Source organism: Streptomyces kryoterrae, assembly GCF_054072135.1.
Genome location: NZ_CM133358.1, coordinates 3,726,639 through 3,841,114, shown reverse-complemented (window position 1 = coordinate 3,841,114; position 114,476 = coordinate 3,726,639). Strand labels below are relative to the sequence as shown.

At 70.5% G+C, this 114,476-nt stretch carries 104 protein-coding genes and 3 pseudogenes (2 of these 107 cut by a window edge); 63 read left to right on the top strand and 44 right to left on the bottom strand.

Annotated elements, in window-relative coordinates:
• Nucleotides 1-533, bottom strand: the 5' portion of a protein-coding gene (locus ACW4TU_RS16310) for a lipase family alpha/beta hydrolase (protein ID WP_457428540.1). The gene continues 373 nt to the left of window position 1, outside the view; the window shows 533 of its 906 coding nt (coding positions 1-533); its start codon is at nt 531-533; its stop codon lies beyond the left edge, outside the window.
• A gap of 401 nt (nt 534-934) precedes the next feature.
• On the opposite strand from ACW4TU_RS16310, the gene ACW4TU_RS16305 reads away from it, so the two are divergent.
• A complete protein-coding gene (locus ACW4TU_RS16305) occupies nt 935-1,300 on the top strand; it encodes a cobalamin-dependent protein (RefSeq protein ID WP_457428539.1) in 366 nt (121 codons plus the stop codon).
• Between the two features lie 17 nt (nt 1,301-1,317).
• Here ACW4TU_RS16305 and ACW4TU_RS16300 read toward each other — a convergent pair whose 3' ends face one another.
• Both ACW4TU_RS16300 and ACW4TU_RS16295 read right to left on the bottom strand, forming a co-directional pair.
• Nucleotides 1,318-2,976 (bottom strand): DUF5691 domain-containing protein, encoded by a 1,659-nt coding sequence (locus ACW4TU_RS16300; RefSeq protein WP_457428538.1) that lies wholly within the window; start codon nt 2,974-2,976, stop codon nt 1,318-1,320.
• Nucleotides 2,977-3,034: 58 nt separating this feature from the next.
• Nucleotides 3,035-4,393, bottom strand: coding sequence for an SWIM zinc finger family protein (locus ACW4TU_RS16295; protein WP_457428537.1), 1,359 nt, complete (start codon nt 4,391-4,393; stop codon nt 3,035-3,037).
• 167 nt (nt 4,394-4,560) lie between these two features.
• Here ACW4TU_RS16295 and ACW4TU_RS16290 point away from each other — a divergent pair, with 167 nt between their 5' ends.
• The 7 genes from ACW4TU_RS16290 to sucD all read left to right on the top strand — a co-directional run bounded on the left by ACW4TU_RS16290 (nt 4,561) and on the right by sucD (nt 13,471).
• The gene (locus ACW4TU_RS16290; RefSeq protein ID WP_457428536.1) at nt 4,561-5,706 is read left to right on the top strand and encodes an ATP-binding protein; all 1,146 of its coding nucleotides are present in this window, start codon (nt 4,561-4,563) and stop codon (nt 5,704-5,706) included.
• The gene (locus ACW4TU_RS16285; protein WP_457428535.1) at nt 5,703-5,846 is read left to right on the top strand and encodes a hypothetical protein; all 144 of its coding nucleotides are present in this window, start codon (nt 5,703-5,705) and stop codon (nt 5,844-5,846) included. Before ACW4TU_RS16290 ends, ACW4TU_RS16285 begins: the two co-directional genes overlap by 4 nt.
• Nucleotides 5,843-8,464: a DUF5682 family protein gene (locus tag ACW4TU_RS16280; protein WP_457428534.1), complete on the top strand. Its 2,622-nt coding sequence runs from the start codon at nt 5,843-5,845 to the stop codon at nt 8,462-8,464. Before ACW4TU_RS16285 ends, ACW4TU_RS16280 begins: the two co-directional genes overlap by 4 nt.
• Nucleotides 8,461-9,636: a VWA domain-containing protein gene (locus ACW4TU_RS16275; protein WP_457428533.1), complete on the top strand. Its 1,176-nt coding sequence runs from the start codon at nt 8,461-8,463 to the stop codon at nt 9,634-9,636. The genes ACW4TU_RS16280 and ACW4TU_RS16275 overlap by 4 nt, the downstream gene beginning before the upstream one ends.
• Nucleotides 9,637-9,834: 198 nt before the next feature.
• Nucleotides 9,835-10,728, top strand: coding sequence for a hypothetical protein (locus tag ACW4TU_RS16270; protein ID WP_457428532.1), 894 nt, complete (start codon nt 9,835-9,837; stop codon nt 10,726-10,728).
• A 658-nt stretch (nt 10,729-11,386) separates the two neighbouring features.
• The gene (gene sucC / locus ACW4TU_RS16265) at nt 11,387-12,565 is read left to right on the top strand and encodes an ADP-forming succinate--CoA ligase subunit beta (protein WP_457428531.1); all 1,179 of its coding nucleotides are present in this window, start codon (nt 11,387-11,389) and stop codon (nt 12,563-12,565) included.
• A 21-nt stretch (nt 12,566-12,586) separates the two neighbouring features.
• On the top strand, nt 12,587-13,471 hold the full coding sequence (gene sucD, locus ACW4TU_RS16260) for a succinate--CoA ligase subunit alpha (RefSeq protein ID WP_398402097.1): 885 nt from the start codon (nt 12,587-12,589) through the stop codon (nt 13,469-13,471).
• A gap of 76 nt (nt 13,472-13,547) precedes the next feature.
• Here the strand turns inward: sucD and ACW4TU_RS16255 are convergent, their stop codons facing one another.
• Nucleotides 13,548-14,627, bottom strand: coding sequence for a helix-turn-helix domain-containing protein (locus ACW4TU_RS16255; RefSeq protein WP_457428530.1), 1,080 nt, complete (start codon nt 14,625-14,627; stop codon nt 13,548-13,550).
• Between the two features lie 97 nt (nt 14,628-14,724).
• Between ACW4TU_RS16255 and ACW4TU_RS16250 the strand changes: the two genes are divergently transcribed.
• The gene (locus tag ACW4TU_RS16250) at nt 14,725-16,395 is read left to right on the top strand and encodes a cell division protein PerM (protein WP_457428529.1); all 1,671 of its coding nucleotides are present in this window, start codon (nt 14,725-14,727) and stop codon (nt 16,393-16,395) included.
• Between the two features lie 24 nt (nt 16,396-16,419).
• On the opposite strand, the gene ACW4TU_RS16245 is transcribed toward ACW4TU_RS16250, so the two are convergent.
• Nucleotides 16,420-17,223: a hypothetical protein gene (locus ACW4TU_RS16245; RefSeq protein ID WP_457428528.1), complete on the bottom strand. Its 804-nt coding sequence runs from the start codon at nt 17,221-17,223 to the stop codon at nt 16,420-16,422.
• Between the two features lie 308 nt (nt 17,224-17,531).
• Here ACW4TU_RS16245 and purN point away from each other — a divergent pair, with 308 nt between their 5' ends.
• Entirely contained in the window at nt 17,532-18,161 is a 630-nt protein-coding gene (gene purN, locus ACW4TU_RS16240; protein WP_457428527.1) for a phosphoribosylglycinamide formyltransferase, read from the top strand.
• 17 nt (nt 18,162-18,178) lie between these two features.
• Entirely contained in the window at nt 18,179-19,750 is a 1,572-nt protein-coding gene (gene purH / locus ACW4TU_RS16235; protein ID WP_457430149.1) for a bifunctional phosphoribosylaminoimidazolecarboxamide formyltransferase/IMP cyclohydrolase, read from the top strand.
• Nucleotides 19,751-19,964: 214 nt separating this feature from the next.
• Here the strand turns inward: purH and ACW4TU_RS16230 are convergent, their stop codons facing one another.
• Nucleotides 19,965-20,657 (bottom strand): RDD family protein, encoded by a 693-nt coding sequence (locus ACW4TU_RS16230; protein ID WP_457428526.1) that lies wholly within the window; start codon nt 20,655-20,657, stop codon nt 19,965-19,967.
• Nucleotides 20,658-20,924: 267 nt separating this feature from the next.
• Here ACW4TU_RS16230 and ACW4TU_RS16225 point away from each other — a divergent pair, with 267 nt between their 5' ends.
• The 9 genes from ACW4TU_RS16225 (at nt 20,925) to ACW4TU_RS16185 (ending at nt 31,352) form a co-directional block, all read left to right on the top strand.
• Entirely contained in the window at nt 20,925-21,779 is an 855-nt protein-coding gene (locus tag ACW4TU_RS16225; protein ID WP_457428525.1) for a bifunctional methylenetetrahydrofolate dehydrogenase/methenyltetrahydrofolate cyclohydrolase, read from the top strand.
• 427 nt (nt 21,780-22,206) lie between these two features.
• Nucleotides 22,207-22,842, top strand: a complete 636-nt coding sequence (locus ACW4TU_RS16220; protein ID WP_457430147.1) for a DUF3017 domain-containing protein — start codon at nt 22,207-22,209, stop codon at nt 22,840-22,842.
• 95 nt (nt 22,843-22,937) lie between these two features.
• A complete protein-coding gene (locus tag ACW4TU_RS16215; RefSeq protein ID WP_457428524.1) occupies nt 22,938-23,444 on the top strand; it encodes a helix-turn-helix domain-containing protein in 507 nt (168 codons plus the stop codon).
• 417 nt (nt 23,445-23,861) lie between these two features.
• Nucleotides 23,862-25,127 carry an XRE family transcriptional regulator gene (locus tag ACW4TU_RS16210; RefSeq protein ID WP_457428523.1) on the top strand — a complete coding sequence of 422 codons (1,266 nt, stop codon included), beginning with the start codon at nt 23,862-23,864 and terminating at the stop codon, nt 25,125-25,127.
• A gap of 401 nt (nt 25,128-25,528) precedes the next feature.
• Complete coding sequence (locus ACW4TU_RS16205; RefSeq protein WP_457428522.1) at nt 25,529-26,518, top strand: malate dehydrogenase; 990 nt, start codon at nt 25,529-25,531, stop codon at nt 26,516-26,518.
• Between the two features lie 207 nt (nt 26,519-26,725).
• The gene (locus ACW4TU_RS16200; RefSeq protein WP_457428521.1) at nt 26,726-28,498 is read left to right on the top strand and encodes a hypothetical protein; all 1,773 of its coding nucleotides are present in this window, start codon (nt 26,726-26,728) and stop codon (nt 28,496-28,498) included.
• A complete protein-coding gene (locus tag ACW4TU_RS16195) occupies nt 28,488-28,850 on the top strand; it encodes a hypothetical protein (protein ID WP_457428520.1) in 363 nt (120 codons plus the stop codon). The genes ACW4TU_RS16200 and ACW4TU_RS16195 overlap by 11 nt, the downstream gene beginning before the upstream one ends.
• 562 nt (nt 28,851-29,412) lie before the next feature.
• Nucleotides 29,413-30,162 carry a hypothetical protein gene (locus ACW4TU_RS16190; protein WP_457428519.1) on the top strand — a complete coding sequence of 250 codons (750 nt, stop codon included), beginning with the start codon at nt 29,413-29,415 and terminating at the stop codon, nt 30,160-30,162.
• Nucleotides 30,163-30,212: 50 nt separating this feature from the next.
• The gene (locus ACW4TU_RS16185; RefSeq protein ID WP_457428518.1) at nt 30,213-31,352 is read left to right on the top strand and encodes a DUF5954 family protein; all 1,140 of its coding nucleotides are present in this window, start codon (nt 30,213-30,215) and stop codon (nt 31,350-31,352) included.
• A 27-nt stretch (nt 31,353-31,379) separates the two neighbouring features.
• Here the strand turns inward: ACW4TU_RS16185 and ACW4TU_RS16180 are convergent.
• Nucleotides 31,380-32,086: pseudogene (locus ACW4TU_RS16180) on the bottom strand (isocitrate lyase/PEP mutase family protein).
• A complete protein-coding gene (locus ACW4TU_RS16175) occupies nt 32,083-32,481 on the bottom strand; it encodes a hypothetical protein (protein WP_457428517.1) in 399 nt (132 codons plus the stop codon). Before ACW4TU_RS16175 ends, ACW4TU_RS16180 begins: the two are co-directional and overlap by 4 nt.
• A gap of 68 nt (nt 32,482-32,549) precedes the next feature.
• Here ACW4TU_RS16175 and ACW4TU_RS16170 point away from each other — a divergent pair, with 68 nt between their 5' ends.
• Nucleotides 32,550-33,041, top strand: a complete 492-nt coding sequence (locus tag ACW4TU_RS16170) for a carboxymuconolactone decarboxylase family protein (RefSeq protein WP_457428516.1) — start codon at nt 32,550-32,552, stop codon at nt 33,039-33,041.
• A gap of 64 nt (nt 33,042-33,105) precedes the next feature.
• Here the strand turns inward: ACW4TU_RS16170 and ACW4TU_RS16165 are convergent, their stop codons facing one another.
• Genes ACW4TU_RS16165 through ACW4TU_RS16140 form a run of 6 tightly spaced genes read right to left on the bottom strand, consistent with a single transcriptional unit; the run spans nt 33,106 to nt 41,246 of the window.
• Complete coding sequence (locus tag ACW4TU_RS16165; RefSeq protein WP_457428515.1) at nt 33,106-33,933, bottom strand: aminotransferase class IV; 828 nt, start codon at nt 33,931-33,933, stop codon at nt 33,106-33,108.
• A 26-nt stretch (nt 33,934-33,959) separates the two neighbouring features.
• Nucleotides 33,960-35,198, bottom strand: a complete 1,239-nt coding sequence (locus tag ACW4TU_RS16160; RefSeq protein ID WP_457428514.1) for an FAD-dependent monooxygenase — start codon at nt 35,196-35,198, stop codon at nt 33,960-33,962.
• Nucleotides 35,195-36,781, bottom strand: a complete 1,587-nt coding sequence (locus ACW4TU_RS16155; protein ID WP_457428513.1) for a class I adenylate-forming enzyme family protein — start codon at nt 36,779-36,781, stop codon at nt 35,195-35,197. Before ACW4TU_RS16155 ends, ACW4TU_RS16160 begins: the two co-directional genes overlap by 4 nt.
• Before the next feature lie 50 nt (nt 36,782-36,831).
• A complete protein-coding gene (locus tag ACW4TU_RS16150) occupies nt 36,832-38,400 on the bottom strand; it encodes a benzoate-CoA ligase family protein (protein ID WP_457428512.1) in 1,569 nt (522 codons plus the stop codon).
• Nucleotides 38,397-40,610 carry an aminodeoxychorismate synthase component I gene (gene pabB, locus ACW4TU_RS16145; protein WP_457428511.1) on the bottom strand — a complete coding sequence of 738 codons (2,214 nt, stop codon included), beginning with the start codon at nt 40,608-40,610 and terminating at the stop codon, nt 38,397-38,399. The genes ACW4TU_RS16150 and pabB overlap by 4 nt, the downstream gene beginning before the upstream one ends.
• Nucleotides 40,611-40,646: 36 nt before the next feature.
• Complete coding sequence (locus ACW4TU_RS16140; RefSeq protein ID WP_457428510.1) at nt 40,647-41,246, bottom strand: antibiotic biosynthesis monooxygenase; 600 nt, start codon at nt 41,244-41,246, stop codon at nt 40,647-40,649.
• A 371-nt stretch (nt 41,247-41,617) separates the two neighbouring features.
• Between ACW4TU_RS16140 and ACW4TU_RS16135 the strand changes: the two genes are divergently transcribed.
• A complete protein-coding gene (locus ACW4TU_RS16135; protein ID WP_457428509.1) occupies nt 41,618-42,274 on the top strand; it encodes a DUF3050 domain-containing protein in 657 nt (218 codons plus the stop codon).
• A 107-nt stretch (nt 42,275-42,381) separates the two neighbouring features.
• Here the strand turns inward: ACW4TU_RS16135 and ACW4TU_RS16130 are convergent, their stop codons facing one another.
• Complete coding sequence (locus ACW4TU_RS16130; protein ID WP_457430145.1) at nt 42,382-43,215, bottom strand: hypothetical protein; 834 nt, start codon at nt 43,213-43,215, stop codon at nt 42,382-42,384.
• Between the two features lie 137 nt (nt 43,216-43,352).
• On the opposite strand from ACW4TU_RS16130, the gene ACW4TU_RS16125 reads away from it, so the two are divergent.
• The 6 genes from ACW4TU_RS16125 (at nt 43,353) to ACW4TU_RS16100 (ending at nt 50,076) form a co-directional block, all read left to right on the top strand.
• Nucleotides 43,353-43,733, top strand: a complete 381-nt coding sequence (locus ACW4TU_RS16125; protein WP_457428508.1) for a hypothetical protein — start codon at nt 43,353-43,355, stop codon at nt 43,731-43,733.
• Between the two features lie 7 nt (nt 43,734-43,740).
• Nucleotides 43,741-44,931 (top strand): glutathionylspermidine synthase family protein, encoded by a 1,191-nt coding sequence (locus ACW4TU_RS16120; protein WP_457430143.1) that lies wholly within the window; start codon nt 43,741-43,743, stop codon nt 44,929-44,931.
• A 229-nt stretch (nt 44,932-45,160) separates the two neighbouring features.
• A complete protein-coding gene (locus ACW4TU_RS16115) occupies nt 45,161-46,624 on the top strand; it encodes a glycine hydroxymethyltransferase (protein WP_457428507.1) in 1,464 nt (487 codons plus the stop codon).
• A gap of 649 nt (nt 46,625-47,273) precedes the next feature.
• The gene (gene trpS, locus ACW4TU_RS16110) at nt 47,274-48,287 is read left to right on the top strand and encodes a tryptophan--tRNA ligase (protein ID WP_457428506.1); all 1,014 of its coding nucleotides are present in this window, start codon (nt 47,274-47,276) and stop codon (nt 48,285-48,287) included.
• Between the two features lie 254 nt (nt 48,288-48,541).
• Nucleotides 48,542-49,120: a 2'-5' RNA ligase family protein gene (locus tag ACW4TU_RS16105; RefSeq protein ID WP_457428505.1), complete on the top strand. Its 579-nt coding sequence runs from the start codon at nt 48,542-48,544 to the stop codon at nt 49,118-49,120.
• A gap of 50 nt (nt 49,121-49,170) precedes the next feature.
• Entirely contained in the window at nt 49,171-50,076 is a 906-nt protein-coding gene (locus tag ACW4TU_RS16100; RefSeq protein WP_457428504.1) for a YihY/virulence factor BrkB family protein, read from the top strand.
• 111 nt (nt 50,077-50,187) lie between these two features.
• On the opposite strand, the gene ACW4TU_RS16095 is transcribed toward ACW4TU_RS16100, so the two are convergent.
• Nucleotides 50,188-51,513 (bottom strand): D-alanyl-D-alanine carboxypeptidase family protein, encoded by a 1,326-nt coding sequence (locus tag ACW4TU_RS16095; RefSeq protein WP_457428503.1) that lies wholly within the window; start codon nt 51,511-51,513, stop codon nt 50,188-50,190.
• A gap of 229 nt (nt 51,514-51,742) precedes the next feature.
• Between ACW4TU_RS16095 and ACW4TU_RS16090 the strand changes: the two genes are divergently transcribed.
• The 5 genes from ACW4TU_RS16090 to ACW4TU_RS16070 all read left to right on the top strand — a co-directional run bounded on the left by ACW4TU_RS16090 (nt 51,743) and on the right by ACW4TU_RS16070 (nt 56,188).
• Complete coding sequence (locus ACW4TU_RS16090) at nt 51,743-51,985, top strand: SCO4848 family membrane protein (protein ID WP_457428502.1); 243 nt, start codon at nt 51,743-51,745, stop codon at nt 51,983-51,985.
• Nucleotides 51,986-52,001: 16 nt separating this feature from the next.
• Entirely contained in the window at nt 52,002-53,273 is a 1,272-nt protein-coding gene (locus ACW4TU_RS16085; protein ID WP_457428501.1) for a metallophosphoesterase, read from the top strand.
• A gap of 114 nt (nt 53,274-53,387) precedes the next feature.
• Entirely contained in the window at nt 53,388-53,975 is a 588-nt protein-coding gene (locus ACW4TU_RS16080) for a hypothetical protein (RefSeq protein WP_457428500.1), read from the top strand.
• A gap of 148 nt (nt 53,976-54,123) precedes the next feature.
• A complete protein-coding gene (locus ACW4TU_RS16075) occupies nt 54,124-55,680 on the top strand; it encodes an ABC transporter substrate-binding protein (protein WP_457428499.1) in 1,557 nt (518 codons plus the stop codon).
• Between the two features lie 106 nt (nt 55,681-55,786).
• On the top strand, nt 55,787-56,188 hold the full coding sequence (locus ACW4TU_RS16070; protein ID WP_457428498.1) for an ATP-binding protein: 402 nt from the start codon (nt 55,787-55,789) through the stop codon (nt 56,186-56,188).
• A 94-nt stretch (nt 56,189-56,282) separates the two neighbouring features.
• On the opposite strand, the gene ACW4TU_RS16065 is transcribed toward ACW4TU_RS16070, so the two are convergent.
• On the bottom strand, nt 56,283-57,884 hold the full coding sequence (locus tag ACW4TU_RS16065) for a sensor histidine kinase (RefSeq protein ID WP_457430141.1): 1,602 nt from the start codon (nt 57,882-57,884) through the stop codon (nt 56,283-56,285).
• Between the two features lie 17 nt (nt 57,885-57,901).
• The gene (locus ACW4TU_RS16060) at nt 57,902-58,630 is read right to left on the bottom strand and encodes a response regulator transcription factor (protein WP_457428497.1); all 729 of its coding nucleotides are present in this window, start codon (nt 58,628-58,630) and stop codon (nt 57,902-57,904) included.
• Between the two features lie 177 nt (nt 58,631-58,807).
• Here ACW4TU_RS16060 and ACW4TU_RS16055 point away from each other — a divergent pair, with 177 nt between their 5' ends.
• Nucleotides 58,808-61,240, top strand: coding sequence for an MMPL family transporter (locus ACW4TU_RS16055; protein ID WP_457430139.1), 2,433 nt, complete (start codon nt 58,808-58,810; stop codon nt 61,238-61,240).
• A gap of 13 nt (nt 61,241-61,253) precedes the next feature.
• Here the strand turns inward: ACW4TU_RS16055 and ACW4TU_RS16050 are convergent, their stop codons facing one another.
• Genes ACW4TU_RS16050 through ACW4TU_RS16040 form a run of 3 tightly spaced genes read right to left on the bottom strand, consistent with a single transcriptional unit; the run spans nt 61,254 to nt 63,038 of the window.
• Nucleotides 61,254-62,063 (bottom strand): TetR family transcriptional regulator, encoded by an 810-nt coding sequence (locus tag ACW4TU_RS16050; protein WP_457428496.1) that lies wholly within the window; start codon nt 62,061-62,063, stop codon nt 61,254-61,256.
• A gap of 10 nt (nt 62,064-62,073) precedes the next feature.
• Nucleotides 62,074-62,616 (bottom strand): thiol-disulfide oxidoreductase DCC family protein, encoded by a 543-nt coding sequence (locus ACW4TU_RS16045; RefSeq protein ID WP_457430137.1) that lies wholly within the window; start codon nt 62,614-62,616, stop codon nt 62,074-62,076.
• A gap of 14 nt (nt 62,617-62,630) precedes the next feature.
• Nucleotides 62,631-63,038, bottom strand: coding sequence for a hypothetical protein (locus ACW4TU_RS16040; protein ID WP_457428495.1), 408 nt, complete (start codon nt 63,036-63,038; stop codon nt 62,631-62,633).
• A 224-nt stretch (nt 63,039-63,262) separates the two neighbouring features.
• Here ACW4TU_RS16040 and ACW4TU_RS16035 point away from each other — a divergent pair, with 224 nt between their 5' ends.
• On the top strand, nt 63,263-63,880 hold the full coding sequence (locus ACW4TU_RS16035; RefSeq protein WP_457428494.1) for a Uma2 family endonuclease: 618 nt from the start codon (nt 63,263-63,265) through the stop codon (nt 63,878-63,880).
• A 10-nt stretch (nt 63,881-63,890) separates the two neighbouring features.
• Here the strand turns inward: ACW4TU_RS16035 and ACW4TU_RS16030 are convergent, their stop codons facing one another.
• The 3 genes from ACW4TU_RS16030 to ACW4TU_RS16020 all read right to left on the bottom strand — a co-directional run bounded on the left by ACW4TU_RS16030 (nt 63,891) and on the right by ACW4TU_RS16020 (nt 65,617).
• Nucleotides 63,891-64,298 (bottom strand): VOC family protein, encoded by a 408-nt coding sequence (locus ACW4TU_RS16030; RefSeq protein WP_164323072.1) that lies wholly within the window; start codon nt 64,296-64,298, stop codon nt 63,891-63,893.
• Nucleotides 64,299-64,385: 87 nt separating this feature from the next.
• Nucleotides 64,386-65,039, bottom strand: a complete 654-nt coding sequence (locus ACW4TU_RS16025; RefSeq protein WP_457428493.1) for a M48 family metallopeptidase — start codon at nt 65,037-65,039, stop codon at nt 64,386-64,388.
• A 350-nt stretch (nt 65,040-65,389) separates the two neighbouring features.
• Nucleotides 65,390-65,617: a hypothetical protein gene (locus tag ACW4TU_RS16020; RefSeq protein ID WP_457428492.1), complete on the bottom strand. Its 228-nt coding sequence runs from the start codon at nt 65,615-65,617 to the stop codon at nt 65,390-65,392.
• 139 nt (nt 65,618-65,756) lie between these two features.
• Between ACW4TU_RS16020 and ACW4TU_RS16015 the strand changes: the two genes are divergently transcribed.
• Nucleotides 65,757-66,419 (top strand): maleylpyruvate isomerase N-terminal domain-containing protein, encoded by a 663-nt coding sequence (locus ACW4TU_RS16015; protein ID WP_457428491.1) that lies wholly within the window; start codon nt 65,757-65,759, stop codon nt 66,417-66,419.
• Between the two features lie 55 nt (nt 66,420-66,474).
• Here ACW4TU_RS16015 and ACW4TU_RS16010 read toward each other — a convergent pair.
• The 6 genes and pseudogenes from ACW4TU_RS16010 to ACW4TU_RS15985 form a co-directional block, all read right to left on the bottom strand.
• A pseudogene (locus tag ACW4TU_RS16010) lies at nt 66,475-67,292 on the bottom strand (hypothetical protein).
• 181 nt (nt 67,293-67,473) lie between these two features.
• On the bottom strand, nt 67,474-68,253 hold the full coding sequence (locus ACW4TU_RS16005; RefSeq protein WP_457428490.1) for a succinate dehydrogenase iron-sulfur subunit: 780 nt from the start codon (nt 68,251-68,253) through the stop codon (nt 67,474-67,476).
• Nucleotides 68,253-70,007, bottom strand: a complete 1,755-nt coding sequence (gene sdhA / locus ACW4TU_RS16000; protein WP_164408021.1) for a succinate dehydrogenase flavoprotein subunit — start codon at nt 70,005-70,007, stop codon at nt 68,253-68,255. Before sdhA ends, ACW4TU_RS16005 begins: the two co-directional genes overlap by 1 nt.
• Before the next feature lie 31 nt (nt 70,008-70,038).
• Nucleotides 70,039-70,530: a succinate dehydrogenase hydrophobic membrane anchor subunit gene (locus tag ACW4TU_RS15995; protein WP_164322300.1), complete on the bottom strand. Its 492-nt coding sequence runs from the start codon at nt 70,528-70,530 to the stop codon at nt 70,039-70,041.
• A gap of 5 nt (nt 70,531-70,535) precedes the next feature.
• Nucleotides 70,536-70,880, bottom strand: coding sequence for a succinate dehydrogenase, cytochrome b556 subunit (gene sdhC / locus ACW4TU_RS15990; protein ID WP_203689426.1), 345 nt, complete (start codon nt 70,878-70,880; stop codon nt 70,536-70,538).
• Nucleotides 70,881-71,125: 245 nt separating this feature from the next.
• Entirely contained in the window at nt 71,126-71,638 is a 513-nt protein-coding gene (locus ACW4TU_RS15985; protein ID WP_457428489.1) for a 2-oxo-4-hydroxy-4-carboxy-5-ureidoimidazoline decarboxylase, read from the bottom strand.
• Nucleotides 71,639-71,998: 360 nt separating this feature from the next.
• On the opposite strand from ACW4TU_RS15985, the gene ACW4TU_RS15980 reads away from it, so the two are divergent.
• The 9 genes from ACW4TU_RS15980 to ACW4TU_RS15940 all read left to right on the top strand — a co-directional run bounded on the left by ACW4TU_RS15980 (nt 71,999) and on the right by ACW4TU_RS15940 (nt 79,410).
• Complete coding sequence (locus ACW4TU_RS15980) at nt 71,999-73,645, top strand: beta-N-acetylhexosaminidase (protein WP_457428488.1); 1,647 nt, start codon at nt 71,999-72,001, stop codon at nt 73,643-73,645.
• Nucleotides 73,646-73,766: 121 nt separating this feature from the next.
• Nucleotides 73,767-74,600: a DUF4328 domain-containing protein gene (locus ACW4TU_RS15975; RefSeq protein WP_457428487.1), complete on the top strand. Its 834-nt coding sequence runs from the start codon at nt 73,767-73,769 to the stop codon at nt 74,598-74,600.
• Between the two features lie 94 nt (nt 74,601-74,694).
• Nucleotides 74,695-75,231, top strand: a complete 537-nt coding sequence (locus ACW4TU_RS15970; RefSeq protein ID WP_457430135.1) for a hypothetical protein — start codon at nt 74,695-74,697, stop codon at nt 75,229-75,231.
• Nucleotides 75,232-75,306: 75 nt separating this feature from the next.
• Nucleotides 75,307-75,891, top strand: a complete 585-nt coding sequence (locus tag ACW4TU_RS15965; protein WP_457428486.1) for a hypothetical protein — start codon at nt 75,307-75,309, stop codon at nt 75,889-75,891.
• Nucleotides 75,892-76,023: 132 nt separating this feature from the next.
• The gene (locus tag ACW4TU_RS15960; RefSeq protein WP_457428485.1) at nt 76,024-76,434 is read left to right on the top strand and encodes a DUF6278 family protein; all 411 of its coding nucleotides are present in this window, start codon (nt 76,024-76,026) and stop codon (nt 76,432-76,434) included.
• A 109-nt stretch (nt 76,435-76,543) separates the two neighbouring features.
• Nucleotides 76,544-77,125 (top strand): RNA polymerase sigma factor, encoded by a 582-nt coding sequence (locus ACW4TU_RS15955; RefSeq protein ID WP_457428484.1) that lies wholly within the window; start codon nt 76,544-76,546, stop codon nt 77,123-77,125.
• The gene (locus tag ACW4TU_RS15950; protein WP_457428483.1) at nt 77,122-77,316 is read left to right on the top strand and encodes a hypothetical protein; all 195 of its coding nucleotides are present in this window, start codon (nt 77,122-77,124) and stop codon (nt 77,314-77,316) included. The genes ACW4TU_RS15955 and ACW4TU_RS15950 overlap by 4 nt, the downstream gene beginning before the upstream one ends.
• 268 nt (nt 77,317-77,584) lie before the next feature.
• Entirely contained in the window at nt 77,585-78,247 is a 663-nt protein-coding gene (locus ACW4TU_RS15945) for an RNA polymerase sigma factor (protein WP_457428482.1), read from the top strand.
• A complete protein-coding gene (locus tag ACW4TU_RS15940; RefSeq protein WP_457428481.1) occupies nt 78,247-79,410 on the top strand; it encodes a hypothetical protein in 1,164 nt (387 codons plus the stop codon). Before ACW4TU_RS15945 ends, ACW4TU_RS15940 begins: the two co-directional genes overlap by 1 nt.
• Nucleotides 79,411-79,682: 272 nt before the next feature.
• Here the strand turns inward: ACW4TU_RS15940 and ACW4TU_RS15935 are convergent, their stop codons facing one another.
• Nucleotides 79,683-80,510 (bottom strand): L,D-transpeptidase family protein, encoded by an 828-nt coding sequence (locus tag ACW4TU_RS15935; protein ID WP_457428480.1) that lies wholly within the window; start codon nt 80,508-80,510, stop codon nt 79,683-79,685.
• A gap of 428 nt (nt 80,511-80,938) precedes the next feature.
• A complete protein-coding gene (locus ACW4TU_RS15930; RefSeq protein ID WP_457428479.1) occupies nt 80,939-82,345 on the bottom strand; it encodes an FAD-dependent oxidoreductase in 1,407 nt (468 codons plus the stop codon).
• A gap of 178 nt (nt 82,346-82,523) precedes the next feature.
• Here ACW4TU_RS15930 and ACW4TU_RS15925 point away from each other — a divergent pair, with 178 nt between their 5' ends.
• The 3 genes from ACW4TU_RS15925 to ACW4TU_RS15915 all read left to right on the top strand — a co-directional run bounded on the left by ACW4TU_RS15925 (nt 82,524) and on the right by ACW4TU_RS15915 (nt 85,592).
• On the top strand, nt 82,524-83,135 hold the full coding sequence (locus ACW4TU_RS15925) for a TetR/AcrR family transcriptional regulator (RefSeq protein WP_457430133.1): 612 nt from the start codon (nt 82,524-82,526) through the stop codon (nt 83,133-83,135).
• A 124-nt stretch (nt 83,136-83,259) separates the two neighbouring features.
• A complete protein-coding gene (locus tag ACW4TU_RS15920) occupies nt 83,260-84,246 on the top strand; it encodes a glycosyltransferase family 2 protein (RefSeq protein ID WP_457428478.1) in 987 nt (328 codons plus the stop codon).
• Nucleotides 84,243-85,592 carry a polysialyltransferase family glycosyltransferase gene (locus tag ACW4TU_RS15915; protein WP_457428477.1) on the top strand — a complete coding sequence of 450 codons (1,350 nt, stop codon included), beginning with the start codon at nt 84,243-84,245 and terminating at the stop codon, nt 85,590-85,592. Before ACW4TU_RS15920 ends, ACW4TU_RS15915 begins: the two co-directional genes overlap by 4 nt.
• A 66-nt stretch (nt 85,593-85,658) precedes the next feature.
• Here the strand turns inward: ACW4TU_RS15915 and ACW4TU_RS15910 are convergent, their stop codons facing one another.
• The 3 genes from ACW4TU_RS15910 to ACW4TU_RS15900 all read right to left on the bottom strand — a co-directional run bounded on the left by ACW4TU_RS15910 (nt 85,659) and on the right by ACW4TU_RS15900 (nt 89,509).
• Nucleotides 85,659-86,855, bottom strand: coding sequence for an acyltransferase family protein (locus ACW4TU_RS15910; RefSeq protein WP_457428476.1), 1,197 nt, complete (start codon nt 86,853-86,855; stop codon nt 85,659-85,661).
• A gap of 288 nt (nt 86,856-87,143) precedes the next feature.
• Complete coding sequence (locus tag ACW4TU_RS15905) at nt 87,144-88,523, bottom strand: polysialyltransferase family glycosyltransferase (RefSeq protein ID WP_457428475.1); 1,380 nt, start codon at nt 88,521-88,523, stop codon at nt 87,144-87,146.
• The gene (locus ACW4TU_RS15900) at nt 88,523-89,509 is read right to left on the bottom strand and encodes a glycosyltransferase family 2 protein (RefSeq protein WP_398402249.1); all 987 of its coding nucleotides are present in this window, start codon (nt 89,507-89,509) and stop codon (nt 88,523-88,525) included. Before ACW4TU_RS15900 ends, ACW4TU_RS15905 begins: the two co-directional genes overlap by 1 nt.
• A 198-nt stretch (nt 89,510-89,707) precedes the next feature.
• On the opposite strand from ACW4TU_RS15900, the gene ACW4TU_RS15895 reads away from it, so the two are divergent.
• The 4 genes from ACW4TU_RS15895 (at nt 89,708) to ACW4TU_RS15880 (ending at nt 94,674) form a co-directional block, all read left to right on the top strand.
• Nucleotides 89,708-91,024: a DUF6716 putative glycosyltransferase gene (locus ACW4TU_RS15895; protein ID WP_457428474.1), complete on the top strand. Its 1,317-nt coding sequence runs from the start codon at nt 89,708-89,710 to the stop codon at nt 91,022-91,024.
• A 50-nt stretch (nt 91,025-91,074) separates the two neighbouring features.
• Nucleotides 91,075-92,391, top strand: coding sequence for a cytidylyltransferase domain-containing protein (locus ACW4TU_RS15890; RefSeq protein WP_457428473.1), 1,317 nt, complete (start codon nt 91,075-91,077; stop codon nt 92,389-92,391).
• Nucleotides 92,392-92,404: 13 nt separating this feature from the next.
• On the top strand, nt 92,405-93,340 hold the full coding sequence (locus tag ACW4TU_RS15885) for an N-acetylneuraminate synthase family protein (protein WP_457428472.1): 936 nt from the start codon (nt 92,405-92,407) through the stop codon (nt 93,338-93,340).
• A 98-nt stretch (nt 93,341-93,438) separates the two neighbouring features.
• Nucleotides 93,439-94,674 carry a hypothetical protein gene (locus tag ACW4TU_RS15880; RefSeq protein ID WP_457428471.1) on the top strand — a complete coding sequence of 412 codons (1,236 nt, stop codon included), beginning with the start codon at nt 93,439-93,441 and terminating at the stop codon, nt 94,672-94,674.
• A gap of 42 nt (nt 94,675-94,716) precedes the next feature.
• Here the strand turns inward: ACW4TU_RS15880 and ACW4TU_RS15875 are convergent, their stop codons facing one another.
• The 3 genes and pseudogenes from ACW4TU_RS15875 to ACW4TU_RS15865 all read right to left on the bottom strand — a co-directional run bounded on the left by ACW4TU_RS15875 (nt 94,717) and on the right by ACW4TU_RS15865 (nt 95,833).
• Nucleotides 94,717-94,887 (bottom strand): VOC family protein, encoded by a 171-nt coding sequence (locus tag ACW4TU_RS15875; protein WP_457428470.1) that lies wholly within the window; start codon nt 94,885-94,887, stop codon nt 94,717-94,719.
• A pseudogene (locus ACW4TU_RS15870) lies at nt 94,884-95,084 on the bottom strand (VOC family protein); the annotation flags it as partial. The pseudogene ACW4TU_RS15870 and the gene ACW4TU_RS15875, both read right to left, overlap by 4 nt.
• A 41-nt stretch (nt 95,085-95,125) precedes the next feature.
• A complete protein-coding gene (locus tag ACW4TU_RS15865) occupies nt 95,126-95,833 on the bottom strand; it encodes a class I SAM-dependent DNA methyltransferase (protein ID WP_457428469.1) in 708 nt (235 codons plus the stop codon).
• Nucleotides 95,834-96,148: 315 nt separating this feature from the next.
• On the opposite strand from ACW4TU_RS15865, the gene ACW4TU_RS15860 reads away from it, so the two are divergent.
• The 3 genes from ACW4TU_RS15860 (at nt 96,149) to ACW4TU_RS15850 (ending at nt 99,237) form a co-directional block, all read left to right on the top strand.
• Nucleotides 96,149-97,405, top strand: coding sequence for an amidohydrolase (locus tag ACW4TU_RS15860; protein WP_457428468.1), 1,257 nt, complete (start codon nt 96,149-96,151; stop codon nt 97,403-97,405).
• A gap of 181 nt (nt 97,406-97,586) precedes the next feature.
• A complete protein-coding gene (tnpA, locus tag ACW4TU_RS15855; protein WP_457428467.1) occupies nt 97,587-98,042 on the top strand; it encodes an IS200/IS605 family transposase in 456 nt (151 codons plus the stop codon).
• On the top strand, nt 98,026-99,237 hold the full coding sequence (locus ACW4TU_RS15850) for an RNA-guided endonuclease InsQ/TnpB family protein (protein WP_457428466.1): 1,212 nt from the start codon (nt 98,026-98,028) through the stop codon (nt 99,235-99,237). Before tnpA ends, ACW4TU_RS15850 begins: the two co-directional genes overlap by 17 nt.
• Nucleotides 99,238-99,263: 26 nt before the next feature.
• On the opposite strand, the gene ACW4TU_RS15845 is transcribed toward ACW4TU_RS15850, so the two are convergent.
• From ACW4TU_RS15845 to ACW4TU_RS15835, 3 genes are all read right to left on the bottom strand, one after another.
• Nucleotides 99,264-99,977 carry a DUF6445 family protein gene (locus ACW4TU_RS15845; RefSeq protein ID WP_457428465.1) on the bottom strand — a complete coding sequence of 238 codons (714 nt, stop codon included), beginning with the start codon at nt 99,975-99,977 and terminating at the stop codon, nt 99,264-99,266.
• 517 nt (nt 99,978-100,494) lie between these two features.
• On the bottom strand, nt 100,495-100,950 hold the full coding sequence (locus tag ACW4TU_RS15840) for a hypothetical protein (RefSeq protein WP_457428464.1): 456 nt from the start codon (nt 100,948-100,950) through the stop codon (nt 100,495-100,497).
• Between the two features lie 68 nt (nt 100,951-101,018).
• On the bottom strand, nt 101,019-101,657 hold the full coding sequence (locus ACW4TU_RS15835; protein WP_457428463.1) for a hypothetical protein: 639 nt from the start codon (nt 101,655-101,657) through the stop codon (nt 101,019-101,021).
• 811 nt (nt 101,658-102,468) lie between these two features.
• Between ACW4TU_RS15835 and ACW4TU_RS15830 the strand changes: the two genes are divergently transcribed.
• The 6 genes from ACW4TU_RS15830 to ACW4TU_RS15805 all read left to right on the top strand — a co-directional run bounded on the left by ACW4TU_RS15830 (nt 102,469) and on the right by ACW4TU_RS15805 (nt 109,474).
• On the top strand, nt 102,469-103,530 hold the full coding sequence (locus ACW4TU_RS15830) for a BMP family lipoprotein (RefSeq protein WP_457428462.1): 1,062 nt from the start codon (nt 102,469-102,471) through the stop codon (nt 103,528-103,530).
• A 199-nt stretch (nt 103,531-103,729) separates the two neighbouring features.
• Nucleotides 103,730-105,280 (top strand): ABC transporter ATP-binding protein, encoded by a 1,551-nt coding sequence (locus ACW4TU_RS15825; RefSeq protein WP_457430131.1) that lies wholly within the window; start codon nt 103,730-103,732, stop codon nt 105,278-105,280.
• Nucleotides 105,277-106,404, top strand: a complete 1,128-nt coding sequence (locus ACW4TU_RS15820; protein ID WP_457428461.1) for an ABC transporter permease — start codon at nt 105,277-105,279, stop codon at nt 106,402-106,404. Before ACW4TU_RS15825 ends, ACW4TU_RS15820 begins: the two co-directional genes overlap by 4 nt.
• Nucleotides 106,404-107,690: an ABC transporter permease gene (locus tag ACW4TU_RS15815; RefSeq protein WP_457428460.1), complete on the top strand. Its 1,287-nt coding sequence runs from the start codon at nt 106,404-106,406 to the stop codon at nt 107,688-107,690. Before ACW4TU_RS15820 ends, ACW4TU_RS15815 begins: the two co-directional genes overlap by 1 nt.
• A gap of 2 nt (nt 107,691-107,692) precedes the next feature.
• Nucleotides 107,693-108,085: a cytidine deaminase gene (locus tag ACW4TU_RS15810; protein ID WP_457430130.1), complete on the top strand. Its 393-nt coding sequence runs from the start codon at nt 107,693-107,695 to the stop codon at nt 108,083-108,085.
• 105 nt (nt 108,086-108,190) lie between these two features.
• On the top strand, nt 108,191-109,474 hold the full coding sequence (locus ACW4TU_RS15805) for a thymidine phosphorylase (protein ID WP_457428459.1): 1,284 nt from the start codon (nt 108,191-108,193) through the stop codon (nt 109,472-109,474).
• 53 nt (nt 109,475-109,527) lie between these two features.
• Here the strand turns inward: ACW4TU_RS15805 and ACW4TU_RS15800 are convergent, their stop codons facing one another.
• Nucleotides 109,528-110,448: an AEC family transporter gene (locus ACW4TU_RS15800; protein WP_457428458.1), complete on the bottom strand. Its 921-nt coding sequence runs from the start codon at nt 110,446-110,448 to the stop codon at nt 109,528-109,530.
• Nucleotides 110,449-110,577: 129 nt separating this feature from the next.
• On the opposite strand from ACW4TU_RS15800, the gene ACW4TU_RS15795 reads away from it, so the two are divergent.
• The gene (locus tag ACW4TU_RS15795) at nt 110,578-110,976 is read left to right on the top strand and encodes an STAS domain-containing protein (protein ID WP_457428457.1); all 399 of its coding nucleotides are present in this window, start codon (nt 110,578-110,580) and stop codon (nt 110,974-110,976) included.
• Here the strand turns inward: ACW4TU_RS15795 and ACW4TU_RS15790 are convergent.
• Together ACW4TU_RS15790 and ACW4TU_RS15785 are read right to left on the bottom strand one after the other, a co-directional pair.
• Nucleotides 110,860-111,897: a sigma-70 family RNA polymerase sigma factor gene (locus ACW4TU_RS15790; RefSeq protein ID WP_457428456.1), complete on the bottom strand. Its 1,038-nt coding sequence runs from the start codon at nt 111,895-111,897 to the stop codon at nt 110,860-110,862. The two genes, ACW4TU_RS15795 and ACW4TU_RS15790, sit on opposite strands and share 117 nt — an antisense overlap.
• 552 nt (nt 111,898-112,449) lie before the next feature.
• Nucleotides 112,450-113,910, bottom strand: coding sequence for a PucR family transcriptional regulator (locus ACW4TU_RS15785; protein ID WP_457428455.1), 1,461 nt, complete (start codon nt 113,908-113,910; stop codon nt 112,450-112,452).
• Nucleotides 113,911-113,995: 85 nt separating this feature from the next.
• Between ACW4TU_RS15785 and speB the strand changes: the two genes are divergently transcribed.
• Nucleotides 113,996-114,476: the 5' portion of an agmatinase gene (gene speB, locus ACW4TU_RS15780; protein WP_457428454.1), read on the top strand. The gene runs 467 nt beyond the window's last position; the window shows 481 of its 948 coding nt (coding positions 1-481); the start codon lies at nt 113,996-113,998; its stop codon lies off the right edge, out of view.

The following is a 114,476-nucleotide window of genomic DNA, read 5'->3' as shown; positions in this document are numbered from 1 at the left end:
AGCGTACGGACGCGGAGGTCACCGCCGAGGCGCTGCACGTAGTAGCGCGCGATCAGACCGCCCAGGCTGTGCCCGACGATGTCCACCCGCGGCTGGCCCGTGCGCCTGCATATCTCCTCTATGTGCCGGCCGAGCAGCTCGGCCGCGGTGCGGATGTCGCAGGTCAGCGGGGAGTAGTTGAGCGACTCGATCTGCTGTCGGCCGTGCTGGGCGAGGGACCGGCGCAGCAGGACGAAGACGGAGCGGTTGTCGATGAAGCCGTGGAGGAGGACGACCGGGGGCTTCGGTGCCGTCGGCAGGTGGGTGGGGGAGGTGGCGGTCGTGCGGGCGCCGGGGAGCGCGGAGGGTTCGGGGGGCGCGGGCCGGCGCTCCTGGACGATGCCGGACGGATAGAGGAGAAGATGTCCCGCCAGAATCGCGACCTCCAGGGCGGTCGCCTTGAGCAGCGCGGCGGAGAGGCCCGCCGTCAGCCTGCTGGGCAGGACGCGCTGGCAGAGTGGAAGCAGGGGCAGTGCTGCCCGGATGACCTTCATGGCCGACCTCCTGTCGGCACGCGGGAGACTTCTCTGTCCCCCGTGTGCCCTCGTGGGGGGTCGCGACGAGGGCGGTCGGTGGTGACGTCGGTGGTGGTGCACGAGTGAGGCGTGCGGCGTGTGTGACGCCAAGGGGGTGGCGAAGCTCCTTGCCGGCCGGCGACGAAGCTCCCCGCTGTCGTGCCCCTACTGCCCTTCGTGCCCTCTCCGACGCACCGCACCCCCACAGCGCGCGGCTCGCGACGCGGTGGTGCGACGACCTCGATGCGGCTCCCCTTGCGCCGGTCCCACCGGTGCGCGGCGAACGTGTCCCACCGTGTGATTTCCCCCTCGGCATCCGTCGCGAAACTGCCGGTTGGGGGATGCTTGACATAACGTTCGTTCACTTCATGGAGGCAGCGATGGGTGTGGCAGCCGGTCCGATCCGCGTGGTGGTGGCGAAGCCGGGGCTCGACGGTGACGACCGCGAAGCCGAGTTGATCTCCCGGGCGCTGCGTGACGCCGGTATGGAGGTCATCTACACCGGCCTCCACCAGACCCCCGAGCAGATCGTCGGCACCGCGATCCAGGAGGACGCCGACGTGATCGGGCTCTCCACGCTCTCTGGCGCCCACAACACGCTCTTCGCGGCTGTGGTCGACCTCCTGCGGGAGCATGACGCGGCGGACATCAAGGTGTTCGGCGGTGCGCCTGAGGCGATCACGGCTTCGGTTGCGGAGTGGGCGCGGGGTGGGCGGGGGCTGTGCGGGAGTGAGGGGGTTGTCTGAGCACCCGCAACTCATCTTCAGCTTCTCAGTTCCTCCGCCATCGCCGCGCGCAGGCGCAGGGTGCTCACGAGGCGTTGGAAGGCCTCCGCCCAGTAGCTTCCGGCGCCCGGTGACGCGTCCTCCCCTTCGTCGGGTATCGCCAGCAGGCCGTCGAGGCGGCCGGCCTCGGAGGGGTCCAGGCAGCGTTCCGCGAGGCCCATCACGCCGCTGAAGCTCCACGGATAACTCCCCGCGTCCCGCGCGATATTGAGCGCGTCGACCACGGCCCGCCCGAGTGGCGGAGCCCACGGCACCGCGCACACCCCGAGCAGTTGAAAGGCCTCGGACAGCCCGTGCGTCGCGATGAACCCCGCCACCCACTCGGCCCGTTCGGCGGAGTCCAGGGTGGCCAGCAGCTTCGCCCGCTCCGCCAGGGACACCGCCCCGGGCCCGCCGGCCTCGGGTGTCGAGGGCGCGCCGAGGAGCGCCCGGGACCAGTCGGCGTTCCGCTGCCGCACCGCCGCCCGGCACCACGCGGCGTGCAGCTCGCCCCGCCAGTCGTCGGCCACCGGCAGCGCCACGATCTCCTCCGGCGTACGTCCGCCGAGCCGCCCCGGCCACGAGCCGAGCGGGGCGGCCTCCACCAACTGGCCCAGCCACCAGGACCGTTCACCGCGCCCTGCCGGGGCCTTGGCCACGACGCCGTCGCGCTCCATGCCCGCGTCGCACTCGTGCGGCGCCTCGACGACAAGTGCGGGCTCACCCCTCGTACCGCCGCCCTCGCCGTCGGCGGTGTTCGTGTGGTCGAGCGCCACGCACGCTCCCGCGCGGACCGCCATCCGTGCGGCGAGTGCCGAATCGGGCAGCGCGGACAGCAACTCGGCAGCTGTCGCCCGGACGTTGCGGCTGCGGTCGGCCAACGCCCGCTCCAGGAACGGCTCGTCCTCGGTGTGCAGTCCCGTGCGGAGCGAGTCGAGGAACATCAGCCGGTCTTCGGCCCGCTCCGTCGGCCAGGTCGTCTCCAGCAACTCCCGGGCGGCGGCTGGCTCCCGCGTGCGTATCGCCGCGAGGAGGGTGACGCGTTCGGCGAACAGGCCCTCCTGCCAGAGCAGTTGGATCCGTTCTGTCTCCTCGGCCCCGGGCAGGGACACGCCCCCGCCCGGGGTCGAGCGCAGGGCGAACCGCCAGTCCGGGTTCAGCCGGGCAAGCCACAGCGCGCGCGGGCCCGCGAACGCCAGGGCCGCCGGGCGTAGATCCGTACGCCCCCTGGCCGCGTCCAGCAGTGCGGGCAGCGCCTGTGGAGGGGCCGCGAAACCGTGCGTGTTCGCCGCCGCGAGCCACTGGGGCAGCAGCTCCATCAGATCCGGCGTCGTACCCCGGCGACCACCTCCGCCGGAGACGCCGGGCCGGTCTGCCAGCAGGAGCGACAGTCTGCGGGCCGCCGCGGGAGGCAGCGGCGGGCGCGGGTCCGCCGCGGCGGGCTCCGGGCGCGTCGCCGCCCGGGCCGGCCGCAGCCCTGCCCGCCGCCGTACGGTCTCCACGGCCGCCGCGTCGAGCAACGCGACCGGCGCCTGACTGCCCGGCGGACAGCCCGGGGGCGTACGTCGCTCCGTGCCGAGCAGTGCCGCGGTGACCAGCTCCTCCCAGGCGTCCGCGGCCGGCGAACCCACGGGGGCGGATGCCCTGCTGCCGTTCATGAGGTTCCTTTCGTCAGGAGTCGTGGAGTTGCGGCGCCGTGAGCCGGGTCGAGCCGCCTCAGCACAGCGGGACCGCTTGTCCCGCCGTTCCCTCCGGCCAGGCCGTCAGAGGAGTGAATCCCCGGTGACCGCACTCGCCGAAGACCGTGACGGGGGCGCCGCCCGAGAGTGCGACGAGGCGCCACAGGCCCGGGTGAGTGACGGCGGAGGGGGCCAGAGGCAGCGCCAAGTCGGAGTCGGCGTCCGCCAGTTGCCAGGAGCCGCCGTCCGGGACGGGTATGACCCGGTCCAGTGTCACCGGGCAGGAGTCAAGCCAGGGGTCGTCCCGGAGCGCCTCCCCGTAGCGCGCCGCCGCGCGCGCGGTCGTCGTCCCCGGCGGCCGTACGTCCGTCGGCGCGGGTGGTGTGAACCGCTCGCCCAGGGCCGCTCGCGACTGCCCGGCGCCGGGATACGCGGACACCTCCGCCTCGAACGCCAGGCCGACGGGCAGCGCCAGTTCGGGGGCACGCCCTGCTGCTCCGTACGAGAGCAGCAGGGCGGTACGGCCCGACTCCGCGCCGTGCAGCCAGATCCTTCGGGTCGTCAGGCGGGCGTCCGCCGTCTCGTACTGGGCGAGGACCAGCCACTGGTCGCGCACCGGCGGCCCGTCCGCCGACCCCGGCAGTCCGATCCGCGACCGCACCGTCGCCGCCAGACCGTCCGGCAGCTCGCCCCGGCGCAGCCAGCCCCGGTCGAGAAGGTGGAGCAGCGCGCACTCCTCCAGCAGCCGCACCGGCCAGCCCGGACCGGACGCCGGTATCGCCCCCAACTCCCTTACCCTTGCTGCCAGTCCGGGAGCCTGGGCGTCGACCATGCGGGCCGCCGTCTCCTCCCACAGCCCGTACCCCGCCTGCTCCGCCGTGGCCAGGCCGCCGCGCAGCAGGTCGGCGAGGCGCTGCTCCAGCTCCGCCGCCCCCGCCGTGATCCGCTCGGCCCGGCGCTCCGCCCGGCGCCGCGCCGCCTCCGGATCAGCGGACCCGGACGGGGAACCGGCAGCGTCCGCCGCCCGTTTGTCCTCCGTGCGTTTCCGCCGCGCCGCCAGCCACTCCTCCGCCCAGCCCGGCGCCTCCCCCCGCGGCACCGCGCCGTCCTCGCCCGCCCAGAGCAGCAGCAGCCCGAGCGCGTGCTTGCACGGGAACTTGCGGCTCGGACAACTGCACTTGTACGCGGGCCCGGTGGCGTCCGCGATGTCGACGACCGTCTGATACGGCCTGCTGCCACTGCCCTTGCACAGTCCCCACACCGTCCCCTCGTCAGAACTGCCGGCTTCCGACCACGGCCCGGCCGCGCCGAGTTTGCTTCCCGCTTTGCGTGACGAGACGTCAGGCGCCAGTGCCAGCACCTGATCCGCCGTCCAGCGTGCCCCCTGCTGAGTCATGACACCGAAGGTAGGTCCCGGCACTGACAATCGGTCCTCGCAGCGATCTACGCTCAGCCCTCGAAATGACATTTCCGCAGGTCAGAACGCATTGTCAGTGGCGTGGTGCAGTGTGGACACCAGATCCGAACGGGCCAAGACCGGCCGAGCTGGAGGGGGACCGAGCCATGCCTGTTTCCGCTGAACCGACATCCGTCGACCCGCGTCACGAGCAGTCCGCGCACGCGAACCGCACGGAGGAACTGCGTCCGCACGCCGAGGACGCCTTCGCCGCCGAACTCGCGGCGCTGGCCGCGCAGGACGACCGCCCGCGCCCGGCCCGCTGGAAACTGTCACCGTGGGCCGTCGCGACCTACCTGCAGGGCGGCACCCTGCCCGACGGCACGGTGATCACACCGAAGTACGTGGGCCCGCGCCGCATCGTCGAGGTCGCGGTCACGACCCTCGCGACCGACCGTGCCCTCCTGCTGCTCGGCGTGCCCGGTACGGCGAAGACCTGGGTTTCCGAGCACCTGGCGGCGGCGGTCAGCGGCGACTCGACACTGCTGGTCCAGGGCACGGCCGGCACACCGGAGGAGGCGATCCGGTATGGCTGGAACTACGCGCGGCTGCTCGCGCACGGCCCGAGCCGCGAGGCCCTCGTGCCCAGCCCCGTGATGCGGGCGATGGCGGAGGGGATGACGGCCCGCGTCGAGGAGCTGACGCGAATCCCGGCCGACGTACAGGACACGCTGATCACGATCCTGTCGGAAAAGAACCTGCCGATACCGGAGTTGGGGCAGGAGGTGCAGGCGGTACGCGGGTTCAACCTGATCGCGACGGCCAACGACCGTGACCGCGGGGTCAACGAGCTGTCCAGCGCCCTGCGCCGCCGCTTCAACACGGTGGTGCTGCCGCTGCCGGCGAGCGCCGATGCCGAGGTCGACATCGTCTCGCGCCGGGTCGACCAGATCGGCCGCTCGCTCGACCTGCCGGCCGTGCCGGACGGCGTCGACGAGATCCGTCGCGTCGTGACCGTCTTCCGCGAACTGCGCGACGGGGTCACGTCGGACGGCCGGACGAAGCTGAAGTCGCCCAGCGGCACGCTGTCGACCGCCGAGGCGATCTCGGTCGTCACCAGCGGTCTGGCCCTGGCGGCCCACTTCGGTGACGGCGTCCTGCGGGCCTCCGATGTCGCCGCGGGCATCCTCGGCGCCGTCGTCCGCGATCCGGCGGCCGACCGGGTCGTCTGGCAGGAGTACCTGGAGGCGGTGGTCCGCGAACGCGACGGCTGGAAGGACTTCTACCGGGCGTGCCGGGAGGTGAGCGCGTGAGCCGTGCTGAGGGTGCGGGTGTACGGGGGCGGGTGTTCGGGATGTCGGTGGGAGGCGGTTCGGTGTCCGTGCTGGTCGGTGTGGTGAGTGAAGCGGTCGGTGACGACGACTCGTCGTGGGGCAGGAAGGGGGCGTCGTGACCGAAGCCGAGGGGAGCACCGGGCCGCTGCTGCTCGGTGTGCGGCATCACGGGCCCGGGTCGGCGCGGGCGGTGCGGGCAGCGTTGGCCGCGGCGCGGCCGGCGGTCGTACTGATCGAGGGGCCGCCCGAGGCCGACGCCCTGATCCCGCTGGCGGCCGACGAGGACATGCGACCGCCGGTCGCCCTGCTGGCCCATGCCGTGGACGAACCAGGCCGCTCGGCGTTCTGGCCGCTGGCCGAGTTCTCCCCGGAGTGGGTGGCGATCCGCTGGGCCCTCGAACACGGGGTCCCCGCCCGCTTCATCGACCTCCCCGCCACGCACACGCTGGTGTGGGAGAGCGAGGGCGAGGAGGAGGGGAAGGGGGAGAACGAGGGGGACGACGGCGAGGAGGACGGAACCGACGGCCCAGCGTCCGACACGGACAAGGACACGGACGTCGATCTGCGGGTCGATCCGCTCGCCGTGCTCGCGCGGACCGGCGGTTACGACGATCCGGAGCGCTGGTGGGAGGACGTCGTCGAGCACCGGGGGACGGGCGAGGGGGACGTGTTCGCTCCCTTCGAGGTGCTTGAAGAGGCCATGGGCGCGCTGCGCGAGGTGTACGGGACCGGGGGCCACGACCGGGATCCCGTGCGGGAGGCGTACATGCGGCTCCAGGTGCGGGCGGCGCAGCGGGAGTTCGGGGACGCGTCGGTGGCTGTGGTGTGCGGTGCCTGGCATGTGCCCGCGCTGCGGCGGAAGACCGCCGTCGCCGCAGACCGGGCGCTGCTGAAGGGGCTGCCCAAGGTCAAGGTGGATGTGACCTGGGTGCCGTGGACGCATCGCAGGCTCGCGCGGGCCAGCGGGTACGGGGCGGGCATCGACTCGCCCGGCTGGTACGGGCATCTGTTCGGCGCGCGGGACCGGCCGGTCGAGCGGTGGATGACCAAGGTGGCGGGGCTGCTGCGCGCCGAGGACAGGATGGTCTCCTCGGCGCACGTCATCGAGGCGGTCCGGCTGGCGGAGACGCTCGCCGCGATGCGGGGCCGCCCGCTGCCGGGGCTCACCGAGACGACCGACGCCGTGCGGGCGGTGATGTGCGAGGGCTCGGACGTGCCGCTGGCCCTGGTGCAGGACCGGCTCGTCGTCGGGGACGTCCTCGGAGAGGTACCGGCGTCGGCGCCCGCTGTGCCGTTGCAGCGCGACCTGACGCGGCTTCAGCGCCGGCTGCGGCTCAAACCGGAGGCCTTGGAGAGGGAGTTGGAGCTCGACCTGCGCAAGGACACCGACGCCGAACGCAGTCGGCTGCTGCACCGCCTGCGGCTGCTCGGGGTCGGGTGGGGAGAGCCCGCGGTGTCGCGCGGCAGTACCGGCACCTTCCGGGAGACATGGCGGCTGCGGTGGGAGCCGGAGCTGGCGGTACGGGTCGCCGAGGCCGGTGTGTGGGGGACGACCGTGCTCTCGGCGGCGACCGCCAGGGCAGAGGCCGACGCCGTGGCCGCGGGCTCGCTGGCCGAGGTGACCGCACTCGCCGAGCGCTGTCTGCTCGCCGAACTGGCCGACGCGCTCCCCGTGGTGATGCGCGTCCTCGCCGACCGCGCGGCACTCGACGCCGACGTGGGCCACCTGGCCCAGGCCCTGCCGGCGCTGGTCCGGTCCCTGCGCTACGGCGACGTACGCGGCACGGACACCCGGGCGCTGGCCGAGGTCGCGACGGGTCTCGCCGAACGCGTCTTCGTCGGCCTGCCCCCGGCCTGCGCCGCGCTCGACACGGAGGCCGCCGAGGAGATGCGGCGCCATGTGGACGCGGTGCACGGGGCGGTGGGGCTGCTCGGGGAGGCCGCGGGCGCGTACACGGCTTCGGCGGAAGCTCCGGCCGATACCGCTGCCGCAGGGGAGTCTCCGGGCATCGTCCCTGCGGGCGCCGCTGCGGAGATCCCCGCCAAGGTCCCCGAGCCCCAGAACGCTCCGGCGAGCGGCACCGCGGTCACCTCTGTCTCCCCTGCCGACTCTGCCTCCTCTTCCTCGGGCGCTCCGGCGGACGCCGCCGAGGATGTCCCCACGCCGGGACGCCACAGCAGACTGCGGCGCCGTTGGCACTCCGTGCTTCGGGTGTTGTCCGCGCGGGACAGCGTGGCCGGAGTCGTGCGTGGGCGGGCCGTGCGGCTGCTGCTGGACGACGGGGAGCTGGCGCAGGACGAGGCGGCGGTGCTCATGGGGCTCGTGCTGTCGCCGGGGACGGCGCCGGGGGACGCGGCAGCGTGGATCGAGGGGTTCGTCGGGGGCGGCTCGGGGGGCGGGATGCTGCTGGTGCACGACGAACGGCTGCTCGGGCTGGTCGACGCCTGGCTGACCGGGGTACCGGCGGAGGCGTTCACCGATGTGCTGCCCCTGCTCAGGCGCACCTTCTCGGTGTACGAGCCCGGGGTGCGCAGAACCCTCGGGGAGCTGGTCCGGCGCGGTCCGGGGAAGCGGGGGAGCGCGGTGACCGGCGCCGCCGGGCTGCCGGGCTTCGCACCCGACCTCGACGCCCGGCGCGCGGACGCCGTGCTGCCGGTGCTGCGGCTGCTGCTGGGGCCGTCGGACGCGGGTGACGGGGGCGTCGACGACAACAACCTTGTGGGGGTGGGGACATGACGACGGTGACCGAGTCGGCGGATCCGGCACAGGAGCGGTTGCGGCGGTGGCGGCTCGTGCTCGGGGGCGACGCGGCGGACGGTACCGGGTGCGCGCTCTCCGGACAGGACGCCGCGATGGACGGGGCACTCACGTCGCTCTACGGGAGAGGGGACGGGGGCAAGGACCGGGCGGGGCGGGACCGTTCGGCGGGACTCGGGGCGTCCGCGCCGTCGGTCGCGCGGTGGCTCGGCGACATCCGGACGTACTTCCCGTCGTCCGTCGTCCAGATCATGCAGCGGGACGCCATCGACCGGCTCGGGCTCTCCGCCCTCCTGCTGGAGCCCGAGATGCTGGAGGCGGTCGAGGCGGACGTCCACCTCGTCGGCACGCTGCTCTCCCTCAACAAGGCGATGCCGGAGACGACGAAGGAGACGGCGAGAGCGGTCGTACGCAAGGTCGTCGAGGACCTCGAGAAGCGGCTCGCCACGCGGACCCGGGCCACGCTCACCGGTGCGCTGGACCGCAGTGCCCGTATCAGCAGGCCGCGCCATCACGACATCGACTGGAACCGCACGATCGCGGCCAACCTCAAGCACTACCTCCCCGAGTACCGCACGATCGTGCCGGAGCGGCTCATCGGCTACGGACGTGCCTCCCAGTCGGTGAAGAAGGAGGTCGTCCTGTGCATCGACCAGTCGGGGTCGATGGCGGCGTCGGTGGTGTACGCGTCGGTGTTCGGGGCGGTGCTGGCGTCCATGCGGTCGATCGACACCAGGCTCGTCGTCTTCGACACGGCGGTCGTCGACCTCACCGATCAGCTCGACGATCCGGTGGATGTGCTGTTCGGTACGCAGCTCGGCGGTGGTACGGACATCAACAGGGCGCTCGCCTACTGCCAGTCGCAGATCACCCGGCCCGCCGAGACCGTCGTCGTGCTGATCAGCGACCTCTACGAGGGCGGCATACGCGACGAGATGCTGAAGCGGGTCGCCGCGATGAAGGCGTCCGGGGTGCAGTTCGTGACGCTGCTCGCGCTGTCGGACGAGGGGGCGCCGGCGTATGACAGGGAGCACGCGGCGGCACTCGCGGCGCTGGGCGCACCGGCGTTCGCCTGCACGCCCGATCTGTTCCCGGACATCATGGCCGCGGCGATCGAGAAGCGCCCGCTGCCGATACCCGACACCGAGTGAGCCGAGTGAACCCGGGGAGATGAGGGCGGCTTCGGTCCGCAAAAGGGACATGAGGGTGCATCGGTAACGGGGGACTTGCGCGACCTCGGGAGGGCCGTGCGAGGATCGGCGCCGCCTCGTCCTGCTCCTCGCTGTTCCTAGACGCTCGTGGTTACCCGACGCTCGTCGTCATGTCGCCGCCCGGGAGAGTCCGTCCTCTTGAACTGGCCAGCCGCCCTGTCCGTTGCCGTACTGCGTGTGACGCGTACGGCGGTGGGGCGGCGCGCCCTGCGAGTGGCGGTGCTGGTGGGCGGGTTGTTCGTGTTCGGGTTCCTCTGCGGGGAGCGGGCGCACGCGGCGGAGGGCGTGCCGCCGGTCCGGGCCGATGTGGTTCGGCCGGTGGTCGAGAAGGCCGGGCCACCGGTTGGTGGTCTGGTGGAGGCAGTGACCGAGAAGGTGGCGGAGGTCTCCGCGGAGGTCTCGGCACAGGCGCCGACGTTGCCTGCCCTCCCGACGCTTCCTGAAGTTCCCGCGTTACCCGCACTCCCCGCACTCCCCGCACTCCCCGCACTCCCGGTGCTCCCGGTGCTCCCGGAACTCCCCGAGTTGCCGGCGCTCCCGGAGATTCCTGTGCCGCCCGTGCTTCCGGGCGTGCCCACGTCGCCTGCCGCCCCCGCGTCTCCTGCTTCTCCCGCGTCCTCTGCTTCCCCCTCGTCCCCGGCATCGTCCTCGCCGCTGAAGAAGACCCCGTCGGCGTCCGCTGCCCGGACGCAGCGGGGTGAGGTCGCGTACGGTCCTCGGTTCCTCGGCCGGGTCGGTGCTGCCGCGGACGTCCGTGGTGTGGCGGCCGGCGACCGGGGTGGCGTGGACGTCTCGCGGGCGTCCGTCCGTCAGGCGCCTGGGGACGTGCCGGACAACGGGGTGTCCCACGGGGCGTTCGGTGATCGGGCGGTCGTCGACGCCGGCGGTCCCCGGCAGGGTGGGCACGGCGATGGGTATGCCGTCACGTCGAGCCGGCGGGTGTCGGTGTGCCTCGTACCGGGGGTTGCGCCGGTCGTTGTCGGTGCCGAGGCCGGGGCGAGGTACCGGGACGTTCCGGTAAGTCCCGCCTAGACACGGCTTGCTCTCCCTTCCGGTCCCGTCGGTTCTTTTTCCGTCGCCGTGCGTGAAACCGTCCGTCGGTTCGAAAACGCGCGCGACTGCACGGAGTGCCGGCCAGGAAACCGGTCTCCGCGCATCCGAGCTGACCTCCGCACGCCCGACCTCCGCACGCCTGACGTGCGGACTTCCGGACTCCGCCGGGAAAGCCCCCGTACGGCCGAATGCCATCGGTCCGGTCAGGGCGGGCCCGGCGGGCATCGGCGGGCGGCTCCCTCAGGGGTGGGGAACCGCTTGCCGGAGGACCGTCAAAGCTGTTGGCGGGCCTTCCAGGGGCCTCACCGGGCCCACCCCAGCCCGGTGAGGCCTCACCTTTGCGCCCCTATGCGTTCGTAACGCGTCTTTACGCCTCTCGCGCGGGCCGATCCGAAGCCGATTCGGGGCCGATCCCGGGTCGTCAGTGGCACTCTGTGACAGGTATCACCGCTCAGGTGTGATTCCTGATTTAGGGACCTGCGTGGTGCGGCGATAACCTGCGGGACGGACATGCCGCGCGCTCGGACATCGTGTGCGCCACCCCTGTGACACAGCGGACGTCACGTTGCCCATCGCGGCACGCCCACGCAGACAGCAGACCGCTGAGCGGCGAGATCACTGATAGGGACGGACGCGCGTGGACCTGTTCGAGTACCAGGCGAGGGACCTCTTCGCCAAGCACGGTGTACCGGTGCTGGCCGGTGAAGTCATCGACACGCCTGAGGCGGCGCGCGCGGCGACCGAGCGACTGGGCGGCAAGTCCGTCATCAAGGCGCAGGTGAAGGTCGGTGGGCGTGGAAAGGCCGGCGGCGTGAAGCTCGCCGCCACCCCGGACGAGGCCGTCGCCCGTGCGACGGACATCCTCGGCATGGACATCAAGGGCCACACGGTCCACAAGGTGATGATCGCCGAGACCGCCCCCGAGATCGTCGAGGAGTACTACGTCTCGTACCTCCTCGACCGCACCAACCGCACCTTCCTCGCCATGGCGTCCGTCCAGGGCGGCGTGGAGATCGAGGTCGTCGCGGAGGAGAACCCCGAGGCCCTCGCGAAGGTCCCGGTCGACGCCAACGAGGGTGTCTCGATCGAGAAGGCCCGCGAGATCGTCGCCCAGGCGAAGTTCCCGGCCGAGGTCGCCGAGCAGGTCGCCGAGATCCTCGTGACCCTGTGGGACACCTTCATCAAGGAGGACGCCCTCCTCGTCGAGGTCAACCCCCTCGCCAAGGTCGCCTCCGGCAAGGTCATCGCCCTCGACGGCAAGGTGTCGCTGGACGAGAACGCCGAGTTCCGCCAGCCGGAGCACGAGGCACTTGAGGACAAGGACGCGGCCAACCCGCTCGAGGCCGCCGCGAAGGCCAAGAACCTCAACTACGTCAAGCTCGACGGTGAGGTCGGCATCATCGGCAACGGCGCGGGTCTCGTCATGAGCACCCTCGACGTCGTCGCGTACGCCGGTGAGGCGCACGGTGGGGTCAAGCCCGCCAACTTCCTCGACATCGGCGGTGGCGCCTCCGCCGCCGTCATGGCGAACGGCCTGGAGATCATCCTCGGCGACCCGGACGTCAAGTCCGTGTTCGTCAACGTCTTCGGCGGCATCACCGCCTGCGACGAGGTCGCCAACGGCATCGTGCAGGCGCTGCAGCTGCTCGCGGACAAGGGCGAGGAAGTCTCCAAGCCCCTCGTCGTCCGTCTCGACGGCAACAACGCCGAGCTGGGTCGCAAGATCCTCTCCGACGCCAACCACCCGCTGGTCCAGCGTGTGGACACCATGGACGGCGCGGCCGACAAGGCCGCCGAGCTCGCGGCTGCGAAGTAAGGGAAGAGGGACAGAACAGCCATGGCTATCTTCCTGAACAAGGACAGCAAGATCATCGTCCAGGGCATGACCGGTGCCACGGGCATGAAGCACACCAAGCTCATGCTGGCGGACGGTTCCAACATCGTCGGCGGCGTGAACCCGCGCAAGGCGGGCACCTCCGTCGACATCGACGGCACCGAGATCCCGGTCTTCGGCACGGTCGCCGAGGCGATCGAGAAGACGGGCGCGAACGTATCGGTCCTCTTCGTACCGCCGGCCTTCGCCAAGGCCGCCGTGGTCGAGGCGATCGACGCGGAGATCCCCCTCGCGGTCGTCATCACCGAGGGCATCGCCGTCCACGACTCCGCCGCCTTCTGGGCGTACGCGAAGTCGAAGGGCAACAAGACCCGCATCATCGGCCCGAACTGCCCCGGTCTCATCACCCCGGGCCAGTCGAACGCCGGCATCATCCCGGGCGACATCACGAAGCCGGGCCGGATCGGTCTGGTCTCGAAGTCCGGCACGCTGACGTACCAGATGATGTACGAGCTGCGTGACATCGGCTTCTCGTCGGCGGTCGGTATCGGTGGCGACCCGGTCATCGGGACGACGCACATCGACGCGCTGGCCGCGTTCGAGGCGGACCCCGACACCGACCTGATCGTGATGATCGGTGAGATCGGTGGTGACGCCGAGGAGCGTGCCGCGGACTTCATCGCGAAGAACGTGACGAAGCCGGTCGTCGGTTACGTCGCGGGCTTCACGGCCCCCGAGGGCAAGACGATGGGCCACGCCGGTGCCATCGTCTCCGGCTCGTCGGGTACGGCCGCCGCGAAGAAGGAGGCCCTTGAGGCCGCCGGTGTCAAGGTCGGCAAGACGCCGACCGAGACGGCGAAGCTGGCGCGTGAGATCCTCGCCGGCTGACGTCTGTTCGCGGTACTGAGCTGAATCCATGTGGGCCCGTTCCCTTCGCTGGGGCGGGCCCACTGGCGTGCGTGTCTCACCTGGGCACCGGCAGGACCCTCTCCGGGCCGCTCGTCGTCGTGTTCCGGAGTCTTTCGCGGAGGCTCCGTTCCTTCCGGGACAACGGTCCCGGGGCCGCCCGTGGCGGTACCCCCTGCACTGTTGTTCCCGGGGACACCGGTGGCTCGTAGTGTGTCGGGGCCGTGCGCAGGGTGAACGTGGTGGCGCCGATCAGGGCGACGGTGAAGGCGATCGCCGCCCGGGTCCAGTTCCGGGCGCGGCGTTCGCTGCCCGCGCGGACGGACGAGGGGCGGGCGGCGCGCAGCCGGGCGTGGGTGGCCAGGCCCGCCAGGCGGGGCGCGAGGTGGGTGGGGTCCGTGAGGTCCGGCAGACGGGTCGCCACCGTCTCGCGGGCGTGGAGGAGCCTGCCCGCCGCCGCCCGGGTGCTCGCCTCCGTCTCCGCGGCCGTCTCGGGCAGGCCGAGGCCCAGACCGTCGTGGAGGAGCAGCGTGCGGCGGTACGGCGGGGGGAGTGTCAGCAGGGCGGACAGCAGCGCGCGGTCGGCCGGGTCGGCGGGCGGGGCCTCCGGGTGGCGGTGGCGACCGCGGAAGCGGTGCCAGGGGGAGAGGGCGCACTCGTACGCCGTGGCCCGTACCCACCCCGCCGGGTCCGGGTCCACGGCCACCTCGGGCCAGCGATGCCAGGCCAACTGGAACGCCTGTTCGACAGACTCGCGCGCCAACTCCCGTCGCCCGGTGAGGAGATAGGTCTGCCGTACGAGGGCAGGGGCGCAGAACGCGTAAAGCGCGTCGAAGGCCTGAGCGGGCGTCAGGGGGGCGACGGAGGGCGTCTCTTCGGCGGCCGTCTCTTCGGTGGCCGTGACGGCGGTCGGTGCCGGCGCCGGCGCCGGCGTTGCTGTTGGTGCCGACGCCAGCAGGCTCGCGTACGTCTGTGCCCTGCGTCCGCGCGGTGTCGTGCGGCCGGTCTCCCACGCGCGTACCGTCTCGCGGCTGACGCCCACCCGTTCGGCGACCTGAGCCCGCGTCAGCGACTGGGACTCGCGCAGGCGTCGGCGTTCGGTGGGCGGGGGCAGCGGGATGGCGGGGCTTTGCGTCACCAGGGGCCCCTTCGCGCGGAAAAGTACATAAAACGTATATTGAGTGACACGTCGTAAGTTCGCCTGTTACGACGGGAAAGCGCGTGTCGTTGGGAGCATGGCGCTCGTGACCCAGACGACCGACCGCCGGCTCCCCTTCCTGCCCCTGCGTACCCGGGTCCGCTCCCGGGGCCGTTCCCGGTTGCGCGATCGGCTCCGCGACCGGCTGCGTGACCGTTCCCCCGGACTGGGCGCGGGTCTGCTCGGCGGCGCGGTCGCGGCCGGGCTCGGGCTCGGTTCGTTCGCCGTGCTCGTCATGGTGCTGTGGATCAGCTCGCCGTACCCGGACGGCGGACCCGACGGCGCGCTGCACATCGCCGCCGCGCTCTGGCTGCTCGCCCACGGGGCCGAACTCGTCCGCGTGGACAGCCTGTCCGGCGCCCCCGCCCCCGTCGGCGTCACTCCGCTCCTGCTGCTCGCGCTCCCGGCCTGGCTGCTGCATCGCGCGGCCCGCGACGCGACGGAGGGCCCGGAGGAGGAAGGGGCGACGGAGGACGCGCCCCCTCTTCCCGCCCGTACCGTCTGGCTCGGTGTCGTCGCCGGGTACCTGGGCGTCGGCGGGGCCGTCGCGCTGTACGCGGCCGGGGGCGGACTGCGTCCCGACTGGGCGTGGACGGCCGTATGTGTGCCGCTGCTCGCCATGGCGGCGGCGGGCGCCGGGGTGTGGACGGCGTACGGCCGTCCGTGCGGGCCCCTGCCGCCCCGGGTGCTGTATCCGCTGCCCAGGTGGGTACGCCGGCGCGTGCTGGACCCGGATGCCCGTGGCCGGGGACTGGCCGTCGTGCGGGCCGCCGGGGCCGGAACCGCGGTGTTCGTCGGGGGCGGGGCGCTGCTCGTCGCGGTGTCGCTGGTGGGGCACGGCGGGGCCGCCCGGGCCTCCTTCCTCCAGCTGACGGAGGCGTGGTCGGGCCGGATCGCCGTACTGCTGCTCTGTCTGGCCCTGATCCCCAACGCGGCGCTGTGGGGCGCGGCCTACGCCCTCGGCCCGGGGTTCGCACTCGGCGCGGGCCATGTCACCGGTCCGCCGGCCTCCGACCCGGCGCCGCTGCTGCCGCCGTTCCCGCTGCTGTCGGCGGTACCGGACGCCGGGCCCGGCACCCCGCTGACCTGGGCGGTCACCGCGGTACCGGTGGCTGCGGGGCTGACCGTGGCCTGGTTCACGGCGCGGGCGGCAGCGCCGGAGGAAGGAAAGGCGCCATGGCCGGGTGGGCGTACCGCCGCGAACGCGGGTCTTGCCGCCGCTCTGTGCGCGGGCGCACTCGCGACGCTGGCCGCGCTGGCCGGCGGGCCACTCGGGAGCAACGCTCTCGCCCATGTCGGCCCGGTGTGGTGGCAGACGGGCGCGGCGACGCTGGTGTGGACGGCCGCCGTCGCCGTACCGACGGCCCTGGGGCTGCGTGCGTGGCGGCTGCGGAAGCGGCCGAAGGACACCGGCACGGACAACGGCACGCTGAAGCTGACGCCCCCGGCGGCATCCGACGGGAAGAGGAAGCCGCACGCGACGGCGGCCGACGACGCCTACGAGGCCGATGACCCCTACGAGCTGGAGGCCGTCTACGACTTCCTGCCCACCGACCTGCCGTCACCGTCATCGCCGCCCCCGCCCCCGCCGCCGCCCTCGCCCTGGTACGACGACACCGCGTCCCGCGAGGCCCGCTGGGCAGCGCTCAAGGAGGCGTCGTCGGCCACGCCGCCACCGGAGCCGGAGGAGACTCGGACTCAGCCGTAGCCGGGGCCACAGCTGTTTCCGGAGCTAGCTGTTCGTGCCGAACACTTCCCTGAGCTGCTTCGGGAGCAGGTCGTTGCAGGCCTTCTCGGCGGTGGTCGTGAGGGCGTCGTTCGCGCACGTGTAGTAGTCGCGGTACATGAACTGGAGGCTGAACGTCCCGGCGACCATGAGGAGTGCCAGGGAGGCCGTGACCAGGCCGCTGATCGCGGCCGTCCGCTGCTGTCGGCCCGCGCCGGCCGTGCCGCCCGCGCCCTGAGGGGGTGCCGGGATGTCCGGGTTCGGGGTGCGGGGCTTGGCGCGCAGGGCGCCGATGCCCCAGTTCAGGGCGAGCGCGCCGAGCAGCAGCGCCACGTACGGCCAGCTGAAGAGGGCGAAGAAGAAGGCCCACATACCGCACAGCAGTGCGTACCGCGCCTGGCGCTGGGCCGGGTCCATCGGGTCCCAGCGCGGGTTGGTGCCCTGTCCGCCGCCCTGGCCCTCGGGGCCGCCCTGGCCACCCTGTCCGCCGGACCGGCCGGAGCGGTCGCCGAAGACGCCCGGGGAACGGCCGGGCTGCCGGTCGCTCCACAGGCTGCCCCATGGTGAGTCACCGCCGTCGCCGGAGGCGTCGTCACCCTCCGGACGCCGGGGCTGCCAGGGCTTGTCCGGTGTGCCCTCCGGCGGCGGCGCGAACGGGTTGTCGTCCTGGGCCGCGCTTCCCTGACCGTCGTTCGCGCCGGTGTCGCCGTTCTTCTTGCCCGAGGGCGCGTCGGGCGGCGACGCGGGGCGCTCCCGCAGCAGCACAGACTGCGGGGTGAGCGTGAGGAGTCGCAGGCTGCGGTCCGACATCAAGTGAGCGTCTTCCCCTTGTTGATCACGGCCGTCGGTTCACGGCTGTCGATACGGCTGTCCATTACGGCTGTTCGGCATGAGCCGCCACCCCGTGAACGCACCGCATGACCACCGCGTTCCCGGACCGGCTCCTCCCAGACGCTACCTTCCGGCCACGCCCCCGTCCCGTGGGGGCTGTCCGCAGTGCCGGTATCGTTGCTGCCGGTCGGCCGCTTCGTAGACTTCCCCGTATCCCGGGGCGCGAAGCATTCGTATGAATACACGAGCCGCCCGCACAAACCGCTCCCCCGAGAAAGGGCCCCGCCGTGGCCGAGTCCCAGGCCGCCAAGCGTCTTGTCGTGCTGGTCTCCGGATCCGGTACGAACCTGCAGGCGCTCCTCGACACCGTCGCGGCCATCGGCACCGGGGCCTACGGGGCCGAGATCGTCGCCGTCGGGGCCGACCGCGACGGCATCGAGGGACTCGCGCGCGCGGAGCGCGCCGGGCTGCCGACCTTCGTGTGCCGGGTGAAGGACCACGGCACCCGAGCGGAGTGGGACGCGGCGCTCGCCGGGGCGGTGGCCGCGTACGAACCCGATCTGGTCGTCTCCGCCGGGTTCATGAAGATCGTGGGCAAGGAGTTCCTGGCCCTGTTCGGCGGGCGGTTCGTCAACACGCATCCCGCCCTGCTGCCCAGTTTCCCGGGGGCCCACGGCGTTCGCGACGCGCTCGCGTACGGCGCGAGGGTCACCGGCTGCACCGTCCACTTCGTCGACGACGGCGTCGACACCGGACCGATCATCGCTCAGGGCGTGGTGGAGATCCGGGACGAGGACGACGAGAGCGCTCTGCACGAGCGCATCAAGGAAGTCGAGCGAAGGCTGCTCGTCGATGTCGTGGGGCGGCTCGCCCGCAACGGCTATCGCATTGAGGGACGAAAGGTAGTTATCCAGTGACCGCCGACACCGCCGACATCACTGTCACGGCCGAGAGCAACAAGCGGGCCCTTCGCCGGGCGCTCGTCAGCGTCTACGACAAGACCGGTCTGGAAGAGCTGGCCCGTGGCCTGCACGAGGCGGGCGTGGAACTCGTCTCCACGGGATCGACGGCGGCCCGGATCGCCGCCGCCGGCGTCCCCGTCACCAAGGTCGAGGAGCTCACCGGCTTCCCCGAGTGCCTGGACGGCCGGGTCAAGACCCTGCACCCCAAGGTGCACGCGGGCATCCTCGCCGACCTGCGCCTGGAGGACCACCGTACCCAGCTCGCCGAGCTGGGCGTCGAGCCCTTCGACCTGGTCGTCGTCAACCTCTACCCGTTCCGCGAGACGGTCGCCTCCGGCGCCTCGCCCGACGAGTGCGTGGAGCAGATCGACATCGGCGGCCCGTCGATGGTCCGCGCCGCCGCCAAGAACCACCCGTCGGTGGCCGTGGTCACCAGCCCGGCGCGGTACGCCGACGTGCTGAGCGCCGTACGGACCGGCGGCTTCGACCTCACCACCCGCAAGCGCCTCGCCGCGGAGGCCTTCCAGCACACGGCCGCGTACGACGTGGCGGTGGCCTCCTGGTTCGCGTCGTCGTACGCCCCCGTCGACGAGTCCCAGTTCCCCGACTTCCTCGGCGCCACCTGGGAGCGCGAGAACACCCTCCGCTACGGCGAGAACCCGCACCAGCCCGCCGCCCTGTACGTCAACGGCACGAACGGCGGTCTCGCCAAGGCCGAGCAGCTGCACGGCAAGGAGATGTCGTACAACAACTACACGGACACGGACGCCGCCCGCCGTGCCGCGTACGACCACGACGAGCCCTGTGTCGCGATCATCAAGCACGCCAACCCGTGCGGTATCGCGGTCGGCGCGGACGTCGCCGAGGCGCATCGCAAGGCGCACGCGTGCGACCCGCTGTCGGCGTTCGGCGGTGTGATCGCCGTCAACCGGCCGGTCAGCAAGGAGCTGGCGGAGCAGGTCGCGGAGATCTTCACCGAGGTCATCGTCGCGCCCGGCTACGAGGAGGGGGCGCTGGAAGTCCTCGCCAGGAAGAAGAACATCCGGGTGCTCAAGGCCGCCGGCGCGCCCGCCAACCCGGTCGAGGTCAAGCCGATCGACGGCGGTGTGCTGCTCCAGGTGACGGACCGGCTCCAGGCCGACGGCGACGACCCGGCCCACTGGACCCTGGCGACGGGCGAGGCACTGTCCGCGGCCGAGCTCGCGGAACTCGCCTTCGCCTGGAAGGCGTGCCGGGCCGTCAAGTCCAACGCCATCCTGCTGGCCAGGGGCGGTGCCTCGGTCGGCGTCGGCATGGGCCAGGTCAACCGTGTCGACTCGGCGAAGCTGGCGGTCGAGCGGGCGGGGGAGGAGCGGGCGCGCGGCGCGTACGCGGCCTCGGACGCCTTCTTCCCGTTCCCCGACGGCCTGGAGATCCTGACGGCCGCCGGCGTCAAGGCCGTGGTCCAGCCCGGCGGTTCGCTGCGGGACGAGCTGGTCGTGGAGGCGGCGCGGAAGGCGGGCGTCACGATGTACTTCACGGGGACGCGGCACTTCTTCCACTGAGACTCCCGCGATTCCGTGCGTCCGGCCGGGTCCGCCGGGTCATCGACTCCGGCCGGACCACGCGTACGGCCGCGGCCCGCCAATACCCCAGGGTCCGGCGGGCCGCAGGCGACGGCTGCAGGGAGCGGAGCAGGGCGACGCAGCCGGGCCGTGCCCCCTCTGACGGGTGAGGCACGGCCCTGGGCGGTGAACGGCGCAGACGCTTCGTCGCGCGTCAGTGCTTGTGCACGACCATCGTGCTGGCGGCCTTGTCGTGCCAGCCCATCTGGCGGCCCGACTTGTCCCAGAACGGGGACAGGTACACGACCAGCTGACCGATACCGCAGGCGAAGCCACCGACGACCGGGATGATCCAGCGGATGAACGCGGAGCCCAGACCGGGCTTCTGGCCCGTGTCGGCCTTCGCCACGCGAATGCCGACAGCCATCTTGCCGAGGGTCGCGCCCAACAGGCCGGTCATCAGCCACTCGTACAGCAGACCCGCGATCACCAGGACGCCGAACACCGCGCCCATGGAGGCCACGATGTTGCCGCTGGCGTCGTTGACGCAGCTCTCGTAGTTGGTCGCGTTCGGGTCGCAGTCCTGGATCGCGTTGGCCGTCCCGGCGATACCCGCGAAGCTGAACCCGATGTAGATGGCGGAGAGGATCACCCCGTCGATCAGGCGGGCGCCCAGTCGGCGGCCCATCGAGGCGACCGTGGGACCGGGACCGCCCGGGTAACCCGGCTGCTGGGGGTAGCCGTAACCCTGTTGCGGGTAGCCGTAGCCCTGCTGCGGCGGGACACCCTGGGGCGCCTGCGGGTAGCCGTAGCCAGGGGGCTGCTGGCCCTGTTGCGGGTAGCCGTATCCGGGCTGCTGCGGGTCCTGCGGCTGACCGTACGGGTTGTTGGGAGAGCCGAAACTCATGGTGGGATTCCTCCGTTGCACAGCTGGGGACGATGCGGATCGCGCGGAGGAACATCACGTTCTGAGCGGTTTTCCCCCCGAACATCAACCGCGATACTGCGCCGGACATGCTTCTAGGGGAGGCAAGTTGTTGTCCAGCCGCAGGCCGCAGGTGTTGTGCAAGTGCAACATCGCTGATCATGGCGGGATGCGGGCGGACGGGCGCCGTGCTGTCCCAGTGGGACCCGGATTGGAACCTGGACCGGGTCATCCGGGAGGATGGGGGGCATGACCGCCCAGATTCTCGATGGCAAGGCCACCGCAGCCGCGATCAAGTCCGATCTGACCGCCCGCGTGGCGGCCCTGAAGGAGAAGGGCGTCACGCCCGGCCTCGGCACGATCCTCGTCGGGGAAGACCCCGGCAGCCAGAAGTACGTCGCCGGCAAGCACCGCGACTGCGCGCAGGTGGGCATCGCCTCCATCCAGCGTGAACTGCCCGCCACGGCCACCCAGGAGGAGATCGAGGCGGCGGTCCGCGAGCTGAACGAGGACCCCGCCTGCACCGGCTACATCGTCCAGCTGCCCCTCCCCAAGGGCATCGACGAGAACCGCGTCCTCGAACTGATGGACCCCGACAAGGACGCGGACGGCCTCCACCCGATGAACCTCGGCCGTCTCGTCCTGAACGAGCCGGCCCCGCTGCCCTGCACCCCCAACGGCATCCTCACGCTGCTCCGCAGCCACGGCGTCGAGATCAAGGGCGCGGAGGTCGTGGTCGTCGGCCGCGGTGTCACCATCGGCCGCCCGATGCCGCTGCTGCTCACCCGGCGCAGCGAGAACGCGACGGTGACGCAGTGCCACACGGGCACGCGTGACCTGGCCGCACACCTCCGCCGCGCCGACATCATCGTCGCCGCCGCGGGCTCGCCCCACCTGGTCCGCCCCGAGGACGTGAAGCCGGGCGCCGCCGTCCTCGACGTCGGTGTCTCGCGCAACGACGAGGGCAAGATCGTGGGCGACGTCCACCCGGGCGTGGCCGAGGTCGCCGCCTGGATCTCCCCGAACCCCGGCGGAGTCGGCCCGATGACCCGCGCCCAGCTGCTCGTCAACGTGGTCGAGGCGGCGGAGCGCAGTGTCGGCTGAGGCGGAGGACAGGCGGACGGCGGACGGCGGGCGCAGGACGCCCGGCGGCGACACGTCCGACACCTGGGTGCTCGAGTCGGGCGTGGCGTCCGAGGCACGCCGGGTATCTGAGTCGGGCACAGTGTCTGAGCCGGGCGGGGCGTCCGAGCCGGGCCGGGTGCCTGAGGCTGGCGGCGCGTCCGAGGCCCGCGGGGTCTCCGAGCCGGGCGGGGTGTCCGAGCCGGGCCGGGTGCGTGAGACCGGCGGCGCGTCCGAGGCCTGCGGCGCGTCCGAGTCGGGCGGGGTGCGTGAGGCCGACAGGGCCCGCGGGGTGTCCGAGTCGGGCGGGGTGCGTGAGGCCGACAGGGCCCGCGGGGTGTCCGAGCCGGGCGGGGTGCGTGAGGCTGGCGGGGCCCGCGAGGCTGATGGGGCGTCTGAGGCGGGCGGAATGTCCGAGTCGCGCCAGGTGCGTGAGGCCGGCGCGGACCGCGAGGCTGGCGGCGCATCCGAGACCCGCGCGGCGTCCAGGGCAGGCGGGGTGCGTGAGGCCGCCAGGGTGTCCGAGGGTCGTGGAGTGTCCGGGCGGAGTGGTCTGGGCGCCGACGCCGCGGTGGTGTCCGGTGAGGTGCCCGAGCCCACCGTCGTCGACCCCGTCAGCGCGCCGGACGCCGAAGGGCGTCCCCGGCGTACGACGCGTCGCTTCCCCCTCTTCACGCGGGACACCGCGCGACCCGAGGGAGGCGGCCGGGCGGCTCCCGGGGACGCGCCGGCGCCGGTGCGGCAGTGGCCGATCCTCGTCGTGCTGGGCACGGTCGGAATCGGGCTCCTGATCACCGCGCTCGACGTGTTCCGGTACGGGCTGCTGCTGATCGGGGCCGCGCTGCTGGCCGGCGCGCTGCTGCGCTGGGTGGTGCCGGACGTCGGCATGCTCGCCGTCCGGTCCCGGTTCACGGACATGGTCACGTACACGGTGCTGGGCACGGCCATCGTGCTGCTGGCGATGATGGCGCAGCCGAAGCCGTGGCTGACGATCCCGTTCCTGGACGACACGCTGCACTACACGATCAGCAGCCAGGGCGGGTAGGGCCGTCGACCGTACTTCGCCCCGGCGGGAACCGTTCACCCCTCTGACGTCGTCAAATGCCTCGGACCGGCCGACGACGTCGAGGAGGACGCGCGATGAGCGCCTGGCAGCCGCTGCCGGACGATCTGCCGCCGGAGGTGCGGCACTTTGTCGAGCAGGTACGGCTCCTCAAGGACCGCACCGGGCTCAGCCTGGCCGCGCTGGGCGCGCGCACCGCGTACAGCAAGTCCTCCTGGCAGCGGTACCTCAACGCGACCCAGCCGCCGCCCGAGCAGGCGATAGCCGCCCTGTGCCGGGTCGCGGGCCTCACCCCTGCCGACGCCGAGCGCTTCGGCGTCCGCCGGGAGCTGGCGGTGCGGGCCTGGCCCCGGCCGCCGGCCCCGGATCCGGCGAAGCCGGAGCGGCAGGACGGGGTGGACGGGGTGTACGAGGAGGAGGTGCCCACCCTTCCGTGGTGGGTGGAGTCCGGTACCGGGTCCGGGCCCGCCGGGGGTTCTGAGGAGGTCCCCGTGGACTCGTCGCGGAGGGTGCTGCTCGTCGCCGTACTCCTCGTACTGGTGCTCGGGCTCGTCGCGGTGGTCGGCGCTGTCGCTTTTGGTTGACGGCGTTGAGGGAATGTGACATCCGTACGTCCCATGTGGCCGTTCTTGTGCTTTCTGTGGGGCGATGTGTCGATAAGTTCGAGGAACCGCAACCGGGGCGCAACGCGACAGGGTTAATGTGGTCAATCGGGGTGGTCCGGGGTGTCCGGTGCGTTATCCAGGGGTTCGGTCGGCCGTGGGGGCTGTCGGTGGAACACTGGACCGTAGGCCGGGGGCGTGCAACGGTGCACCTTCAGGCCCGACAATGCTCCCGTGCGCCCCCACCCCGGGAACCGAGATCCTGACTGGGCGCATCCGTGTGGGTAGTCAGGACAGTCAGGACGACGATTCGGCCAAGGATCCACGGCACCACGCACGGAAGAACAGCCAGCACGACCGGGGGGAATGAGGGGGGAAGCAATGCCTCGTTGGAGGGCCTTGCCGGATGAACTGGATCCGCAGGTCAGGGAGTTCGCGAGCCAGCTGCGCAGGCTCGTGGACCGCAGCGGCCTGAACATCGCGGCGGTGGCCGACCGCACGGGCTACAGCAAGACGTCGTGGGAGCGTTATCTCAACGGCCGGCTGCTCGCGCCCAAGGGCGCGATCGTCGCTCTGGCCGAGGTCACCGGTACCAATCCTGTGCACCTGACCACGATGTGGGAGCTGGCCGAGCGCGCCTGGAGCCGCTCGGAGATGCGCCACGACATGACGATGGAGGCGATCCGGATCTCCCAGGCGCGCGCCGCGCTGGGGGAGTTCGGGGCGCCCGCCGTCGAGACGAAGAACGGGAGCGGCAAGAGCGGGCGGGCCGCCCGGAGCGCGACGGTGACTCCGGGAATCGCCGGACCCGCGGGCGTCTCCCCGACCGTGCCGCCGCAGCCGACGGCCACGGAGACCCGCGACTCGGCGGGCGACGTACGGGCCGGCGTGGCCCGGGGCGGTGTTTCCGGCGGCTCGGTGAGTTCCGCGAGTTCGTCGGGTTCCGTCTCGGCCGAGAGCAACTCGTGGGGCATGGCCGGGTACCAGGGACCGGCGTCGAGAGGCGGCGCCGGGGGGCGCCCGGCCTCGACCCCGGGACCGTCCGGGACACCCGGCTTTCCCAGCGCGCCGCCCTGGACTCCCGGTACGCCCACGGGGTCGCCCGGCGGTCCGCCGCAGGACGCCCGGCCGGCAGGCAGCGGCGGATCAGGCGGATCAGGCGGTTCGCGGCGCAAGCGGCGGCTCACGATGTTCCTCGCGGGCGTCGTGGGGGCGTCGGTGGTGGTCGCGGCGGCCTGGTGGTTCACCAACCAGGGCGACGACACGCCGGTGGCGAGCAAGCCGAGCGCGTCGCCGACCATCTCGGCCGACACGAATACCGACCTGCCGATCGGTGTGAAGTGCAGCGGTGCCGCGTGCACCGGCAAGGACCCGGAGAACATGGGCTGCGGGGGCCAGTTGGCGCAGACCGCCAACAGCGTCACCGTCGGCACCACGCTCGTCGAGGTCCGCTACAGCAAGACCTGCCAGGCGGCGTGGGCGCGCATCACCCAGGCGGCCCCGGGCGACCAGGTCGACGTCACCGCCTCGGGCGCGGCGAAGCAGACCGGCGCGGTCGACACGGACACCGACGCGTACACGCCGATGGTGGCCGTGAAGGACGCGGGCGACGCGACGGCGTGCGTCACGCTCAAGGCGACCGGGCAGAAGGGCTGCACCCAGTAGGTACGCGGTAGGACCGCACCCGGTCGGGCCGCACGCGGTGGGGCGCGGGGCCACGGCACCCTCTCCTCGTACGGAATCGCCGTACGAGGGGAATGCCCGGCCCGGTTCGGGGCAGGCGGGGAAAGTACCCCCGCGGAGTCCGGCACCGTCGGTCCCCGGGCGACGGTCGCTCGTCACTCCCCCCTCCGGACGAGCGGCCGTCGCCGGCCGGGACACTGTGGACGCGACACAGCGAACGGGACTCCGCGAACTCGGCGCTGTGGGGTGGGCCACACGGGACCCGTACATCCGGGATCCCGGATGCGCGATAGCCTGACGGCGGATCTCTCTTGACGCCAAGAGATCGATCATCCGAACCGGGGCAGCGACGCCCCACCGCCAGCTGTCCTACGGAGAACGCCATGACCCGCACTCCCGTGAACGTCACCGTCACCGGCGCGGCCGGCCAGATCGGTTACGCCCTGCTCTTCCGTATCGCCTCCGGCCAGCTGCTCGGCGCGGACGTGCCGGTCAAGCTCCGCCTCCTGGAGATCACCCCGGCGCTCAAGGCCGCCGAGGGCACCGCGATGGAGCTGGACGACTGCGCCTTCCCGCTGCTCCAGGGCATCGACATCACGGACGACCCGAACGTGGCCTTCGCCGGCGCGAACGTGGGCCTGCTGGTCGGCGCCCGCCCCCGCACCAAGGGCATGGAGCGCGGTGACCTCCTGGAGGCCAACGGCGGCATCTTCAAGCCCCAGGGCAAGGCCATCAACGACAACGCCGCGGACGACATCAAGGTCCTCGTCGTCGGCAACCCGGCCAACACCAACGCGCTGATCGCGCAGGCCGCCGCTCCGGACGTACCGGCCGAGCGCTTCACCGCGATGACCCGCCTCGACCACAACCGCGCGCTCACGCAGCTCGCGAAGAAGACGGGCTCGACGGTCGCCGACATCAAGCGGCTGACGATCTGGGGCAACCACTCCGCCACCCAGTACCCCGACATCTTCCACGCCACCGTCGGCGGCAAGAACGCCGCCGAGGTCGTGAGCGACGAGAAGTGGCTCGCCGAGGACTTCATCCCGACCGTCGCCAAGCGCGGCGCCGCGATCATCGAGGCCCGTGGCGCGTCCTCCGCCGCCTCCGCGGCCAACGCCGCCATCGACCACATCCACACCTGGGTCAACGGCACGGCCGACGGCGACTGGGCCTCCATGGGCATCCCGTCCGACGGCTCGTACGGCGTCCCGGAGGGCCTCATCTCCTCCTTCCCGGTCACCACGAAGGACGGCGTGTACGAGATCGTCCAGGGCCTGGACATCAACGAGTTCTCCCGCGCCCGCATCGACGCCTCGGTGCAGGAGCTGGCGGAGGAGCGCGAAGCGGTGCGCGGCCTCGGCCTCATCTGAGCCCCAACAGCTCTTCTCACGAGCCCCGTTCAGGCTTCGGCCGGACGGGGCTCGGGTTTGTCCGGCGCCGCCCGCGCCACCGCCTCCTCCGTGAGCACGGCCTACGGGCCCTGACAATCCGCTGTCCCCGGAACGTCCGTCCCCGTATGCTGATCGGCTGTCAACTGGCCCTCTGGTACGGGCCGTTACACGCATCGGGGGAGTCGCGTGAGTACCGCACACGTGCCGCAGCAACCACAGCCGACACCAGCCGCACCGGCGCCCACACCACCGCACGCCAGTGAGGCCACCCGGCTGCTGTGCGCCGGGACCTATCTGGACTCCGGATACCGCGACCGGGTCATCGAGGAACTGCACCTCAACGAACAGCGGATCGTGGCGCCCTCACTCGGCTTCGACGCGGCCCGCGTCCTCGCGCACGCCCTGCGGGCCAGACGCCAGGAGCTGATGTGGGCCGGGGCGATCCTGGGGCTGTGGGTGATCGGCGCGGCGCTGACCGGCGGTCTGCTGGCCCTCTTCCTGTTGCCCATCGTGTACATCGCGGTCGGGTCCTGGATCCGGGGCCGTGCCGCGTACCCGCCCCTGTACCGGCGGGTGCCCGCCTTCCTGCTCCGCTGGTGGGGCCGATTCCTGTTCACGGTGCTGCTCCTCTTCACGGCGGCCGTCGCGTTGGGCATCGTGGACGACGACTCGTCGAGCGGCTCGTCCTACGGTTCGTCCAGCTCCGGCCTGTACGGCGGCAGCGGCTTCTCCGACTCGCCGAGCGCGACCGACGTACTGGTGCCGTCCGGCGACAGTGTCAGCGATCTGATCAATCCCTGGCAGGCCTGGATCACGTTCGCGATGTTCGCCCTGATCGCGCTGTGCGTGGCCGCGCAGCGGGGCCAGTTCGCCAAGGCGCTGGCCGCGGAACTGTCCCCGCAGCGCTTCCCGGACGCCGCCTCGGACCCGGCCGAGCGGGCCGAGGGCGAGCGGTTCCAGCGGCTGAAGGACCGTATCCGGCTCGAACAGCACGCGCCGTTGATCATGTACAACGAGGCGCGGCCGTTCCGTGGGGCGGGCGCGGCCTACCAGACGTGGGTCCTCGCCGTGGAGTTGCGGCCAGACGAGACGAAGAAGCAGCAGCCGCTCGGCAACCGCGTCGTGCTGGAGAGGATCCGGCCGCTGATCGAACAGCTGCGGCTGCCCGCCGAGTACGCCGGTCAGCTCGGGCGCGACCGGCTGCGCCGGCTGGAGATCGACGAGTGCGTGTTCCTGCCCGCCGAGGGGATCCTGCGGCGCGACGAGGCGCCGTACCACCGGCAGGCCTTCGAGGAGCACCGGGCGCGCGCTGTCGAGGAGGGCGCCGAGAAGAGACGGCACTTCCTGCGCATTCGCGTCGGCGGCTGGGAGGAGGAACTGGTCGTCACGGTCTTCGTGCGCATCCACACCCAGGGCCGCATGCTGACCCTGGAGGTCGCCCCGCACGTCCTGACGCCGGTGCGCGAGGACTTCAAGAACGCCGACCGCGCCGCGCACCGCTACCGCCACAACAACACGCTCGGCAAGTCGGCCTGGGCCGTCGCGCAGGTCCCGGGCTCCGTGGCCCGCTCACTGGTGACTCTCGGCAAGGGCCTGCTGTACGTCTGGCGGCTGCTGACCGGCGGGTACGCCGGAGCGCTGCCCGACGGGCCCAGCCTGTCCGTGCGGGAGCTGGGCTCCGTACCCCTCGGGTCCGACTTCCAGGAGATGGACGTCCTGCGGTACCTCAAGAACGTGCAGGACCGGGTGGCGAACGGGGTACGGGTCGCGTTGGCCGAATCCGGTTACCAGACCGGCGAGTTCATGCAGAAGATCACCACCATCAACAACAACGGCGACGTGACGAACAATTTCGCCCGCGTCGACAACAGCACCTTCGCTGTCGGCAGTCACGCCACCGCCTCCTCCACGACCGGCGGCGCCGCGCCGCAGACAGGATCCGGCACCGATGGCCACTGATGGATCGAACGAACCGCACGTCAACATCGGCGATGTCTCGCACAGCACCTTCGCCATCGGCAGCCACGCGAGTGCCGTCGCCCACCATGGCACGGCCCCACAGCGTGACGAGGCGGCCGAGGAACTCCTGAGGGCGGTACGCGAGTTGCGCGCCGACCTGGCCCGGGTGCGCGCCAGCGAGGAGACGGACGCACTGCGTACGGCCCTGGAGGAGACGGAGGAGGAGATCACCCGCACCGGCCGGGCGGCTCCCTCGCGCCGGGAAAGACTGCGGGAGCTGCTCACCGACTCCCAGACCCTGCTGAACGTGCTCGCCTCGGCCGGGGCCGTGGCGGGCCTCCTGGGGATGTGAGGGGACCACCATGAGCGGGGGACCGCGGTACTGGAACGAGGAGACACAGCGCTGGGAGGACACCGCAAGCCGCAGCGCCGCTCCGCCGACTCCGCCACCACCACCTCGACCGAACTTCCTGCCGACCGGGCCGGAACCGGGGGCGGCGGGGACGGATGCGTCGGGGTACGGGCCGTCGCCCGCGGGTCAGGCTGGTGCTGGTGAGTGGCCGCCCGCGCCCGTGCCGGCCGAGGCGCCTGCGGTGTCCGGGCCTGTGGGGTGGCCGGGGGCAGTGGGGACGGACGTGTCGCCATACGGGCCACCGTCCGTCGATCCGGCCGGCGCTGGTGAGTGGCCGCCCGCGCCCGTGCCGGCCGAGGCGCCTGCGTCGGCCGAGGCGCCCACGGTGTCCGCGCCTGCCGGGTGGTCAGGTGCTGCTGCCGCGCAGGGCGTCTGGCCCTCGCCGACTTTCGGCGAGGCAACGACGGACGACGTCGGTCTCCCTTCTTTCGCCGAGGGGTCGAACGCGTCCTGGCCGCCCGCCGGTCAGCCCGCCGGCATCGGTGGGCGGAGACGGCGGCTCATGTGGTCCGTGCTGATCGGCGCTGCCGTCGTCGCCGTCGCCGGGAGTCTGGTGCTGACCTTCCTGGTCGGCCCCGGGGACGACGACAAGGACAACCGGACGACCACGGCCCACGAGTCCACGGCCTCCACAGCGTCCACGACATCCCCGACGTCCGTCACGTCGCAGCCGACGGACGTGACCGGGTCGCCCACCGAGGGCACGGCCTCGCCCTCCGTGTCCGCGTTCGCCTCCGAACCGCCCGTCGGCTACGCGTTGTACCCGGACCAGGAAGGCTTCCGGATCGCACTCCCCCAGGGCTGGAAACGCACCACGGCGGACTCCTCGTACGGCATCCGCGTGGTCAACTACCGCAGTTCGGACCGCACTCACCGGATCCAGGTGTACCAGGTGGCGGAGTCGTCACCGGCCGAGTCGTTCGACCTGTTCCTCTCGGACGAGACCCCGAAGGCGCCCGGTTTCACGGCGATCCGCCGACAGACCCTCGACGAGGGCACCTTCACGGCAACCCGGCTGGAGTACCTGGCCGACTCGATACGGGGCGAACCCGACCTCGGCACCTGGCACGTCTACGACGAGCGTTTCGTGGCCTCGGACAGCAACATCTACGCGATCGCCGCGTACGGCCCGGACTCGGACGGCCGCGACGACGAACTGGAGCTTCTCACCACGGCGTTGGCCTGGTTCTGCCCGCCGCTCGGCGCCTGCGAGACGGCGATTCCACAGGATTCCACACCCCAGACCCCCTGAATTCGGTGAAATCGGGTGTCCCGAAGAGCCGTTGTGTGCACGCTCAGTGCATGAGCGACTACAAGGATGATGTTCCGGGATATCTGACGATCCGGGTCACCGCCCAGGAGGGCCCGATCGCGGCCTTCGCGGAGCAGGAGGCGGGGGAGGCCGCGCGGCGGTATCCCGACCTGATGGGGGTGGGCATCCCGGAGTTCTTCCACGCCAGGGAGCGCGAGGCGGGCGGCTGGGAGCTCTACGGCTACGGCAGCGACACCCCGCAGGGCTCCCGGGACTCGCTCGGCTCGGTGTTCCGGCTGCGCGCCAGTGAGGCCGAGGACGCCGGGGACGAGGTCGCCCGGCGCAAGTGGATGGCGGCGGCGGTGCGCATGGACCGGGAGGTCGTGAACGACGTACGGGTGCGCGGCGAGCGCTTCCGGATCGTGCGTGCCTCCCGCTTCGTCCGGATGGGGCCGAACGGGCCCGAACCGCCCCGCCCCTCCGACCCGGACCCGGCGGAGGTCGGCGAGGCGTACCGGGTGGGGCCGCGTACCAAGGGGTTCGTGGTCGACCCGATCACCGGCACCGGCCTGTCCGACGGCATCCTCAAACTGGACCTCATCCAGTTCATCGGCATCGTGCCCGGCGCACCGCAGGCGGTCCGGGACGAGGCGCGACGCGCACTCCACACGCACCCGGGCGGGGTGCTGCTGCCCGCCGTCTACATGATCTCCGAGCGCGTGGACGGGAGTTGGCGTGCGCACAACCCCGGCTCCTCCGACTCCACACCCCAGGGCGCGCGTGACTCCCTCGCCTACTGGCTGCGCGTGATGGCCCCCTTCACCCTGCGGCTGAGCGAGGAGAAGGCCGCGGAGTACGCCCTGATCGCCGACCGTATCGACGAGAAGCGCTCCAACGTCGCGACCGTCGACGGCATCCGCTACCGGGTCACCCGGGTCGAACGCCTGATCAGGGTCGGCCCCGACGGGCCCGAGGGCCCGCGCCCCTCGGACTTCGACCCCGAACCACCCGTCGACGTACAGACACGCCGGCTCAAGGAACAGGGCCTGTGGCGGGAGGAGGACGACGAGCCGGTCCAACTCAGCGAACGAAGCCTGGAGTTGAAGAGCCGGTGGGAGGCGGAGGAGGAGCGGAGGCGGGCGGTGCGCGAGAGCAGGAAGACGGCGAAGGGTGACGGTGTCCAGTCCTGAGCCCTTCCTGCGTTTCCTGAGCCCTTCCTACGTTCGCTGCCTGAGCCCGTCCACGATCCCCCGCAGCGCCTCGGTCGTCCGCCGCAGCAGGCCGGATCCGAAGGTGACGCGGGTCGCACCGAGGGCGCCCAGTTCGGCCGGAGAGGGGCCGTCGAGCGTGGCCAACACGTTGAGAGGCCCCTCGACGCCGGACCGCAGCAGGGGCAGCGCGGCGAGCGGGGCGCCGATGGGGTAGACGCAGTCGGCGCCGACCGCGACGTACAACGCGGCCCGCTCGACAGCCCGTTCGGGATCCTGCTCGCCGTACGTGAACGTGTCGACACGCGCGTTGGGGAAGAGCCGGTCGCCCGCCGCGGCCCATACCTCGGCGAGCCAGCCGGCGTGCGCGTGCGGGTCCTTGAGGGTGCCCGCCCGGGAGTCCTCCAGGTTGCGGCCGACGACGCCCGCCGCCAGCAGCCGCTCCACCAACTCCCCTGGCGCCAGCCCGTATCCGTCCTCCACATCCGCCGACACGGGTACGTCCACGGACCGGGCGATGCGCGCGACCGCCGCGAACATCTCGTCCCCGTCCCCATACCCGAGCGAGACCGCGACCCCGGCGCTGGTTGCCGCGAGCGCGGGAAATCCGGCGCCGTGAACTCCCGTGCGCTGAAAGCGTCCCAGGGGCCGGCCAGGACCAACGGGTCGTGGGGTGGGCGCTGTCGGTGCAGCGCCCGGAAGGCGTCTGCCGTCACTTCGCGCCACCGGGTGTGCCGTGCGTGCCGGGTGTGTAGTGACCGGGGAATGCCGCATCACCGTTTAACGGCCGCACCGGCAGCGGCCGGTCGCCGGGCACCGCACCGGCCTCGACCTGGAACCACGAGACCAGTTCCGTGCCGGGGCCGGCGAGAGGGTGTCCCCACCCGGCGTCGTTCATGGCCCACAGACCAGGTGCTCCCGCCCCTGTGTCGTCGAGCCAGCCCATGGCGAGCGAGTGTTGGTGGAACAACTGGTAGGCGTCGTGTTCCGACCCGGGGTATCGCCATGCGTGCGGGACCAGTTCGCCGTGGAGGGCGGCGAACATCGTGCCCGTGGTGCGGCGGGCGCCGGGCGCGATGCCCGGCTGTGATGTGTCGCTGTGCTCTGTCACGCCGACCCCTATTCCGTTTCCGTCAGCTTTCTGATCCCGGAGCACTTTTCAGCGTATACAGTAATCCCATGACCACCACTGAACCCATATCCCGAGTCGCCCTGAAGAAAATCACCCCCGAGGTCTCCGCCTCGATGGGTGCCCTGCATGGCGCCGCCGTTTCCGCCGCGCAGGACGCCAAGGTGGAACCCGAACTCCTGGAACTGATCCGGATTCGCGCCTCCCAGCTCAACGGCTGCGCGTTCTGCCTCGACATGCACACCAAGGACGCCCGCGCCCAGGACGAGACCGAGCAGCGGATCTACGCCCTGAACGCCTGGCGGGAGACCCCCTTCTTCACCGAACGGGAGCGCGCCGCACTGGCGTTGACCGAGGCTGTGACCCTGGTGCACGACGGGCACGTCCCCGACGACGTCTACGCCGAGGCCGCCGCCGTCTTCGATGAGGCACAGGTCGCCGCGCTGATCTGGGCGGCCACCGTCATCAACGCGTACAACCGGATCGCCATCGCGACGCGGATGGTTCCCGGGGGTTATCAGCCGGTCCAGAAGAACAGCTGAATTCAGAAATCAAAAAGCAGGGCAGGGCGAATGGAAATCGTCCTGCCCAAACTTTTTCACCTGTTTACTGCAGCGGCTCCGCCAGGCCATCCAGCCATTGCCGCCATTCGGTGGCCCGTACCGCGCGCCCCGTCCGCATAAACGGTTCCGTTCCGCCCGTCCATTCCGTCACCGGGCGGATTCCGTGCAGCGCGTTCACGAGCCACACCTCGCGGCCGTCCAGGTCGGCGAGGGTGCGTTCGCGGTGGGCGACGCGGACGCCGGTGCGCTGGGCGTGTTCCTGGATGAGGGCGACGGTGACTCCGGCCAGGACGGGGAGCTGTGGCGAGGGCAGGCACAGGGTGTCGTCCTCCCACCACAGGACGCTGGAGTGGATGCCCTCCAGGACCACGCCCGAGGGGGCGATCAGCACCGCCTCGTCCGCACCCTCGGCGACCGCCCGTTGCCGGAGCCGGGCCAGGATGTCCAGGTCGGGGCCCTTGCGGCGAGGGACGGTACGCGGGTCCAACTGGCCTGCGGCCCAGACCCGTACGCCCGTGCCGAGTGGTGGTGCGTGGCGGAGCAGGAGCCGCAACTCCCTTGATTCAGCGCCAAGTTCGACCCGGGGAAACCACTCCCCGGTGCGCGGCAGCGCGATGGTCATGTCCCGCCAGAAGTCCACCAGTTGGCGCAGCGAGGGACCACCGGAGTCGCCGCACGCCCGCAGGAAGCGCTCCCGGTGCCGGCCCAGGCCGCGTACCCGGCCGTCGCGCACCAGCCAGGAGTCGGCGACCACCAGTCGCTCACCTACCGTCGGCACGTAGCTCTGTGCGTCCGGCCCGGTCAGGCCCCGGCGCGGCGACCATGCCAACAGCCCTTCCGTGGGCGCTGGTTGTGTTGCTGTTCGCGTCATCAAGTGTGCTCTTTCTTGATACTCGGTCAGTACTTGCGGCCCGCCACCGCCGGCGCCCCGTTCCGGGGCCCGTACGGCGCGTGCTCCAGCCACGATCCGCACCACGGCAGCACCGGTGCGAGGGCCGCCGCCGCGCGCTGCTTGGCCCGGGCGATCCTGCGCCGGGGCCGCAGATGGTCCAGCGCGTTGCCGGCGGCGGCACTGTTGAACACGGCCGCCGCATGCCGAACTTCGGCGAACTCCGCGACCGCTCCCACCAGCCCCGTCCTGGCCACCGCGGCGATCGCCTCCGCCGCGGCCGCCGCGTCCGCGATCCCGCTGTTCATCCCGCGCGCCCCGAACGGCGGGAACAGATGCGCCGCCTCCCCGACGAGCAGCACCCGCCGGTGCGAGTCGGTGAACGCGTCCGCGACCTTGCGCAGGAAGCGGTACGTCGACACCCACAGGATCTGCGACCCGTACCCGGGTGCCTCCAACACCCCCGGCAGCCAGTCCCGTACGGCCTCCTCCGTGCCGTACGCCTCCTGCGGGTCGTCGTCGCGGCACTGCAGGTCGACCTGGAAGCCGCCGGTGAAGGGCACCCGCATCACGCTTCGGCCGCCCACGCCCGGGTGTTCGTAGTGGAAGACGCGCTCCAGAGGGAGTTCGGCGCCGGGGATGTCGGCGACGTCCACGACCACGTGGAACCCCTCCGAGCGCGTGCCGTCCATGGTGATCCCCAACTCGGCCCGTACAGCGGAGCGGGCACCGTCGGCGGCCACGACGTGCGTGCCGTGCCAGACGCCGCCGTCGGAGTCGGTGAGGGCGACCCCGGTCGGCGAGGACCGGACGCCCGTCACCCGTACGCCCCACGCGAACTCCACGCCGGCGTCACGGCAGGCGGCCCGCAGCAGGCGCTCGGTGTCCACCTGGCGCAGGCTGGTGAAGGGCGGGATGTTCGCGGGCGCCTTCGGCTGCTCGGGGAAGGTGCGGGAGTAGACCTCGCGGCCCCGGTACAGCGTGCGCCGGGTGTGCCACGTCCGGCCGTACGACGCGAACTCGGCGGCCAGGCCCGGGCGCATCCCGTCCAGCAGCCGCAGGGTCTCGCGGTGCACGAACAGGGCGCGGCTGCCCGGGCGTTCACGCTCCTCGGGGTCCGCCTCCAGGACGACGACGGGCAGCCCGTGGGCGCGCAGACCGAGGGCGGCCGAGAGGCCGACGGGACCCGCGCCCACGACCAGTACCTGGTTCGCCGCCTGTGCCGCTCCCTCTCCCGGGAGGGTCATGCGCGTGCGCCCTCGGCGAGCATGCGGGTGATCTCCACGCGTTTCACCTTCCACGTCGCCGTCATCGGCAGCTCCTCGAACCGCCACTGACGGGGCTCGGCCATCGTCGGCAGATCGGCGGTCGCCTGACGCCAGCGGTCCGGGTCCAACGGCAGCTCGTCCCGTACGCAGACCACCGGCACCGGCTCACGGTCGGCGCCCGGCACGATGACGACCTCGCGCAGCTCCTCCAGCCGGTCCATCAGCGTGTCCTCGACCTCCAGGTTGCTGTGCACGGAGTCGATCTGGTCGATCTCACGGTCGATGAGGTACAACGCGCCGAGCCGGCTCCGGTACCCCATGTCGCCCATCTGCCACCACCCGTCGCCGTCGAGCTGGCGCTGGTACTGCTCGCGCGCGCCGAGGTAGGTGAGGATGCGCCCACGTGTACGGGCCTCGATGCGACCCGGTTCGCCCGGCGCGGCGGGCCGGCCGTTGTCGTCCGTGACCCGGACCCGGGTGAAACCGGGTATCCCGATCCCGACCCGGCGGCCGTCCGCCTTCGCGACGCTGCGCCGGGTGAACCACTGGAAGGCGACGGGCCCGGTCTCGCTCTGCCCGTACAGCTGGATCAGCCAGGCGTTGCGGCGCTTCGACGCGCCCAGCAGCCGCCGTACGGTCCGCGGGTGGATCGCGTCGAACGTCGACCCGTACGACCGTACGCGCGACAGCGGTTGACCCGGTGCGTCCGCCAACTCCTCCCACAGTACGAAGGTGTTGGGGTGGGTCTCCACGATGCCCGGGCGATGGCGGGCGAGCAGCGGGCCCACGGCGGCCGGGGTCGGGTCGGTGATCAGGAGCAGCGGGCTGCCGAAGTGCAGGAGCACGCCGAGGAGATGGTAGAAGCGCGAGTGCACGAACGACATGTGCAGGGCGGCCGTCTCCCCACGCGTGGGCCAGCCCATCGCCTGCTGCGGTACGAGACGGTTCCACATGGTGTTCGCGCAGTGCACGGCGAGCTTGGGAATGCCGGTGGTGCCCGAACTGTGGGTGATCAGGGCGGGTTCGCGGGGGTGGAGGCGGACGGCGGCGGCGGGCTCGGCACCCGCGTACATCGCCAGCGGCTCGGCGCCGGGCGCGTCGGCGCCGGCGTCGGCATCGACGGAGAGGGTCCGGCGCACGAGCAGCGAGAGGTCCAACTCGCCCAGCGGGCCGGTGAGTTTGGCCCTGTCGGTGAGCAGCCAGGGCCGCTGCAGCCGGGCCAGCAACTGGCCGACGACCGGTCCGGCGAGGCCGGGGGACAGCAGCACGGGAACCGCGCCGATACGGGAGACGGCACAGGTCAGCAGCACGATGTCGACGTTGTCCGTCTTGTGGACGGCCACCTGCTCGGACGGTCGCACCCCGGCCGCCCACAGTCGGGCCGACAACTCCTCGACCACATCGGCCAGTTGGGAGTAGCTGAGGTCGACTCCGAGTTCGGGGTCGACGTCGAGCGGCCGGTCCAGGGTGACGAAGACGGCTCCGTGGCGGTCGGCGGCCCGCCGGAAGACCGGGCCCAGATAGAAACCGCGGTCGGCGAGCAGGGGCTGCGGCTGTGGCATGCGCCCGTTCCCTTCTGAAGTACGTGACATACGGCGGGGGGTTGCGATGGTCACCAGGCGCCCTGGCGGACCAGGTGGCGGCGGAGTTTCCCGGTCGGGGTGCGGGGCAGCGACGGGACGAAGCTGACGCTCCGGGGGACCTTGAAGGCGGCGAGCCGGGCGCGGGCCAGCTCGATGAGCTCGGTCTCCAGGCCCGCCCGGACCTGCCCGGCGGGGACCACGAAGGCACGCAGCCTGCTGAAGCCCCGCTCGTCGGTGAGAGCGGCCACGGCGACCTCCCTCACCGCCGGGTGGGTGCGCAGTACGGCCTCCACCTCCAGCGGTGAGACCGTGATGCCGCCGACCATCTCCAGGTCGTCGGCACGGCCCAGGTGCCGGTAGGAGCCGTCCGGTTCACGCACCGCACGGTCCCGGGTGGCCAGCCAGCCGCCGACCAGTGAACGGGCCGTCTCCTCGGGCCGGTTGAGGTAGCCGCTCGTCACCGTGGGCCCACGCACCCAGAGTTCGCCCTCGGCGCCCTCGTCGGCGTCGGACAACGGAAGCCCGGCGCGGTCGCGCAGCTCGACCTCGAAACCGGGGACGGGACGGCCGACCGTACCGGGGTGGTTGTGGTCGAGGCTGTTGGCGCAGAAGGCGTGCCCGGCCTCCGTCGAGCCGATCTGCTCCAGCACCGGCGCGCCCAGCAGCTCGCCGACCTGCTGCCCGAGCCCGTCCGGCAGCCCCTCGCCGGCGGAGACGGCGGCCCGTACGGAGGCGAAGCAGGCCTGGTGACCGTTGCCCCGGTCGGCGACCAGGGCCGCGTACGCGGACGGCACGGAGTAGAATAGCGTCACCCGGTGCCGGGCGACGAGTTCGTCGACGGCTGCCGGGGCCGGACGACGGTCGACCAGGACGGCCGACGACCCGGAGAAGAGCGGGAAGACGAAGGCGTTGCCGAAGCCGTAGGCGAAGTACAGCTTCGAGACGGACAGGGTGACGTCGTCCTGGGTGATCCGCAGCAGGCGGCGCCCGATGAGGTCGTGGTAGGTCTTCGGGTCGCCGTGACAGTGCACAACTCCCTTGGGACGCCCGGTCGTTCCGGACGTGTACTGCACATACAGAGGCGTGTGCGCGTCCACCGGGTGGGCGGTGCCGGCCGGTTCGGCGGTGGGGGCGAGGGCGGCGAGCTGGTCGGCGCCGAGGATGGGCCGTCCCGCGAAACGTCCCCCTCCTCCGTCGCCCCCTTCCAGGCCGGGTCCGGTCACGCACAGCACGGCCTCGGCGTCCTCGGTCATGAACGCGTGGTCGGCGGGCGGGAGTTCGGGGTTGGCCAGGACGGCCACGGCACCGAGCCGGGCGGCGGCCAGGAAGACGGTCACCCAGGTGATGCCGTCGGGCAGCGCGAGGAGCACCCGGTCGCCGGCCCCCACCCCGTGCCCGGCGAGCACCGTCGCCGTACGGGCGGCCAGCTCGTGCACCTCGCCGTGCGTCCAGGAACGGTGACCCTGGTGGAAGGCGGCCCGGTCGCTCCAGCCGCGCCGCTCGGCGAGGGCCGCGAGATGGGCGGCGAGGTTGCCGGGGGCGCCGGCGTCGGCGGGGACGGGACCGGGGGGAGCGACGGTGACCTGGTGGGTCGTCATCGGGCGGCCTCCTCGGCGGCGGTGGCCGACCAGGACGAGGGCCGCGGGTGCCGCTCGTACTCCTGGTACTGCTCGTAGGCCCGCATCTGCGCGGCCGTCTTCAGGAGCATCTCGTCGTACTCCGCGACCGGGTCCGAGGCGAGGACGATCGCGCCGCCCGCGCCCAGCTGCATCTCGCCGTCGGCGATCACGGCGGTCCGGATGACGATGCTGAGATCCGCGCCGCCACTGCACCCCAGGTAGCCGAGGGCCCCGGAGTACACGCCACGGGCCTCGGTCTCCAGCGTGTCGATGATCGCCATCGTGCGGAGCTTGGGCGCGCCGGTCATGGAGCCGCCGGGGAAGCAGGCGCGGACCGCGTCCACCGAGTCGGTGCCCTCGCGCAGCCGTCCCTCGACGTAGGAGACGAGCTGGTGCACGGTGGCGTACGTCTCGGCGACCATCAGCCGGGAGACCCGTACCGTGCCGGTGCGGCAGACCTGGCCCAGGTCGTTGCGGAGCAGGTCGACGATCATCAGGTTCTCGGCGCGTGTCTTGGCGTCGGCGGCGAGTGCGTCCCGGAGGCGGTCGTCCTCCTCCGGGTGGTGGCCACGCGGGGCGGTGCCCTTGATGGGTCTGGCCTCGGCCATGCCGTCCCGGGTGATCCGCAGGAACCGCTCGGGAGAGGAGCCGGCCACCTCGAGGTCCCCGAACCGCAGAAACGCCGCGTACGGCGCCGGGTTGACGTGACGCAGGACCCGGTAGTAGTCGTACGCGTCGGTCGGGGCGGGCAGCCGGGCCGCGTTGGTCAGACAGACCTCGTAGCTCGTGCCGGCCGTCAACTCCCGTCGGCAGGCCGCGATGTCGGCGAGATAGGTGGCCCGGTCGCGCACCAGCCAGGGTTCCGCCGAGGCGGGGTCCGGCTCGGCGGCCGGTACGGGCAACGGGGGTTGCTGACCGGACACGCAGGAGAGTTGGGCCAGGGCGCTGTCGAGCCAGTCCGCGGCCTCCAGCGTGGCCTGCGGGGTGTCCTCGGCGACACAGACGGCGTATGTGTGGCCCTCCTGGTGGTCCACCGCGATCAGCCGGTCGGCGAACAGCCAGCAGGCGTCGGGGGTCTGGGCCCGGTGGACGCCTGGCGAGGCTCCGCAGTCGGCCTTCGTCTCGTACCCGAAGTAGCCGACGTAGCCGCCGGTGAAATCGAAGGGCAGGCCGGTGGCGTCCACATGACGGCTCGTCAACTGCCGCTTCAGGTAGTCGAAGACGCTCGCCCCGACCTTGCGTGTCGGCCGCCCGGCCCGCTCGATCTCACAGACGCCGCTCGTGACGTCGTAGCGCACGAACTCGGCGAGCGGACCGGACCCGTCCCCGAAGAACGAGAACCGTGACCGCCCCTTCTCGACCTGCGAACTGTCCAGCCAGAACGCGCGCGGCGAACCTGCGTACATCCGGCCGAAGGCGGCCTCCGTGTCCACGGCGCCGGCGATCCGGCGGGTGTGCAGCCGGTGCGTGGGCCGCTGCTGCGGCGAGCGGCGCTGGGCGGGGATGCGGGCGGCACGCGGGATGAGCACCGGGGAGGAGGGCGCGGGCATCGCCGCCGCGGTGCGGGTGACGGCGGTGTTCTTGGTACGGAGCTTGCGGGCGCGGTCCGCCGTGAGGTTGCGGAAGTTCATGAGCATGCGGCGGCCGTACTCGGTGAGGACCGACTCCGGGTGGAACTGCACTCCCCACAGGGGGCGCGTACGGTGCCGCAGCCCCATCAGGACGCCGTCCTCGGCCCAGGCGGTGGCCTCAAGGGTGTCGGGCAGCGGTTCGCGCACGGAGAGGGAGTGGTAGCGCACGGCGGTGAAGTTCTGCGGCAGTCCCTTGAAGAGGTCCCGCTCGTCGTGCCGGATCGTGGAGAGATGCCCGTGCCGGGGCTCGGGGGCGGGCGCGATCCCGCCGCTCTCGCCGAGCGCGATGCCCTGGTGACCGAGGCAGACGCCGAGTACGGGTATCCGCGAGCCGGCGAGTACACGTGCGCTGATCCCGAAGTCGCGGGGGACCGCGGGGTGCCCGGGCCCGGGGGAGACGACCACGTTCTCGAACTTGTCGAATTCCAGCAGACTGTCGACTCTCCCGGCCGGCGTGTCGTTGCGGATCACCGTCGGCTCTTCGCCGTTGACCTCCGCGATCAGCTGGAACAGGTTGTACGTGTACGAGTCATAATTGTCGATGAGCAGGGTCTTCACCCGCGCCCACCTCCCTTGCGTCGTTCATGTCGCCGTTCATGCGGTTCGCCTCTTGTGCCGTCCACGAAGTGCCTGGAGCGGTGGGTAGAGCCATTTCTTGAAGAAACGCTGAAGGCGCGGCATGAGAATCCAGGTGACGAGTGCCGTCACGGCCAGACACAGCAGCAGCGTGCGAATGAGTGGATTTACGCCGCCGAGGAACGGAAGAATGGTCAGATTGAATATGAGCACAGGCGGAAAAACCGCGCTCATATTCACGAACCACAGCTTCCATTTGTCCGGCGGGCGCGGCGGTGCGGCCGGTGCCGGGGCGGTGGCCGGTGAGTCCGTCTGGGATTCGAACCACACCTTGGAGCCCCGGACCGTACGGCGCCCGGTCTCCCGGGCGAGCCCCTCCGCCCTGGCCGCCCACTGCGTCCAACTGTCGGAGTTCTCCCAGGCCAGGGCCGCACTCTCACTGTCGAAGCGGTAGACCACATGCCATTCCGCCTCTCCGTCGACAAGCACACCACCCCCCAGGAAACCCGGCTCACGCGCCCTCGCACGCAGCACGGCCCACCCCCAGGAGTGGAACTCGGTCTCGCGGCCCGGGATCACGTGATACGCCACCGTGACGGTGACGGGATTCCTGGTCACACCGTCGTATACGCAGCACGAACCGATCACGCTCAAACCTTCAACGAAGATTTTCAAAACCTCCGTGAAGGTGTCCGGAAGGTTACTTTTTATCGGCTTTTAGGGCTGCTTGCCGTGTTCTTTCGAGTGCTACTCGGGGTAACTTTTCCGGAATTCAGGAAAGGGCTTGCCTGGGGGAGTGGGTAAGTTGCACGATCGCCGTTCGATCGTCATTCGAATCGTCGTTCGGCCGATGCTAGGGAGATTTCGTGTCCAGGTACGACTGGGATATGACCCACGAAGGAATCGAGCGGGCCCGGTCCGTGATCGAACCCGTACGAAAAGAAGTGACCGCCCACCCGATTTACCAGCGGATAAGCACCAGGAAACACATGGCGACGTTCATGGAACACCATGTGTTCGCGGTATGGGACTTCATGTCCCTGCTCAAGTCGCTGCAACGGGAGCTGACCTGTGTCGACGTCCCCTGGGTGCCGCGCGGGTCGGAGGTGAGCCGGCGCCTCATCAACGACATCGTGCTCGTCGAGGAGAGCGACGAGCTGAACGGCGGCTTCACCAGCCACTTCGAGCTGTACCGGGCAGGTATGGGCGAGGCGGCGGCGGACACGTCCCGTATCGACACGTTCGTCGCGCTGGTGGGAGAGGGGCACGACGTGAACTCGGCGCTGCGGGTCGCCCAAGTCCCCGGCCCCGCAGCCGAGTTCGTCCGCACCACGTTCGAGATCATCAACGACCGGCCACTGCACTGCCGGGCCGCGGCCTTCGCCTTCTCCCGGGAGGACCTCATCCCGGACATGTTCGACCAGGTCATCAAGGAGGAGGGTACGGACCGGTTCCCCCTGTTCCGCGACTACCTGTCCCGCCACATCGAGGTCGACGGCGAGGAGCACACGCCCATGGCGATGCAGATGGTCGCCGACCTGTGCGGTGCGAGCGACGAGCGCTGGGCGGAGGCGGCGGAGACGGCGACGGACGCGCTGGAGGCGAGGGTGCGGTTGTGGGACGGGGTGGCGGAGGGGCTTGGGTGACCCCCCTCTGGGGGAGTTTGAGGACGAGCGCGTTCAGCGCGACAGGGGGTCTGGGGGCGCAGCCCCCAGGAACAGGATGGGACGGGCAGGGGCGGCGGGGGCGAGACCTATTCCGGTGCCTCGCCGAACCGGGCCAGTGCCAGCGCTCCCGCCACGGCGACCCCGAACCCCGCGACCGCCAGCCACCCCAACCCCTCCCGGGTGCGGTCCCCCAGCCACACCACCCCGATCAACGCCGGCCCGATCGTCTCCCCGATCACCATCCCCGCCGTCGGCACGGTCACCGCCCCCCGCTGCAACGCCGACGTCAGCGCGAGAAACGCCGCCCCACCCCCCACCACCAGCGCGTACACCGCCGCGTTCCCCGCCAGTGCCCCCACCGACACCTCGTCGACGAGTCGTACTGACACCTCGACCACCCCGAACCCGAATCCGGCCGCCAACCCGAGCACCAGCCCCCGTCCCCGCTCCGGCAACCGCCCGCTCAGCAATCCCAGCACCAGCAAGCCCACCGCGGTCGCGAGCATCGCGTACCTCAGCGCGTCCGACCCGGCCCGCTCGCCCTCCGTCCCCGACGCCAGCCCGAGCATCCCCAGCCCGGCGCACACCACCCCCACCGCGGCCCACTCCACCCCGCTCAGCCGCACCCGCAGCAACCGGGCGGCGACCACCGCGGTGACGGCGAGACTCGCGGCCAACGCCGCGCCGACGGCGTAGATCGGAAGGGACCGCAGCGCGGCGATCTGGAAGACGAAGCCGAGCCCGTCCAGAGCCAGCCCGGCGAGGTACCGCCACTGCCGCAACGCCCGCAACAACAAGGCCGCGTCGCCGCCCGGGCCACTGCCCCCGGACGGGTCGGTACCGACCGCCGCCCGCGCGGCCACCGCCTGCAACACCGTCGCCGTACCGAAGCAGACCGCCGCGCTGAGCGCGCACACCATTCCAAAGAGCACCAAGCGACTCTAGGCGGGCGGGAAGGGGGCGGGAGGGGCAGGGGGCCAGGTGAGCACCGGCCGCAGGCGATCTTTAAGCTGAGCCGACTTCAAACCGAGCCGAACGCCAACGGGGAGACGCAGACATGGCTGACGCACGCAGACAACCGGGCAGAAGACTCCGTTCAGGCACCGTCGTACTCGGCGGCATGGGCCTGCTCGCCGCCGCCCTCACCGCCTGCTCCTCCGACGACCCCGACAAGCGCTGCGTCGACCGTGACAGCTACAACGCGGCCAAGGGCTACAAGGTCGTCGCCGAGAAGAACTGCAAGACCACCACGAGCGTCAACGGCGCCCATTACTACGGCGGCAAGAAGAAGTCCGGCTGGGTGAAGGGCGGCTCCTTCACCAAGTCCAGCAAGTCCAGCAAGGGCAGCGGCAGTTCGAGCAGCGGCGACGGTGACAGCAGCCACACCGGCGTCCACCGCGGCGGCCTCGGCGGCGGCGACGGCAGCTCGGGCGGCTGAGCCCGCCATGCAGCGCCGCACGATCGAACCCCGTCCCGACTGGCAGCGGACCGTCGAGGGACAAGGGCTCATCTACCCGCTCACCCGCCATCCCGACGACTCCCTGCGTCCCTACTGGGACGAGAGCGCGTACTACGTCTTCTCGCTCCCGGAGGTGGAGGCGCTGGAGGAGGTCGTCGAGGAACTCCACGGCATGTGCCTCGCGGCGGCCGACCACATCGTCACCGCGAACCGCTTCGCCGACCTCGGCATCACCGACCCGCGGATCGCGGCAGCGGTCGCCGAGGCCTGGCACCGCCGCGCCGAACTCCCGTCCGTCTACGGCCGGTTCGACCTCCGCTACGACGGCACCGGCCCCGCGAAGCTCCTCGAGTACAACGCCGACACCCCCACCTCCCTCGTCGAGGCCGCCTCCCCCCAGTGGTTCTGGATGGAGGACCGTTTCCCCGGCGCCGACCAGTGGAACTCCCTCCACGAACGTCTGATCGCCGCCTGGCAGAAGCAGGCCGCCCTCCTCCCGCCCGGCAGCCCCCTCCACTTCGCGCACTCCGCCGCCGACGAGATCGGCGAGGACCTGATGACCGTCGCGTATCTGAAGGAGACAGCGGAGCAGGCGGGTCTCGACACCGACTGGATCTCCGTGGAGGAGATCGGCTGGGACCCGCTCTCCGGGCGCTTCGTCGACAACCAACTCCGTTTCATCCGCAGCTGTTTCAAGCTGTACCCGTGGGAATGGCTCACCACCGACGCGTTCGCGGACCACGTCCTCGACACCCTGGACAACGGCGGTGGCACGGGCAGCACCCTGTGGATCGAACCGGCCTGGAAGATGCTCCTCAGCAACAAGGCCCTCCTCGCCGTCCTCTGGGAGCTCTACCCGGACCACCCCAACCTCCTCCCCGCCCACCTGGACGGCCCCCGGGAACTGGCGCACACGACCGGTTACGTCGCCAAGCCGCTCCTCGGCCGGGAGGGCGCCGGAGTGACGGTCCACGAGCCGCACACCGCCCCCGCCGCACATGAGGCCGAAGAGCGGTGCTGCTACCAGGAGTTGGCGCCCCTGCCCACCTTCGACGGCAACCACGTCGTCCTCGGCGCCTGGGTCGTCGAGAACGAGTCGGCGGGCCTCGGCATCCGCGAGTCGGCCGGCCTGATCACGGACGAGTACGCCCGTTTCCTGCCCCACGTGATCCTCTGACGCCCGCTGCACCTGTGTGGGCGGGCGTCGCTCGTATGGTGGACAGGGCGGCCCGGTCCTCCGGCCTGCCCGGTAGGCTTCCCGGCGGGCCGTGACTGGCGCGCTGGGATGGGACCGACCATCGGGAAGCGGCCCCAGGACCCGGTGTCATTCGCTGCCGGGGTCCGTGAGTGAGTGCCGTGCGCCTGGGCCGAGCCGTGAACGCCGAACGCCACGTCCGGAGGTCCCCATGTCAGCCGAGTCCCCCTCCACCCAGCCCCTCTCCACCGAATCCACCGCCTTCCGCAGCGCTCTCGACGTGATCCGCGCCGTCGAGCCGCGCGTCGCCGACGCCATCGGCCAGGAGGTCGCCGACCAGCGCGAGATGCTCAAGCTGATCGCCTCCGAGAACTACGCCTCCCCGGCCACCCTGCTGGCCATGGGTAACTGGTTCAGCGACAAGTACGCCGAGGGCACCGTCGGCCGCCGCTTCTACGCCGGCTGCCGCAACGTCGACACCGTCGAGTCCCTCGCCGCCGAGCACGCCCGCGAACTCTTCGGCGCCCGGCACGCCTACGTCCAGCCGCACTCCGGCATCGACGCCAACCTCGTCGCCTTCTGGTCCGTCCTCGCCGACCGCGTCGAGGTCCCGTTCCTGGAGAAGACCGGCGCCCGCCAGGTCAACGACCTCTCCGACGCCGACTGGGCCGAGCTGCGCCAGGCCTTCGGCAACCAGCGCATGCTCGGCATGTCCCTGGACGCCGGCGGCCACCTCACCCACGGCTTCCGCCCGAACATCTCCGGCAAGATGTTCGACCAGCGCTCCTACGGCACCGACCCGGCGACCGGCCTGATCGACTACGAGGCGCTGCGTACGTCGGCCCGTGACTTCAAGCCGCTGATCATCGTCGCGGGCTACTCCGCGTACCCCCGGCTGGTGAACTTCCGGATCATGCGCGAGATCGCCGACGAGGTCGGCGCGACGCTCATGGTCGACATGGCGCACTTCGCCGGCCTGGTCGCGGGCAAGGTCCTCACCGGCGACTTCGACCCGGTCCCGCACGCCCAGATCGTGACGACCACCACGCACAAGTCGCTGCGCGGCCCGCGCGGCGGCATGGTCCTGTGCGACGACTCCCTCAAGGACCAGGTCGACCGCGGCTGCCCGATGGTCCTCGGCGGCCCCCTCCCGCACGTCATGGCCGCCAAGGCCGTCGCCCTTGCCGAGGCTCGTCGGCCCGCCTTCCAGGACTACGCCCAGCGCATCGTCGACAACGCCCGCGCGCTCGCCGAGGGCCTGATGAGCCGGGGCGCCACCCTCGTCACCGGCGGCACCGACAACCACCTCAACCTGATCGACGTCGCCTCCTCCTACGGCCTCACCGGCCGCCAGGCCGAGACCGCGCTCCTCGACTCGGGCATCGTCACCAACCGCAACGCCATCCCGGCCGACCCCAACGGCGCCTGGTACACGTCGGGCATCCGCATCGGCACGCCCGCCCTGACCACGCGGGGCCTGGGCACGGCGGAGATGGACGAGGTGGCCGGTCTGATCGACCGCGTCCTCACCGCCGCCGAGCCCGGCACCACGAAGTCGGGCGCCCCCTCGAAGGCGTCCCACGTCCTGGACACGAAGATCTCCGACGAGATCTCCCACAGGGCAACGGACCTGGTGGCGGGCTTCCCGCTGTACCCGGAGATCGACCTGGGCTGACCTCGTCCGGCCTGGGCCAACCTGACCTGACCTGACCTGATCTGACCCCGGGCTGACCTGGCCCGACCTGCGCCGGCCTCGGGTTGATCCGGGGTGACCTGGGCGGACGTGCGCCGACTTGGGCTGGACTCGGGCGGATCCGGGCGGACTTGGGCTGGCCGGGAGCTGGCCCGGCCGACCTGGGGTGGCCTCGGCCCGGTCCGGGCGGACCGGCAGTGACGTCGGACTGATCCGGGCTGACCTGAGCCGACCTGGACTGGTCCGAGCGGACCGGCGCTGACCTGGGCCGACCTCGGCCGGCCTGCGCCAGCACTACAGCTCGATCCGCTCCTGTCGTGGCCCTGCGGCGGTCCGGCCTCGCGCCGGTCCGCCGCTCGGCGTATCAGCAGCGCGCCCCCGGCACCGACCCCGGCCCCGAGGCCTGCCCCCACACCGCCCACCGCACACCGACGCCGGCACCGCCCCCCAGCCCCACGGTCAGCCCCCGCACAGCCCGCCGCACACTGGCCCCGGTCCCGGCACCGGCCCCTCAGCCTCACGATCAGCCCCCCACACCACACATCATTGTCCGGCCCTGTTTCCGATCAGTGGTCGACCCGTGTCGGTATCCGTACCGGACCGGGCCCCGACACCTGAGAGAATGGTGAACATGGCCTCAGACCGTCCCCGCGTGCTCTCCGGAATCCAGCCCACCGCAGGCTCGTTCCACCTCGGCAACTACCTCGGCGCCGTACGCCAGTGGGTGGCCCTACAGGAGTCCCACGACGCGTTCTACATGGTCGTCGACCTGCACGCGATCACGGTCCCGCAGGACCCGAAGGAGCTCACGGCCAACACCCGACTGGCCGCCGCGCAGCTCCTCGCGGCCGGGCTCGACCCCGACCGCTGCACGCTGTTCGTCCAGAGCCATGTCCCCGAGCACGCCCAGCTCGCCTGGATCATGAACTGCCTCACCGGCTTCGGCGAGGCGTCCCGGATGACCCAGTTCAAGGACAAGTCCGCCAAGCAGGGTACCGACCGCGCGAGCGTCGGGCTGTTCACGTACCCGATCCTCCAGGTCGCCGACATCCTGCTCTACCAGGCGAACGAGGTGCCGGTCGGCGAGGACCAGCGCCAGCACATCGAGCTGACCCGTGACCTCGCCGAGCGCTTCAACGGCCGCTTCGGCGAGACCTTCACCATCCCGAAGCCGTACATCCTGAAGGAGACGGCGAAGATCTACGACCTTCAGGACCCGTCGATCAAGATGAGCAAGTCGGCGTCCACGCCCAAGGGCCTCATCAACCTCCTCGACGAGCCGAAGACCACCGCCAAGAAGGTGAAGAGCGCGGTCACGGACACGGACACCGTGATCCGCTTCGACCCGAAGGAGAAGCCAGGCATCAGCAACCTGCTCGGCATCTACTCGACCCTCACCGGCACGGACATCGCCGAGCTTGAGCGGACATACGACGGCAAGGGCTACGGCGCGCTCAAGGTGGACCTCGCCGACGTCGTGGTCGACTTCGTGACGCCGTTCCGGGAGCGCACCCAGCAGTATCTGGACGACCCGGAGACGCTCGACTCGATCCTGGCCAAGGGCGCGGAGAAGGCACGGGCCGTCGCCGCGGAGACCCTCGCCCAGACGTACGGGCGAGTGGGTTTCCTGCCCGCGAAGCACTGAGCCGAGACGTCGGGAAGCGCTTAACCGTCGCCGCGCGGGTACCTGTACCACCGCACGGCGCACGACGCGGCATCAGAGCGCTGCACATCACTACGGTTGCGCCTGCCCGCAGACCCGCCGTGGCCGTACAGTCGATAGCCGACCGGTACGAGCAACAGCCCATATGAGCAATACGGGCGCCAGCAACACCGCACACACGAAACCGCACGAGCAACACAGCACGAGCAACACCGGGACGACGAACAGGAGACGACGTGGGGACCGTAACGATCGGTGTGTCGATCTCGGTCCCGGAGCCACACGGCAGCCTGCTCCAGGAGCGGCGTGCGGGCTTCGGCGACGCCGCCGCACACGGTATCCCCACCCATGTCACCCTGTTGCCGCCCACGGAAGTCGACTCCGAGGCGCTGCCCGCCATCGAGGCACACCTCGTCGAGGTGGCCGCGGCGGGCCGGCCCTTCCCGATGCGGCTCTCCGGGACGGGCACCTTCCGGCCGGTGTCGCCCGTCGTGTTCGTCAAGATCGTCGAAGGCGCGGAGGCCTGCACCTGGCTGCAGAAGCAGGTCCGTGACGCCTCCGGGCCGGTGGCGCGCGAACTGCAGTTCCCGTACCACCCGCATGTGACGGTCGCGCACAGCATCGCCGAGGAGGCGATGGACCGCGCCTTCGCGGAACTCGCCGACTACGAGGCCGACTGGTCCTGCACGGGCTTCGCGCTCTACGAGCGGGGGGCCGACGAGGTGTGGCGCAAGCTGCGCGAGTACACCTTCGGCGCGGCCGTGGTGCCGCCGCAGGCCACCCATGTGGAGCGCGGCCCCCTTCCGACCAGGTAGAACCCCTAAAAAACCACCACCAGCAGGCGCTTCCGGGGTACAAGGTCACCATGGACTGGCTGAAGAAGCTCCCCGGCGTCGGACCGATCGTCGTCCGCCTGATGACCACGCACGTGTGGCGGTCGTACGAGCGTCTCGACCGGGTGAAGTGGTCGCGACTGGCCGCGGCGATGACCTTCATCAGCTTCGTGGCCCTGTTCCCGCTGCTCACCGTGGCCGCCGCGATCGCCGCCGCCACGCTCAGCACCGGGCGGCAGAAGGAGCTCCAGGAGAAGATCGCCGAGCAGGTGCCCGGCATCTCCGAGCAGCTGGACATCAACGGTCTGGTCCAGAACGCCGGCACGATCGGGGTGATCGCCGGTGCCGTGCTGCTGTTCACCGGCATCGGGTGGGTCGGCTCGATGCGGGAGTGTCTGCGGGCGGTGTGGGAGGTGCCGGAGGACGAGGGGAACCCCGTCCTGCGCAAGGTCAAGGACATGGGTGTACTGGTCGGGCTCGGCGGCGCCGTCCTCGTCACGATCGCCGCGTCCACCATCGCCTCGGCGGCGGTCGGCTGGACGGCACGGGGACTCGGCATCGACGAGGCGGGCTGGGGCGCGGTCCTGCTCCGCCTCGCGGCGTTCGCGGTCGCGGTTCTCGCCGACTTCCTCCTGCTCCTGTACGTCCTCACCCTGCTGCCCGGCGTCGAGCCGACCCGGCGTCGGCTGTTCGTCGCCGCGTTGATCGGCGCGGCCGGCTTCGAACTGCTGAAGCTGCTGCTCAGCAGCTATATGCAGGGGGTGGCGGCGAAGAGCATGTACGGCGCGTTCGGCGTGCCCGTGGCCCTGTTGCTGTGGATCAACTTCACGTCGAAACTCGTCCTGTTCTGCGCGTCCTGGACGGCGGAGGGCAAGGCCGAGCCCAAATCTCCCGAAGCTTCCAGCCTGCCTGGGGGTCCCCCCTCTGGGGGAGTTTGAGGACGAGGCCCCTTCAGGGCCGAAAGGGGGGTCCGGGGGCGCAGCCCCCAGGAACAGGACGGGACGGGTAGGGGCGGCGGGGGTGAAGAAACCCCACGCCCACCCCCCACCTCACCGCCGACGCCGCACCAGCTCCGGCAGCGGCCACCGCCGGTTGATCAGAAACGCGCCCCCCGCCAGCACCATCACCACACCACCGGCGATCCCGAACGCGACGCCCATCCCGCTCCCGTCCGACCCCGACCCGGAGGACGCCTTCGTGACCGGGGCCGCGGAGGAGTCGCCCTTGCCGGACCCGTCGCCCGACTCGCCCCCCGCCTCTCCGGAGTCGGAACCGGCGTCCGCGCCGCCGGTCGAGCCAGGCTGGTCACCGGAACCCTCCGCCCCCTTGGGCGCGACCAGTTCACCCACCGGCTGCACCTTCCCGGCGGCCCTGAAGCCCCAGTCGAGCAGCCGGGCGGTCTCCTTGTAGACCTCGTTGTGCTCGTTCTTCTCCGGGTTCATGACCGTGACCAGCAGCACCTTGCCACCCCGCTCGGCGACCCCCGTGAAGGTCGCGCCCGCGTTGGTGGTGTTGCCGTTCTTCACGCCCGCGATGCCCTGGTACACGGAGACGTCCGAGGCGCCGACGAGCAGCCGGTTGGTGTTCTCGATCGCGAAGGAGTCGCGGACCAGCTTGCCCTTCTTGTTCTTCTTCGTCTCGCCGGGGAACTTGGCCGAAACGGTCGAGCAGTACTCGCGGAAGTCCTTCTTCTGCAGCCCCGAACGGGCGAACAGCGTCAGGTCGTACGCCGACGACACCTGTCCCGGCTCGTCGTAGCCGTCGGGGCTCACCACGTTCGTGTCGAGGGCCTGGAGCTCCTCCGCGTGCTCGTTCATCTCCTTGACCGTGGCTTTGACGCCACCGTTCATGTGGGAGAGCACGTGCACGGCGTCGTTGCCGGAGCGCAGGAAGACGCCGAGCCACAGGTCGTGGACCGTGTACGTCTCCTTCTCCTTTATGCCGACCATGCTGGAACCGGCGCCGACGTCCGTCAGCTCGGCGGTCGTGACCTTGTGCTTCAGCGTCCTCGGGAACTTGGGCAGCACGGTGTCGGCGAACAGCATCTTCAGGGTGCTCGCCGGGGGCAGCCGCCAGTGCGCGTTGTGGGCGGCGAGCACATCGCCGGACTCGGCGTCCGAGACGATCCACGAGCGGGCGGTGAGGTCCTTGGGGATCACCGGCACCCCGTCGGAGAGGTTCACCTGCGTCCCGGCCTGCCCGAGCCGCTCCCCGCCCACGGCCGACATCTTCGCCGGGGGAGTCACCGACGGCGAGGCGCTCGGCGTCGGCTTGGGGGCCGCGAACGCCGGTACGGGCGCGGTCAGCGCGGCGGACAACAAGGTGGCGGAGGTGACCAGCAAGGCTCGCTTGGCGGTCTTTTTCGAGGCGGGCACGTCGGAGAACGTACATGTACCGGCCCGTGAAGTCGCACCGCCCCCGGGCCGAACCCGCCAACCGGCCCCGGGTCGAACCCGCGCACCGCCTTCCCCACCCCGGCCACCGGGCCCAGTACCGGACGGCGATACTGGACTCATGCTGTGCTCATCCGGGGGACAACCCCCGGACCCCCGGCCGACTGGGCCGGATCGAGTTGCCCGGTGAAGTGATGAAAGGCCCGTTTTTGTGAAACTCAGCCGCCCCGTCTCCTGGTTCCTGCTCGCCTTCGGGGTGTGGAGCTGGGTCATCTGGGTCACTTTCATCAAGAATCTGGTCAAGGACAGCAGCGGCCTCGCGTTCAACGACGCGGGCACTCCGACGGCGTACTTCTGGGTGCATCTGGTGCTGGCGGTCGTCTCCTTCGTATTGGGGACGATCGTCGGGGGCATCGGGTTGCGCGGACTGCGCGCATTGCGCCAGACCTCATAACGGGGGACACACCCGCATGGTCATCGTTTTCCTGCTCGTCGCCGTCGCCGCTCTGGTGGGGCTGCACTGGTACGTCTGGCGCCGCCTGGTGCGCGACACGACCGCCGGCCCCGGCCTCGCCCGCCGTGTCGGGACGGTGGTGTTCGTCGCCCTGCCCGTCATGATGGTCGCGGCCCTGGCCGCCGAGCGCGGCGGCGCGCCCTTCTGGCTCCAGCGCACACTGGCCTGGCCGGGCTTCCTGTGGCTGGCCCTGTTCATCTACCTGGGCCTGGCCCTGATCGCGGGCGAGCTCGTACGGTCACTGCTGCGACGGTTCCTGGAGCGGCGACGGCCGGTCGAGGCACCCGTATCGCCGCCCGTACCGCTCCGGAAGGCGGAGACCGTACCGGCGGGGACCCCCGAGACCCCGGAAGCCGCCCCGGGGACCCCCGGCATCCCGGATTCCCCCCGTCTCCTCGCCGCCCCCTCCCGGCGCCTCTTCGTCTCCCGTGTCGTGGCGGGCGCCGCGGCCGCGACCGCCGCCGGGACCGTCGGATACGGCACATACGGCGTACTGCGCGGCCCCCGCGTGAAGCGGGTCACCGTGCCGCTGGCCAAACTCCCGCGCGGCGCCCACGGGTTCAGGATCGCCGTCGTCAGCGACATCCACCTCGGGCCCGTCCTCGGCCGGGGTTTCGCGCAGCAGGTCGTCGACACGATCAACTCCACCCAGCCCGATCTGATCGCGGTCGTCGGCGACCTGGTCGACGGCAGCGTCAAGGACCTCGGTCCGGCAGCCGCCCCTCTCGCCCAACTCCGGGCGCGGCACGGGGCGTTCTTCGTGACCGGGAACCACGAGTACTTCTCCGGCGCCGAACAGTGGGTCGAGGAGGTACGGCGGCTCGGTCTGCGCCCGCTGGAGAACGCGCGCGTCGAACTGCCCGCCTTCGACCTCGCCGGTGTCAACGACATCGCCGGTGAGAGCGAGGGCCAGGGCCCCGACTTCACCAAGGCGCTCGGCGACCGGGACACCTCACGGGCGAGTGTGCTGCTGGCCCACCAGCCGGTGCAGATCCATGACGCCGTCGAGCACGGCGTCGACCTCCAGCTCTCCGGCCACACCCACGGCGGCCAGCTGTGGCCCGGCAACTTCTTCGCCGACCTGGCCAACCCCACCCTCGCGGGCCTGGAACGGTACGGGGACACCCAGTTGTACGTCTCCCGGGGCGCCGGCGCGTGGGGCCCGCCCACGCGGGTGGGCGCGCCGTCGGACATCACCGTGGTGGAACTGGCGTCCCGACAGGCCTGATCACAACAACCCCCGGTCCGGTGAACTCGGGCTTGACGGCCACTGGTTGGATCATTGGATCACTGGTCGGTTCAACAGGCCGGCCCGCCTCCGGGAAGTACGAAGGCGCAGTCGATGATCACGTACTGGTCGGCGGTGGTCCGCCGCGTCGCGCCCGCCGCCGGGTTGATCGCCCTTGTGGTCGGCGGTGCCATGCTCGCGGCGCTGCTCGTGGGCGACGGGGCGCCCGTCGTGTCGGCGCTCGGACAGAGCGCGCTCGCCGGGCTGATCTGCGGAGTCGCCTTCCTGCTGGTCGTACCCGCGCCGGACACGGTCACCGCCGCCCGCACGGCCTCCCACTACGGGCTGCCGCTGGAGCCGGCCGCGGCGCGTCTGCCCGCCGTCCGCCGCGTCACGGCCGACACCCCGGGCGCCACCGCGTTCACGCTGGCCGACAGCGTCCTGCACACCATCAAGAAGGCGCAGACCCCGGTGGTCGCCGAGGTGCTGGAGCTGGGCCACGGAAAGGTCTCCCTGATCTGCGGGACGCGGCACGGGCCCCAGGTCCAGGTGTCCATCGAGATCGCCGTCACCGAGGGCAGGGCTGCGGCGGTCATCACCTGCCGCCCCACGACCAGCTGGAAACGCCTTGACGGCGGGGCGAGTTGGGCGATTGCGGGCGCCCTGGAACGCCATGTGCGGGCGGCTCTGACCGAGCGCTGACCGAGGCCTGAAACCCGCCGGTAACAGGTCGTCAGTAACGTCTTTCCCATCTCCTGAGAAGCCTCTTCCCCGACGTTAAACACGTGTGCTTAGGTGATCAACGCCACAGGGGAGTCACCTGTGCAGGGGGCCTGGGGAGGGCACACCGATGCGCTCGGTACGCATGCGGATTCTCGCGGCGCTGCTCATTGTGTCGGCCGCGGGGGCGGTCGGCTGGCAGCTCATGCCGACGGGGGCCGACCACAGCAGGACGATCACCGTCGGCACCACCGACGCCGTGACCGCCCTCGACCCGGCCGGCGCCTACGACGCCGGCTCCTGGGCCCTGTTCAGCAACGTCTTCCAGTCACTGCTGACCTACCGGCCGGACGGCACGGCCCCCGTCCCGGACGCGGCGAAGAGCTGTGGCTTCAAGGGCTCCGGCCTGCGCACCTACGTCTGTGTCCTGCGCGACGACCTCGACTTTCCGAGCGGCCGGAAGATGACCGCCGAGGACGTGAAGTTCTCCTTCGAGCGCGTCAAGCGCATCAACTCCGACGTCGGCCCCGCGTCCCTGCTCGGCACCCTCGCCTCGGTCGACGCCAAGGACCTGACCGTCACCTTCCACCTCAACTCGCCCGACGCCACGTTCCCGTTCAAGGTGGCCACCGGAGCCGGTGCGATCGTCGACCGCGAGAGCTATCCGAAGGACGCCCTGCGCACCGACACCGGCGCCGACGGCACCGGACCGTACGTCCTGAAGACGTATACGAAGGAGAAGCAGGCGCTCCTCGAACCCAACGAGCACTACAAGGGCGCCGTGAAGAGCACCGGCCGCCCCATCCGCCTGCGCTACTACGCCGATCCGCCGGCCCTCGACAAGGCCTGGAAGGCCAAGAAGGTCGACGTCGCCACCCGTCAGCTGCCGCCCGCGGTCCTCGCCGGCCTCTCGCCCAGCGACCCCGGCCAGCAGGTCATCGAAGCCGACAGCGCCGAGACCCGCAACCTCGTCCTCAACGTCCGCGCCGGCTCCCCCCTCCACGACCCGCTCGTCCGCCGCGCCCTGGCCTGGCTGGTCAACCGGGAGGAACTCGCCGGCACGGTGTACAAGGGGACGGCCGAGCCCCTCTACTCACTGATCCCGGCAGGCCTCACCGGCCACACCACCTCGTTCTTCGACGAGTACCCCAAGCCCAGCGTCACGCAGGCCCGCGCCCTGCTCACCGAGGCCGGTGTGGAACTCCCCGTCCGCTTCACCTACGGCTACGCCAAGGGGCGCGGCGCCGCCGCCGAGGAGGCGTCCCTGCTCAAGCGGCAGCTGGAGACGGGCGGCCTGTTCAAGGTCACCGTCAAGGGCTACGAGTGGACCGACTACCAGAAGCGGTACGCGGCAGGGAAACTGGACGCCTACGCCGTCGGCTGGGTCGCCGACTTCCCCGACCCGGACACGTTCACCGGTCCGCTCGTCGGCACCGGGAACAGCATGAAGAACGAGTACAGCAGCAAGAAGGTGGACCGGCTGATCCTGGACAGCCGCCAGTACGCCGACCGCGCCCGCGCCGCCCAGGACTTCCGCGCACTCCAGCAACTGATCGCCCAGGACGTGCCCGTCGTCCCGCTGTGGCAGCGCAAGGAGTACGTCGTCAGCAGTGTGGACGTCGGCGGCGGCCAGTACCTCTCGGACGGCACCGGGGTCTTCCGGCTCTGGACCCTCGACTGGATCTGACGCGGATCGCCTGACGCGGACCGGCCGACGTGGACTAGGTGACGCAGGGTGGGTACCCGGCGCGGCATCAGATGTGCTGATGGTGTGGGCCGGGGGAGGAGCTGACGTGTTGAGACGCGACTCCTTCCGGCTGCCCCGGCACCCGGCGTCCGTCGAACTCGCCCGGCGCCGGGTGCGAGACCATCTGGCCGACTGGGGACACAGCTCCGACGGCCCGGCGCTCGCGGACGCCGTCCTGCTCGTCTCCGAGCTGGCGACCAACGTCGTACGCCACGGCCCCCTCCTGGAGCCGGAGTTCGAGGTCGCCGTCACCGCGCTCGCCGACGGCTCCTGCCTCATCGAGGTCTCCGACGAGGGCACGACAGAACCCCGCCTCCGCCCGGTGACGGACTGGGCGGAACACGGCCGCGGCCTCCACCTGGTTGAGGACATCGCTCAGGCGTGGGGGGTGTGGAGCAGGGGACGGCACGGCAAAACCGTATGGGCGCTGGTAGCGGCCCCGGGATAGGGGCGCGGGGTGGTGTCGTTCTGCGGCTCCACCGTGCGGGCGCCACCCGCCACAACAACCGGCCGACAGGCAGACGCACTTCAGAAACGCCCGTTCACGGACAGACGACCCGCTCGGGCAAGGTGACCGTCACCGCCACCCCCTCGCCCCGCGAGGTCCGCACACTCACCTCCCCGCCGTGCGCCAGCACGACCCCCTGCACGATCGCCAGCCCCAGCCCGCTCCCCGCCCCACCCCCCGCACGGAAGAACCGGTCGAACATCCGCGCCGCGTCCTCCCGCGCCAGCCCGGGACCCCGGTCCGCGACACACAGCCGTACGACACCGTCCACCCGCTCCACGCCCAGCCGCACCGGCACATCGGCGGACGTATGCGTACGGACGTTGCCCACCAGGTTGCCCAGCACCTGTCTGAGCCCCGACTCGTCGGCCCGCACCAGGATCGCCCCGTCGGCGGCGACACTGATCGGCCGGTCCGGTTCCTGGACCCGCAGATCCTCCGCCGCGTCCCGCACCAGGCGGCTCAAGTCGACGTTCCTCAGCCGAAGTTCGGGCTGCTGGTCGAGACGGGCCAGCGTCAGCAGCTCGTCCACCAGGCGCCCCATACGGTCCGCCTCGCCGTTCATCCGGTCCCAGGCGCGCCGGCGTTCCCGCGGGTCGGTCAGCATGCCCTTGTCGTAGAGCTGGAGGTAGCCGCGGATCGCGGACAGCGGGGTGCGCAGTTCGTGCGAGGCGTCGGCGACGAAGCGGCGCAGCTGGGCCGCGCTGCGCTCGCGGGTGCGGTGCGCCGACTCGACCTGGTGGAGCATGGTGTTGAGGGCGACCCGCAGCTGTTCGACCTCGAGGGTGGCGTCGCGGCTGGAGGGGACACGCCGGGTGAGGTCACCCTCGGCGATGGCCGTCGACGTCTCGACCATGTCCTCCAGGGGGGCCATACGGCGGCTCACGCTGAACATCGTGAGCACGGCGAGCAGCGCCAGCAGGAGCGTCCCGACGGCGAGGTCGAGCTTCAGGGCCTTGCCGAGGACGTCGTGCAGGGCGTCCGTCGAGGTGGCCAGGAGCACGGTCTTGCCGTCGGCGAGATGGGCGGCGGTGACCCGGTAGGGGGCGTCCCGTACCCGGATGTCGTGGGGTTCGTCGTCGCGGGCGAGGCCGGCCGGGTCGGAGACGGCGGCGGCGAGGGCGCGCTGGTCGGCGGTGGCCTCGAACCCGGCGACGGGCATGGCCCGCCCCTTCTCGCCGACGACCACGAAGATGCCGTCGGACACGAGGGAGTCGGCGTTCGTGAAGCCGGACGTCCTTGAACCGGTGGTCGTCGAACCGCCGGGCGTGGAGCCGGAGTCGGAGTCGGAGGAGCCGGACCCCGCTGAACCGTCGCTGCCGCTGCCGCCGCCGCTGTCCTCACCGGCGGCGTGCCGGTACCTGTCCGTCAGGGCGGCGAACGCGGTCAGCGAGTCGATCTGCTTCAGCGTGACCCGGGAGCCGCCGATCGAGTCCCGGGTGCTCATCAACTGGGTGTCGACGCTGTCCAGCAGATACAGCCGCATACCCATCACGCTCACCGCGGTCGCCACGACGATGCCGAGGGCGAGCAGCACCACGTTGGCCAGCGTCAGCTTGACGCGCAGGGAGTGGATGCCGCGCTTGCAGCGGAAGGTGCGGTCCCATCCCGCCCCGAAGGCACGCCCCCACCCCATGCCGATCGCGAGGAGACTCATGCCAGCCCGTATCCGACACCGCGCCGGGTGGTGATCACGGGCGGTCCGAGTGCGTCGAGCTTGCGCCGCAGATAGCTGATGTACGTCTCGACGACGGTCGATTCGGGCGGCGTGTGCTCGTACTGCCAGACGTGCCGCAGGAGTTGCTCCTTGGGCACGATCCGGCCGCCGTTGCGCACCAGGAACCGCAGCAGCGCGTACTCCGTGGGGGTCAGCTCGACGGTGCCGCCCGCGCGGTGCACGCTGTACGTCGACTCGTCCAGCTCCAGGTCGCCGTAGCGCAGGGGAGGCCGCTGGGGCAGCACGTCGACGGGCCGGGTCCGCCGCAGTACGGCGGTGATCCGTGCGACCACCTCGTCGATGTTGAACGGCTTGGTGATGTAGTCGTCGCCGAACCCGAGGGCGCCGACGATCTCCCCGGGCGCGTCCCGCGCGGTCAGGAAGACGAGAGCCAACTCGGGCCTGCGGGCGCGCAGTTCACGCCCGAGGGCCCGGCCGTCGCCGTCCGGGAGCATGATGTCGAGCAGCGCGACGTCCGGGCGGGTGCGCCCGGCGAGCGTGAGCGCCTCGCGGACGGTGCCCGCGACCATCACCTCGAAGCGGTGGTAGCGCAGGGCGATGGCGAGGACGTCCGCGATGCTCGGTTCGTCCTCCACCACCAGCACGGTGCCTGTGCCCGTAGCCGTACCTGTGGCAGTGCCCGTCCCTGCGCCCGGAACCGTCATGCCCCCATTATCGGCGCGGCCACCGACAGCCGGGCCCCCTTCGCGCTTTGGAGTTCCTTGAGAGTCATGGCCGCCCGGTGTCCACGCCCGCGCGTCACCACCAATCCTGTTGCCCGGGACCTGGGGGACCGACCGAACCAACCAACCGATGAACAAGGGGTGTTGAGCGTGGCGGCATTGGCGCGGTGGTGCTATCGGCACCGGCTGGTGGTCCTGTTGATATGGGTGGGGGCCGTGTTCGGACTGGGCTTCGCGGGCTCCGCCGCGGGCACGGACTACGCGAACACCTTCTCCCTCCCCAACACGGACTCCACGCGTGCGTACGACCTGATGGAGAAGGCCTTCCCGCAGTCCTCGGGTGACACGGACACGGTCGTGTGGAAGGTCGACGACGGCACGGTACGCGACGAGTCGGTACGGTCCCGGATCGAGCCGGAGCTGGCGGAGATAGCGAAGATGGCGGGGGTCGGCGAGGTCACCAGCCCATACGCCGCCGACGGCGCTGGCGCCGCCCAGATCAGCGAGAACGGGCGGATCGCCTACGCGCAGATCACCTTCACCGAGCAGGCGAACGGGGTGCCCAAGGCGACGGTCGAGGACGTCGTCGAGACCGCCCAGGCCGCCGAACGCGACGGACTTCAGGTGGAGTTGGGCGGCCAGGCGATCGCCAGGACTGAGGAAGCGCCCGCCGGCATCGCCGAGACTGTGGGCATCCTGGCCGCGGCGGTCGTCCTGTTCCTCGCCTTCGGCTCCCTCTTCGCGATGCTGCTGCCGCTGGTCGTGGCGATCGCGGCCCTCGGCACCGGCCTGATGGCCACCTCCCTGCTCAGCCATGTCACCGACGTCCCCGAAGTCGCCCCGCTGCTCGGCTCGTTGATCGGCCTGGGCGTCGGCATCGACTACGCGCTGTTCATCGTCACCCGGCACCGCCGGGGCATCCTGCGCGGCATGAAGCCCGAGGACGCGGCGGTGACGGCGCTCAACACCTCGGGCCGAGCCGTACTGTTCGCGGGCGGCACGGTGTGCATCGCCCTCGCCGGGATGCTCGTGATGAACATGCGCTTCCTGGACGGTGTGGTCGTCGCGACCTCGCTCACGGTCGTCCTGAGCGTCCTCGCCGCGACGACTCTCCTCCCGGCGCTCCTCGGCCTCCTCGGCATGCGCGTCCTCAGCCGCAGGCAGCGTCGCCGACTGGCCGCGACGGGACCGGAGTCGGCCGAGGCCAGCGGGCTGGCGGCGCGCTGGTCGGCGTACGTCGAGAGGCGCCCGCGCTCCACCGCGGCGATGGCCCTGCTGGCGATGCTGGTCCTCGCGCTCCCCGTCCTGTCCATCCGGCTCGGCGCGACCGACCAGGGCAACCACCAGGAGTCGACGACCACCCGACAGGCGTACGACCTGCTGGCGGAGGGCTTCGGCCCCGGCTTCAACGGTCCGCTCCAGGTGGTGGTGGCCAAGGGTGACGCGAACGCGCTGGTCGCGACGATCCGTACGACGGAGGGCGTGGCGCAGGCAGCGGCGGCGCCCCCGTCTAAGGGCATCACGGTGATCCAGGTGGTCCCGACGACATCACCCCAGTCGAAGGCCACGGACCAGCTGATCGACCGTCTGCGCGACGAGGTCATCCCGGCCTCCGGGGCCGAGGCCCACGTCGGCGGGGTGACGGCGATCTTCAAGGACTTCGCGGCGGTGACGGGCCACCGTCTGCCGTACTTCGTCGCGGCGATCATCTCGCTGGGCTTCCTGCTCCTGATGGTGGCCTTCCGCTCCCTGGTCGTCCCCCTGACCGCCGCGCTGATGAACCTGATCGCGGCGGCGGCCTCCTTCGGCGTCCTGGTCGCGATCTTCCAGTGGGGCTGGGGCACGGAGCAGCTCGGCATCGGCAAGGAGGGCCCGATCACGGCCTTCCTCCCGGTGATCATGCTCTCCCTCCTCTTCGGCCTCTCGATGGACTACCAGGTGTTCCTGGTCAGCCGGATGCACGAGGAATGGGTCCACACGAAGGACAACGCGCGGGCGGTCCGCGTCGGCCTCGCGGAAACCAGCAGGGTCATCAACTGCGCGGCCCTGATCATGATCTGCGTCTTCTCGGCCTTCGTCCTGAGCGGCGACCTGGAGGGCGCGATGGCGGGCATCGGCCTCGCGGCGGCGGTGGCGCTGGATGCGTTCATCCTCCGTACGGCCCTGGTGCCGGCCGCGATGCACCTGCTCGGCAACTCCAACTGGTGGCTCCCGGCCGGCCTGGACAAGCGCCTGCCGCATCTGGCGGTGGAACCGAAGGAGGAGTCGGAGGCAACGGAACCCGCGAGGCCGGCAGGCAGCGCGTCGGTCGTCCACGGTTACGTACGTGACACTGAGGGCGCGCCGGTGGAGGGCGCGACGGTGACCCTCCGGTCGAAGGGCGGGCGCCAACTGGACCGGGTCACCTCCCTGGCGGACGGCTCGTACATCCTCTCCGTCCCGGCCCCGGGCGCGTACCTGCTGGCGGCGACGGCGGTCTCGTACGGCTCCCGGGCACGACAGGTCACGGTGGAGGAGGGCCCGCTGGTGTACGACGTGGAGCTGACAGAGTCGTCGGAGGCGTCGGAGGAGGAAGCGGACGCAGTGAACTGACGCTCCCCGCCGCCTACTTGGCCTGCTGGCCCTTCCCGGGATCCGCGCCCTTCGCGGGTTCCTCGGGAAGGGCGTTGGTCATCCCCGGCAGGAAGTCGCTGAACAGGTCGTGGACTTCTAGGACGAGCGGGCGCAGCACCCGGAAGCGGGCCAGCGACACACCACGGGCGGTGAGGCGGGCGCCGCGTCCGGCGAGCCGGTAGGTGCGCTCACGGCCCTCCGTACGGTCGTAGATCCAGTACATGACCATGCCCATCTGGGACAGCCACATCAACTCGGGCAGCACGTCCCGGAGTTCCTCCGGAACCTTGGCCTTCGACCCGGCGAGCACCTCCCTGTGTACGGCGATGGCCTGCGCGCGCGCGTGCTCCGACTCGGGGGAGAAGGGGCTGAGGGGGCTGTTCGGGTCGGCGGCGGTCTTGAAGAACTGCACGGCGAACTCGTGGTAGGAGGCGGACACATCGAGCCAGGCCCGGTACACCCCGGCGAGCCGGGCCTCCAACTCGGTCTCCCGGTCCAGGACTTCCCGCGCGGCCACCTGGTACTCGCGGGCGAGCTGGTCGTAGAAGCCCTGGATCAGGTGCTCCTTGCCGGCGAAGTAGTAGTACGCGTTGCCGACGGAGACCCCGGCCTCCTGAGCGATGGCCCGCATGGTCGTCTTGTCGTACCCCCGCTCCTTGAACAGCCGCATGGCCGTCTCCAGGATCAGCGCACGGGTCTGCTCACTCTTGGCGGGAGCAGGAGCGGAGGGCGCGGGGGATTCAGGCGACTCAGAGGACTCAGAGGACTCAGGGGACTCGGGGCTGTCTTTCGCTGCTGACACGGAAAGGAGCCTAACCAGTGGAGCAGGTGCCGCTGTCACAGCCGGGCGGGGTGCCCGGTGGGTTGTGGACCCACCCGAAGCGGGGATCGTACGACCACCCGTCGGGCAGCCGGTACGCGGGGCGGCCACTCCTGTTCGTACCCCACCGGCTCCCGCGCCACTTGGCGGCGGCGAGAACGGCCCCCTTGGCGAGCCGGGCCCCGGCCGGGGTGGCGAACCGATGGGCGAGCGGCCGGTACTCACGCAACGCCCACAGCACGACGACCCAGGCACCGGTGCCGCGATAGACCTGCCCGGAGTCCCCGACGACGGTGACGTCGTCGAGGGTGGCGGAGTGGTCGAGGGTCGGAAACAGTGTCCGGGCCCGCTCCGAGCCCGCCGGAACCATCGCCAGCGGCACCAGTTGAGGCTGCCGTACGAGCCATTCGCGCACGAAGGTGCACAGCTCGCACTCGGCGTCGTACAGGACGGTGAGCCGGCGGACCGGAACGCCCCCCGTGGCGTCCCGGTCCGCGCGGGCGGTGGTGTGGTCCCCCGACCCCACCGCTTCCATGTGGCTCATCGCGGTCACGCCCCGGCCGCGGGTGCGACCCAGCCCTGCGGCGCGACGGGCGGCACCTGCTCCCGCTCCATGACACTCCGCCGGCGGATCTTGCTGAGGACGAACACGTTGGCGAGATGCATGACCCCGAGCACGAGCAGCACGACACCGAGCTTGGTGGAGAGCGCCTCGAAGACCTCCCGGGTACTGGCGATGTCCCCGTCACCGCTCAGATAGAGGGCGACGAACCCGAGGTTGACGAGGTAGAACCCGACGACGAGCAGATGGTTGACGGCCTCGGCGAGCTTCTCGTTCCCCCGCAGCACATCGGAGAGGAAAACCCGCCCGTTGCTGCTGAGGGTCCGCGCGACCCAGACGGTCAGCGCGACGCTGACCAGCAGGTATATGACGTATGCGACGACTGTGAGGTCCATGTCTCGTCCTTCTCCCCGAGCCTCCTGAACGACTTGAACGCGTTCAAAAGTGCTTACGGGGATGACTGTAGACCTGTTTTTGAACACGTTCAAGTCATGTTCGACGCGATCCGAACGTGTCGCACAAATGTTCCGTGAGTGGGTGCCTCGTTCAGGTGGCGCCGTGGCGGTCTGTGCTGGGTACGCTGAGCGGACAGGCGAGACTCCGTCGCATGGGAGCACTGATGAGCGCCGTATCCGAGGATGGACTCGACGATGAGCCGGCGTACCGCTGGCCGATCCCGCCCGCCGAGGGCTGGACCACGGACGACCTCGACCGGATTCCGGGCCTCCCGCCGCACACGGAGTTGATCGACGGGAGTCTTGTCTTCATGAGTGCCCAGACCCGGTTTCACAGTCGCACGATGCGGCTGTTGGACAACGCCTTGCTGGCTCAGGCGCCGGCGCATCTGGACGTCGACCGGGAAATGGCGGTCAGGCTGGACCAGAAGAATCGGCCGGAGCCGGACATCGTGGTATTTCCGGCGGAGGCGGTTACTGGTCCGAACCAGACCTGGTATGAGCCGGAGGACATCGTCCTTGCCGTTGAGGTTGTCTCGGCCGACTCCCGCGAACGCGACCGCGAGGTCAAGCCCCGCAAGTACGCGACGGCCGGGGTGGCACACTTCTGGCGGGTCGAGCAGGACGGCGACAAGGGGCTCCCCGTCGTCTACGTCTACGAACTCGACCCCGCCACCAAGGCCTACGCCCTCACCGGCATCTTCCACGACCGCCTCAAACTGGCCGTGCCCTTCGAGATCGACATCGACCTCACGGCGATCGATCGCCGCCCGGGTTCATGATCGACCGGGTTCACGACCGCGCGAGTTCCGGCCGCTTCGTGTAGTCCGTGAAGCCGATGACGTTGCCCCAGGGATCGGCGATCTCGACGGTCCAGCCCGTGGCCACGGACATCGGGGCGTCGAGCGGGGTGATGCCGGCCGTGGCCAGGGCGCGGGCCGCCGCCTTGGCGTCCGGCACCTCCAGCCAGATCCGGGGCGAGGCCCACGGCGGCTCCCGGTGCCCGAGCGCCTCCTCGACCCGCAGCAACAGCCCCGGGGTCTCGGCCCCGACCCTCAGCACGGCGATCCCGGCCTCGTCGACCCGGGCGGTGACACCGAACCCGGCGCGCTCGTAGAAGGCGACCGCCTCGGCGAGCTCACCGACGGGCAGCAGCACGTTGTCGAAACCGAGCAGTTCGTACGACTCGTCATCTGACATGGCGTCAGGATAAGGGGATGGTCGGCGGAATCCATGGAGGCTGGGGCGGGCAGACGGGCGTTGTGACGTGCGTTGCGACGCGGGTGATCAGGGAGTCCGGTTCGGCTGGCCGGCGTCGAGGATCGCAGCCACGTCGAGGGTGACCTTGGCGCCGATGGAGTCGGGGAGGGTGACCATTTCGCCGGGGGCGTGGATGCGGTGGCTGCCGTAGTCGTTCTCGGCCGCGTCAGTGAGTACGCCCTGGACGAGCAGTCGAGGCACGACGTACGCCAGGTTGGTGATCATATGGACGGCGTTCGTCGGGTTGGCGATGGGGGAGAGGTAGTAGAGCCAGAGGCCGAGCGAGCGGTACGCCGGCCCCAGCACCAGGCCGCGCCGCGCGTCGCCGTTGCTGTAGTGGCCCAACTCGTGGCCCAGCAGGGCGATTCGGTGCTCGGGGGTGAGGGGTTCCCACAGGGGGAGGCCAAGGGTGAGGAGGCGGCCACGGAGGCCGTACGTCTGGACGCTCGCGTTCGTCTCGGCGTTGACCGCCACGGCATCCACACCCCTCGTACCCGACGCCTCGGCGATCAGCGCGAACAGTTCGGGCGCGTCGGGGCGGCGCAGGACGACGCCGTCGTCCTCCTCCTTCGGGAGCCGGTTCAACCTGGGGTGCAGGGCCAAGCCCAGCAACAACAGGAACACCCCGGGCAGCATGAAGAATCCGCCCCAGCCCTGCACCAGGCACCAGGCTCCGGTCACGAAGAGGACAGCCGTGACGCCGTGGATCAAACAGCGCGACCGCGTACGCCAGCGCGCCGTACACATCACGACGAGCCCGCTGTTCCTCAGCGGCGTCAGAAGTCATCGCGTCCAGCAGCTTCTCCCCGCGCCGCTGCGCCAGCGTGCGGCGCAGCGCCTCCAGCCTGCCCTTCTTCTTCTCAGGGCCACCCGGATCCACGTTCCAGTCGCAGGCCGGACACCACTTCGTGAAGCGACTGTCCGCCTGGATCTCCGTACCGCACTGAGGACACGTGCTCTCCAGCACGCCTTCTCCGATGGTCCGCATCGTTGCGCACCTCCCCCTGACCTCTCCCCAGAGGTCGCTCTGCTCATGACAAGTTGGGGTCGATCATGTCAGTTCCTGTGAACTCGGAGCGGTGACGGGCGAAGCACGGCCGGTCAGTTGGGCTGCCTGAGCTGAAGCTGTCGGCGCATTCGGCGAGTTGGAGTCTGCGCGCCTCGGCCACCATGTGCAGGGCTCCCGCCGAGATCTCGTCGAGTTCCTCCGCGTCGAAAACCTCCTCCTTGACTTCGGCCCACGAGTGGAAGCTGGTCACTCTCGTGCCTCCTTCTGCTGCTGCGGTACCGCTCGGTCGTTCTCTACTCGGACAACGCGAGCCAACCGCGCAGGTATGCGGGCCGACCCGCCCGAATACACTTGTCCACCGCTCCCACCCGCCACTACGGTCCCGAACCGTGGACCTCTTCTCGCGTTCCTGGACGGCCCTGCTTGCCGCCGTCGCCGAGCTCCCCGACGACGACTTCGACCGCCCCTCCGGCTGTACCGGCTGGCTGGTGCGCGACCTCGTCTGTCACCTGGTCATCGATGCCCAGGACGTCCTGATCACCCTCGTCACGCCCACCGAAGCCGAGCCGACCGTCGACGCGGTCACCTACTGGGACGTCCTCACCGAACCTCCGACCGGCGACGACCCGCTCGACGCCCTGATCCCCCGGCTGGCCGCCGCCTACGGCGCGCCCGCGCTGCTCAAGTTCCACCTCGACGACGTCGGTTCCGCCGCCGGCCGCGCCGCCCGACTCGCCGACCCCGCCGTCCGGGTCAGCACCCAGGACGAGGTCCTGACCGTCGGGGACTACCTCTCCGCGTACGTCCTCGAATGGACCCTGCATCATCTGGACCTGATCGCACATCTGCCGCACCACCCCGCGCAGCCGCCGCCCGCCGACACCCTCGCGGCGGCACGCGCGGCGCTGGAGGCGATCGCCGGGGCCCCGTTCCCCGCCGGCTTCTCCGACCAGCACGCGCTCCTGATCGGCACCGGACGCCGTACGCCGACGGACGAGGAGACGGCCGCGCTCGGCGGTCTTGCCGCGAAGCTCCCCCTCATCCTCGGCTGAGGGGTAAGGCAGGGCGGGCGCCGCCCGCCTCACCCCTCACCGGGTCAGCGCGTCCTCAACACCCGCCCACGCGCCGCGAACCCACCACCACATCGTCCATCCGCACGTCGTACGACGACGGAGTCGGGTCGGCCTGGTACAGCTGCCACCCCAGCTTCAGCCTGTCGAACGTCGGGAAGGCGAAGTCCGAGTCCTGCGCACCGCCGTGGCTCTGGGCGGAGACCGTCAGGTCCGACCGCTCGACCCCGTCGAAGTACACCGTGACCCGGTTGTCGGTCGCGTCGAGATGGAACTCCACGCAACTCCAACTCCCCGCCACCGCCGGTGCCGACGTCTTCCACGACGTCCAGTCGCCCGTCGGTCCCAGGTCGGAGCCGACGCCCCAGAAGTTGCCCTTGTCCGTGGGGGCGTACTGGCCGCCCAACGGACGTACGAGGGTGGGGGAGTCGGCGCCGGAGGCCTCCGCGATCGTCCAGTGGGCCCAGTCGGGAGCCGTGGGGAAGGCGTCCACGCGCAGGCGCAGCCGGGCCCAGTAACTGTTACCGGGCGCCGAGAGGTTGGAGGGTTTGGAGAGGTTGGAGAAGACGACGAACGCGCGCCCGTTGCCCTCTGTATGGACGCGGAGTTCGCGGCCCTTGCCGGTCGAACTCGGGGCGACGGTCAGCGTGCCGTTGGACGTGTCCGTCGTCCAGTCGCGGCCGGCCGTGACCGGGCCGAGCGGAAGGTGGTCGAAGTTCTCCCGGACGAGGGGCCGTTGGCCATATGCCGTGCCGTGGACGGGAGTTGCCGAGGCGGTGGGGGTATCGCGAGCAGGGTGGCCGCCGTGGCTGCGGCGGCCGACAGTGCCGCGATCGATTTCCTCAGGATGGTCATGTGCCCAGTCTGTAACGGGAGTTGACCAAGTTCCTAGTGGTACTGGTGGGTATCGAGGGGTGTGTGGCCGCGATCACCGCAAGCTCGAAACGCCCGGCGGTAAAACGCCCGATGGCCGTGCTTCTGTCGATGCAGAAACACGGCCACCGGAGCGTGATGCGAGATCAGAACCGCCGAGTGATCAGAACCGCCGAGTGATCAGCGCCCTCTTCACTTCCTGGATCGCCTTCGTGACCTCGATGCCACGCGGGCACGCGTCCGTGCAGTTGAACGTGGTCCGGCAGCGCCAGACGCCGTCCCGGTCGTTAAGGATCTCCAGCCGCTGCTCGCCCGCCTCGTCACGCGAGTCGAAGATGAACCGATGCGCGTTCACGATCGCGGCCGGGCCGAAGTACTGGCCGTCGTTCCAGAAGACCGGGCACGACGACGTGCACGCCGCGCACAGGATGCACTTCGTCGTGTCGTCGAACCGTTCCCGGTCCTCCGCCGACTGGAGACGCTCGCGCGTCGGCTCGTTGGTGTCCTTCGTGATGAGGAAGGGCATCACGTCGCGGTACGCCTGGAAGAACGGGTCCATGTCGACGATCAGGTCCTTCAGGACCGTCAGGCCCTTGATGGGCTCGACCGTGATCGGCTTGGCGGGGTTGATGTCCTTGATCAGGGTCTTGCAGGCAAGGCGGTTCTTGCCGTTGATCCGCATGGCGTCCGAGCCGCAGATGCCGTGCGCGCAGGAGCGACGGAACGTCAGCGAACCGTCCTGGTCCCACTTGATCTTGTGGAGGGCGTCGAGGACGCGCTCCTTCGGGTCGATCTCCAGCTTGAAGTCTTCCCAGACCGCCTCGGCCGCCAGCTCCGGGTTGAAGCGGCGGATGCGGAAGGTGACCGTGATGTACGGGGAGTCGGCGAAGCCGGGCTCGGGCTCGCCGGCCGCGTCCGCCTTGTCCAGAACAGGGGTTGCCATCAGTACTTACGCTCCATCGGCTGGTAGCGGGTCTGGACGACCGGCTTGTAGTCGAGACGGATGGACTCGGTGCCGTCGTCGCCCACCTCGCGGTACGCCATGGTGTGGCGCATGAAGTTGACGTCGTCGCGGGTCGGGTAGTCCTCGCGGTAGTGACCGCCGCGCGACTCCTTGCGGGCCAGCGCCGAGACCGCCATGACCTCGGCCAGGTCGAGCAGGTTGCCCAGCTCGATGGCCTCCAGGAGGTCGGTGTTGAACCGCTTGCCCTTGTCCTGGATCGAGACGTTCCGGTAGCGCTCGCGGAGCTCCGCGATCTTCTCCACCGCCGTCTTGATCGTCTGCTCCGTACGGAACACCATGACGTTCGCGTCCATGGTCTCCTGGAGCTCCAGGCGCAGCGCGGCGACCCGCTCCGTGCCCGTGGACTCGCGCAGGTGCTCCACCTGGGAGATCACCAACTCGGCAGGGTTCTCGGGGAGTTCGACGAAGTCGGCCTTCTGGCTGTACTCCGCCGCCGCGATACCGGCCCGCTTCCCGAACACGTTGATGTCCAGGAGGCTGTTCGTGCCGAGGCGGTTGGCGCCGTGCACCGACACACACGCGACCTCGCCGGCCGCGTACAGGCCGGGCACCACCGTCGTGTTGTCGCGGAGCACCTCACCCTCGACGTTCGTCGGGATGCCGCCCATCGCGTAGTGCGCGGTGGGCTGGATCGGGATCGGGTCCGTGTACGGCTCGATGCCCAGGTAGGTGCGCGCGAACTCGGTGATGTCGGGCAGCTTGGCGTCCAGCTGCTCCGGCGGGAGGTGGGTGAGGTCGAGGTAGACGTGGTCGCCCTCTGGACCGCAGCCACGCCCCTCGCGGATCTCCGTGTAGATGGAGCGCGAGACGACGTCACGCGAGGCGAGGTCCTTCATCACCGGCGCGTACTTCTCCATGAAGCGCTCGCCGTCCTTGTTGCGGAGGATGCCGCCCTCACCGCGGGCGCCTTCCGTCAGCAGGATGCCCATGCGCCAGATGCCGGTCGGGTGGAACTGGAAGAACTCCATGTCCTCCAGCGGCAGCCCGCGACGGTAGACCGCCGCCTGGCCGTCACCCGTCAGCGTGTGAGCGTTCGACGTCACCTTGAAGAACTTGCCGCAGCCGCCGGACGCGTAGATCACGGCCTTCGCCTGGAAGACGTGGATCTCACCGGTGGCGAGTTCGTAGGCGATGACGCCGGCCGACCGCTTCACACCGTCGATCTCGACGATCAGCTGGTCGAGGACGTAGAACTCGTTGAAGAACTCCACGCCCTCCTTCACGCAGTTCTGGTACAGCGTCTGGAGGATCATGTGGCCGGTGCGGTCGGCCGCGTAGCAGGACCGGCGGACCGGGGCCTCACCGTGGTTGCGCGAGTGGCCGCCGAAGCGGCGCTGGTCGATCGTGCCGTCGGGCGTGCGGTTGAACGGCAGGCCCATCTTCTCCAGGTCGAGGACCGAGTCGATGGCCTCCTTCGCCAGGATCTCGGCGGCGTCCTGGTCGACCAGGTAGTCACCGCCCTTGATCGTGTCGAAGGTGTGCCACTCCCAGTTGTCCTCCTCCACGTTGGCGAGCGCGGCGGCCATACCGCCCTGCGCGGCGCCCGTGTGGGACCTGGTCGGGTAGAGCTTCGTCAGTACGGCGGTACGGCTGCGCTTCGTCGACTCGATCGCGGCGCGCATGCCGGCGCCGCCCGCGCCGACGATGACGGTGTCGTACTTGTGGATCTTCATCAGGATTTCCTCAGTCCCTCAGCACCGTGGCCTAGCGGATGTTCGGGTCGAAGGTGAAGATCACCAGCGTGCCCAGCAGGATCGTGAACACCGTGGCGGTGTAGAGCAGGCCCTTGAGCCACAGTCGGGTGTTCGCGCGTTCCGCGTAGTCGTTGATGACGGTGCGCAGGCCGTTGGCGCCGTGCAGCATCGCCAGCCACAGCATCAGCAGATCCCAGACCTGCCAGAACGGCGAGGCCCAGCGGCCGGCCACGAAGGCGAAGCCGATCTTGGAGACCCCGCCGTCCAGCACCAGCTGGATGAGGAGGTGGCCCAGGACCAGCACGACCAGGACGATGCCGGACAGCCGCATGAACAGCCAGCCGTACATCTCGAAGTTGCCCCGGGTGGACTTGGGGGTCTTCTTCGTGCGCTTGCGCGGGGCCTCGATCAGGGGAGCCGGGTTGTCGGCGTCGTACCCCGCGAACGTGCCCGCGCCCTCGACGGGGCCGATGCCCGAGGCGGTGGATTCAGTCGTCGCCATGTGCGTCAGCTCCCGAACAGTTCACGAGCGGCGTGGCCGAGGACGGGGTAGACCGCCCCGATCATCAGCACGACCCACAGGCCGACGACGGTCCAGAGCATCTGCTTCTGGTAGCGCGGGCCCTTCGACCAGAAGTCGACGGCGATGACGCGCAGGCCGTTCAGCGCGTGGAAGAGGATGGCGGCGACGAGGCCGTACTCCAGCACGGCGACGATCGGCGTCTTGTACGTGGCCACAACCTTGTCGTAGGCCTCGGGAGAGACACGGACGAGAGCGGTGTCCAGGACGTGTACGAACAGGAAGAAGAAGATGAGGACGCCGGTGACTCGATGAGCCACCCAGGACCACATTCCTTCCCGGCCGCGGTACAGCGTTCCAGCCGGCACGGAAAACCCTCCGGGAGCGGGGATCGGAGCCGCGCCGGCTTCGGGTGTCGGACGGGCCCGGCCGGGTACGGTCCACCGGCCCTGGCCATCGTAGCGACGTGTTGTCGGAACGCTTACAGCGGGCCTACCGATGTGATCAAACAGGCTTCGTACGGGCTACTGGGTGCGGCTGCCCGGGGAGGGCGTGCGGTTGTCCGCCGGGCGGCCGGTCAGCTGTGACCGGGCGCGCCCCGCAGGGCGTTTTCCAGCCGTTCCCTCGCCAGGCCGCGGAGTTCCTCCGCCGCGACCACCCGCTCCTCCTCCGGATCGTTCGTCAAGCGTGCCCGGATGGCGGCCAGGATCGTGTTCAGGACCTCCGTGGGAGGCGTGCCGTCCAGGCAGATGACGAAGACATGCCCGAACCTGGCCTCGTACGCCGCGTACGCGGCCCCCAGGGCCGTGTGGGCCGCCGAGTACACCCCGTCCGGCAGGGTGGGCAGCGCCTCCGCGGCCAGGGCCTCGCAGAGGTCGCCCGGGGTCAGGTCGTACGCCGCCTCGTCCGCTGCCGCGAGCAGGGAGTCCAGGTCAGGGTAGGGGCGGTGGTCGGCGAGACGGCGGGCCCAGCGGAGGCTGCGCAGGCAGGTGAGGAGCGCGCGCTCGATGTCCTCGGCGGGCTCGGTGTTGAACCCTGCCAGGCTCCGCGGCGTAGGAGAGGGGGACTCGGCGCGCGTCTGTGCCGGCATGGCGAGCCGGCCGGAGAATTGGGGAAGACGGTGCGCGGACAGCGTGAGTCCTCGGAGGTCTGGGTCGGAAGGTGAGATGCGCCTGAAGAGTGGAGAGGCGCCGCTCACATTATCGAGAGTGGTCAGGAGCTGTCCGACGGAGGTCTGAATTTCACCCGAACGGGAGAGTTTCAGACCGTACGGTGGACGATTCCCGTGGGGTGGGGCCGTAGGTTCAGAGGTGGAGGCGATCCAGGAGGTGCGTGGCATGCGGGCGATACGTGAGGCTCTGGCAGGGGGGACCCGGTGACCGGGCGGAGGCGACGGGCTCCGGAGCGGAAACGGGGTCTGAGCAGGAAGACGTACGGACAGGGGTCCGGGTTGCTTCTCGGGGCCGGTGTTCTTGTCGCGGCCGGTGCGGTGGGGGTGACCGTCGTCCTCTGGCCGGTCGGCAACACCAGCAGCGACACCGACACCGGCAGCGGCATCGCGTCGACCGGCGCGGCGCGCTCCTCGGACGCGGCCGGAGCGGACAGCTCCGCGGCCACCGCGTCCCGTGCGCCTGCCTCGCCCTCCCCGTCTCCCGCCCGCGTCTACCCCCTCTCCAAGACCCCCCGCACCATCCCCGCCGTACGCGAGCACGTACCCGCCCGGGGTCCGGGCTGGCGCCCCGCCTCGGCGTCCCGGGTGGTCGTCACCGCCGACGGCCTCGCCGACGAGGGGAAGCTGCTCGCCGGTGAGCTGCGGATGACGTACGGCGGAACCGCCGCGCCCGGTGCCGGGGACGTCCAGCTCAAGCTGGACCCGGCGCAGGCGACGAAGGGCCCCGAGTCCTACACCCTCACCGTCAGGAGCGGCCGGGTCACCGTGGCCGCCCCCGCCGAAGCCGGCGTCTTCTACGGCACCCGCACCCTCAAGCAGGAGGTGGCCGGCGGGAGCACCGCCTCCGAGGGTGTCGTGCGCGACCGGCCGGCCAAGGCGCAGCGCGGGCTGATGCTGGACATCGCCCGCAAGCACTTCACGGCGGCCTGGATCGAGGACCGCGTCCGTGAACTGGGCGACCTCAAGTTCAACGAGCTGGGCCTGCACTTCTCCGACGACCAGGGCTTCCGGATCGCCTCCGACACCCACCCGGAGGTCGTCTCCGGGGACCACCTCACCAAGGCCGAGGTCCGCCGCATCCTCGCCCTCGCCGCGAGCCGTCACATCACCGTCGTGCCCGAGATCGACTCCCCGGGCCACCTGGGCGCGGTCCTCGCCGCCCACCCCGACCTCCAGCTGAAGAACGCGCAGGGCACGGCGGCACGCGGGGCGATCGACATCTCCGAGCCCGGAGCCGCGAAAATCGTCGACGACCTGCTGGGCGAGTACGCCGACCTCTTCCCCGGCGCGTCCTGGCACCTGGGCGGCGACGAGTACCGGGCCCTGGCCGTGTCCAACCCGGCGGCCTCCTACCCCCAGCTCGCCGCAGCGGCCACCGAGAAGTACGGCGCGGGCGCAGGCGTCTCCGACCTCGCGACAGGCTGGCTCAACGACCGCGCCGCCACCGTCCGCGCCCACGGCCGGACGAGCCTGCGCGCCTGGAACGACGGCTTCTACAAGGCGAGCTCGGTCCAGCCGGACAAGAACCTCCAGGTCGCCTACTGGACCGGCAAGGAGATCGGCGCCCGGCAGCCGACCGCCTACCTGAGCGCGGGCCGCAAGGTCGTCAACTACAACGACGAGTACCTCTACTACGTACTCGGGCAGCCGAACACCTTCGTCTATCCGACGGGCGAGCGGATCTACAAGCAGTGGACCCCACGGGTGCTGCGCGGCAGCACGGCTGTCTCCGCGTCGTACGACGGGCAGATCCGGGGCGGGGTCTTCGCCGTCTGGTGCGACCTCGCCGGATCGCAGACCCAGAAGCAGGTGGCCGCCGGGATACGGCTGCCGCTGCGGGCGACCGTGCAGAAGCTGTGGGATCCCCGGGCCCAGCCGCCCCTGTCCTGGACCGACTTCAAGAAGCTGGCGGCCCGGCTGGGCTGAAACCGGCTGGACGTACGGGCCGGACGAACCATAGGTTCCGCACAAGTAGCACACGTATTCGTGTGTCGGGCGTGGTCCTGGGGAGGGGCCGCGCCCGGCTTCTTGTTCCCGGGGGATCCGCATGTTCTGCAAGCACTGCAAGCTGTCCACGGCCACCACCCCCGAGGGCCTGTGCTGGGACTGCGCCGACGCCGCCGACGAGCCCACGTCCGGGCGCGCGTTCGTGTCCCGGCCCGTGCTCTCGGCACCGCCCGCACCCACCGGCCCCGTCGTCCAGCCGCACGGACCGGCCTGGCTGCGTTCACCGGTCGGACTCGGCAGGGCCGTCGCCGTCATGCTCGGCGTGGTCGTCGCCGTCGACCTCTTCGCCGTCTGCGCCGGCATCAACATGCACGACGTGATGGGCGCCCTCGCGGACGACGGCCTCGGCTACGGCGGCTACAACGCCCTCATGCGCCGCGCCGACCAGGCGGACACGCTCTACTACGTCGCCGGAGTCGCGCAGACGGCGACCTTCTTCGCGACGGCCGTCTTCTTCCTCGTCTGGTTCCTGCGCGTGCGGGTCAACGCCGAGGTGTTCAACCCGTTCGGGCACACCATGAAGCGCGGCTGGACGGGCTGGTGCTGGTTCGTGCCGATCGTCAGTCTGTGGTTCCCGCGCCGGATCATGCTGGACATCTGGGACGCGAGCAGCCCAGCGGGTACCCGCGCGCCGCACGGGCTCGTCAACGCCTGGTGGACGCTGTGGCTCATCGCGCTCTTCACCAGCCGGGAGGATTTCGGTTCGTTCGACCGCGCCGACACGGCCGACGAGATCCGCAGTGGCGTCGTCCAGGTGCTCGTCTCCGACGCCGTCGACATCGCGGCAGCCGTGCTCGCGATCCTCGTCGTGCTCCGGCTGACCCGGATGCAGCAGGAGAAGGCCCTGCGGGGTCCCGTCCCCGTGGGCGTCTGACGTCCGATTGTCCGATCTCTGGCCAACTCGCTCGTGTCTGTGGTGTATTCGGCGCGGGCACAGCGAGCAGAACCGGAACGCCAGGGGGATGGCATTGGGTTACTGGGGCTACTTGATCGTGGGCAGGAGCGAGCGGCCGCTCGCGGAGACCGACGCCCTGCGGGCGGTGCGCGACGGGCTGACCTCGCGTGAGAGGCGGGACGACGGCTGGCAGGTGTGGGAGTACCCGAGCGGCGACGGTGACGTCGGCAGCATGAACGCGCTCGCCATGGAGACCGGCGCGCCCGCGCTCTTCGGGTACGTCATGGACAGCCGCTGTGTGGTGCTGGAGGCGGCGGCGCCCGCGAGCGGGGCGTGGACCACCTGTCTGGCGCGCGACGCCATGGCCGGGTACCTGGGCGCCGGACAGGGCGAAGGGGGCGCGGAGAGCGAGGAAGGCGCCGGGCTCACGCTCGACGACTACTTTCTGGAACCCGGCGACGCGGCCGAACGCGCGGTCGACTGGGCCGCGGAGGCCGGCCACACCGTGAACGCCGCGCCGCTCCTCGACGTACTGACTTCGGAACCCGACCCGTTGGCCGAAAACCTGTTCTTCCGGTTCCTCGACCGACTTGGTGTTCTGCCCCTGTGACGCTCCGGGTACCTTGCACGCAGCTAGGGATAGTACGGGCTCCGTAAGGGATGGCGCCCTCGGAGGGAGGCGTGCATGAGCCTGGTGGAACTGATCGCCGGCGCCGACGAGCGGGGCCTGACTGTCAGCGGACTGGCTTGTTTGGACCGGTGTGTGTCGCTCCTGGGCGGTGATGACGAGGTCCTGCGTCCCCTGTGGACCAGCCTCGCCGACGGCACCGACGCGGAGGAATGGGCGACCCGTCTGGAACAGGCCCGGATCAAGCTCGGCCCCGAGGACGCCGACCACCCGGCCGCCCCTCCGGCCTCCGCCGAGGGTGAGGCCACCCTCCTCGCCCGGCGGATGCTCGCCGCCGCCCCCGCCACCCGGTCCGCCGCCGACGTGCGCGAATGGGCCGACGACTGCTCCGTCGCCGCCCTCCGCATCCACCGGCTCCTGGACGCCTCCGCCACCGGCCCGTCCTCGGTCGACTCCCACCGTGAAGGCCGTACGGAGGGCATCTCACCCCTCGTGGCTGCCGAACTGCGGCGCCAGATCACCGTCCTGGAACTGCTCGCCGGGCACGGTTTTGGCGGCCTGCGGCAGGCGCTGGCGGTGTCGACGGAAGGGCGGCGCGTCCTGCGCGCGGTGGTGTCGCGACGGGCACGCGGACGGGCCTGACCTCCGGGACCGGGTGGACCTTGTGGCTTTCCTGTGGTCGTCCTGGGGCGGACCTGGGGTGGTCCCGCGCCGATCCCGGTCAGGCGCCGGAATGGGGTGACGCGGGCAGCCGCCCGCACGCTTTCCTGGAATGTGACAGCACACCGAGCACCAGGAAGAGCGGCCCGAACGACACGTCCACAGGCCGCCGCGAAGCCCGTGCGGTGGGCCGCCGACACCGTCGCGACGATGCGCGAGGGCGCGCGGCTGCGCCTCGACTACTCGACCCAGAGTCTGTGGCGCGCCGACCGGATGATCGAGGAACTCCGCCGCGAGCAGACGCCGTACGCCGCCGTGGAGTCGGTGCTGCGCGGCTTCGGAGCGTACGCGGGCGAGGTGATCGTGCGGCGGACCGACGGTGCCGCGGAGTGGCTGGAGGCGGACGGCGGGCACTGGGTCCGTACGGCCGACGGGCGGTTGTGGGACCCGGTCGAAGAGGCCCGCCGCTGTTTCGCCGGCCATGGTTCGCTGCGGCTGCTGTGCCGGGACGCCACGGCGATCTGAACCGGCCCGAGCAGTGACGTTTCCGTGCCGAGCGACGCAGATGCCCATGAGGACGGGCACCGACCCCGCACGCGGTACGCCGGTACGCCGGCACGGACGAGGACAGCGCTTGGGCCAGGGACGACGGAAACCCCGCCGGGTACAGGTGTACGACGCGGAGCTGGGCGACGCCGTCGCCCGGGCCCAGGACGGGGACGAGGCCGCCTTCGCGGTCGCGTACCGGCTCGTGCAGCCCGGACTCCTCGGCTATCTCCGCGGCCTCGTCGGCGACGAGGCGGAGGACGTGGCGTCCGACGCCTGGCTGGAGATCTCCCGCGACCTGGGCCGCTTCAAGGGCGACGGCGCCGGTTTCCGGGGCTGGACGGCGACCATCGCCCGCAACCGCGCCCTCGACCTGCTGCGCCGCAGACGGACCCGGCCCCAGGGGACGCCGCTCGAACCGGACGTACTGGACCTGCCCGGCCCGCACAGCACCCCCGACCAGGCCCTGGAGACCCTCTCCACGGAGTACGCCCTCGGCCTCATCGCCGGACTCCCGCGTGACCAGGCCGAGGCGGTCCTGCTCCGCGTGGTCGTCGGCCTCGACGCCCCGGCCGCCGCCCGCGTCCTCGGCAAACGCCCCGGCGCGGTACGCACGGCCGCACACCGGGGCCTGAAACGCCTGGCCCGGCAACTGGAAGAAACGACATGAACGCAGACGACGTCACAGGCCGACCGCCGGCCCACCTGACCGGGCTGCTCGCCGCCGCCCTGCGCGAAGGCCCACGGGACGACGACACCACCGGCGACGGGGAGCGGACGGCGATCGCGGCGTTCCTCGTCGCCCGGGACTCCGGCGCACACAAGGCGGCACGCACCCGACGCCGGGACGACTGGCGATGACGGAGGGCCCCACTCTCAGCCGATGGCAACGACCGGGGCCGCCACCCCCCACAGGAGAGGCCCCGGCCGTCGCGCGGCACGGGCCGCGCGGCGGCCCGTATCTTCTACAGCGCCGCGCGTGCGTTTTCTGTCACACCGTCACCGGATCACGAGTTAGTTGCACGTTGTACGGACATGGACGAGGACCGCTTTCACGCCGTAACGTGCCTTTCGCTACAGGCTGCGGACGACAGGCAACTGCATCCACTGAGGTCTTGAGGTGTGCGCGGTGCAGGGGGACGACGCGGAGCTGACCACCGCGGTGCTTGCGGCACAGGCCGGGGACGAGACCGCGTTCCGGACTGTGTACCGCTCGGTGCACCCACGGCTGCTCGGGTACGTGCGGACGCTGGTCGGCGACCCGGACGCCGAGGACGTGACGTCCGAGGCCTGGCTCCAGATAGCCCGTGACCTGGACCGGTTCAGCGGGGACGCGGACCGCTTCCGGGGCTGGGCCGCGCGGATCGCCCGCAACCGCGCCCTCGATCACCTACGGATGCGCGGGCGCCGCCCCGCCATAGGCGGCGACGAGACCGAGCTGTCCGGCCGGCCCGCCGACTCCGACACGGCGGGCGAGGCCATGGAGTCGCTGGCCACCGACAGCACCCTCTCCCTCATCGCCCAGCTGCCCCAGGACCAGGCCGAGGCCGTCGTCCTGCGGGTGGTCGTCGGCCTCGACGCGAAAACCGCCGCCGAGACCCTCGGCAAGCGCCCCGGAGCCGTCCGCACGGCGGCGCACCGAGGTCTGCGACGGCTCGCGGAACTGCTCGGCGAGGACCCGGACGCGACCGCCGCGCTCGACGCGCTGCCGCCCCCACGGGAACCGCACGGACGTGCGGTGTCATCGGCCGGTGTGACGCATACGCGTTCGCGGACGCAGAAGGACATGTGATGGCCGACGACGACCCGTACAGGTGGCTGGACCGCGCTGCGGCGGAGCGTTTGCTGAGCGGGCAGCCGCTGGAGCCCTCACTCGCGTCCGCCGGCCCCGAAGCCCGCGACCAGGCCGAGCTGCTCGCCAAGACCCTGGACGCGCTCTCCGTGGACACCCCGCCGGGCAGCGCCGAACTCCCGGGCGAGGCCGCCGCGTTGGCCGCTTTCCGCAAGGCCCGCCCGGCCCCCGACCTCATCACCGTTGCCCCCGCGACCGCAACGCCGCCCGCGTCGGACCTGGGCTCGGACATGGGCCTCGTACGGGTGGGAGGGTTCGGGCGTTCCGGTGCCTCCCCCCGGAGCGGAGCCCGCACGGCCCGCTGGAACCGTCCCCTGCGGCTGGGGCTCGGTGCCGCGCTGGCCGTCGGCATGGTCGGCTCGGCCGCGATGGCCGCCGGCATCGGCGTGCTGCCGAACCCGTTCGGCGGCGACGCGCCCGGCCGCCCCGCCGCCACCGTGTCGGCCGGCGAGTCGCGTGACGCCATGCAGGCCTCGCCGTCGCCGGACGTGACCCGGGGCAAGGGCATCCCGTCCCCCAGGCCCGACAGCACGGCCGGGGGCTCCTTCGGCAGGGGCACCACCGGGGGCGCCGAGCCCCGGGACAGCCCGACCGGCGCGGGACAGGGGTCCCGCTCCGATCCGGGCCGGCCCGGCGACTGGCGCAGCGCACTCGCCCTGTCCTGCCGTGACATGCGCAGCGGCAAGAAGCTGGAGGCGGAGCGCAGACGGGCCCTGGAGAAGGCGGCCAAGGGTTCCCGGAAGGTGCCGCAGTACTGCGAGGACACCCTCAGGGACGAACCGGCAGTCCGCTCGAACGCCGACACGGGCACCGGCAGCGGGGCGGGCGGCACAGACACCGGCGCCGAGGACGGCCAGAACGGCGCCGGTGACACCGGGGGCAAGGGCAACGACGTGAGCGGCGGCAACGGCGACGGCGGTGGAAACGGCCACGGGAGCGGCAACGGCCACGGGAGCGGCAACGGCCACGGCGGCCGGGCCGCTGCGGAGCCGACGCCCACACCGACGACCTTCGCCGCGGTACGGGTGAACGAGCCCCCGTACGAACCGGCGCCGGACCCCGACCCGTCGTACGGCGTCCTGCCGCAGCCGACGGCCACCTGAGTCCCGTACGCCCCGGAGCACACCTCTCTGCACCGCGGGGCACCGCTCCGACCTGCGCGGATGTGCGTCGGCGAGGTGCTTCGGCGAAGTTCGCGCGTGCGGGGTGTGACACTTTCGGCGGCGCCGACGCAGTAGGAAGTGAGCCGACTGGTCATCGGTTCCTCGCACAGAGCCGGGGGTTCCCCCCGTACCTTCGGCTCGTGCACCTGGCGCGGGCGGGACACGTTCCCCCGGTCCCGTCCGCGCCCCGAATCATCCTCGCCGCCGCAGGCTCACCAGTAGATGACGACCTTGTCGCCGTTGCTCACCTCGGCGAAGATCGCGGCGATCGCCGTCTCGTCCCGGATGTTCACACAGCCGTGCGAGGCGCCGCCGTAGCCGCGGGCCGCGAAGTCGGCGGAGTAGTGGACGGCCTGGCCGCCGCTGAAGAACATCGCGTAGGGCATGGGGGAGTCGTAGAGCGTCGACACATGGTGCCGTGACTTCCAGTAGACGCTGAAGACGCCTTCCCGGGTCGGCGTGTACTGGCTGCCGAACCGCACGGCCACCGTCGAGACCGTCCGGCCGTCGATCATCCAGCGCAGCGTCCGGCTCGTCTTGCTGATGCACAGCACCCGGCCGGTGAGACAGCGCGGGTCGGGATAGGCGGCCGGCTGCCCGCCCATCAGATACAGCTCCCACTGTCCGGGCTCGCGCGTCATCCGCAGCAGCCGCTGCCAGGTGACGGTGTCGGTCCGCCCGGTGCGCGGCAGCCCGCGCTTGCCCTGGAAGCCCTTGACGGCGTTCTCCGTCAGGTCGTCGTACGACCCGGTCGGCCCGTCGAAGAGCCAGGAGACCTGACGCAGCCGCGCCTGGAGCTCCCGCACGTCCCGCCCGCTGTCACCGCGCGACCAGAGAACGGCGGCGGGCGGGGAGGGAGCGCGGGTCGCCCGCTTCGGAGACGGGGTCGGTTTCGGCGCCGGAGTGGCCGTGGCGCCGGGTTTGTCGTCGGCGGGCGGGTGCGAGACCTGGATGTGGACAGGCGACCGCGGGTCGCCGTCCGGGTCCGTGGTCTGCACCGTGCAGCCGCCCACGGCGAGAGCCGTGAGAACGGCGGACATCACCTTTCGCATGCCCGTAGTACGCAAGCCGGCCCCCCGAAGCTCATCACCTGACCCCCGTGCAAGTTACGCCGAGGCACCCACCATGACGCGTGTGTCGGCATCAGGACTACCCGTCGAACCGGTGTACAGACCCGCCGCGCCTTCCGATGTCCTCCGAGCTGGGCAATTCGCCCGAATGGGTGATCGGAAGGGGAAAGCGCACGCCCCCGGTTAGTCTCGCGAAGTGTGAGCCCTGAAAAGGAGGATGCCGTGGCCGTACTGCAACGGTCGACGGCAGCTATCCCGACCCGCAGCGCTTCAAGCGGGGCCAGAGCGTGCCCGTTCCGGAGTCCGTCGGCGTTCGCGGCGAACTCTCCGTGGACACCCTCCACGACGGCTGACCGTGGGGCTGTCGTCCTCGCCGTGAACCTGTCGCCTGCCGGGTTCTAGCCCGTCACACCCATGCCCGCCGCGTACTCCTCCAGCCCCTCCGCCGTGGCCCCCGCCCAGCCGACGTAGCCGTCAGGGCGGACGAGGAACACCCCGGTGCCGTACGCCTCGTACGGGAGGAGGTGGACCGTGGGTACGGGGAGCGTCGGCAGTGCCGTGGCCGTGCCCACCGTCAGCAGGGTCCAGTGCGGGCCGCGGAACGTGTCGAAGAGGCGTACGCCGTCCACCGTGCCGTCCGGGGCGCGGTCGCCCGCGTGGACCGGGCCCGGCGCCGGGCGGGTCTCCACCGCCAGTGACGAGTCGCGGTAGCCGAGGGCGAGCTGCCGGGTCGCCTCGCCGCGCCTGATCTCGCCCCGGTGGACACCCGTCGAGATGCCCAGCATCCGCCCGGCGACCGGCCGGCGCTCCTCCTCGTACGTGGCCAGTACGGACTCGGCGACCCCGCCCCGCAGCACCGCGCCCAGCTTCCAGCCCAGGTTGTACGCGTCCTGGACGCTCGTGTTCAGGCCCTGGCCCCCGGCGGGGGAGTGGACGTGCGCCGCGTCCCCCGCGAGGAACACCCGGCCGGTGCGGAAGCTGTCCGCCAGTGCCGCGCGCGGGCGGAAGTCCGAGGCCCAGCGGACCTCGGTCACGTCCTCGGGGGCAAGGTGCGAGCGGGCCGCGGCGACCTTGCGGATGCCCTCCAGGGACAGGTCAGGGTGGTCCCCCTCCGGGAACTGGGCCACCAGCTGGAAGTCCTCCGTCCCGGCCAGCGGGCAGATCGCGAGGAAGCCCGTGCCGTCCGCCCGCGGCGGGAAGACATGCCAGTTGTCGCGGTCCAGGCCGGTGATCCGTACGTCCGCCACGAGGATCGGGTTCGGGTCGACCGTCTCGCCCGTCATGGCGATCCCCAGCGCCCGGCGCACCGTCGAGCGGCCACCGTCGGCCGCGACGACGTACCGGGCGCGGACGGGCTCACCGGCGGCGAAGGCGACCGTCACGCCCTCCGCGTCCTGCTCCAGGCCCACGACCTCGCGGCCGAAGTCCACCCGCCCGCCCAGCTCCGTCAGCCGCGCGAACAGGATCTCCTGCGTCCTCCACTGCGGCACCATCCACGGCTCGGCCCCGTACGGAGACTCCTCGCCCTCCTCCGCCGGGTCGAACATCCGGTGCTCGCCCGCCCGCCTGCCGTCCTGCCAGATCATCCCGGCCGGGTACGGGCCCCCGGCCGCCCGGATGGCGTCCACCACCCCGAGGTCGTCGAAGACCTCCAGCGTGCGCGGCTGGATGCCCTTGCCCCGCGACCCGGGGAACAGCCCCTCGGCCCGCTCCACGACCACCGCGTCCACCCCGCGCCGTGCGAGGTCGACGGCGAGCGCCAGTCCGGTGGGGCCCGCGCCCACCACCAGTACGTCGGTCATCACGACCATCTCCTTAACGTTGTTAAGTCGCCTTGCCTCCGAGAGTGGACTTAACAGTGTTAAGTTGTCAAGCGTGAGCACGGAAGCAGCAGAACCAGCAGAACCGGCAGAGCCGGCGCGACGAACCGAACGATCAGGCCGCCGAGCCCCCCTCGACCGCAAACGCGTCGCGGACACCGCCCTGAGGCTTCTGGGCGAGGTCGGCCTCGACGGGCTCACCCTGCGTGCCATCGCCAAGGAGCTGGACGTCAAGGCGCCCGCCCTGTACTGGCACTTCAAGGACAAGCAGGCCCTGCTCGACGAGATGGCGACCGAGATGTACCGGCGGATGGTCGCCGGCCCGCCCCTCGGCCCCGACGTCCCCTGGGACGAGCGCCTGCTCGCGGCCAACCGCGGCCTGCGCGACGCCCTGCTCGGCTACCGCGACGGCGCCAAGGTGTTCAGCGGCTCCCGTTTCACCGGTGTCGAGCACGCCGTCCGGATGGAGGCGAACCTCCGCTGCTTCGTCGAGGCCGGCTTCACCCCGGCCCAGGCCGTGCGCGCGAACATGACCGCGTACGTCTATACGATTGGCTTCGTCACGGAGGAACAGGGCGTCCAGCCGCTGCCCGGCGAGCGCCGGGAGGGGTACGACGTCGAGGAGCGGGCCCGGCGGATGGCAGACTTTCCCCTGTCGGCCGCGGCCGGCGCCGAGGTCTTCCAGGACTACGACCGACAGTTCGAGGAAGGGCTGGGGCTGGTGCTCGCAGGGATCAGGACGACGTACGCGATGACGTACGGGAAGTCGTCGTGACGCGTGGGGATTTCGGCCCGGCCCTCATCCTTCGAGTGCTGCCCGGTCGGGACCGAGTTGACATCCGGCGCCGAATAACTCTTACTGTCGCGGAATCTGCAGCTGAGAGAGCCCAGGTGTGCGCGTGACCAATCGTCCCCCGATACTGTCCGTCATCGTCCCTTGTTACAACATCGAGACCTATGTCTCGGACACAGTGACGAGTCTCGTCAACAACGACCAGGACGACTTCGAGTTCATCTTCATCGAGGACCGCTCGACGAAGGACAAGACCTACGAGGCGTTGCTGGAGCTGACGAAGCGGCTGAAGCACGGCAGGGTGATCCAGCACGAGCAGAACGGCGGCCTGGCCACCGCCCGCAACACCGGCATCGACGCGGCCGAAGGCACCTACCTCACCTTCCTCGACGGTGACGACTGGCTGGCCCCGGGCTATCTGAAGGACCTCGTGGGCGCCATCCAGCGCCACGACGTCGACTTCGTGCGCACCGACCACGTCCAGGTCAACGGCATCGAGCGAGCCGTCCACCGGGCCCCCGAGGGCCGCCGGAACGTCCCGTTGGACCCGCGCACCTCGATCCTCCCGGTCGACGACACCACGATGGTCGACTACCCCTACGCCTGGGCCGGCGTCTACCACCGCCGCCTCCTCGACAAGGGCATGCTGCGCTTCCACGACGGTCTCAAGACCGCCGAGGACCGCCCCTGGATCTGGGACCTGCACCGCCGGGCCGAGTCCTACACGGTCGCCAGCCTGCGCGGTGTCTTCTACCGCCGGGGTGTCACCACCTCCCTCACCCAGATCGGCGACGTCCGCCAGCTGGACTTCTTCCGGTCCTTCGACCTCGTACTCGCCGAACTGGCGAACGACCCCGAGGTGGGGCTGCTGCGCAAGAAGGCGCTGCGCAACTACTGCGTCGTCATCGCGCACCAGCTGCTCCAGCGCAGCCGGTTCGACCGCCCCACCGCCGCCAAACTGCGGCAGATGAGCGCCGACGCGCTGAACAAGATGTCCGAGGACGAGCTCCAGGCCGCCCTCATCGGGATGGGCGAGCAGCGCGTCCACCTGCTGCGGCGCGTGCGCGGCGGTATGAAGGGAATCGCGGCATGATCCAGATCTTCTTCTCGGCGACGCAGTACGCCGCGGCGACCGTCACGGCCGCCATCCGCGCCGGCCTCTTCGGCCCGCGCGAGGACCACCGCCGCATCCTGGTCGTCAGCAACACGGCCGCCATTCCGGAGGTCGGCACCCCGCTCGACAGAATGTCCGGCTTCGAGAAGCTGCGGCCCGAGTTCGACGAGGTGCGCTCCTGGAACGAGTTCATCTCCCCGCACCACCCGGCCGGCTGGTCCCCCCGCGCGCAGGACGCCATCATGTGGGAGAAGGCCGTACGCCTGGCCTGGAACCTCGGTGACGAGCCCGTCGAGATCGCCTGCGAGTCGATCCAGGCGAACCCCTCCCGCGCGGTCGCCGAGATCTTCGCCGACAGCCCGATCCACGTGTACGCGGACGGCCTGATGAGCTACGGCCCCACCCGCAACCGCGTCCCGCACGGCATGAGCAGCCGCATCGCCCGTGTGCTGCACCTCGACCTCATACCGGGCCTTCGGCCCCTCCTCCTCGCCGAGTACGGCGTGGAGCCGGTGCCGATCCCCAACGAGCCGATCGTCGGCGTACTCAACGAGATCGGGGAACAGGGGGCCGACATCCTGGCCGCCCGTATCCCGGCCGAGAACCGTCCGACGGCCGTGCTCCTCGGCCAGTACCTGTCCGCCATCAACCTCATCACCCAGGAGGAAGAGGAGGAGCTGCACGTCCGGATGCTCCGGGCCGCGGCCAGGGCCGGTCACACGGCCGTCCTGTTCAAGCCGCACCCGAGCGCCCCGGCCGCGTACTCCACCTCCCTGCAGAGCGCCGCCACGGAACTCGGCGTGCACCTGAGCGTGCTGAACGAACCGGTGCTCGCCGAGACGGTGTTCGCGTACCTGAAGCCGCAGCTCGTCGTCGGCTGCTTCTCCACCGCGCTGATGACCGCCGCGACCTTCTACGGCATCCCGGTCGCCCGGGTCGGCACGGAGTCGCTCCTCGACGCCATCACGCCGTACGAGAACAGCAACCGCATCCCGCTCACCATCATCGACGCGGCCCTGCCCGACGCCGAACGCGACCTCGCGTCCAGCATCGGCACGCCGTCCGACGACCCCGGGCTCGTCGAGCGGCTGTCGCCGCTGGTGAAGGCGGTCGGGTACTGCATGCAGTCCCGTAAGCACCCGCAGCTGCGCGACGAGGTCGCCGCCTGGCTGTCGGTCCATCTGCCGGAGAACGCCCACTACTTCAAGCGCCGCCGCCTGACCAGCCTCCGCCTCCCCGGCGGCAGCGCGGTCCGCGCGGAGACGCTGCGGCGCAACCCGACGGTCCGCAAGGTCGTGAAGAGGGTCAGGGCCGCGCGGTCCTGACGGGCAGGAACACGAGGAGGCCCGGGGTCGGATACCGACCCCGGGCCTCCTCGCATCCGCTTACCGCTACGCCTGCTTCAGCTTCTCGCCCAGCTTCTTCGACTGGAGTGTCATCGTCCGCTTCAGCCGGGATCCGAACGGCTTCTCGACGAACCGGTGCATCAGCCAGGCCAGCGACAGCAGGCCCGCCACCGACGCGAGGATCGTCAGATACGGGTCGAGGCCCCAGCCGCGGTGCAGGACCCGGATGAAGAACCAGCCCAGGTGCTCGTGGATCAGATAGAACGGGTACGTCAACGCGCCCGCGACCGTCAGCCAGTTCCAGTTCGCCCAGCTCGTCCAGCCCAGCGCCACCACCGCGACGGACACGAAGGCGAGCAGCACGATGGCCTGGATGACCAGCGGGTTGCGCACGAAGTCGCCCTGCGCGCCCGGGTGCCACAGGGCCGTCACCGAGTAGCGCTGGCCCAGCAGGTACGACATGCCGACGATGCCCCACAGGAGCAGGTCACTGCCGTAGCGGTGGATCAGGTAGAGGGCCAGGCCGCCGATGAAGAAGGGGGCGTGGTCGCGGAAGGTGAGTTCGGAGATCAGCGGGTTGTCCGCGACCCGGGCGAAGGCGCCGGCCAGCGTCCACAGGATGCAGAAGGTCACCACCCGGCGGTAGGTGACGCCCTTCCAGACCACGAACAGCGCGAACAGCACGTAGAACTTGAGCTCCACCCACAGCGTCCAGCACACGCCCAGGACACGCGGCACGCCCAGCGGCTGCTGCATCATCGTGAGGTTGACCAGGAACTCGTCGCCGCGCACATGGTGCACGACCACCGGCATCAGGAACGAGGCGGCGGTGACCATGACGATCGCGACCCAGTACGCCGGGTAGAGACGGGCGATGCGCGAGCGGAAGAAGTCGCCCAGCGTCTTGCCCCAGCTGCTCATGCAGATCACGAAGCCACTGATGACGAAGAAGAACTGCACCCCGAGGCTGCCGTAGGTGGCGAACCGGGACAGGGTCGGGAACATCACACCCGGCGACTGGTGCCAGGACTCGGCGACCTGACCGTTCTTGCCGGCGAAGTGGTACATGCAGACCATCAGCGCGGCCACCAGCCGCAGCCCGTCCAGCGCCTTCAGCCGGCTGACCGGGCGGCGCTTGACGGCCTCGGCGGCGGGCACGGCGGCCGGTTCGGCACTCCCGGACCGCGGGACCGGCGGCGGGGCCGGTAGCGGGGGGGCCATGGTCTGGTCGGCCGCGGTCATCAGGTGGCCTTTCGCAGCTGGGACAAAAGAAACTGACTCATCGACGACAACCAGGAGAGTCAGGGGCAAGCCAAAGAGGTAGCACAGAACTCTCACGGATGAACAACCGGTCAGCTCATTGACGTATGCACGCACGCGTACGGACACGGACACAGGCACGGCCGCCGACGCGTACAGACACCTACGCGTCGCCACCCCGTCCGTATACGAGGCGGGGGGCGACGCGTTCGGCAGATTAAATCTTCGCAGTGCCTGTTGTCACAGAATCACCGATTCGGCGATTCACCGCTACCGCTTGACGGTCCTGCTGAGCGCCCGTGCCCGGCGCGCGATCCGGCGCACGGTCGCGTTGCGCGGGATGAACGACAGCTGGGACGGCAGGGCACCGGGCAGCGCCAGCGAGGTCAGACGGCGGCGCTTGAAGTAGCGCCAGGTCTGCTCGGTGAGGTGCTTGGAGAGGTAGTTCTCCGCCTCCGGGCGCAGCCGCGGATAGATCCGGGGCTGCATGCAGAACCCGATCGCCTTGACGAGCCCGGCCAGGTTCTTGCCGACCTGCTTGTCCGAGGGCATCGCCCACTTCTTGACGGCCTTGGCGTCCGCGAGGTCCGGCAGCAGCAGGTCCACGATGGTCAGGGGCACACGGTTGCTGTTCTGGTACGGCGTGATCTTCTCCAGCACGGTGTCCGTGCCGACCCGGGCGACCGGGATGCCGTACAGACCGGCGGCCGTGAACAGGCCGGTCGAGAAGCAGCCGACGACCAGCGCGGGGCGCAGTCGCTGGAAGAGGACCTCGGCGAGCACGGGCCGGTCCAGGACGGTGAGTTCCGCGCCGAGCTTCTTCGCCTCCGTCTCCAGGGACCCCGCCCAGGCCGTGGGCGCGGTCGGGTGCGGCTTGAAGACGAGCGAGCGGTGTCCGGCCGCGACGGCGCCGCGCACCATGCGCAGATGCAGCTCCTCCTCTTCGTGCGGGGTGAGGATGCCGAGCGCGGATAGGTACTGCCCGAGGAGCAGCGCGGGCTGGTCCTTCGGGAGGTTCTCCCAGGTCACCGTCTCGTCCCCGGCCTCGGCGAGTTCGCCCAGCACCTTCAGGAAGGCCTCGGACGGCACCAGTTCGGCGGGCACGCCGAACTCGGTGAGCAGCAGCGGGGTGAGGCCCGGGACGAGGTCGAGGTGCAGCAGGCGCCCGATGCGGGTGCCGACCAGCGCGTCGATCTTGTCGCGCGTGGGGCCATAACTTATGAGGCCGTCCGCGTAGACGTCGACGGGAGCGCCGGTGAACAGCTGGCACAGCGCGAGAGCCGGGTTGACCTGCACGGACTCGACGGCCAGCTGGATGTTGTCGTCACCGAGGTTCCACAGCAGCCGCAGATGCCGTTCCCACAGCGGGACGTCGTCGGCGCGCGGGCCCCAGCCGCTGGGGTGGAACGGGGCGATCGTCTCGTTCCAGGACAGGACCTCGTCGAACCGCCCGCTCACCCGGTCGAAGCCGGACATCGCGTCGACCCCGGGGGTGATCTCGGGGTTGGCCGCGTTGTTGGTGATCAGCAGCAGCCTTCGGTCGGCCGGCTCGAAGAGCCCGGCGTCGAGGGCGGCGGCCAGCGTGGCGGCGCCGTACAGCGTCGACGCACAGAAGATCTGCGTGGTGCGGGTCTGAGTGGTGCGGGACATCAGACGGACACCGTCCCGGCGGACGCGGAGACGGGCCTGCGCCGCACCTTCCGCAGCCGGGTGGCCCGCTGGGCGTCCATCGAGTCGATGGCCTCCGCGAGAACGTCCTGCGGCATCCGCTTCAGCGCGGCGGCGCTCAGCGAGCGCAGTTTTCGGGCCACAGCGGGTTCGAACCTCTCGATCGCTCCGAGATGATGAGCCATGATCGCGCAGTAGGTGCGCACTGCTTTCGGCAGCAGCCTATCCGCCTCGGGGTCCCGGGCCGTCTCCTCGATGACCTGGTCGAAGGCCCGGATGAAGTCGAGTTGGCGAACATCACCGATTTGGGTGAGCGAGGAGGCGACCCCGCGCCGGTAGAAGACGCCGAGCAGCCCCACCGCGGCGAACGACTCCGCCTCCCGGTGCAGCTTCCAGATCCACGGCCGGTCCTCCGCCGTACGCAGCCCGTCGGTGAAGTGCAGGATGCCGCGGTCGACGAGCCGGCGGTGGTAGATGCCGGCCCAGGCGTAGGCGTAGTCGACGGAGGTGGTGCGGTCGGTGGGCAGGATCGCGTCCCGCGGCGACATCACGACCCCGCGCCGGCCGTGCGGGACCCGATGGATCGCGCGTGCCCGGTTGGTGCACTGGACATGGTCCGTACGAACGAAATCGCAGCCCAACTCCTCAATAGCGGCGAGGAGTTGGGGAAAATAGCCGGGCGCGAGCCAGTCGTCGCCGTCGAGGAACGTGAGGTATTCGCCACGCGCTTTGTCGATACCGGTGTTGCGAGCGGTGGCCAGGCCTCCGTTCTTCTCGTGGCTGACCAGCACGGCGCCCGGCAGCTCGCGCTCTGCGCGCGCGAGGATGTCCGGAGTCTCGTCGCGCGAACAGTCGTCGACGAGGATGAACTCGAAGTCCTCGCGCGCGTTGGCGCGCAGGCTCTTCAGAGTGTCGGGCGCGTATTGCTGCACGTTGTAGAACGGCACGATGACGGAGAGCTTGACCACGAGTCCGAGGTTAGAGCCTCTCCGGTGGTCCTACTTTACCCGGGGTTTGATGTCGGGTGAACTACATGTGTCCGCCCGGTGAATCAAGGGGGTTTCTGCACGTTTGACGTCTTGATTCAAGCCGACGCGACCCTTTGTTAACCCTTTGTTGCCTTGGGATTGGGTGGAAGCACCCCATGTCGGCTTAAGGTCTTGGGCGTGCCAGCCAGTACCACGAGCCCCATGCGGGTCGCCGTCCTCGCCGATTCCGACACTCGGTGGAAATGGGGTGCGCTCACAGCCAGCCGTATTTCTCCTGATAATTCCGACATTCATCTTGACGGCTACCTCCTCCGAGGCAGAGCCACCCCCACCGCCCGACAGCTCCAGGAAGTAGGCGTCAGGGCGGACTCGCTGCGCGAGGTGACCGCCCTGGAGTTCCTGCGGGCCATGGACCAGGAGGAGCCGTACGACATCCTCGTGCTCGCCCTGGTCGGCGGTGGCGTCCAGGCGATGCTGCACGGCCTGGCGCAGGTGTGGGACGACACGGCCCTGCGCCCTGTCGTCGTCACCGGCTATGTCGGGGTCGTGTACGAAAAGCTCGCCGACGGGCTCCTGCTGCGGCACGGTGCCGACCTGGTCCTCGCGAACTCCCGCCAGGACGCCGACCGCTTCAAGGCCGTGTACGACGGAGTCGGCGCCGACTCGTCCTCTGTGACCGAAGTCGCACTTCCGTTCCTGGGTGGCGCGACTTACACGGGTGAGCATGGTCACCCGTACACCGTGGTGTTCGCCGCTCAGCCCTCCGTCCCGGAGAGCCGCAAGGACCGTACGTATCTCCTCGACCGGCTCGTGCAGCACGCGAAGCTGCACCCGGAGCGCGAGGTGCTGCTCAAGCTGCGTTCCAAGCCAGGTGAGCACACCACCCACATCGAGGAACTGCCCTACCAGAAACTGGCCCAGCGCGCCGACCTTCCGCCGAACTTCAAGCTCGTCTACGGGCACATGGGCGAGGTCCTGGACCGCACGGACCTGCTGGTCACCATCAGCTCCACGGCCGCCCTGGAGTCCCTGCACCGCAGCATCCCGACCGTCGTGCTGAGCGACCTGGGCGTGCGCGAGGCGCTCGGCAACCACCACTTCGTGGGCTCCGGCTGCCTCGCCTCCTGGGAGCAGCTCGACGCCGGTCACCAGCCCGTTCCCGACGCCGACTGGGTGGCCCGCCAGGGTGTCGCTGCTGATGGCTCGTACGAGACCGCCTTCGACGCCGCACGCGACAGGATCGACCGACTTCTGGGATCCTCGAAGCTTCCGCCCCTGGCCCCGTACTACACACCGATGACGGCTCCCGGATATTTGCCGGGTATTCTCGCTCGGCACCACCTCGGCCCCGACGGCGTTCCGCTGCCCGGAGCGCCGGCCGCCGACAAGGAGCCGGGAGCGGTGCGGCAGATCGTGCGTCGCGCGGCCCGCGGCGCCTACCGGCACGGCGTGCAGCGCGTCGCGCCCGTGATCCGGCGGATGGGGGAACTGTGACCCACCGGATCCCCCGTCGAACACGCGAAGAGCGTCAAGGAGTGCAGGCAATGTCCAACCCGGAGTCCAACCCGGAAGCGGGCCGAGCGACCGCGCGGCCCCGCGTGCTCGCAGTGATCCCCGCGAGAGGGGGCTCCAAGGGCGTGCCCGCGAAGAACCTGCTGCCCGTCGGCGGGGTCCCGCTGGTCGCCCGTGCGGTGCGCGAGTGCCTCGCCGCCAAGCTGGTCACGGACGTCGTCGTCTCCACCGACGACCAGGCGATCGCCGCCGCAGCCCGCCAGGCCGGCGCCGAGGTCGTGCTGCGCCCCGCCGCCATCGCCGGTGACACCGCGACCTCCGAGGCCGCCGTCCTGCACGCCATGGACGCCCACGAGACGCTGCACGACGCCAAGGTCGACGTGGTCCTGCTCGTCCAGTGCACCAGCCCGTTCATCATCCGCGAGGACGTCGACGGCGTGGTCAACGCGGTCGTGCACAACGGCGCGGACAGCGCGCTGACCGTCGCCCCCTTCCACGGCTTCATCTGGCGCGACGCCGCCGACGACCCGCAGCCGGCGCCCGCCGAGCGCACGGCCGTCGAGGGCGGCACCGGCTCCGTGGCCACCGAGACGGTCACCGTCGGCGGCGGCTATGGCGTGAATCACGACAAGTCCTTCCGGCCCCGCCGCCAGGACCGCCCCCAGGACCTCCTGGAGACCGGCGCCGTCTACGCCATGGACGCGACGGGCTTCCGTAAGTCGAAGCACCGTTTCTTCGGTCACACCGAACCCGTGCGCACCGACCCGGCCCGCGTGCTGGAGATCGACGATCCGCACGACCTCGCCCGCGCCCGGGCCCTCGCGACGCTCTTCGACGCGAACCGCCCCGGCGCCCTCCCGACCGCCGACGACATCGACGCGGTCGTACTCGACTTCGACGGCACCCAGACAGACGACAGGGTGCTGATCGACTCCGAAGGACGGGAAATCGTCTCCGTGCATCGCGGTGACGGACTCGGCATCGCCGCTCTGCGCAAGAGCGGCCTCCACATGCTGATCCTGTCCTCGGAGCAGAACCCGGTCGTCGCCGCCCGCGCACGGAAGCTACAGCTGCCCGTGCTGCACGGCATCGACCGGAAAGACCTCGCACTGAAGCAGTGGTGCGAGGAGCAGGGCATCGCGCCGGAGCGCGTGCTCTACGTCGGCAACGACGTCAACGACCTCCCGTGCTTCGCCCTCGTGGGCTGGCCCGTGGCGGTCGCGAGCGCCCACGACGTTGTGCGCGGCGCCGCACGCGCGGTCACCACCGTTCCCGGCGGCGACGGCGCGATCCGAGAGATCGCCAGCTGGATCCTCGGCCCCTCTCTCGACCCCCTCAACAAGAAGTAAGGAACCAAAAGTCATGACCACCACCCGCTTGCGCTCGTTCGGCTCGAAGACCGCCGGCCCCGGCCAGCCCGTCTACATCTGTGGCGAGATCGGCATCAACCACAACGGTGACCTTGAGAACGCCTTCAAGCTGATCGACGTGGCCGCCGAAGCCGGCTGCGACGCGGTCAAGTTCCAGAAGCGCACCCCGGAGATCTGCACCCCGCGCGACCAGTGGGACATCGAGCGCGACACCCCCTGGGGCCGCATGACCTACATCGACTACCGCCACCGTGTGGAGTTCGGTGAGGACGACTACCGCAAGATCGACGAGCACTGCAAGAAGCGCGGCATCGACTGGTTCGCCTCCCCGTGGGACACCGAGGCCGTCGCGTTCCTGGAGAAGTTCGACGTCCCGGCCCACAAGGTCGCCTCCGCGTCCCTGACGGACGACGAGCTGCTCGTCGCCCTCCGCCAGACCGGCCGTACGGTCATCCTGTCGACGGGTATGTCCACCCCGAAGCAGATCCGTCACGCGGTCGAGGTGCTGGGCAGCGACAACATCCTGCTCTGCCACGCGACGTCGACCTACCCGGCGAAGGCCGAGGAGCTCAACCTCCGCGTGATCAACACGCTGGAGAAGGAGTACCCCAACGTCCCGATCGGCTACTCCGGCCACGAGACGGGCCTGCAGACCACGCTGGCCGCGGTCGCCCTCGGTGCCACCTTCGTCGAGCGTCACATCACCCTCGACCGCGCGATGTGGGGCTCCGACCAGGCCGCCTCCGTCGAGCCGCAGGGCCTGACCCGCCTCGTCCGTGACATCCGCACCATCTCCGAGTCCCTCGGCGACGGTGTCAAGAAGGTCTACGAGTCCGAGATCGGCCCGATGAAGAAGCTCCGTCGTGTCTCCGGCGTCATCGCCGACGCGGAGATCGCGGCTGCGGCGGGCGAGCCCGTCACCGCCTGATCCGCACCACTCAGCGGCCTCACCGGCGCGAGCCGGTGACCACTGTCGTCCACGCGGATCCCCCAGTCCGTACTCACGGAAGCGACGGTCGTACGTCGATGAGCCCACGCGCCGGTACCACCGGCCCCCAAACTCTCGCCTTCGTCGAGAGCCCGGTCCAGCTGCTGAACGTGCTGGAATGGGCGCATGTGCACACGCATGCGCTCAGCCCGGAGGGGGCCGGCGGTCCGGCGTCGGCTGTTTCCGCCAGCAAAAAGGGCAAACTCTCCGGGAGGGTCCCCGGACAGGCTTCGCGCCGCTGGCGCAGAGGCCGGAGCCGGCCGGAGATCCACCGGGAACCCGCCGGTGGCGGACTGACCCTGGTCGTCCTCTCCCCGGTCGACCCGATGACCCGGGGCCAGCTGCGCCGTATGGCCGAGCTCGCCCGCGAGGAGGGCCACGAGGTCCGCTGGGAGGACGCGCGGGCCGGAACCTCGGCCCCTTTCCGCACGATCGGCGGTCTCGCCCCCCTGCTGCGCAGGACGGAGCGGATCGTGATGGGGGACCCGTTCTCCCGCTACGTACAGGTGCTTCTCAACATCACCAAGGCCCGAGACCTCGTCGTGGTCGACGACGGCACCGCGACCATGGAGTTCGTCTCCCAGCTCGCGCGCGGTGAGCGCCTGGTGCGCTGGCACCGCAAGTCCCAGCGCCCCGGAGCGCGGGACCTGCTGTTCATCCCGGTGTCGTCGAAGGCCCGCCGCCGGCTGACCCCGGGCGGCAGGCGCCGGGTCGAGATCTTCTCCTCGATGCCGATCGAGGACATCCCCGAGGGCGTCGAGGTCACCTCCAACGACTTCGCCTGGACCCGCTCCCGCTTCGGCCCCCCGCTCATCTCCGAGGGCGCCGACATGGTCGGCACGTCACTCGTCGAGACGGGCGTGGTCGACGCCGACCGCTACCGCGACGCGGTCCGCACCCTGGCCAAGGCCCACGGCGTGACGCGCTACTTCGCCCACCGCCGCGAGAGCGCCGAGAAACTCCACGACCTGGCGGCCTGCACGGGCCTGGAGGTGGTCCGCCCGGACCTCCCCCTGGAACTGATCGCCCGCCGCGGCCCCATCGGCCGTACGATCCTCAGCTTCCCCTCGACGGTCGTCCACACCCTCCCCCTGGCTCTGGCGGGCACGGACGTCAAGGTCGCCGTCTGCGACATCGACCCGGCCTGGCTCACGGCGAGCGCGTCACCGCGGGCGCAGGGGTTCCTCTCGGGCGTCACGGGCTCGGCCCGGGACGTGCAGCGGGTGTCGACGAAGTCGGACCACCCGGCAAAGGAAGCGAAGGCTACGGGCTGACGCCCGGTATCCCCCTGAGGTTTCGCAAGCGCCCTCAGCCACTCAGAACTCGTTGCCCTCCGGGTCCAGCAGTACGACATGGCCGTCGTGGCGGGCGGAGAGGGTCGCGCCCAGAGCGGTGAGCCGGTCGAGTTCAGCGACGAGGCCGGCGTCGACAGGTCCAGGTGGAGCCGGTTCTTGACGCGCTTGGGCTCCGGAACGAGCTGCACCCACAAGCGGGGGCCGCCGTCCTGCGGTTCCAGGAGAACTGTCGGGTCGTCCTCCGGACCGTCGATCCCCAGCCCCCGCAGACGGGGGAGTTCGGCCTCGTCGTACGGGGCGACGGCGTATCCGTCGAGCGCGGCGGCCCGGAAGCGGGCCGGCGAGGCGGGGTGGGCCGAGTCGACGACGATGTCGTGGAGGCGTGCCATCCGCCCATGACGCGGGCGCGGGCGGGAAGTCGTCCCCCGGGCTACGCCACCGGCTTGCGCGCCAGCAGGTAAGCGCGTTGGCGCGTCTCGTCCTCGTACGGTTCGCGGACCGTTTGCGCGTGCAGGGTCAGGCCCGCCTTCGCGAGGAGCTCGGCCACCCTGTCCGGCGTACGGAACCAGTAGTCCAGCGACATCTCGTGGCCGAAGCGCTCCGCGAGGTGCAGGTGGCCGTCGTCGGGGCCCGACTGGAAGCCCAGGAGGACATGGCCGCCGGGGGCCAGGACGCGGTGGAACTCCGCGAACACCGCGGGCAGGGCGGCGTCCGGGATGTGGATGATCGAGTAGAGGGCCAGGACTCCGCCCAGGGTCTCGTCCGGGAGGTCCAGGGACGTCATCGACCCGACGTGGAACCGGAGTCCGGGGTGGGCCCGGCGGGCCAGCGCCACCATGCGCGGGGACAGGTCCACGCCGAACACCGGGACGCCGAGGGCGTGCAGTCTCGCGGTCACCCAGCCCGGGCCGGAGCCGATGTCCGCGACGGGCGCGGGGCCCTGCGCCCGCACCAGCTCGGCGAAGGCGGCGACGAGGGCGCGGTCCAGGGGAAGGTCCGCCAAGTGGTCCGCGTATCGCTCTGTGTAGTCGGCGGCCATGGCGTCGTAGGACGCGCGGGTGGCCTGGAGGAAGTCCGGTGGGTCCGGTACGGCGGCCTGTATGGAGTCCGTTACGGACGCCTGGTTCGGGGCGGTCACGGGGCTGCACGTTACCCGGGAGCGATGCGGCCGAAGGGGCGATTACGCGGGCGGCGGAGACTGTGGGCCAATGTTCATGTGCCGTGACCCCGGCCGTTTCGGTGGGTGGACAGTTCCGTCGGCGCGGTGGACGGCGTGGCATCGTGGACGCAGGTAGACGCGAGTGGCTGCCGGGAAAGGGCCCCGAGTTTACCCATCCCAGTTCGCGAGTATGCCTTCGGCGGTCAGAATTTCTTCCCTGACAGGTTGAAATTTTGTTGATCGTGGGTCAGTTCACCGCCCGGGCGTCCTACCCTTCAGAGGGTGAACCAATTGATGTCCCGAGAGTCCGAGGCCGATCTCCCCGGGGAAGCCGCGCTTCCCGGCACGCTGCCGGAGGCGTTGCGCGCCGAGCTCGTCGCGTTCCGGCGCGACCTGCACATGCACCCGGAGCTCGGCAACCAGGAGTTCCGCACCACCGCCGCCATCAAGGCACGGCTCGAGAAGGCCGGCCTCAAGCCGCGCGTCCTCGCCACCGGAACCGGGCTCATCTGTGACATCGGCGACATCGGAGTCGACCCCGAGGGCGAGGCCGACGGCACCACTGTGCCCGCGCTCGCCCTGCGCGCCGACATCGACGCCCTCCCCATCCCGGACACGAAGAGTGACTGCGCGTACCGCTCCACCGTGCCCGACCGCGCCCATGCCTGCGGGCACGACGTGCACACCACCGTCGTCCTCGGCGCCGGGCTCGTCCTCGCCGAACTGCACCGGCAGGGCGCTCTGCCGCGGCCGGTGCGGCTGCTCTTCCAGCCCGCCGAGGAGGTCCTGCCCGGTGGCGCCGCCGACGCGATCGAGTGCGGCGCGCTCGACGGTGTCGGCCGGATCATCGCCGTGCACTGCGACCCGAAGGTCGACGCCGGGCGGATCGGGCTGCGCCACGGCCCCATCACGTCCGCCTGCGACCGGCTGGAGATCTCCCTCGACGGCCCCGGCGGCCACACCGCGCGCCCCCACCTCACCACCGACCTCGTCAGCGCCGCCGCCCGCGTCGCCACCGAGGTGCCCGCGCTCGTCGCGAAGCGTGTCGACGCCCGCAGCGGGCTCTCCGTGACCTGGGGGCGGATCGAGTCGGGGCACGCCTGCAACGTCATCCCGCAGCACGCCGAGCTCTCCGGGACCGTCCGCTGCCTCGACCTCGACACCTGGCACCAGGCCCCCGACCTCGTCCACGAGGCGATCGACGAGATCGCCAACCTGTACCGGGCCAAGTCCGAGATCACCTACGTGCGCGGCGTGCCGCCCGTCGTCAACGACGCGGAGGTCACGGAGCTGTTGCGCGACGCCATGACCGCCCGGCGCGGCATGCACTCCGTCGAGGACACCCCGCAGAGCCTCGGCGGCGAGGACTTCTCCTGGTACCTGGAGCACGTACCCGGAGCGATGGCCCGGCTCGGCGTGCGCAGGCCGGGGGAGCGGGGGGTGCGCGATCTGCACCAGGGCGACTTCGACGCCGACGAGTACGCGATCACGGTCGGTGTGGAGCTGTTCACCGCCGCCGCGCTGATCGACGCGCAGGAGCGACAGCAGTAGGAAGGCGGGGGACGGGGCTCATGCCATCAGACTCCTAGCGAAGGGATCCGCGCCTTTAGGTGTGGGGGAATCGCTTCTGAGTGTTGCTCTGACCCCTGCTTTGTTTATGGATCTGCACTGTTGGCTTCGGGGCGCTGATGCCCGCCGATACTAGACACACGTTGCGTGTATAGTTCCTGCGGTGACTGTGACTCGGAAGGTCCGCCGGTATTCCGGCGGCGTGTACGACTTGGGACTGCACGTCGTGTGGTGCCCTAAGTACCGCCGCCGGGTCCTCGGCGGCCGAGTCGCGGTCCGGCTCCGCGAGCTGATCGAGGTGAAGGCGGCAGAAAGGGACTGGGAGATCATCGCCCTCGAAGTGATGCCCGACCACGTCCACCTCTTCGTGAAGCACGAGCCGAAGGCATCCGCGTCCTACGTCGCGAACCAGTTCAAGGGCTTCACCTCCCGTGTCCTGCGCGAGGAGTTCCCGCACCTGAAGTCGCAGATGCCCACGCTGTGGTCGTCATCGTTCTTCGTCGCATCGGTTGGCGCGGTCAGTGCGGACACGGTCGAGCAATACATCGACACCCAGTGGGAACGCCCCGACAAGCGGACGAAGAAGCCGGAGGGGGACGCCGGTGCACCGCGCGTATAAGTTCCTCCTCCGCCCCACCGTCCGCCAGGAGCAGGCGCTGGTCGAGATGTTGCGGGATCACCGCTCCCTCTACAATGGGGCCTTGGAGGAACGCCGTGACGCCTACCGGCACGTCTCCAGGACCTCGGTCAAGTACGGCGACCAGTCGGCGCAGCTGAAGGACATTCGGGCGTTCGATCCGGAGCGTCAGGGCCGCTGGTCGTTCTCCTCGCAGCAGGCCACGCTCCGCCGTCTGGACAAGGCGATGCAGGCGTTCTTCCGCCGTGTCAAGGCCGGGCAGACGCCCGGATACCCCCGGTTCCGGGGCGTCAACTGGTTCGACACGGTCGAGTTCCCGAAGGACGGCGACGGCTGCCGCTGGAACTCCACCCCGCACGACCCGGTCACCCGTGTCCGTTTGCAAGGCGTCGGGCATATCCGCGTCCACCAGCACCGGCCCGTCAGGGGCCGCGTCAAGACGATCAGCGTGAAGCGCGAGGGCCTGCAGTGGTACGTCGTCCTCTCCTGCGATCAGGTCCCAGCCGAATCGCTGCCCGCGACGGGCGCGGTTACCGGCATCGACATGGGCATCGCCCACTTCCTGACCACCTCCGAGGGCGAGCACATCGCCAACCCGCGCCACGGCAAGCGCAACGCCGCAGCTCTCGCCGACGCCCAGCGCGCGCTCAAGGCGTTCCCGAGGCGCAAGCAGGACAACCGGTCGGCCCGGCACCGCCGGGCCGTGGAAAAGGTCGCCCAGCTGCACCGCAAGGTCAGGAGGCAGCGCACCGATCACGCCCACAAGACCGCCGTCACCCTGGTCCGCGACTACGACACGATCGCGCACGAGCAGCTCCGTATCACGAACATGGTCCGCGCCCCCAAGGCCAAGCCGGACCGTGACGCCCCCGGCACCTTCCTGCCGAACGGTGCGGCGGCCAAGGCCGGGCTGAACAAGAGCATTCACGATGCGGGTTGGGGGGTGTTCCTGGGCATCCTCGCGCACAAGGCTGAAAGCGCCGGTCGCGTACTGATCCCGGTGGACCCCCGCAACACCTCCCGCACCTGCCCCGCCTGCGGGTACGTGTCCGGCGAGAACCGCACCACGCAAGCAAAGTTCGAATGCGTCTCGTGCGGCCACACCGCGAACGCGGACGCGGTCGGCGCACTCAACGTCGCTGTCAGGGCCGGGCTGGTCCTTCCCGACGTGGCCTAGCCACCGACAGGAGAAGCCCCCCGGATCTATTCGGGGGGAGGAGTCACCCAGAAGAAGACCGCCGTCATCCGCTTCTCCTCGATTGTCGTCCCGCAGTAACCGGTCGCGCTGTGCACGAGGTTGGCGTTGTAGAGGAGCAGACGGTTGTACTTGTGCGGGACGCGTACGTCCTCCTCGAAGGCGTCCGGTGCCACGAACCGGGTGCCCAGCGCCTCGACGAGGTTGTTGTGCGGGGCCTGGACTGTGTTGCCGCCGAGCCGGCCGCCGGGCAGGGACTGGCGGAAGAAGCTGGTGCCGCAGTCCTTGGGGACGCCCGGGTTGAGATAGAGCACGGCCGCGTACCGGCACAGCGCCCGTGAGTCCGTGTGCGGGCGGGGCGTGCTCTCGCCCTCGCCGACCACCTGGACGCAGTTGTGGTTGAGGGTGCCGCCGCCGGGGGCCTTCTGCACCCTGAGTTCCTTCGCGCCGGTCGCCTGCCGCACCAGACGCTCGATCCGCCCAAGCTCGGCGGGTTCGAGCCCCGGCATGGCCCGCAGTCCGGGCCAGCTCTCCGAGGTGTAGGGGTGCCCCTTCGTCCAGTCGTCCTTGGCGAGACAACGCTCGCGCACGGCGTCGACGTTGGGCAGGACATCGTCGAGGACCCAGTAGTCGCGGCCCTTGGTGGGCTTGCGGTAGGGCAACACCGGGAGGGCGGGGCGGGCGGCGGCAGCCCAGGGGGGAGGCGGTGGCTGTGGGGACATGGGTCAGAAGGTAGGGCGGGCCTGGTTTTGTCTTTGTCCGTGCTCGGTCAATTTTTGCCCGGCTTCGGTCAATCTTCGGTCAGCGGACGTCTCTCCCGGCGTTCCCTGGCGCACCCGGCCGGGCATCGTTTCCCGCGCATGTGCCGCTTGGGTTCCGCGCGGGGCGCCTTCCTGTTCGTCACGTGAGCCGTGACTGCGGCCACAGTAGGACAAGCCTGTTTGATGCCTGTCTGGAAATCTCGGGGCCCCTCAGTGCCTTGTTTCTCGGAGGACCCGGTTCTCCCAAGTTGCGGTGGCCCGGCTCCGCGTCCGCACGCCTGGTGAGTGGAACGCACGTGATCTGCGCCAGGGTGGCTTCGATGCCGACGAGTCCGCCATCACGGTGGCGTGGAGATCTTCACGGCGGCGGCGCTGCTGAACGCTGTTTAGGCCGACTGGACGAGGATGTTCGGCATTCAGCGGTCAGCCTCGTCCAGAGCCGCCAAGTATGCGCGGGCAGGCTGTCCGGACTGCTCGATCACATGGGGTGTGTGCCCGACACGACGGCTATTCTCCAGGTCGCCGTACCCCCACTGACGTGCACAGACAAGGCCTGTTCAACCAGGTCTGTGTACACCTGACCAATGGTGATGGGGCTGTCGCATTTGACACGGTTGGGCGCTTGGGTCGGGTGCTTGCGGTCGACGATGGTCACTGTGCCCGCTCCCGAGCAACTGGCATGCACGGTGTAGACGTCCGTCAACGGCTTGAACACGGGAAGGTCCGTGTCCGCAGTGCCATTGGTCACGGGGACGAGGAATTGTGCCTTGGCCGGAAGGTCGAGCCCCGAGCCTTTGACGGACTGGCTGGACTGAGTAGGCTGCGCGGTGTGGGAACTCTTGGTGTCGCGGGTTGCGGTGTCGTCGGTTGCCGCGCAGGCGGCCGTGAGCGACAGGACGAGCAGTGTGGGGACGGCGATGGTACGGCGACCCATGGAATCTCCTTGGTGGAATGACGCGGCCCCGGTGTCAAGACCGGAGCCGCGCCTGTGGTCAGCCGAGATCAGTTGATCTCCCAGCCCTCTCGATAGGGCGCCCACACCGTCATGTTCTTCTTATTGGTCACCGAGCAGTCACCGTTGAGCGTGGCCGTGTAGCCCTTGATGTTCTCCTTCATGATTCCGTAGTCGCCGGTGACGGTCGAGTGTGCCTGTACCTTGCCGCTGGTTCCGACGTTCAGCGACGACGTCCAGCTCTTCGAGGCGTTGAAGTTCACATCGGCTTTGATCTTTCCGAGCCACATCACCTTGAACTCCCCGCTGAGGGTGAGGGAGCCGCCTATGCTTGTAGTTCCCGACTTCTCTGAACTGAAGTTGTAATTGATCGCGTAGGACTTGTTGTTCGTGACGTATGTCGAGTACTTCACGGACATCGTGTTCTTCACGTTTTGCGTGATGTGAACAAAAGGTCCTCCCTCGCTGCAGTGGCTGCTCGGCGAGGAGTCGGGCTCGCTCAACTTCGGGCCGTCGACCTCGCCCGGGATCGAAAGATCCTCCTGCAGTGACTCGTCGCTTTCCACTCCAGTCGCGGCCGCCACCGAATTGACGGTCGACGGCTGCGCATCGAGGTCGTCGGCGAGTGCCGGTGTTGCACTGCCCATGAGCAGCAATCCGGTCATGACTGCTGCGGCATGTATCTTCAACGCTTTTACCCCCTGAATTTTCGGCAACCCGGTGGCGGATCGCCGATACGCATTGATCGAACCACGGGATGACATGGCAATGACAGGAAGTTGAGCGAATCTTGAGGGTTCGCGGAACCGTTCGACTTGCCGAACCGTTTTTCAAGGTCAACCCAAGTCTTCAAACATGCGGTCTGGGATGGTGTTCCGCCAGGTGCCACGAGGGGAACGCGACCCGGTCTGGACGTGTCTGCGGGTTGGGTGGATGGCAGTAGATCTGAGTCCCTCCGCTTTGTCTGCGCGAACCTCGAAGGTTGTGCGGTGCCGAGCTTTGATTGCGGGATCGGTGTCCTGGCTTGGTGTCACTACATCCGGGGAGCGCTGACGAGGCGATCTCACAGCACCTGGAGAGCACGTCCCCGGGCTCTGTCCGCCTCGCTGTCTGCATCTACAGCGAACCCGTGATGCGTGTGTGAGGCGACGTCCACGAGTCGGCGGTGATCAGGGTCGGCGTGGAACGGTGTCACCGGATGCCGTGGACTGGTGTGCGCGTGACGATGGGCACTCTCGAAGACGGGTCCGCCACCCGGCGCAACACGGTTGTAAGCCAATCGTGCACACTTCGAAACAGGGGTGCGTGAGGCCTCCAGACCCCGAGTTCAGGCGGCGTTTGCCTCGAATCGATAACGGCTTCGGAGTAGGTCTGTTTCCGACATCTACGCGCGTTACGATGCCGCGAAGCCGACGCCACCAGGGCGTCCGGGCCCGAGCACTGGCATGGTGCTCACATGAAGCGCCGACAAGGCGCTCAGGTCAGGTGAAGGAGCCTCCCGTGCGCCGGGTAGCCAAGCTTTCCGCTGCGTGTATCGCCACCGCAGCTCTCGCAATGACTGCCACTGCCTGTGGCAGCACCTCCTCCGAGAAGGACAGCTCGTCCTCGCCCTCGTCGTCGGACGGCGGCAAGGGCGGTATCAAGATCGGCCTCGCCTATGACGTCGGCGGCCGTGGTGACCGCTCCTTCAACGACTCCGCCGCGCGCGGTGCGGACAAGGCCGAGAAGGAGTTCGGCGGCTCCATCAAGGAGCTGACCGCCAAGAGCTCCGACACCGAGGCCGACCGGGAGCAGCGCCTGAGCGACCTGGCGGACGCCGGCTACAACCCGATCGTCGCCGTCGGCTACTCCTACGCCACCTCGATCGACAAGGTCGCCGCCAAGTTCCCGAAGGTCAGCTTCGGCCTCATCGACTCGGTCGCGACCGCCAAGAACGTCGACAGCATCACCTTCACCGAGGAGCAGGGTTCCTACCTGGCCGGTGTCGCCGCGGCGCTGAAGACCAAGAAGGACCACGTCGGCTTCATCGGCGGCGTCGACGTCCCGCTGATCAAGAAGTTCGCGGCGGGCTACGTCCAGGGCGTCAAGGACACCAACTCCAAGATCAAGGTCGACGTCCAGTACCTGACCCACGGCTCCGACACCTCCGGCTTCTCCAGCCCCGACAAGGGCAAGGAGGCCGCGTCCGGCCAGCTCGACGGCGGCGCCGACGTGATCTATGCTGCGGCCGGCTCCTCCGGCAACGGCTCCATCGAGGCCGTCTCCGGCGTCAAGGGCGCTTGGGCCATCGGCGTGGACTCGGACCAGTACAACATCCCGGGTCTGGCCAAGTACAAGAACTCGATCCTCACCTCGATGGTCAAGAACGTCGACGTCGGCGTCTACGACTTCGTCAAGTCCGTCAAGGACGGCACGCCGCTGACCGGCAACCAGATCTACTCCCTCGCCAAGGGCGGTGTCGGCCTCTCCACCAGTGGTGGCTTCATCGACGACATCCAGACCCAGCTGGACGCCGCGAAGAAGAAGATCGTCGACGGCACCATCACGGTCAAGACCAGCTGACCTGACGGTTCCCGCCGAAACCTCGGCTCGGCGAGAGGGCTCGACAACCCTCTCGCCGAGCCATAACAATGTGTCAACTCTACGCGTGTAGCGCGGAGTTGCCGCGCTAGCGTCGCCGACGCCTGGCCTCCCCTATGCAGCCCCTTTCCCCCGAGGAGAGTGCGCCATCAACGCGTCCAGCCCTCCCGCTGCCGTCGAACTGCGCGGCATCACCAAGCGATTCCCCGGCGTCGTCGCCAACAAGGACATCGACATCACCGTCCGCACCGGCACCGTGCACGCCCTGTGCGGTGAGAACGGTGCCGGCAAGTCCACCCTGATGAAGATCCTCTACGGCATGCAGCAGCCGGACGAGGGCACCATCACGGTGAACGGCGAGACGGTCACCTTCAGCAACCCCGCCGACGCCATCGCCCGCGGCATCGGCATGGTGCACCAGCACTTCATGCTGGCCGACAACCTCACCGTCCTCGAGAACGTCGTCCTCGGCGCGGAGAAGCTGTACGGCATCGGCGGCAAGGCCCGCGCGAAGATCAAGGAGGTCTCCGACGCGTACGGCCTGGGCGTCCGCCCGGACGTCCTGCTGGAGGAACTCGGCGTCGCCGACCGCCAGCGGGTGGAGATCATCAAGGTCCTCTACCGCGGCGCCAAGACCCTCATCCTCGACGAGCCCACCGCAGTCCTCGTGCCGCAGGAGGTCGACGCCCTCTTCGACAACCTGCGCGGGATGAAGGCCGAGGGCCTCACGGTCATCTTCATCTCCCACAAGCTGGGCGAAGTCCTGTCCGTGGCCGACGAGATCACCGTCATCCGCCGCGGCACCACCGTCGGCACGGTCGAGCCGGCCGGCACCACCACCAAGCAGCTCGCCGAGCTGATGGTCGGCAGCGAACTGCCCACGCCGGAGACCGAGGAGTCGACGGTCACCGACGTCCCGCTGCTGAAGCTGGACGGACTGCGCCTGGCCCAGACCGACCTCGACGGCGTCGAGCGCATCATCCTCGATGACATCACCTTCACCATCCACCAGGGCGAGGTCCTCGGCATCGCCGGCGTAGAGGGCAACGGCCAGTCGGAACTGGTCGAGGCGATCATGGGCATCCGCGACCCGGACGCCGGCGTCATCACGCTGGGCGACGCCGACATCTCCCACGTCCCCACCCGCCGCCGCCGCGAGGCAGGCGTCGGCTACATCCCGGAGGACCGTCACCGCCACGGCCTGCTCCTGGAAGCCCCGCTGTGGGAGAACCGCATCCTCGGCCACGTCACCGAGAGGCCCAACTCCCGCGGCCGGCTGCTCGACATCAAGGCGGCCCGCACCGACACCGAGCGCATCATCGAGGCGTACGACGTCCGTACCCCCGGCATCGACGTCACCGCCGCCTCCCTCTCCGGCGGCAACCAGCAGAAGCTGATCGTCGGCCGCGAGATGAGCCACGCGCCCAAGCTGCTCATCGCCGCCCACCCCACCCGCGGTGTGGACGTCGGCGCGCAGGCCGCGATCTGGGACCACATCCGAGAGGCCCGCCGCGAGGGCCTGGCCGTGCTGTTGATCTCCGCGGACCTGGACGAGCTCATCGGGCTCTCCGACACCCTGCGGGTGATGTACCGCGGCCGTCTGGTCGCCGACGCCGACCCCGCCACGATCACCCCCGAGGAGCTGGGCTCCGCCATGACGGGCGCGGCCACCGGCCACCTGGAGCACACAGAGGCCTCCGGCCCGGAGAGCACAGAGGACGACGCCCGATGAAGAAGCTCACGCAACGCATCGACAGGGAGCGGCTGCTCCTCGGCATCGCGGCGCCGCTGCTGGCGGTCGTCGCCGCGCTCGTCGTCACCACCCTGGTGATCCTCGCCACCGGCAAGAACCCGGGCGCCGCCTTCAGCGACATGGTGACTTACGGCTCCGCCAGCGACAGCCAGATCTACATCCTGAACAAGGCGACGACGTACTACCTGGCGGGCGTTTCGGTGGCCATCGGCTTCCGGATGAACCTGTTCAACATCGGCGTCGACGGCCAGTACCGGATCGCCGCGTTCCTCGCCGCCGTCCTCGGCGGCGCGCTGACCACGCCGGGCTGGATCTCCATCCCGCTGATCATCCTGTGCGCGATGGCGACCGGTGCCCTGTGGGCGGCCATCGCGGGCATCCTGAAGGTGACCCGCGGGGTCAGCGAGGTCATCTCGACGATCATGCTCAACTCGATCGCCACCGCGATCATCGCCTACCTGCTCCAGCCCGGAAAGCTCGCCGAGCTCCAGGCCGGCGGCACGGTCGTCTCCACCAAGCCGCTGCCCTCGTCCTCGTACTTCTTCCAGATCGACACCGGCGCGGCCGGCGAGCTGTGGGGCTTCATCGTCATCGCTGTCCTCGTCGGGGTGGCGTACTGGTTCGTGCTGGGCCGCACCCGGTTCGGCTTCGACCTGCGCACTGTCGGCCAGTCCGAGTCGGCCGCCGCCGCGAGCGGGGTCTCGGTGAAGAGGATGGTCGCCACCAGCATGGTGATCTCGGGCGCGATCGCCGGTCTGATCGGCATGCCGACCCTGCTCAACGACAGCCACCAGTTCAGCAACGACTTCCCGGTCGGCATCGGCTTCACCGGCATCGCCATCGCGCTGCTCGGCCGCAACAACCCGGTGGGCATCGCACTGGGCGCGCTGCTGTGGGGCTTCCTGGAGCGCACCACCAACCACCTTGAGTTCGAGGGCTACGACAAGGAGATCCTCGGCGTGATCCAGGGCGTGATCGTCCTGTGCGTCGTCATCGCCTACGAGGTCGTACGCCGTTACGGACTCAAGCGCCAGCAGCAGCGGGTCGGCGCCGAGCTCGCCGCCCAGGCCGCGGCCCCGACCCAGAAGCAGGAGGTGGCGTGATGACTGCCACGATGACCGACACACCGCCGCCCGCGGCACCCAAGGCGGCCGGCGCCGGCCCCCGTTCGGGCCGTTCGGTCGGCCAGATCCTGATGATCGTCGCCGGGGCGCTGCTGCTCGTCGCCGCGGTCCGGGTCATCTCCGGCTCCGACCAGCTCACCTCCGAGGGCCAGGTCTCCGCCGCGCTCAGCCTCGCCGTGCCGATCGGGCTCGCGGGCCTCGCCGGTCTGTGGTCCGAGCGGTCCGGTGTGGTCAACATCGGCCTCGAAGGCATGATGGTCCTCGGCACCTTCGGCGCCGGCTGGATCGGCTGGCAGTCCAACCCGTGGCTCGGTCTGCTGTGCGGCATCGGCTTCGGAGTCCTCGGCGGTCTGGTGCACGCCGTCGCGACCGTCACCTTCGGTGTCGACCACATCGTCTCCGGTGTCGCGATCAACCTGCTCGCGCTCGGTACCACCCAGTACCTCGCCAAGCTCTTCTTCGTGGACGGCGAGGCGGCGGACGCGGGCGGCAACCCCAAGCAGTCCCCGCCCGTGGACTCCCTGCCCAGCTTCGACGTCCCGGGCCTGTCCAGCGGGCTGCACTCCATCGAGAACCACCATTGGTTCCTGATCTCCGACATCGCCGGCATCCTCGGCGGTCTGGTCACCGGCCTCTCGGTGGTGACGGTCCTCGCGGTCGCGCTGTTCGTCGGCAGCTGGTGGCTGCTGTGGCGCACCCCGTTCGGCCTGCGTCTGCGCTCCTGCGGTGAGAACCCGATCGCCGCGGAGTCCCTCGGCGTCAACGTCTACAAGTACAAGTACGCGGCCGTGGCCGTCTCCGGCGGCCTCGCCGGCCTCGGTGGCGCCTTCCTCGCGCTGGTCACCTCGCACACCTACCTGGAGGGCCAGACCGGTGGGCGCGGCTACATCGGTCTCGCCGCCATGATCTTCGGTAACTGGCGGCCCGGCGGTCTCGCCATGGGCGCGGGCCTGTTCGGCTACTCGGACGCGCTCCAGCTGCGCAGCGGGGGCGAGACCGTCCACGCGCTGCTCCTGCTGCTGTTCGTGCTCCTCTTGGCGATGGCCGGCTGGAAGCTGTACAAGAAGGCTCTCGTCCAGGGTGTCATCAGTGCCGTCGTGGCCGTAGCGGTCCTGGTCTGGTACCTGACCACCGACGAGGTCCCGAGCGACTTCGTGGGCGCCACCCCGTACGTCGTCACGCTGCTGGTGCTGTCGCTGTCCGCGCAGCGTCTGCGGATGCCCAAGGCGGACGGCATGCGCTACCGGAAGGGCCAGGGCAAGTGAGCATCGACGAGGTCGACTGGGAGAAGCTGCGGGCGGTGGCCCGGGACGCGATGTCCCGGGCGTACGCCCCCTACTCCGGCTATCCCGTCGGCGTCGCGGCCCTGGTCGACGACGGCCGCACGGTCTCGGGCTGCAACGTCGAGAACGCCTCGTACGGGATCGGCCTGTGCGCCGAGTGCGGCCTGGTCTCCCAGCTCCAGCTGACCGGCGGCGGCCGGCTGACGCACTTCACGTGCGTGGACGGCAAGGGCGACGTTCTCGTCCCGTGCGGTCGCTGCCGGCAGCTGCTGTACGAGTTCGGCGGCGCGGGCCTGCTGCTGGAGACCCCGGCGGGCATCCTGCCCCTCTCGGAGATGCTCCCCCAGGCCTTCGGCCCGGACCATCTCACCAAGTAACTCCCGTACGGCCCCCCGGAGTCGGTCGAGCACCCACTCCGGGGGGCCGCACAGTTCCGCAGAACGACCGGTTCTCAGGACGACTGGAACCACCGGAAGGAAGCCATGGCCATGGACGTCATCTCCGTCATCCGCACCAAGCGGGACCGCGGTGAACTCAGCGACGAGCAGATCGACTGGGTCATCGACGCGTACACGCACGGCGTGGTCGCCGACGAGCAGATGTCCGCGCTCGCCATGGCGATCCTGCTGAACGGCATGAACCGCCGCGAGATCGCCCGCTGGACGGCGGCGATGATCGCGTCCGGCGAGCGCATGAACTTCGACGCACTGTCCCGCCCGACGGCCGACAAGCACTCCACGGGTGGGGTCGGCGACAAGATCACCCTCCCGCTGGCCCCCCTGGTCGCGGCCTGCGGCGCCGCCGTGCCGCAGCTCTCGGGCCGCGGCCTCGGTCACACGGGCGGCACGCTGGACAAGCTGGAGTCGATCCCCGGCTGGCGCGCGCTGCTCTCCAACGAGGAGATGCTGCACGTCCTGGACACGACCGGCGCGGTGATCTGCGCGGCGGGCGACGGTCTCGCCCCGGCCGACAAGAAGCTGTACGCGCTGCGGGACGTCACCGGCACGGTCGAGGCGATCCCGCTGATCGCCTCGTCGATCATGTCGAAGAAGATCGCGGAGGGCACCGGCTCCCTGGTCCTGGACGTGAAGGTGGGCACGGGCGCCTTCATGAAGACCATCGAGGACGCGCGGGAACTGGCGTCCACGATGGTGGGCCTGGGTACTGATCATGGTGTTCGCACGGTGGCCCTCCTCACCGACATGTCGACTCCGCTCGGCCTGACGGCCGGCAACGCGCTGGAGGTACGGGAGTCGGTCGAGGTCCTCGCGGGCGGCGGCCCCGCCGATGTGGTCGAACTGACGCTCGCCCTGGCCCGCGAGATGCTGGACGCGGCCGGCGTACGCGATGCCGACCCGGCGAAGGCACTGGCCGACGGCTCGGCGATGGACGTGTGGCGCCGGATGATCGCGGCCCAGGGCGGCGACCCGGACGCCGCCCTGCCGACATCGAAGGAACAGCACGTCATCAAGGCGCCGACCTCGGGCGTCCTGACCCGCCTGGACGCGTACGGCGTCGGCGTCGCCGCCTGGCGGCTCGGCGCGGGGCGTGCGCGCAAGGAGGACCCGGTGCAGGCGGGCGCGGGCGTCGAGCTCCACGCCAAGCCGGGCGACACGGTCACGGCGGGCCAGCCCCTGCTGACCCTCCACACGGACACCCCGGAGCGCTTCGAGTACGCGCTCCAGGCGGTCGAGGGTTCGTACGACATCGGGGCGGCGGGCACGGACTTCACGGCGGCGCCGGTGGTGCTGGAGCGGATCGCCTGAGCCGGTAGCGGTACGGCTGGGAGGGGGCCGGCGTCCCCTCCCAGGGTTCCCGCTCAGCCCAGCAGGGCCGCGACGACCACCAGCACGGGTACGGCCAGGACGGTCGACAGCAGGATCGACTCGCGGGCCAGGGTCTCCCCGACGCGGTACCGGCTCGCGTACGTGAAGAGGTTCTGGGCGGCGGGCAGGGCCGAGGTCACCACCACGTCGAGCAGGGGCGCGCCGTGCAGCCCGAAGACGCCCGCGGCCAGCGCCCAGGCGGCCACCGGCTGGCCCACCGACTTCAGGGCGACTGACAGCAGTACGGGAGTCCGCTCGGGGCCGCGCAACGGCCAGGTGCTGCCGGACAGTGAGATACCGAACGCCATCAGCACCGCCGGGACGGACATGTTGCCGATCAGGGTGAGCGGGTCCATCACCGGCGCGGGGACGGTGAGCCCCGTCGCCGCGACCAGCACCCCGGAGAGCGTGGCCACGGCGATGGGATTGCGTACCGGTGTGATCAACTGCCGCCACAGCGGGCCCTTCTCACCGGTGCTCGTCAGATCGAGGACGGTCAGCGCGACCGGCGTGACCACGATCAGCTGGAACAGCAGCACCGGCGCGACGAGTGAGGCGTCCCCCAGCACGTACACCGCGATGGGGATACCGAGGTTGCCGGAGTTGACGTAACTGGAGCAGAGTGCGCCGATCGTCGTACGTCCGGCGCCCCAGCGGCGCACGACGCCCACCGCGACGAAGACACTCGCCGCCGCGACCGTGCTCAGCGCGGTGATCAGGAGCCGGCTGGAGAAGACCACCGACAGGTCGGCGCGGGCGAGCATGGTGAACAGCAGGGCCGGGGTGGCCACATGGAAGGCGAGCTTGGTCAGGACCTCGCGTCCGTTGTCCCCGAGGTAGCCGCGCAGCCCGATCACGTAACCGACGCCGATGACCACGGCGATCACCGCGAACCCGGTCAGCACGCCTTGCACGGAACCTCCCTGGCGAGCCGGGAGGAAGGGAGGCCGTGGGGTATCGAGGGCGGGGACGGTTCGTGGGGCATACACGCAACCCTCCGGGGGAGGAGGGGCACGCGTCAAAGTGATCTCAACGGGTGGGCGATGAGTTACGGGCGGCCGTGCGGTCTACCGTTCGTGGACGCCATGACACCCGCTGTACTCGTGCTGGCCGGCCCCGTCACCCGCGAGGGGGTGGCGAGGCTGTGCGAGGACGTGCGCGCCCTGTTGGCCACGGGTGCCGGCGGTGGTCGTGACCCGGCCGTGGTGTGTGATGTGGCCGGGCTGGGGCCGCCGGGGCTGGACACGGTGGAGCTGCTGGCCCGGCTCCAGCTGGCCGCCCGCCGGGCCGGAGGCCGGATACGCCTCCGGGACCCGGCGCCGGACTTACTCGCCTTCCTTGACCTGGTCGGTCTTCGCTTCGAGGTGGAGGGGAAGGCCGAACAGCGGGAACCAGCGCTTGGTGTCGAGGAAGCAGTGGAACCCGGTGATCCGGCCCTCTGAGATCTCCAGCACCTGGACCGCCCAGGGGGAGTAACCGCCCGTCTCCTCGTCCGGCTTGTACTGGGCGAAGCCCGGCAGCCCGTTCACGGCGACCGGCACGAGGTGCGAGCCCGCGCAGGCGGCGCCGAGCGTCGTCATGAAGCCGGTGATGTCCTCCGGCCCGGTCAGCCACAGGTCGAACGGCGGCATCGTCATGACGGCGTCCTCGTGCAGCAGCGCGGTGAGCGCCGTCATGTCGTATCCCTCGAACGCGGCGACGTAGCGTTCGAGGAGTTTCTGCTGCTCTTCGCTGAGCGGGTCGGAGACGGCGGCACGGGCACGGGCCTCGGCGGGGACACTGTCACGCTCGGCGAGGGTAGCCCGGGCCCGCTGGAGGGCGCTGTTGACCGACGCGACCGAGGTGTCGAGGAGCTCGGCGACCTCGCTCGCCTTCCAGGCCAGCACCTCGCGGAGGATCAGCACGGCCCGTTGTTTCGCGGGGAGTCGCTGCAGGGCGGCCATGAAGGCGAGCCGCACGGATTCCTTGGCCACGGCGGCCTCCGCCGGGTCCTCGACGGTCGGCAGCACACGGGCGTCCGGCATCGGTTCCAGCCAGGTGTTGTCGGGGCGGGGGGAGAGCGCGGCGCGGGCGAGGGGGGTGGAGTCGGTGAGGTCCATGGGGCGGGCGCGTTTGTTGCCGGCGGTCAGCATGTCCAGGCAGACGTTGGTGGCGATGCGGTAGAGCCAGGAACGGAGGCTGGAGCGGCCCTCGAACTTCTCGTGGTTCCGCCAGGCGCGGACCATGGTGTCCTGTACGGCGTCCTCGGCCTCGAAGGAGGAGCCGAGCATGCGGTAGCAGTACCCGGTCAGTTCGACGCGGTGCCGTTCCAGTTGTACGTCGAGGTCTGTCGCAGTAGCCGTACCAGCCGTACTGTCACCCATCGCCAACCCACCCCATGGCTGCCTTCGTCGCCGCATGGCGACCGAACACGAAGAAAGCTAGCGCAGCCCACTGACAACGGCCCGGGGAGTGGAAAAAGGTGCAGGTGGGAGGGGTTTTCTCCCCCGCCGCCCCTACCTGTCCCTCCCCCAGAGGGGGACCCCCGGACGGGCTGGTTGGTCAGCCGCTCCGGCGTTTTGTGGGCCGTATGCCTATCGATCGTGGATGCGGTTCTGATCGAACATCGGGCTTGGCCGGGTGATCTCCGGTCGTGGAGCGCGGGAAGACAGGGCCTCCGGTGCGGCACGAGGGGTGTGAGAGGGCCCCGGTCTGCAACTCGGACATGACGGACGCCCAGTGGGCGGTGGTCCGTGGTGAGATGCCGACACCGGGCTGGCTGGAGGGGAGGGGTGGCCGGCCGGAGGGCTGCTGGGCATGCTTGTTGACCGTGATTCGTCCGCCGGCGTGGACGGGGCGTTGAGCCCGTATGGGCCCCGCGGGCAGCGGTGGCGGTGGCAGCGCCGTAGAGGCCACCCGTGCTCCAGGGAACCGCGTCAGTCGGTCAGTCCGAGCTGACCGGCCGCGCGAATAGCCAGCCAGACCTCGGCGAATGCCTCGGTCGAGGACAGGTCGCGCCCTGACAATGCGGCGAAGCGACGCAGCCGGTAGGCCAGTGTGTTGGGATGGATGTGCAGGGCGGCTGCTGCGGCATCGGTGCGGCGGTCGCGTTCCATCCAGGTGCGCACCGAGTTGAGCAGGTGGGCGTCATGTGCGGCGTCGTAGCGCAGCGCTTCGCCAAGGACGTGCTCGACCAGTGCGCTCAGCACCGCCGCATCGTCGGGGAGCCAGCGGCCGGTGGTGTCGTTCCCGTAGCGGACCAGGGGCCTACCCGACTGGACGGCCTGGGACACCGCCCACAGCGCTTCGCGCTGGGCGACTCTCAGCGATTCCCCAGGGGCGAAGGAACGGCTCATGCCGACCGCGGCACCCGGTATGGCGGCGACAGCCGCCCCTGCCTCCGGGGGTCCGAGAAGGTAGCGCTCTTCGCCGCGGTTGAGCAGCAGGTACGGTAGTTCGTGCAGATTGCGCAGCAGGTCGTCCTCGCTGACGGCGCGCACCACCGAGAGCGTGATGTCACCCCCGATGGACAGCCGCTGCAGGCGGCGCCTGGCGGCAGCGGGGTCGAGGACGTCCTGGAGCAGTTCGGCCAGGGTCTCCGCGCCCTCGCGACGCAGCGCCTCACGCTCCTGGCGGACCATGGCCAGTTGCAGGGCGGCGACGGTGGCGATGTGCTGGACGACCGCGAGCCCCGCCGGGCGGGCGCCCCGGCGCTCCAGTGCGACCAGGAACCCGGCCGGGCCGCCAGGGGCGTGCACGGGCACGGCGAAGCCGCCGGGGATGGTCGGCGGGGCATCCATCGAACCGGGGAGCACCGCGGGGTCCGGGGCGGGCACGCCAGGCAGCAGCGGTCGCCCCTGCGGGGTACACAGATAGACCTGGTAGCCGGAGAGTCGTTCCAGCCGGCGGAACAGCACGGCGGTTTCCAGCCTCTCGGTCGCCATCCACCGCAGGGCACCGAAGACCTGTAGCTGCGCGCCGAGGCGCTGTCCGGGGATCTCCTGGACGGCTGCCGCGACCTCCTGCGCGACGGCGATGAAAGGCACGGAGAGCGGGACTTCGAGGACGGGCATCCCCCGGTCCTCCGCCGCCTGAAGGAAGGCGGCGTGCAGGTGCGGCACGTGAAGTTGGGCGGAGAGCGCCAGCGCGGACACGCCGGCGTCGTCGAGGCGCTCCAGATAGGCCCGCTGGCGGGCCGCCGTGCGGGGCACGGCGAGCCCAGTGGTCATGATCACCTCGGCGCCGAGCAGCCAGGGCGTGGGGTCCTCCAGTTCGCTGACATGCGCCCAGGACACCGACCGCCGCAGCCCGCTCCCGCCCGCCAGGACCGTCAGCTGCAGAGCGGGGAAGGAGAGCAGGCCCTCAACGCTCAGTTTGTGGTCTGCCACAGGAAACATCCTATTGCTTCATTCCCAGAACAATTGTCGGCTTCTTTATGGCGGCCACACACTGGGGCACACCGCAACGGGAAGGAGAGCCGCGATGACCGAGCCGATCGGACCTGTGGATTCCTCGCGCGTCCCGCGCTTCGCGGGGCCCGCCACCTTTGCGCGGCTGCCGCGTCTGGACCAGGTGGACCGGTGCGATGTCGCCGTGGTCGGAGTGCCCTTCGACGGCGGGGTCTCCTACCGGCCCGGCGCGCGCTTCGGACCCGCGGCGGTGCGTGAGGCGAGCAGGCTGCTGCGCCCCTACAACCCGGGGCTGGATGTCTCACCGTTCGCCGCGCAGCAGGTCGCCGACGCCGGGGACATCGCCTGCAACCCCTTCAACATCGGCGAGGCCGTCGAGACGATCGAGCACGCGGCGGGGGCACTCCAGGACGCCGGAGCGAAACTGGTCACCATAGGCGGCGACCACACCATCGCGCTGCCGCTGCTGCGCGGCGTCGCCCGCAGGCGCGGCCCGGTCGCGCTGCTCCACTTCGACGCCCATCTGGACACCTGGGACACCTATTTCGGTGCCG

Coding starts and splice junctions, on each gene's coding strand:
- ACW4TU_RS16305 (WP_457428539.1), top strand. CDS start 935: ATGGGTGTGGCAGCCGGTCCGATCCGCGTGGTGGTGGCGAAGCCGGGG.
- ACW4TU_RS16300 (WP_457428538.1), bottom strand. CDS start 2,976: ATGAACGGCAGCAGGGCATCCGCCCCCGTGGGTTCGCCGGCCGCGGAC.
- ACW4TU_RS16295 (WP_457428537.1), bottom strand. CDS start 4,393: ATGACTCAGCAGGGGGCACGCTGGACGGCGGATCAGGTGCTGGCACTG.
- ACW4TU_RS16290 (WP_457428536.1), top strand. CDS start 4,561: ATGCCTGTTTCCGCTGAACCGACATCCGTCGACCCGCGTCACGAGCAG.
- ACW4TU_RS16275 (WP_457428533.1), top strand. CDS start 8,461: ATGACGACGGTGACCGAGTCGGCGGATCCGGCACAGGAGCGGTTGCGG.
- sucD (WP_398402097.1), top strand. CDS start 12,587: ATGGCTATCTTCCTGAACAAGGACAGCAAGATCATCGTCCAGGGCATG.
- ACW4TU_RS16250 (WP_457428529.1), top strand. CDS start 14,725: ATGGCGCTCGTGACCCAGACGACCGACCGCCGGCTCCCCTTCCTGCCC.
- ACW4TU_RS16245 (WP_457428528.1), bottom strand. CDS start 17,223: ATGTCGGACCGCAGCCTGCGACTCCTCACGCTCACCCCGCAGTCTGTG.
- ACW4TU_RS16230 (WP_457428526.1), bottom strand. CDS start 20,657: ATGAGTTTCGGCTCTCCCAACAACCCGTACGGTCAGCCGCAGGACCCG.
- ACW4TU_RS16225 (WP_457428525.1), top strand. CDS start 20,925: ATGACCGCCCAGATTCTCGATGGCAAGGCCACCGCAGCCGCGATCAAG.
- ACW4TU_RS16220 (WP_457430147.1), top strand. CDS start 22,207: ATGTCCGAGTCGCGCCAGGTGCGTGAGGCCGGCGCGGACCGCGAGGCT.
- ACW4TU_RS16215 (WP_457428524.1), top strand. CDS start 22,938: ATGAGCGCCTGGCAGCCGCTGCCGGACGATCTGCCGCCGGAGGTGCGG.
- ACW4TU_RS16205 (WP_457428522.1), top strand. CDS start 25,529: ATGACCCGCACTCCCGTGAACGTCACCGTCACCGGCGCGGCCGGCCAG.
- ACW4TU_RS16195 (WP_457428520.1), top strand. CDS start 28,488: ATGGCCACTGATGGATCGAACGAACCGCACGTCAACATCGGCGATGTC.
- ACW4TU_RS16190 (WP_457428519.1), top strand. CDS start 29,413: ATGTGGTCCGTGCTGATCGGCGCTGCCGTCGTCGCCGTCGCCGGGAGT.
- ACW4TU_RS16185 (WP_457428518.1), top strand. CDS start 30,213: ATGAGCGACTACAAGGATGATGTTCCGGGATATCTGACGATCCGGGTC.
- ACW4TU_RS16170 (WP_457428516.1), top strand. CDS start 32,550: ATGACCACCACTGAACCCATATCCCGAGTCGCCCTGAAGAAAATCACC.
- ACW4TU_RS16165 (WP_457428515.1), bottom strand. CDS start 33,933: ATGACGCGAACAGCAACACAACCAGCGCCCACGGAAGGGCTGTTGGCA.
- ACW4TU_RS16160 (WP_457428514.1), bottom strand. CDS start 35,198: ATGACCCTCCCGGGAGAGGGAGCGGCACAGGCGGCGAACCAGGTACTG.
- ACW4TU_RS16155 (WP_457428513.1), bottom strand. CDS start 36,781: ATGCCACAGCCGCAGCCCCTGCTCGCCGACCGCGGTTTCTATCTGGGC.
- ACW4TU_RS16150 (WP_457428512.1), bottom strand. CDS start 38,400: ATGACGACCCACCAGGTCACCGTCGCTCCCCCCGGTCCCGTCCCCGCC.
- ACW4TU_RS16135 (WP_457428509.1), top strand. CDS start 41,618: ATGGCGACGTTCATGGAACACCATGTGTTCGCGGTATGGGACTTCATG.
- ACW4TU_RS16130 (WP_457430145.1), bottom strand. CDS start 43,215: ATGGTGTGCGCGCTCAGCGCGGCGGTCTGCTTCGGTACGGCGACGGTG.
- ACW4TU_RS16125 (WP_457428508.1), top strand. CDS start 43,353: ATGGCTGACGCACGCAGACAACCGGGCAGAAGACTCCGTTCAGGCACC.
- ACW4TU_RS16120 (WP_457430143.1), top strand. CDS start 43,741: ATGCAGCGCCGCACGATCGAACCCCGTCCCGACTGGCAGCGGACCGTC.
- ACW4TU_RS16115 (WP_457428507.1), top strand. CDS start 45,161: ATGTCAGCCGAGTCCCCCTCCACCCAGCCCCTCTCCACCGAATCCACC.
- trpS (WP_457428506.1), top strand. CDS start 47,274: ATGGCCTCAGACCGTCCCCGCGTGCTCTCCGGAATCCAGCCCACCGCA.
- ACW4TU_RS16100 (WP_457428504.1), top strand. CDS start 49,171: ATGGACTGGCTGAAGAAGCTCCCCGGCGTCGGACCGATCGTCGTCCGC.
- ACW4TU_RS16085 (WP_457428501.1), top strand. CDS start 52,002: ATGGTCATCGTTTTCCTGCTCGTCGCCGTCGCCGCTCTGGTGGGGCTG.
- ACW4TU_RS16080 (WP_457428500.1), top strand. CDS start 53,388: ATGATCACGTACTGGTCGGCGGTGGTCCGCCGCGTCGCGCCCGCCGCC.
- ACW4TU_RS16075 (WP_457428499.1), top strand. CDS start 54,124: ATGCGCTCGGTACGCATGCGGATTCTCGCGGCGCTGCTCATTGTGTCG.
- ACW4TU_RS16065 (WP_457430141.1), bottom strand. CDS start 57,884: ATGGGGTGGGGGCGTGCCTTCGGGGCGGGATGGGACCGCACCTTCCGC.
- ACW4TU_RS16060 (WP_457428497.1), bottom strand. CDS start 58,630: ATGACGGTTCCGGGCGCAGGGACGGGCACTGCCACAGGTACGGCTACG.
- ACW4TU_RS16045 (WP_457430137.1), bottom strand. CDS start 62,616: ATGGAAGCGGTGGGGTCGGGGGACCACACCACCGCCCGCGCGGACCGG.
- ACW4TU_RS16040 (WP_457428495.1), bottom strand. CDS start 63,038: ATGGACCTCACAGTCGTCGCATACGTCATATACCTGCTGGTCAGCGTC.
- ACW4TU_RS16035 (WP_457428494.1), top strand. CDS start 63,263: ATGAGCGCCGTATCCGAGGATGGACTCGACGATGAGCCGGCGTACCGC.
- ACW4TU_RS16030 (WP_164323072.1), bottom strand. CDS start 64,298: ATGTCAGATGACGAGTCGTACGAACTGCTCGGTTTCGACAACGTGCTG.
- ACW4TU_RS16005 (WP_457428490.1), bottom strand. CDS start 68,253: ATGGCAACCCCTGTTCTGGACAAGGCGGACGCGGCCGGCGAGCCCGAG.
- sdhA (WP_164408021.1), bottom strand. CDS start 70,007: ATGAAGATCCACAAGTACGACACCGTCATCGTCGGCGCGGGCGGCGCC.
- ACW4TU_RS15995 (WP_164322300.1), bottom strand. CDS start 70,530: ATGGCGACGACTGAATCCACCGCCTCGGGCATCGGCCCCGTCGAGGGC.
- sdhC (WP_203689426.1), bottom strand. CDS start 70,880: ATGTGGTCCTGGGTGGCTCATCGAGTCACCGGCGTCCTCATCTTCTTC.
- ACW4TU_RS15985 (WP_457428489.1), bottom strand. CDS start 71,638: ATGCCGGCACAGACGCGCGCCGAGTCCCCCTCTCCTACGCCGCGGAGC.
- ACW4TU_RS15975 (WP_457428487.1), top strand. CDS start 73,767: ATGTTCTGCAAGCACTGCAAGCTGTCCACGGCCACCACCCCCGAGGGC.
- ACW4TU_RS15965 (WP_457428486.1), top strand. CDS start 75,307: ATGAGCCTGGTGGAACTGATCGCCGGCGCCGACGAGCGGGGCCTGACT.
- ACW4TU_RS15950 (WP_457428483.1), top strand. CDS start 77,122: ATGAACGCAGACGACGTCACAGGCCGACCGCCGGCCCACCTGACCGGG.
- ACW4TU_RS15940 (WP_457428481.1), top strand. CDS start 78,247: ATGGCCGACGACGACCCGTACAGGTGGCTGGACCGCGCTGCGGCGGAG.
- ACW4TU_RS15935 (WP_457428480.1), bottom strand. CDS start 80,510: ATGTCCGCCGTTCTCACGGCTCTCGCCGTGGGCGGCTGCACGGTGCAG.
- ACW4TU_RS15915 (WP_457428477.1), top strand. CDS start 84,243: ATGATCCAGATCTTCTTCTCGGCGACGCAGTACGCCGCGGCGACCGTC.
- ACW4TU_RS15910 (WP_457428476.1), bottom strand. CDS start 86,855: ATGACCGCGGCCGACCAGACCATGGCCCCCCCGCTACCGGCCCCGCCG.
- ACW4TU_RS15905 (WP_457428475.1), bottom strand. CDS start 88,523: ATGTCCCGCACCACTCAGACCCGCACCACGCAGATCTTCTGTGCGTCG.
- ACW4TU_RS15890 (WP_457428473.1), top strand. CDS start 91,075: ATGTCCAACCCGGAGTCCAACCCGGAAGCGGGCCGAGCGACCGCGCGG.
- ACW4TU_RS15885 (WP_457428472.1), top strand. CDS start 92,405: ATGACCACCACCCGCTTGCGCTCGTTCGGCTCGAAGACCGCCGGCCCC.
- ACW4TU_RS15880 (WP_457428471.1), top strand. CDS start 93,439: ATGAGCCCACGCGCCGGTACCACCGGCCCCCAAACTCTCGCCTTCGTC.
- ACW4TU_RS15860 (WP_457428468.1), top strand. CDS start 96,149: ATGTCCCGAGAGTCCGAGGCCGATCTCCCCGGGGAAGCCGCGCTTCCC.
- ACW4TU_RS15845 (WP_457428465.1), bottom strand. CDS start 99,977: ATGTCCCCACAGCCACCGCCTCCCCCCTGGGCTGCCGCCGCCCGCCCC.
- ACW4TU_RS15840 (WP_457428464.1), bottom strand. CDS start 100,950: ATGGGTCGCCGTACCATCGCCGTCCCCACACTGCTCGTCCTGTCGCTC.
- ACW4TU_RS15820 (WP_457428461.1), top strand. CDS start 105,277: ATGAAGAAGCTCACGCAACGCATCGACAGGGAGCGGCTGCTCCTCGGC.
- ACW4TU_RS15815 (WP_457428460.1), top strand. CDS start 106,404: ATGACTGCCACGATGACCGACACACCGCCGCCCGCGGCACCCAAGGCG.
- ACW4TU_RS15805 (WP_457428459.1), top strand. CDS start 108,191: ATGGCCATGGACGTCATCTCCGTCATCCGCACCAAGCGGGACCGCGGT.
- ACW4TU_RS15795 (WP_457428457.1), top strand. CDS start 110,578: ATGAGTTACGGGCGGCCGTGCGGTCTACCGTTCGTGGACGCCATGACA.
- ACW4TU_RS15790 (WP_457428456.1), bottom strand. CDS start 111,897: ATGGGTGACAGTACGGCTGGTACGGCTACTGCGACAGACCTCGACGTA.
- ACW4TU_RS15785 (WP_457428455.1), bottom strand. CDS start 113,910: ATGTTTCCTGTGGCAGACCACAAACTGAGCGTTGAGGGCCTGCTCTCC.